Source organism: Variovorax sp. BGA-UO-ETr-C22 (assembly GCF_059567965.1).
Window position 1 is genome coordinate 227,751 of record NZ_JCAQPA010000010.1, and the last position, 112,402, is coordinate 340,152.

The following is a 112,402-nucleotide window of genomic DNA, read 5'->3' on the forward strand; positions in this document are numbered from 1 at the left end:
ACGCTGCGTTCGGCCCAGGCGATCAGCGTGAACGGCAGCACGCTGTTCAGGCCAGCCTGCAGCACGAAGCGCCGCCATGTCGCGCCATCTTTGGGCAAGCGCACGCCGCGCAGGCGCAGCACCGCGAGCAGCAGCAACCCGGCGATCAGGGTGCGTGCCGCGATCAGCGTGACCGGCGGGATCGTCGCCACGCCGATCTTGATGAAGGTGTACGAGGCGCCCCAGCAGGTCGCGAGCACCGCGAGCAGCGCCCATTCGAGGGCAGGGGCGTGGGGGCGGACTGAAGCGGCGAGCGGGGTCGTTGGCATGGTGCGCCGATCTTCGCGAGACCGACCCCTCGACACTTCGCTGACGGACGAAATGTGGGCGCGAAAGCCTTAGTGATCGTGGCCGTGGCTTCGCGCCGGGGCACTGCCGTTCAGCAGCGCCGCCAAGTCCACTTCCTGCTCCGCCGCCGCCCCTGCGATCACGCGCTGCTCCAGCTCGTCCAGGTGTTCCAGCGCCACGGCCAGCGCGGCGTCGAGCGAGTCGCCCATGAGCGCTTCGATGATCTGTTCGTGTTCGCGCGGCGCGCAGCTCGCGGCCTCGGCCGAGTCGTACAGCGCCTTGTACAGCTCGGTGTTCGCAATCAGCCGCCGGATGTACGACAGCAGCTCGTCGCTGCCCGCCATCTGCGCCAGCAGCAGGTGGAAGTCGCCGGCCAGGCGGATCGCGTCCTCGCGCCGGCCTTCCTTGAACGCCTTCTGCTCCGCCTGCACGTGCTTGCGCAGCGCGGCCACCTGCTCGCGCGCCAGCCGGCCGAACAGCGTGGCGACCAGCCCGGCTTCCACGATGCGGCGCGCGCGGTAGATGCCGCGCATGTCGTCGATCGACGGGTTGGGCACGAAGGCGCCGCGGTTGTGCTCCAGCACCAGCCGCTTCTCGGAGCCCAGCCGCGCCAGCACCTTGCGCACCGCGCCGCGCGTGCAGCCCAGCGCCTCGGCCAGCGCGCGCTCGCGCAGCGGCGTGCCGGGGCGCAGCTTGCCGCTGAGCAGCGCCTTGGACACGGCGGCGTAGACGCGCTCGTCCACGTTCGCGTCGTCAGCGGACTCGATGGGTTCGGTCGAAGGGGCGGGCGCGGCGGATCGGCGGGTGGCGGCAGGCATGGGCCTGCGGATTATTGCCTGCACCCCGCCACCTCCGGGAAAGCCCCCGGATTGACGCGGCCCGCCTGGCTCCGTACCATTCGCGCCGTTTGGTTAACCAAAATATTTAAGATGGTTAACCAAAAGAAGATCGAATTTCCAACCACCCGAACACACAGAGACATCCCATGAAACTCGCCAAATGGCTGGCCCTGCTGCCGGTCGCCGCCTTCTTCAGCGGGGGATGGCTGTCGTCCGTCGCGCCCACCTTCGTGCTCGGCATGCCCTTCCTGATGGTCTGGAACGTGAGCTGGCTGGTGCTGACCTCGCTGGTCATGGTGGTGATCGACCGCGCCGAAGGCGACCTCGACGCGCAGGACGCACAGGCTGCCAAGGCCGCAGGAGACGCGCGATGAACGCCGCACTCGGCGTGATCGCGCTCTTCGTGGCCGGTGCCCTCGGCCTGGCCGTGCTCGCGCGGCGCGGGCGCACCATGAGCCTGGAGCAATGGGCGCTGGGCGGGCGCGGGCTGGGCACGATCATGGTGTTCCTGCTCATGGCGGGCGAGTCGTTCTCGACCTTCACCTTCCTGGGCGCCAGCGGCTGGTCGTACAGCAAGGGCTCGCCGGCCTTCTACATCCTGGCCTACGGCGGCCTGGCCTACCTCATGGCCTTCTGGATGCTGCCCGCCATCTGGCGCTACGCCACCGCGCACAAGCTGGTGTCGTTCTCCGACTTCTTCGCCCACAAGTACGACAGCCGCCCGCTCGGCGTGCTGGTGTCGGTGGTCGCGCTCATGGGCATGGTGGCGCTGCTCACCATCCAGCTGCGCGGGCTGGGCATCATCGTGTCGGAGGCCTCGTACGGCTCCATCGCGCCGCAGGTGGCGATCTGGATCGGCACGCTCGTGATGGTCAGCTACATCCTGTTCTCGGGCATCCACGGCTCGGCCAGCATCGCCATCGTGAAGGACATCCTGATCCTCGTGCTCGCCGTGTTCCTGGGCGTGTACCTGCCGTGGCACTACTACGGCGGCGTCACGCCGATGTTCAGCGCCATCCACGCGGCCAACCCCAGCTTCTTCGAGTTTCCGAAGGAGGGCCTGAACCTCACCTGGTACAACTCGACCATCCTGCTCACGGCGCTGGGCTACTACCTGTACCCGTTCAACCTGACTTCGGTGTACGCCGCCCGCAGCGCGAGCGCGGTGCGCCGCAACACCATCCTGATGCCGCTGTACCAGGTGGTCATCGCCTTCCTGTTCCTGGTGGGCTTCGCGGCCATCCTGCAGGTGCCGGGGCTCAAGGGCTCCGAGGTCGACCTGGCCCTGTTCGGCCTCGTGAAGCACACCTTCGACCCGTGGTTCGTGGGCGTGATCGGCGGCACGGGCGTGCTCACCGCGCTGGTGCCGGGATCGATGATCTTGCTCACCGCTTCCACGGTGATCGGCAAGAACGTCTACAAGGAAGGCTTCGCGCCCCATGCCACCGACAAGCAGGTCTCGCGCGTGGCACGCGGCGTGCTGCCCCTGTTCGCGCTGGTGGCCGTGTACTTTGTGCTGCGCGGCGGCACCACCATCGTGGCCGTGGCCATCTTCGCGTCGAGCCTGCTCACGCAGCTGCTGCCCTCGCTGCTGTTCAGCCTCATGAAGAAACCCTTCGGCAGCAAGCACGCCGCCTTTGCGGGCATCCTCGCGGGCGGTGCGGTGCTGGCCTTCACGATGACCACCGGCGCGAACCTGGGCACGCTGTTCCCGGCGGCGCCCGTGGTCTTCAAGTCGCTCAACACCGGGCTGGTGGCGCTGGCGGTCAACGCGCTGGTTTTCGTGGCGGTGGCGCTCGTCACGCCGCGCGTGCTGCCGCGCACCGTGGCGGCGCAACCCGCCTGACCGGTCTTCTCTTGCCCCTGACCCACGAACGAAATCGAATGACCTCGCAGCTCCTGATCCGCAACGTGCGCCCCCTGGGTGCGTCTCCTGTCGACGTGCGCGTGCACGACGGCCGCATTGCCGAGATCGGCGCGGCGCTGGCCGCACCGGCCGGCGCCACCGTCGAAGATGGCGAGGGCGCCTTGCTGCTGCCCGGCCTCGTCGAAGGCCACACCCACCTCGACAAGACGATGTGGGGCATGGACTGGTACCGCAACGAGGTCGGCACGAACCTCACCGACAAGATCGAGAACGAGCGCGCCTTCCGCCACGCCAGCGGGCACGACGCCGCCGCGCAGTCGCTGGTGCTGGCCAAGGCCTTCCTCGCGCTCGGCACCACGCGCCTGCGCACGCACGTCGACGTCGACACCCAGGCCGGCCTGCGCCACCTCGAAGGCACGCTGCGCACGCGCGAGACGTTGCGCGAGGTGCAGCAGATCCAGGTCGTCGCGTTTCCGCAGTCGGGCCTGCTCGGGCGTGCCGGCACGGCCGAGCTGCTCGACCAGTCGCTGGCCCTGGGCGCCGACGTGCTCGGCGGCCTCGACCCCTGCGCCATCGACGGCGACCCCGTGAAGTCGCTCGACGTGCTGTTCGGCATCGCCCACAAGCACCAGCGCCCCGTCGACATCCACCTGCACGAGCCCGGCGCCATGGGCGCCTTCTCGCTCGAGCTGATCCTGCAGCGCACCGAGGCGCTCGGCATGCAGGGCCAGGTCGCGATCAGCCACGGCTTCTGCCTGGGCGACGTGAGCGAACGCGAGCGCGACGTGCTGCTCGCGCGCATGGCGAAGCTGGGCGTGGTGCTGATCACCAGCGCGCCGGCTTCGCGCAACGTGCCGCCGCTCATGGCGTGCCGCGCGGCCGGCGTCACCGTGCTCGGCGGCAACGACGGCATCCGCGACACCTGGTCGCCCTACGGCAACCCCGACATGCTCGAGCGCGCCATGCTCATCGGCCTGCGCTACAACCTGCGCCGCGACGACGAGCTCGACGTGGCACTCGACACCGTCACCCATTCCGGCGCGCGCGGCTGCGGCTTCGCGGCCTACGGGCTCGACGTGGGCTGTCGCGCCGACCTCGTGCTGGTCGACGCGCAAACGCCCGCGCAGGCCGTGGTGGGCCGCCCCGTGCGCAAGCTCGTGGTGTCGGGCGGCCGCGTGGTCGCGCGCCACGGCACGCTTGTGCCCGGCGCCGTGCCCGCGTGAGCCGCGCCGCACGCCCTGCATCCGACAGCTCGCGCACCGGCGCGGGCCCGGTCTTCTTCGCCTGCGTGGTCGTGCTGGTGGCGCTCAACCTGCGCGCCTTTCTCACGTCGAGCAGCCCCTTGCTCGAACCGATCCGCGCCGCCACCGGCATCGGCTTCCACGCCGTCGCGCTGCTCACCGTGCTGCCGATGTTCGCGATGGGCGCCGTGTCGTTGTCGGGCGCGGCCGTGGGCCAGCGCCTGGGCGCGCGCGGCGGCATCGCGCTCGGGCTCGGCGCCATCGCGCTGGCCTGCGCCGGCCGCTACGTGGCGGGCGGCGCCGCGGCGCTGCTGTGGAGCGCCGCGCTCGCGGGCGCGGGCGTGGGGCTGGTGCAGGCGCTCATGCCCGGCGTGGTCAAGCAGGCCTACCCCGCGCGGCTGGGCCTCATGACCGGGCTCTACTCGGCCGCCATCATGGGCGGCGGCGGGCTCGGCGCCATGGCCAGCCCGTGGCTCGCGCGCGCCGTGGGCGGCGATGCGCAACTCGACTGGCACGCCGGCCTCGCCATGTGGGCGGTGCTCGCGGTGGTGGCGCTGGCGGCGTGGCTGCGCGGTGCGCGGCAGCTGCCGTCTGCGTCGTCATCCGTGCGCGCCGCCGACCCCTCGCTCGACCGCGCCTGGCTGCGCTGCTTCGGCCACCGCCGCGCGTGGCTGCTGGCGCTGTGCTTCGGCCTCATCAACGGCGGCTACACCAGCCTCGTCGCGTGGCTGCCGCATTACTTCCATGCCGAGCGCGGCTGGACGGCGCAGCAGGGCGGCGCCGTGCTCGCGCTCATGACGCTGGCGCAGGTCGTCGGCGCGCTCACCTTGCCGGCGCTCGCGCGGCGCGGCGGCCAGCGCGACCTGCGGCGCTGGCTGGTCGGTGCGCTGCTGGCGCAGCTGGCGGGCTTTGCGGCGCTCGGGCTCGCGCTGCCCGTGCCGGCGGCCGTCATCGCCGTCGTGCTCGGCGCCGGCCTGGGCGGTGCGTTCTCGCTGTGCATGGTGCTCGCGCTCGACCACCGGCCCGACCCCGCGCAGGCCGGCGCGCTCGCGGGCTTCATGCAGGGCGTGGGCTTCATGATCGCGGCGCTCGCGCCCTTCGTCACCGGCTGGGTGCGCGAGCAGACCGGCGGCTTCACCATGGCCTGGGCCTACCTGGCCGCCGTCACCGTGCTGCTGCTGCCCGCCGTGCTGCGCTTCGACCCGCGCCGCTACGCCAGTGCCACCGCCGGCCTGTTCGGCGCGCAGACTGCATCCGCGCCGTCCCCCATCGAGCAGGCCCGCAAGGCTTAAGAAGGTGTGAACGAACCCGCCATGTCCGCTCATCCCGCCCAGACGCGCCCCCTCGGCGTTGCAAATGCTCGCCATAGCCCAAGCTATGGCTGCGCTTTGCGCCTTGATGGGACGCGCCTGGGCGGGCTGCTCGGCCACGCCGGATTCATTCACACCTTCTGAGCACCCAGGAGATCCGACCCATGTACCAAGAACACTTCATGCAGCGCGCCCTGGCCCTTTCGGCCCGGGCGCTCCAGGAGCCCGGCACCGAGCCCTTCGGCGCCGTCGTCGTCAAGAACGGCGAGGTGGTGGGCGAGGGCTTCAACCACTCCGTCGCGCACCACGACCCCACCTCGCACGGCGAGGTCGAGGCCATTCGCGATGCCTGCCGCCGGCTGGGCACCGTCGACCTGTCGGGCTGCGAGCTCTACACCTCGTGCGAGCCCTGCGCCATGTGCGTGGCGGCCATGCACATCGCGGGCATCGGCCAGCTGTACTACGCGGCCACGCTCGCGCAGTCGGGTGAAGCCTTCAAAGGCGTGACCGTGGCGGCGCGCCACCCCATCGACGTCGACGTGCTGCGCACCGAAGCCGGCGCACCGCTGGCCGCGCGTGCACAGCCGGCCGAACAGAAGATGGACGCCGAAGCCGTGCGCATCCTCTCGGCGTGGGCCGAGCCGCGACGCGGCGACTGAAGCGCTACGCAGCGGCAGCGTCGCCGCGCGTCGCGGCTTCGAACTCGGCGCGGTTGAGCAGGCCGAAGTACAGCACGTCGTACCACTGCAGCCCCAGCGGATATTCCGTGGCGCGGCTGCGCGTGCTGTCGCAGTCGTCGTCGAAGCGCAGCCCGAAGAACGCATCGAGCGGGGCCGCCTGTTTTTTCGCACCGGCTTCGCGCAGCACCTGCGCCGCCGCCGCGATGTCTTGCGGCAGCGCATCGAGCGCGGCGCCGGCCTGCTGGCAGCGCGCGAGCTCCTTCTCGACGCAGGCCCGCAGCGGAGCCTCTTCCGATTCGGTCATCGTGTCGAGCTCGACCGTCTCCAGCAGCAGGTGCTCGTTGCGGTGGGCTTCGAGAAACGCCAGGGTCTCGTCCAGCCAGCCCGGCAGCTGCGTCGAGCCCGTCGCGGGTGTGGCCGCTGCGCGCGCGGCAGCCGCAGGCGGTGCCTTCGGTGCGGCGGATGGCGAGAACCAGCCCTTGAGCCGGTCGACGAACGACGTGGCCTTCGGCGCGGCCACGACGGACGGGGCAGCGGGCGCGGGCGCAGGCACCGGCGCCTGCGCCGCCAGGTACCGCATGATGTCGATGAGCCGCTTCACCCGCGCAAAGCCCGGCTCGAAGCGGCCGCTGATCGCGTACAGCCTGACCTTCTCATCCCCCTTGTCGCTGTCGAGTCCGTCGGAAATCAGCGACGCGCACAGCTGCGGATCGCCCGACATCAGCAGCCGGTACATGAACGGAATGTCGTAGTTCCATTCGGACAGGCCCGAGATGGTTTCGGGTCGGTCCGTGTACGCCGTGGGCCGGTTGGTGAGGCTGTAGAGGTAAGAGCGATTGGCCATGGATCAAAGTGTGAATGGCGGCTGCAATGCGAGCGCGTCGCCGTGACAAGAATGAAGAAGAGCCACCCCTCGCGAAGCGGCCTTCGGCCTGGTCGGCAGATTCTGCCTTCGCCAGATTTACACTCCGCCCCATGCAAGGAAAGCAAGGAAGCAACGACGTTCAGCGCGGTCTGCAGCCCGTGGTGGAGCTGCGGTCTGAAGGCGCGTCGTACCTGTATTCCGTGCGCGCGCCGCGCTCCAAGGGCGTGATCCCGCCCAGCTCGTACAGCCACACCGGCTTTGCCAGCGTGGCCGATTGCCTGCGCGACATTGCCCGCGCGCTCGGGGGCAACTTCACTCGCATCTATGTGCGCCTCGAAGGCCACTGCGTCGGCGAGCGCGACATTGCCGAGCTGCGCAAGGCGCCCGACATCGTCGCGACCGAACTGCAGGCCCTGTGCCGCGCGGTGATCGCCGAGCAGCAGAAGCAGCAGCAACAACAGCAAGAACAGCAAGAACAGAGCGAAGCCACCACGCCGCGCTGCTAGCCGCGCGAAGCGGGGTGCCGTCCGCTCACTGCGGCACGTTCACGATGGTCGCCTGCATCATCGCCACCACCTTGTAGTCGGTGTCGCCCGCCTTCGCGAAGGCACGCACTTCGCCCGTGCACACCGCGAGCAGCTTGCCCGAGCTTTGCACGCGGCCCACCGCCAGGAAGCGCTCGCCCAGCGCGGGCCGCATGAAGTTGATCTTGAACTCCGCCGTCACCACGTCGCAGCCCTGCTGCGCCTTCGTGAGCCCCGCGTAGCCGCAGGCGCTGTCGACGATGCTCGTCACCGCGCCCGCATGCACATAGCCGCGCTGCTGCGACAGCGCTTGTGAAAACGGCATCTCGATGTGCACCTCGCCGTCGCCCACATGCACCAGCCGCGCGCCGAGCGTGGCCATCAGGCCCTGTGCGTTGAAGCTGTCGGAGATGCGGGTGTGAAGGTCGGTCATGGCTGGCAAGCGAAAAGAAGCAGAAGAAAAAGGGCGCCCGTAGGGGCGCCCCGAGGGGTCACTGCATTCTGCCGCGCGGCGTCATTTCTGTTTTCGGACCTCAGCCGCTCGCCCCGGTCGAGCGCCGCGGAGCCGGTGCCTTGTAGAGCGGGTCACCCATCTGGCAGGTGCATTCATGCGGACAGGCCGGCAAGAAGTCGAGCTGAACGCCGAGGGCCCGCTGGTTCTCTACCGACTTGTTCGCAGACGGCTCACGGCCGACAACGTGGCTGGTTTTCGGAAGATCGATCCTGGCGGTGAATTGCAGGTTCTCCCGAAGCACGCGGGCCACGTTGCGACCTCGTTCCAAACCCAGCCCGTGAGGGCGATGGTCATGCTCCTCGGGCTCGACCGAGGCTCCGACATAGATCGCCTCGTGGTTGGGATAGCGCATTCGAAGCTCTGTCACCCAGCTGCCAAGCCGCAGCACTTGATCGGCCGATACGGCCGCGGAGTCTCGGTCGAAGTACACGTAGAAGACCTTGATGGGACTGCATGCGAGCACGGCGGTCGGCCCGAGTGTTGCCAGAGCGATAGCAACGCCCCTCAGAGATTTCAGATGCCTGATCACGGTGTGCCTTAGCGGGTAACGCCAAGAATATAGGCCGCGAGGCTGTCTGCATTCAGCCGGGACTTGAATTCCTTCGCATGCTCTCTGGAGTTCGAGGTTCCGTACCAGGTGTCGTCCGAGCCAAAGGTGTCGTCGAAGTGGGTGACCTCATGGATCAGCGTCAGCAATCGCGAGTCACCGTCCAGCACTGCACCTGTGTCGAAGTTGGTCTTGTTGTCGAACCTGAAGTTGCAGAAGACAAGCGCAATCGCCACGGTGTGGGTGCCCGTGTCCGGCTTGCAGACTGCCGCGGCGGCGCCGTTTGCACTGGGCAGAACGCAGGGCGCCACTTTGCCGTCTTCCGTGTATCGAATGAAGTTTTTCGCTTCCATGCCTTGAAGCACACGGATGCATGCGGACAGGCCTTTCTGCAGATGTGCGCGGATGCCTTGATCGGCCACGCCAAACCATTCGCTCACCCGGGCCTGGGCCCCCTTGTCCCATCGCTCCAGTTCAGGGAGCCGCTTTTTCGCGATGTAGTCGACCGCCATGTCGCGCAGCTTCATCACCAAGGCGGCGAACTCCTTGTTCGTCATGTTCGGGCAGATTCTTTCGGTCTGCTCCGCTTCGGGTGGATGCGTGACGCCTTCGTCCACCGCCTGCTTCAGGGCTGCCATCTCCGCTGAAGGCCCGGTGACTGCCGTCATCGCCGATGCCGCCAGATTCGTCTGCGCCGTAGCAGCCTGCCAAGCCCCGTCGTCGCAGGTCGATGTGTGCTGAAGTGTGGCAACCAGCGGCTGCGGCACCGGACAGTGGCAGACCACCACGTCTCCTTCCAGCGCAGCCTCCGAGATGAATCGAGGGCGCCGCGGCCCTCCGGCCTTGGCAATGATGCCGACGCTGTTGCAGCCCTCGCAATAGGCCCTGCCGCCGATCAGGGCGACCCGATGCCCGTGCAGGTCGAACATGGGTCCGCTGTAGGGAAGGATTCGACCACCAGGGACTGGTGGGTCTCCAACCACAAGAATCTTTCGCTCCATTCGATACGCTCCCGTTTGATGACGGGGCGTTGTATGTGGGCGAGCGCGCTAACACTGTTGTCTATCGTCAACCGGTTGGGAGCGCGTCATCGGCGCACGCGCGACCCGCGAATGCGGTCGCACAAAAGCGGCCGGGAATGGCCGGGGTGATCAATCCCACGCCGGCGACAGCCCTTGCGGATCGGTCAGCCGCTCGCCGCGGTCGAGCGCGGCGATCTGCGCCATCTCGGCCTCGGTCAGCGTGAGTTGCTGCGCCTTCAGGTTGCTTTCGAGGTTCGCGCGCTTCGTCGACGACGGAATCACCGCGTAGCCCAGCTGCATCGCCCAGGCCAGCACCACCTGCGCGGGCGTGGCGCCGTGCGCCGTGGCAATCGCGCCGATCACCGGGTCGTTCAGCACCTTGCCGTAGGCCAGCGTCATGTACGACGTGATGCGGATGCCCTGGCTCTGCGCGAAGGCCGCCACCTTGCGGTTCTGCAGGTAGGGGTGCAGCTCGATCTGGTTCGTGGCGATGGCCGGCGCGCCCACGGCGGCAATGGCCTCCTGCATCAGCGCGATGTTGAAGTTCGACACGCCGATCTGCTTCGTGAGCCCCAGCGCCTTGGCCTCGGCCAGCGCGCCCATGAACTCCGCCACCGGCACCGCGTTGCCGGGCGAGGGCCAGTGGATCAGCGTGAGGTCCACATGGTCTGTGCGCAGCTTGGCGAGGCTGTCTTTCAGGCTGGGCACCAGCTTGCTCTTCGCGTAGTGGTCGGTCCAGATCTTGGTGGTGATGAACAGCTCGTTGCGGGCCACGCCGCTTTCGGCAATGGCCTGGCCCACCTCGGCTTCGTTGCCGTAGATCTGCGCCGTGTCGATCGTGCGGTAGCCCAGGTCGAGGCCGTTCTTCACCGAGTCGATCACCACCTGGCCCTGCAGGCGGAAGGTGCCGAGGCCGAAGGCGGGAATGGGGGTGTGGATGTTCGTGGTCATGGCTTGTGTGTTCCTTGTGTTCAAAGAAAGAAAAAGAAGAGAGGAGAGGAAGGCTCAGTGCCCGACCGGCACCGGCCCCGAGGCGCGCACCGGAATGCCGGCACGGCGGTCGAGCGAGCCGCTCCATTGCGTGAGGGCCAGCGACACCAGCACGACGAGTGCGCCGATCCAGGGCGTGTGCATCAGCCCGAGGTGCGTCACGATCAGGCCGCCGGCCCAGGCCGCGCCGGCAATGCCCAGGTTGAAGGCCGCGATGTTCAGGCCCGAGGCCACGTCCACCGCCTGCGGCGTGAAGCGCTCGGCCTGCTTCACCACGTACACCTGCAGCCCCGGCACGTTGCCGAACGCCACCGCGCCCCACATCAGCACCGCCACCAGCGCCAGCCACTTGTGCGGCGCCGCGAAATTGAAGACCAGCAGCACGGCCGCCAGCAGCGCAAAGATGATCTTCAGCGCCGGAATCGGGCCCATGCGGTCGGCCAGCTTGCCGCCCCAGATGTTGCCCACCGCCACCGAGATGCCGTAGACCAGCATCACCCAGCCCACCGCGCCGGCGCTGAAGCCCGACACATCCGTGAGGATCGGCGCCAGGAACGTGAACGGAATGAACGAGCCGCCGTAGCCGATGGCCGTCTTGGCATACACCAGCAGCAGGCGCGGTTCGGCCAGCACCTTGGCCTGTTGCGCCAGCGAGGCCGGCGGCGTGTGGCGGATGTTGCCCGGCACGAAGATCCAGCTGCCGATGAAGGCGACCACGCCCAGCGTCGACACCGCCAGGAAAGTCTCGCGCCAGCCGAAGTGCTGCCCGATGAACGTGCCCAGCGGCACGCCCGTGACCAGCGCCACCGTGAGGCCCGTGAACATGATCGCGATGGCGCTCGCCGCCTTTTCCTTCGGCACCAGGCCGGTGGCAATCGTCGAGCCGATCGAGAAGAACACCCCGTGCGCCAGCCCCGTGAGCACGCGGGCGGCAATCAGCGATTCATAGCTGGGCGCCTGCCACGCCAGCAGGTTGCCGACCGTGAACAGCGCCATCAGCCCGAGCAGCAGGGCCTTGCGCGGCAGCTTGCCCGTGAGGGCGGTGAGCACCGGCGCGCCAATGGCAACGCCCAGCGCATAGAGGCTGACCAGCAGGCCCGCCGAGGGAAGGCCGATGCCGAGGTCGGCCGCGACGGTGGGAATGAGGCCAACGATGACGAACTCGGTCGTTCCGATGGCGAAGGCGCTGAGGGTCAGCGCGAGTAAGGCGATTGGCATGGGAGCACTCCTTCTGGGATGAGGAGGAGTGTCTTGCGGTTACCTTTGCGGATAAATGGGGTTTTCTGAATTAGATACTTGCTCAAGAAGCAATAATTAGAGGCGAGGGATGAGAAATTGCTCGGGCCCACCTGTCGTTCGTTTACGCTTGTTGATTGCCGCCGAAAATTGACCCGGTTAGAGCAGTAATTTCCGTCTAAGACTGACCCACGTAAAACCCTACCCTGCTCATTTTTAAAGCAGGGGATCCTAGGAGTGATAGACGTGGCGACATTGAGTGTCATCAGACGCTGGGCCCTGCGAGAGCAGATGTCCATCCGCGAGATAGCCAGGCGTACAGGCCTGTCTCGCAACACCGTAAAGAAGTACCTGCGAGCCGGCGAAGAAATGCCGCGCTACGCCAAGCGGACGAGCTCAAGCAAGCTCGATCCCTATGCCGAGAAACTCGCGACCTGGCTCGCGATCGAGGCAACCAAATCGCGGAAACAGCGGCGCAATCTGCGGCAGATCCACACAAAAGGAGAACACCAAGCACTTATCCACACCGTGAAGCCTTCAGGCTCACAAAGCGAGTGGGTCAGTATTCAATGGAAATCTAGGGTCAGAGATCGGCGGAATCCAACAGCCAGGTCTCTCCGAGCCCGGTGATGTTGTGGTGGTCCGAGTTCGACACGGTCTGCATGCTCACGGGCGCGCGCTGACCGGCTACGCTGCGTATCCCGTTCGCTTTCCAGCGTTCTCTCTTCTCCACGACAAAGCCGATGCCAGTTGCGCCCATTGCCGCCGACGACAGCAGCAACAACAAACCCGAAGAGGCCACCTTCATTTCCGCCGCCTGGACCCGCCTGCGCGACATGGTCGCAGCGCGAACCCCCGCGGACGGCCGCACCGACGCGCTGTACCCGGGCCTGCGCTGCTACCGCTTCTCGCACCCGATCCGCTACGAGAAAACCCAGCGCCTCACGCCGGGCGTGGTGGTGGTCTTGCAGGGCCGCAAGACCGCGCACCTCGGCGGCGGCCGTTCGCTGGCCTACGGCGCCACTCAGTGCCTGGTGCTCGGGGCCGAGGTCGCGTGCCTCGGCACGGTCGTCGGGGCGAGCGCCGCGGCGCCGTACCTGGCCATTCATCTGGACCTGCCGCCCGACGTGCTGGTCAAGTCGGTCCTCGCACTGGCCGAAGGCGGTGGTGCGCTGCCGGCCGAGCCTGCCCGCGTGCGCGAGCACTTCACGGCCCCGGTGGGGCCGGAGGTGGTCGAGGCCTTCGCCCGCCTGCTGCTGGCGGCCGATGACCCGGTGGACCGCCGCACGCTCGCGCCGCTGGCCGTCGAGGAAATCGTGCTGCGGCTGCTGCGCTCCGAGGCCGCCGCCGCCATCCGCAGCGCGGGCGCCGTCACCAAGGCCGGCGCGCGCATACAGACGGCCATCGCCTTCATGCGCCGCCATCTGGGCCGGCCGCTGTCGGTGGCCGAGATCGCGAGCCACGTCCACATGAGCCCCTCGCACTTCGCGCACAGCTTTCGCGAGGTGGCCGGCGTCACGCCGATGCGCTGCATTCGCGACCTGCGCCTGGAAGAGGCGCGCTCGCTGATGCTGGGCGCGGGGCTGCGCCCCGGCGACGCGGCTGCCCAGGTGGGGTTCGAGAGCGCGGCGCATTTCAACCGCGCGTTTCGCAGACGGTTCGAGACGACGCCTGCGGAGTACGTGCGGCGCATGCAGGCGGCGTGATGCCTGGGTGATCCCGGCGTGGCCGCCTGCGTCCTTCGCAGCCATGGTCAATTTCTTCGCAGCTTCGTGCCTAGGCGCGGGAGAGGGGGCTGGCTAACCTGCCTGCTCTCTCTTTTCATTCATTGAATCCACAAGCCAACGCGAAGAAGAAATGTCCATGGACCCGATCAACGTCATCATCACTTTCGAAGCCAAGCCCGAGCGCGCGTCTGCGTTCGCGGAACTCATGAACCAGGTCAAGCAGTCGCTGCCATCGGCGGATGGGTGCCGGGGCGTGCGGCTGTTCGGGCGCAGCGACAACGACTGCGTTTTCACGCTGGTTGAATCGTGGGCGTCGCAGGCGCACCACCAGGCGCACATTGCGGGCGCGGTGGCGTCGGGGGCTTGGGATGCGCTGGCGGGGGAGTTGGCGCGGGAGCCCGTCAGCAGCTATTGCCGGGAGCTTTGAGAAAGCCCTGGCCGCTTGCGCTGCCTACGCCGCCTTCGTCTCCGGCAACACCGCCGTCAACGCAAAGTCCACCAGCATCAACCACGTCTCTTCGAGCCCGGTGATGTTGTGGTGGTCCGAGTTCGACACGGTCTGCACGCTCACGGGCGTGGGCCAGGCAGCGATGAGTTTTTCGGAGCGTTCGTGCGGCACCACGTCGTCCTTCGCGGCGAGCAGCACCTGGGTCTTGGCGGCGACTTCCTTGCTGTGCTCGATGGAGTTGAAGCGGTGGCGCAGCAACAGCGACAGCGGCACGAGCGGAAAGCGCTTCTTGGCGACTTCGAGCAGCGAGTCGTAGGGGGTGATGAGCTGCAGGCTCGCAAATTCCTGCCGCGCCACGAGCTGGATGGCCACGCCGGTGCCCAGGCTGCGGCCCACCACGTGCAGGCGCGCCTGCGGAAAGGCGCGGCGCAGGTGGCTGGCGAACTGCGCGGCGTCGGCCACGGAGGCAATTTCAGACGGCGCGCCTTGCGAGTCGGCCACGCCCCGGTAGTTGAGGGCCGCAAAGCCGAAGCCCTCGGGCAGCCAGTGCAGCATCTGCGCGGTGGCGCGCACGTCTTCGCCGCGGCCGGCGAAGTAGATGAACAGGTCCTGCAGCGCGTCTTCGCCCTGCGGGTGGTAGACGTAGCCGCGCACCATGCCGCCGGGCACGGGGTGCGAGTAGGTCGAGAAGTCGTCCGACAGATGCACCACGGGCAGCTTGCGGGCGTTGAAAAGAATGTGGCCCTGGCGCGTGGCGAGCAGGGTCCAGTAGGCGGCCAGACTGCCGATGGCGGCGGCCGAGGCCGACAGGGCAATGCGGGCAATCTTGGCTTGGGTGTTCTTCTGCAAATCAGGGCTCCCGAGAAAGTGGCGGCGTGGCATCGCAAGGGCAGGGCCCGGCCGGTGCACAACGCGCAAGGGGCGTAGTTTCACCGCGTTCGCGAGGCGGTGCGTTGCGAGGTGTATGGCCGTGGCGCGCGGCGCGCCGGCCGGGGGCTGAAGATAATCCCCGCATGATCGCCATCGACTGCTACTACAGCCTTTCCTCGCCCTGGGCCTACCTCGGCGGCCCGCAATTGCAAGACATCGTGCGCCGCCACCATGTGCAGCTCACGCTCAAGCCCTACGACTTCCAGGCGGTGGTGCCGCAGACCGGCGGCATTCCGCTGAAGACGCGCCCCGAGCCGCGCCGCACGTACCACGCGCTGGAGCTGTCGCGCTGGCGCGATTACCTCGGCATGCCGATGAACCTGGAGCCCGCGCACTACCCGAAGGGCGCGCCGACCGACCCGAACTGGAACAAGTACCCCGGCTGGATGGTGATCGCCGCCCAGCTGCAGGGCCTGGACGCGCAGCCGCTGTCGCACGCGCTGCTGCGCGCGCTGTGGGCCGAGGAGCGCGACACGGCGCAGGCCGCGGTGCGCATCGCGATCGCCGACGAGAACGGCTACGACGGTGCGGCGCTGCAGGCGCTGGAGCAGTCGGCCGAGGTGCTGGCGGTGTATCGCGCCAACAGCGCCGACGCGGTGGAAGCCGGCGTGTTCGGCGCGCCCACGTTCATCCTGAACGGCGAGCGCTTCTGGGGACAGGACCGGCTGGCGTTTCTCGACCGGGCGCTCGACAAGCTGCGCGCCGGCGGCTGAGCGACAACTTCTTTTTTTCTTCAGAGGAACGAACGCGGCAGCAGCGCGGGCACGAGCGTGCGGTGCAGCCGCTCGCGCCACCAGCGCAGCGCCTGGCCCTGCGCGCCGGTCTTCCACGCGAGCCAGAAGGCTTCGGACGCGCGCGGTTCCTCGGTCGGCAGTTCGACCAGCGTGCCGCGCGCCAGCTCGTCGGCGATGCAGGCACGCGGCAGGAAGCCGTGGCCCAGCCCGGCGACCTGGCAGGCGACCTTGGCGGCCATCGACGGCACGGTGATGCGCGGCTGGCCGGCCATGAGGCCCACGGTGCGGTCCGACAGGGTGCGCGCGGTGTCGCCGACCACGATGGCGTTGCAGTCGATGAGGTCGCCGCGCTGCACGGGGCGCTTCAGCCGCGTGAGCGGGTGGGTGGGCGCGACGCAGAAGGCGAACGCCAGGCTGCCCACGGCCACGGCCTGGTGGCCGCCGCCGGCCGGGCCTTCGCCCGCGGCCACGACGATGTCGGCGCGGCCCTCGCGCAGCGCCTCCCAGCTGCCGGTGAGCGCCTCGCAGCCGATGCGCAGCCGCGTGCCGCAGCGCAGGTCTTCGAAGGCGCGGATGTCGTCCATGAAGGCCTGCGTGGGAATGAGCGAGTCGTGCACCAGCCGCAGCTCTGATTCATAGCCGGTGGCAATCTGCCGCATGCGCGATTCGAGGTCGCTCGCGGCGCCGAGCAGCCAGCGGCCTTCCTTGAGCATTTCTTCGCCGGCGGCGGTGAGGGTCACGCGCGGGCCGTTGCGCTCGAACAGCAGCATGCCCAGCTGTTCTTCGAGCTTGCCCACGGCGTAGGAGATGGTGGAGGGCACCTTGTTCAGCCGCGCGGCGGCGGCGGCAAAGGAGCCGTGGCGCGCAATGGCGTCGACGACCTCGATGGCTTCCAGGGTGAGCTTGAGCACGGCGCGTTCCTCGCAGCAAAAAGGAATGATCGAAAACTTCGATCATTGATGGTGAAAATTTTCGTCGATAGAGGCCTGCGTGCACCGGATGATTCAGCCCACGCCAAGGAAATTCCCTCCGAAAGCGATTGTGAACCGAATCGAATATCCACGCACCCAACTTTGCCGAAGGAGCCTTTCATGACCGTCCAAGCCACCCCCACCGCCGGCGCCAAGCTGCTCACCCCCACCGACCACACGCTGGTGATGATCGACTTCCAGTCGCAGATGGCCTTTGCCACGCACTCGATCGACGCCGTCAACCTGCGCAACAACGCCGCGCTGGTGGCGCAGGCGGCGGCCGGCTTCAAGGTGTCGACCATCCTCACGACCGTGGCCGAGAAGAGCTTTTCGGGCCCGATGTTCAGCGAGATCACCGACGCCTTCCCCGGCCAGAAGATGCTGGACCGCACCTCGATGAACACCTGGGAAGACGCCGCCGTGATCGAGCGCGTGAACGCCATCGGCAAGCCGCGCATCGTGCTGGCCGGCCTGTGGACCAGCGTGTGCATCGTGGGCCCGGCGCTGTCGGCGCTGGACCAGGGCTTCGAGGTGTACGTGATTGCCGACGCCTGCGGCGACGTGTCCACCGAGGCGCACAACCGCGCGATGGAGCGCATGGTGCAGGCCGGCGCGCAGCCGATGACCTCGCTGCAGTACCTGCTGGAGCTGCAGCGCGACTGGGCGCGTGGCGACACGTACGAGTTGACGACCGGTATTGCGAAGAAGGTGGGCGGCGCCTACGGTCTGGGCGTGACGTACGCCAAGACCATGTTCGGCGCCCACGAGGGTTGAGCGCAGAGCACCCGGAAGGCCGACCGACCATGAAGACCTATGTCGTTTCCCTCGCGCTCGGCCTGCTGGTCGGCGTGATCTACGCGCTCTTCCAGGTGCGCTCGCCGGCGCCGCCGGTGATCGCCCTGGTGGGCCTCTTGGGCATCCTGCTCGGCGAGCAGATCCCGCCGCTGGTGCGGCAGGTGTTCGACCGGCCGGCCGCCACCTCGTGGCTGCATGACCAGGTCAAGCCGCACGTGTTCGGCGAGCTGCCGACCTGCGCACAGCCTGGGGCGGTGAAGTCCGCCGCCGCCGGCAGCCGCCCGTCCGAGCGGAGCGACGCATGAACGCCCCCGACCCGCAACGCCGCCACTTCCTGGGCGCCCTCGGCGCCTTTGCAGCCACCTCCCTCGCACCCGCATCCACCATGGCCACCACCCAGACCCCCGACCTCATCCTGCGCAACGGCCGCTTCACCACGCTGGACCGTGCCAACCCCACGGCCGACGCGGTGGCCATCAAGGACGGCCGCTTCACCCGCGTGGGCCGCGCCGAAGACGTGCTGCCGCTGGCCGGCAGCCAGACCCGCGTGATCGACCTGCAGGGCCAGCGCGTGCTGCCGGGCCTCATCGACAACCACCTGCACATCATTCGCGGCGGCCTGAACTACAACATGGAGCTGCGCTGGGACGGCGTGAGGAGCCTGGCCGATGCGATGGGCATGCTCAAGCGCCAGGTGGCGATCACGCCTGCGCCGCAGTGGGTGCGCGTGGTGGGCGGCTTCACCGAGCACCAGTTCGTCGAGAAGCGCCTGCCGACCCTGGCCGAGCTGAACGCGGTGGCGCCCGACACGCCGGTGTTCATCCTGCACCTGTACGACCGCGCGCTGCTCAACGGCGCCGCGCTGCGCGCCGTGGGCTACACCAAGGACACGCCCGCGCCGCCCGGCGGCGAGATCGTGCGCGACAGCGCCGGCAACCCCACGGGCCTGCTGCTGGCCAAGCCGAACGCGGCCATCCTCTACGCCACGCTGGCCAAGGGGCCGAAGCTGCCCTTCGACTACCAGCTCAATTCCACGCGCCACTTCATGCGCGAGCTCAACCGCCTGGGCGTGACGGGCGCCATCGACGCGGGCGGCGGCAACCAGAACTACCCCGACGACTACGAGGTGATCCAGAAGCTGCACGACGACGGGCAGCTCACGATCCGCCTGGCCTACAACCTCTTCACGCAGAAGCCCAAGGCCGAGAAGGACGACTTCCTGAACTGGACGGCCAACTCCAGATACAAGCAGGGCGACGACTACTTCCGCCACAACGGCGCGGGCGAGATGCTGGTGTTCTCGGCGGCCGACTTCGAAGACTTCCGCCAGCCGCGCCCCGACATGGCGCCCGAGATGGAAGGCGACCTCGAAGGCGTGGTGCGCATCCTGGCGCAGAACCGCTGGCCGTGGCGCATGCACGCGACCTACGACGAAACCATCAGCCGTTCGCTCGACGTGTTCGAGAAGGTCAACAAGGACACGCCGCTGGCCGGCCTGAACTGGTTCTTCGACCATGCCGAGACGATTTCCGAGAAGTCGATGGACCGCATCGCCGCGCTCGGCGGCGGCGTGGCGGTGCAGCACCGCATGGCCTACCAGGGCGAGTATTTCGTGGAGCGCTACGGCCCCGGCGCGGCCGAGGCCACGCCGCCGGTCAAGAAGATGCTGGAGCGTGGCCTGAAGGTGTCGGCCGGCACCGACGCGACGCGCGTGGCCTCGTACAACCCGTGGGTGTCGCTGTCGTGGCTGGTCACGGGCAAGACGGTGGGCGGCATGCAGCTGTACCCGCAGCGCAACTGCCTGGACCGCGAGGCCGCGCTGCGCATGTGGACCGAGAACGTCACCTGGTTCTCGAACGAGGAGGGCAAGAAAGGCCGCATCCAGGAAGGCCAGCTCGCCGACCTGGTGGTGCCCGACCGCGACTTCTTCGCCTGCCCGGAATCGGAGATTGCCGACACCACGGCGCTGCTCACGATGGTGGGCGGCAAGGTGGTCTACGGCGCCGGCCCGTTCGCCGCGCACGACGAAGGCGGCCTGCCGCCCGCCATGCCCGACTGGTCGCCCGCGCGCACCTTCGGCGGCTATGCCGGCTGGGCCGACACGGCAGAGGGCGCACCGCTGCAGAAGGTGATGCGCAACGCCGCGATGTCGTGCGCCTGCGCCAACGACTGCAACGTGCACGGCCACAGCCACGCGACGGCCTGGAGCAGCAAGCTGCCCATCGCCGACCTGAAGAGTTTCTGGGGCGCGCTGGGTTGCGCCTGCTGGGCGGTGTGATGAAGGCCATGCACTGGCCCCTTTCGCCCGCCGTGCGCTGGATCGCCTTGCTGCTGCTGTGCGCGGCCTACCTGCAGGGCGGCCTGAACAAGGCGCTGGACTTCAACGCCGCCATCGCCGAGATGAACCACTTCGGCCTGTCGCCGGCCGGCCCGCTGGCCGTGGCGGTGATCGTGCTGGAGCTGGGCGCCGCGGCGCTCATCCTCACCGGCTTCTGGCGCTGGCTCGGCGCGCTCGCGCTGGGCGGCTTCACGCTCATGGCGACTTTCGTCGCGCTGCGTTTCTGGGAGATGCCGCTGGGGCAGGAACGCTTCATGGCGGCCAACTCCTTCTTCGAACACCTGGGCCTGGTCGGCGGCTTCCTGCTCGTCGCCTGGCTCGACCTCAAGGAGCGCCACGATGACTGAGCCCCAAGCCAAAGCCGCCGGCGCCTTCGCGCCGCTGCGCCAGCCGGTCTTCGCCGTGCTGTGGGCCGCCACGGTGCTGGGCAACATCGGCAGCTTCATGCGCGACGTGGCCAGCTCGTGGCTGGTGACCGACCTGTCGGCCAGCCCGACGGCGGTGGCGCTGATCCAGACGGCGGCGACGCTGCCGATCTTCCTGCTGGCGATTCCGGCGGGGGTGCTGTCGGACATCCTCGACCGCCGGCGCTTCCTGATCTTCGTGCAGGTGCTGCTGGCCGCGGTGAGCGGCACGCTGCTGGTGCTCTCGCACACGGGCACGCTCACGGTCGAGTACCTCATTGCGCTGACCTTCGTGGGCGGCATCGGCGCGGCGCTCATGGGGCCGACCTGGCAGTCGATCGTGCCGGAGCTGGTGCCGCGCAGCGAGCTCAAGGGCGCGGTGGCGCTGAACTCGCTGGGCATCAACATCGCGCGCTCCATCGGGCCGGCGGCGGGCGGGCTGATCCTCGCGAGCTTCGGCGCGGCCGCCACCTACGGGCTGGACGTGCTGAGCTACGTGTTCGTGATCGCGGCGCTGTTGTGGTGGAAGCGCCCGGCGGCGGTGGACAGCGGGCTGTCCGAGAACTTCTTCGGCGCCTTCCGCGCCGGCCTGCGCTACACGCGGGCCAGCAAGGAGCTGCACGTGGTGCTGCTGCGCGCGGCGGTGTTCTTCCTGTTCGCCAGTTCGGTGTGGGCGCTGCTGCCGCTGGTGGCGCGCCAGATGCTCGGCGGCACGGCGAGCTTCTACGGCATCCTGCTGGGCGCCGTGGGCGCAGGCGCCATCGGCGGTGCGCTGGTGATGCCGCGGCTGCGTGCCCGGCTCGATGCCGACGGCATGCTGCTGCTGGCCTCGCTGCTCACGGCCGCGGTGATGGGCGCGCTGGTGTTCGCGCCGCCGCAATGGCTGGCGGTGCCGATGCTGGGCGTGCTGGGGCTGGGCTGGATCATTGCGCTGACCACGCTCAACGGGGTGGCGCAGTCGATCCTGCCGAACTGGGTGCGCGGGCGCGGGCTGGCCGTGTACCTCACGGTGTTCAACGGCGCCATGGCCGCCGGCAGCCTGGGCTGGGGCCTGGTGGCGCAGCAGATCGGCGTGCCGGCCACGCTGGTGGCGGGCGCCGTGGGGCTGGTGGTGATGGGGCTGGTGTTCCACCGCGTGCGGCTGCCCGCCGGCGAGGCCGACCTGCAGGCCTCGAACCACTGGCCCGAGCCGCTGCTGGCCGAGCCGGTGGCGCACGACCGCGGGCCCGTGATGATCCAGGTCGAGTACCGCATCCGCAAGGAGGACCGCCCGGCGTTCCTCGATGCGATGAAGCGCCTGTCGCTGGAGCGCCGCCGCGACGGCGCCTACGCCTGGGGCGTGCACGAGCACACGGCCGACGCCGAGCGCGTGATGGAGTGGTTCCTCGTGGAGTCGTGGGCCGAGCACCTGCGCCAGCACCACCGCGTGTCGCACGCCGACGCCGACCTGCAGGCCGAGGCGCTGCGCTTTCACATCGGCCCGGGCAAGCCCGAGGTGCATCACTTCCTGGCGCTCTGAGCGGCGCGGATTCTTTCTCTTTCCCTTTCACCCTTTCGTCCATCTCAAGGAAAAACCATGACCACACTGACCCTTCGCGACGGCACCGAGCTCTATTACAAGGACTGGGGCAGCGGCCAGCCCATCGTCTTCAGCCACGGCTGGCCGCTGAGCGCCGACATGTGGGACGCCCAGATGCTGTTCTTTGCCGAGCGCGGCTACCGCGTCATCGCGTTCGACCGCCGCGGTTTCGGCCGCTCCAGCCAGCCCTGGACCGGCTACGACTACGACACCTTCGCCGACGACATCGCCGAGCTGATCGAAAAGCTCGACCTGAAAAACGTGATCCTGGCGGGCTTCTCGATGGGCGGCGGCGACGTCACGCGCTACATCGCGCGCAAGGGCAGCGCGCGCGTGGCCAAGCTGGCGCTCATCAGCGCGGTGACGCCGCTGTTCATGAAGACGCCCGACCATCCCGTGGGCCCCGAAGCCTCGCTCTTCGCGGGCATCCGCGCCGGGCTGGCCGCCGACCGGGCGCAGTTCATCGACGACTTCAGCACGCTGTTCTACGGCACCAACCGCCCGGGCGCGAAGGTGTCGCAGGGCGTGTTCAAGCAGACGCTGCAGATCGCGCTGCAGGCCTCGATCAAGGCCACCATCGACTGCGTGACGGCGTTCTCCGAGACCGACTTCCGCCCCGACATGGCGAAGATCGACGTGCCCACGCTGGTGATCCACGGCGACGACGACCAGGTCGTGCCCTTCGAGGCCACGGGCAAGCTGGCGGCCGAAATGATCCAGGGCAGCCAGCTCAAGCTGTACGCCGGCGCGCCGCACGCCACCTGCACCACGCACGCGGCGCAGGTGAACGCCGACCTGCTGGCGTTCATCCAGGGCTGAGGCCGGGCAAGCTGAAAGGGCCGCGCCCTGCGGCCCTTCCGGCGCGAAGGGCGCCGCCGGTGGCGATAATCCGGCGATGCGAATCCGCTTTACCAAGATGCAGGGAGCCGGCAACGATTTCGTCGTGCTGGACGAAACGCGCGGCACGCTGGGCCTCACGGCCGCGCAGTACCGCTTCCTGGCCGACCGCCATTTCGGCGTCGGCGCCGACCAGATCCTCACGGTGCGCCCGTCGCCCGCTGCAGGCATCGACTTCCAGTACGTGATCCACAACGCCGACGGCGGCGAGGTGGAGCAGTGCGGCAACGGGGCGCGCTGTTTCATGCGCTTCGTGAGCGAGCACGGCCTGACCGAGAAGAAAGACGTGCGCGTGCAGACGCTGGCCGGCGTGATCGAGCCCCGCATGGGCGACGACGGCCGCGTGACGGTCGACATGGGCGCCCCGGTCTTCGAACCGGCGCGCGTGCCCTTCGACACCGCCGGGCTCGACCCGCAGCACGAAGGCGCGTGGCAGACCTGGCATCTGGCGCTGGGCACCCGGGCCGGCAGCGCTATCGTTTCGGTAGCGGTGCTGTCCATGGGCAACCCGCACGCGGTGCAGGTGGTCGACAACGTCGACACCGCGCCGGTGGCCGAGCAGGGCCCGCAGATCGAGCACCACCCGCGTTTTCCGCAGCGCGTGAACGCGGGCTTCATGCAGGTGGTCGACCGCACCCACATCAAGCTGCGGGTGTTCGAGCGCGGCGCCGGCGAAACGCTGGCCTGCGGCACGGGCGCCTGCGCGGCGGTGGTGGCGGGCATCCGCCTCGGGCTGCTGGACACCCGCGTCGACGTGCAGACGCACGGCGGCATTCTCACGATCGAGTGGCAGGGCGACGGCCGGCCGGTGCTCATGACAGGACCGGCCACGACGGTGTTCGAGGGCGAGATCGACGTGCCCGACATTTCGGAACAGCCATGACCCAATTCACCCACGACAACAACGCCATGAACCCGATCACCGAAGACGACATCGCGAACTACCTGTCGAACACCCCCGACTTCTTCGAGCGCCACGCCCAGCTGCTGGCGCAGGTGCAGCTGACCAGCCCGCACGGCAACCGCGCCGTGAGCCTGCAGGAGCGCCAGGCCGAGATGCTGCGCGAGAAGATCAAGGCGCTGGAGCACCGCCTGATGGACATGGTGCGCCACGGCACCGAAAACGTCGTCATCGCCGACCGCCTGCAGCGCTGGACCAAGGGCCTGTTGACCACGCGCGACCCGCGCAGCCTGCCGTACCGCATCGCGGTCGACCTGCAGTCGCTGTTCCTGGTGCCGCAAACGGCCATCAAGGTGTGGGACTGCGGCACCGAGTACCTGAACGAAGCCTATGCCCAGTGGGTGAGCGACGATGTGAAGGCGCTGGCCACCTCGCTCACTTCGCCCTACTGCGGGCTCAACGCGGGCTTCGAGGCGGCCAACTGGCTGCCCGAGCCGCAGGGCGCTGCGTCGATCGCGCTGATTCCGCTGCGCCCCGACGCCGAGTCGCCGGCCTTCGGCCTGCTGGTGCTGGCCTCGCCGGACGCGCAGCGCTTCAACGCCGAAATGGGCACGGACTTTCTCGAGCGCATCGCCGAGCTGTCGTCGGGCGCGCTGTCGCGGCTGCGCCCTTGAGCCGTTCCGCGCGAAGCGGGTGGCGCCGCCGGCCCTGGCTGACCGGCCTGTGCGTGGTCTTGCTGGCCGGCGTGCTGACGTATGTCGCCATCGCGGGCGTGATCTGGCAGCGTGCCGAGGCCGCCCTGGCCGGCCCGTTGCCGCGCGCGGCCGACGTGGCGCTGGTGCTGGGCAACCGCGCCTACCTCGACGGCAAGCCGAACCCCTGCCTCACGGGCCGGGTCGACCAGGGCATCGTGCTGGCGCGCGCCGGTCGCGTGCAGACGCTGGTGTTCTCGGGCGGTGTCGACGTGGAAGACGGCCGCATCGAGGCCGAGGTGATGCGCGACCACGCCACGGCCGAGGGCTACACGGGGCCGATGGTGCTGGAGTCGGTGTCGTCGTCCACGCGCGCCAACCTGTCGCTGTCGCGCACGGTGCTCGAAGCCAATGGCGTGCGCAGCGTGATCATCGTGTCGGAGCCGTACCACCTGTGGCGCATCGAGCGGCTGGTGCGTGCCAGCGGCTTCGACCAGGCCTTCGACGTGCAGTACGCCGCCGCGCCCACCTCGTGCTGGCGCCGCTGGGGCATGCTGTTCAAGGGCGCATTGCGTGAGCCCGCCGCCATCGTGAACAATGCATCGCTGGGCTATCTGTTCTAGTGCCAGCTAACGGGCCCGGGCGCCGCACGGAGCACGACACCATGGAATGGATCGACAAATACCTCGAACACGTGCGCGTGGAGCGCCGGCTCGCGCCGCGCACGGTCGAGCTGTATGCCTTCCACCTGCGCGCGCTGACCGATCACGCGGCCGAGGCCAACCTGCCGCTGGACCGCGTGCAGACGGCCCACATCCGCCGCTGGATGGCGCAGCTGCACAGCGCCGGGCGCGAGCCGCGCGGCATTGCGCTGGTGCTGTCGTGCTGGCGCAGCTTCTACCGCTGGCTCGGCCATGAAGGGCTGATCGGCTTCAACCCGGTGCAGGACGTGCACGCGCCCAAGGCGGGCCGGCCGCTGCCGAAGGCGCTGGGCGTGGACGACGCGGTGCGCCTGGCCGAGCTGTACGACCCCGACGCCGACCCCTGGACCGAAGCGCGCGACGGCGCCATCGTCGAAATGCTCTACGGCTGCGGCCTGCGCGTGAGCGAGCTCACCGGGCTCGACGCCCAGGCCAGCGCCACGGCGCTCGGCTGGGTCGACCTCGACGCCATGGAAGCCCACGTGCTCGGCAAGGGCAGCAAGCGGCGCGGCGTGCCCGTGGGCAGCAAGGCGGCCGAGGCGCTGCGCGACTGGCTCGCGGTGCGCGGCGAGCGCCAGGAGCCGGCGCTGTTCGTCAGTGCGCGCGGCGCGCGCATGTCGTCGCAGGCCGTGTGGAAGCTGTTGCGCGAGCGCAGCCTGAAGGCCGGCCTGGCCGCGCCGGTGCATCCGCACATGCTGCGCCACTCGTTCGCGAGCCACGTGCTGCAGTCGAGCAGCGACCTGCGCGCGGTGCAGGAGCTGCTGGGGCATGCCAACATCGCGACCACGCAGGTCTACACGCGGCTGGATTTCCAGCACCTGGCCAAGGTCTACGACGCGGCGCATCCGCGCGCCAAGGCCCGGCCGGACAAGGACGGCAAGTAGCCACGGCCCGTCGCCTGCATCGTTTTCTTTCGTCTTTCATTTCTTCTTTCATTCATCTCCCATGAAAACCCTCCGCCTCAAGCCGGGCAAGGAGCGCTCGCTCCAACGCCGCCATCCCTGGGTCTTCGAATCCGCCATTGCGCGCGGCGGCGCGGACTCGGGGGAAACGGTGCGCGTGGAGTCGCACGACGGCCACTTCCTCGCGTGGGCGGCCTTCGGCCCCACCTCCAAGATCCGGGCGCGGGCCTGGAGCTTTGACGAGAAGCAGCGCATCGACGCTGCTTTTTTTTCCACGGTCTGCACGCGCGCGGTGCATGCGCGCGGCCTGTTCGACCTGCAGAGCGACGGCGTGCGGCTGGTGCACGGCGAGGCCGACGGCCTGCCGGGGCTGATCGTCGACCGCTACGGCGACACGCTGGTGGCGCAGTTTCTGTCGGCCGGCGTGGAGCGCTGGAAAGACGTCCTGGCCGATGCGCTGCTCAAGGCCACGGGGCTCACCAGGCTGTATGAACGCTCCGACGCCAGCGGCCGCGAGCGCGAGGGCCTGAAGCCCGTCACGGGCTGGCTGCGCGGCGAGGGCCCCACCCAGATCACCATCCGCGAGCATGGCTGGCAGCTGTCGCTGGACATCGCGACCGGCCACAAGACCGGCTTCTACCTCGACCAGCGCGACAGCCGCCAGCGCTTTGCCGAGCTGGCGCAGCACCGGCGCTTTCGGCGCGTGCTCAACTGTTTTTGCTACACGGGCGGCTTCACCGTGGCGGCGCTCGCGGGCCTGAAGGCGGCCGGGGCGCTCGAGGGTGCCTCGCTGGTGTCGGTCGATTCGTCGCAGCCCGCGCTGGAGCGGGCGCGCGCGCACCTGGCGCTCAACGGCTTCGAAGGGCAGGGCATTGCCACGGAGTTTCTCGATGCCAACGTGAACACGGTGCTGCGCGAGTTCATCGACCAGGGCCGCACCTTCGACGCCATCGTGCTCGACCCGCCGAAGTTTGCGCCCACGGTGGCGCACGCCGAGCGCGCCGCGCGTGCCTACAAGGACATCAACCGCCTGGCGCTCAAGCTGCTGGAGCCGGGCGGCGTGCTGCTCACGTTTTCCTGCTCGGGCGGCATCAGCGCCGACCTGTTTCACAAGATCGTGGCCTCGGCGGGGCTGGACGCGAATGTCGACGGTTACATCAGCGAACGCCTGGGTGCCGCGCCGGACCACCCGATGACCATCGAATTTCCCGAGGGCGAATACCTGAAGGGGCTTGTGGTGGTGAGGAAGTCTGCTTGAGCGTGGCGATGGGCCGGGCCGAGGGATGAGCCGCGGCAAGTACAGGCGTCGTGGCGAGGGCGCGCCTGCGCAGCGCAAGGCGAGGGGGAGTGCGCGCAACACGCCCGCCGCCGGCAACGCCGAACTCGACGGAAAAAATCTGGCTGCGGCACTCGCGAAGCGGTGGGGCGTTTCGGTGCCGGTGGCGCATCTTCTGTTGGTCGTCATGGTCCTCTGCGTGTTGGTGGTCGGCGCGATGCTGGTTCCGGGCTGGCCGTCAATCGCGCTGTTTACCTGGGGTGAATGGGGTCCGAAAAACTACATCGAGCCGGATCTCAGCACTGCCCAGAAGGCGGTGGAGACGTGGCCGCTGCTGAACATCGTGGTCCTCGCGTGCTTGTTCCGCCTGATCCAGGACGTCAGATGGCGGGGCGCGCTCATCGCGGCCGTCGCCGTCACCGTTTGCAGTTGGGGCTCGTACCAGCTGGGTGCCTGGGCATCGGAAGGATCCCTGAGCGACGTCGTCAATCGATGGCGTCCGTCGTCACCCGCCGTTCATGCGACCCGGGTGGTGGACCGTAGCGAGCGGCGGCAGAACACGTATTCCCGGAACGGGAAGCACGTCACCGGGAGTTACCCCGTTTACACCGTGGCGTTGGCCTCGTGGCGCAAGCCCGGCGAAACCATCGCTCTGACCGTGGAGGGGGTGCGCCACACACACGCCATGGGCGTGATCCATCGGGGCGACCCGGTGCTGGTGGACGAGCATGCGGGCCTGCTGGGCCGAGCATGGATCGCCAATGTGCGCCCCTGCGAACCCGCCACATGTCCCCCGTAGGGCCTCCCCCCGCCGCCTCTGCGGCGCCCGGCTCCGCCCGCTAAACTTCCCGCCTTCGCTCTTCCGGACACCCCCGCCATGGCCCTCATTCCCGCGACCATCCTGACCGGCTTTCTCGGCTCGGGCAAAACCACGCTGCTCAAGCGCATCCTGACCGAGGCCCATGGCCAGAAGATCGCGGTCATCGAGAACGAGTTCGGCGAAGAGAACATCGACAGCGACATCCTCGTGACCGAGTCGAAGGAGCAGATCGTGCAGATGAGCAACGGCTGCGTCTGCTGCACCATCCGCGAAGACCTGCGCGAAGCGCTGCAGCTGCTGGCCGCCAAGAAGCGCCAGGGCCTGCTCGACTTCGACCGCGTGGTGATCGAGACCACCGGCCTGGCCGATCCCGGCCCGGTGGCGCAGACCTTCTTCATGGACGACGAGATCGCCGAGAGCTACCTGCTCGACTCGATCCTCACGCTGGTCGATGCCAAGCACGCGCCCCAGCAGCTGAACGACCGCCAGGAAGCGCGCCGCCAGGTGGGCTTTGCCGACCAGATCTTCATCAGCAAGAGCGAGCTGGTGTCGGCCGAAGAGACCGATGCGCTCATTCACCGCCTGAAGCACATGAACCCGCGCGCGCCGCAGCAGAAGGCGCATTTCGGCGACGTGCCGCTGAAGGACATCTTCGACCTGCGCGGCTTCAACCTGAACGCCAAGCTGGACATCGACCCCGACTTCCTGAAGGAAGACGACCACGACCATCACGACCATGACCACGCGCATGGCGAGGCGTGCGACCACCCCTCGCACAAGCACGAAGGGCACGGTCACCATCACCACACGGACGACGACGTGAAGAGCTTCGTCTACAAGGCCGACCGCGCCTTCGATCCGGCCAAGCTGGAAGACTTCCTGGGCGCCATCGTGAACATCTACGGCCCGCGCATGCTGCGCTACAAGGGCGTGCTGAACATGAAGGGCACCGAGCGCAAGGTGATCTTCCAGGGCGTGCACCAGCTCATGGGCAGCGACCTGGGCCCGGAGTGGGGCAAGGACGAGGCGCGCCAGAGCCGCATGGTGTTCATCGGCATCGAGCTGCCGCGCGAGATCCTGGAGCAGGGTCTGGAGCAGTGCCTGGTCTGAGCACGTTCGCCTGAGTTGACGAAATAAAAACGGCGCTGGCCTTGCGGTCAGCGCCGTTTTTCATGGGGCGGGCCGTGCCTACTTGCCGAAATTCCCCATCGGCTTGCCCAGGAGCTTGAGCTGGCCTTCGCTGAACTCGACCTGGCTGACCAGGTCGTCGCCCGTGCGCTTCACGTAGCCGTTGGCTTCGCCCTGTTCGATCAGGCCCGCGAGCATTTCAGGCGGCGGCGTGCGGCCGCTCTCGGCGCCGGTTTCGGCCAGCTTCTCGATCCACTTCACGGGCACGCGCGCGTTGGCCTTGAGCACGCCGCGCTTGAGCACCAGCGCGTTGCCGGGCAGCTGCAGGTCTTCGTCGGTCACGCCGGCGAGGGCCACCGAGTAGCTGAGCTCGGCGCTGTGGCCGCCGATCTCGACCAGCATGCGGTCCAGGCCGGCTTCGGGGCTGTGCTTGGCCATGGCCTTGAGGTCGGGTGCGAGCTGTTCGATGAGCGCCTGCATCGCGTCCTTCTGGGCCTTGCTGCGCTGACCGCAGCCGGCACCGGCGGTCGACTGCAGCCAGGCGTCGGCCAGCTTCTTGTAGCCGGCCGCCTGGATGCGGCGTGCGCTGCTGGCGATCTCGAACTTGTCGATGGTGGTCTCGTTGACCTTGCCCTTGCCCTTGAAGGCGCCTTCGGAGGCGTACAGGCCGTCCTTGATGGTGGCTTCGCCGGTCAGGTCGATGCTCTGCAGCAGCACCTTGATCGCCTTGGCGGGGGCGGCGCCCTCGCCGCCGGGGACCAGGCCCTTGGGCGCGTTCAGCTCGAAGCTGTCGAGACGGCCTTCGGACTTGCCGGTGGCCAGGAGCCAGCCGGCGCTGCCGTCCATGTCGGCCTTGGCGGTGAACTTGCCCATCTTGACCTGCACGCCCTTGGAGGCGGTGTTGACGTCCAGGCCGGGCATCGTCATGTCATAGCGCAGGTGGGTGCGGGCCGCGTTCATGTCCAGGCGGGCCTGTGCGCCTTGCCAGGCGAACTCGCCCTTGCCTTCTTCGGCCAGCTTGGCGGGCGCGACGGTGAAGTCGCTGGTGAAGCCGCCGCCGAAGCCGACCTTGGTGCGCGCGGTCAGCGGCTTGGCCTTGCCGAACAGCTTCTCGGCCTCGGCCTGCGCCTTGGCGTCGAGCACCAGTTCGCTGTCGATGACGGCCGCGGCCAGCGCGGCGCCGGCGATCGGGCCGTGGCGGATGGTGTCGCGGATGGTGATGCGCACGGGCTTGGGCGGGGTGGCCGCGGCGTCGCTGTCGTCTTCAGCGGGTTCTTCTTCATCGCCTTCGGTCGCGGCCTCGGCGACATCGGTCGTGGCGGCGGCCGGCGCGGCGGCGGGTGCCGACGCGGCAGGGGCGGTGGCGGCCTCGGCTTCGGCCGGGCAACCCAGTTCGAGCGTCACGGTGCTCACGGCGCCGAAGAAGTTGCGCTCGTAGCTGCGCTCGATCACGCGCACCAGCGCGGTCTGCTTGGGCAGTTCGCCCAGGGCGACGTCGTAGCTCGATTTGATTTGCGTGCCGGCCCACCAGGTGCTGCCGCCGTAGGCGACGGCGATGGCCGCGGCCAGGACTCCCAATACTGCTTTTTTGCTCAAGATTATTTTCCGATCGGTTGTTTGAAGGGCCGCCGCGGTGTCTCCCCGACCCGCGGCGTGCCTGCGCCACCCCCTGTGGCGGCGCCGGGCGATGCTACCGGAGCAGGGCAGTGCGTCACCCGATGGCCTTGCGTTTCGAGTTCTCTATACAATCGCGCGCCTGTTCCGGGAGCCATGCTTCGTCCACAGGGGCGAGATATGACTTACGGCACGGGGCGCCAAGGGTTTTTGGCGGGCTTTCGGGGGTATAACCCCGGGGTTCACCACTTGAGGACGCCCCCGACAACGTGAGCCGACGCGGCCTGACACCCGCAACGGTTCCCTTGGGAGGAGACACCCAGTGAAAGCGCGTTCCAGTTCGTACAAGGAGCCAGTCACCGTGAAGAAACCCGCCGCCAAGGCCACGCCAGCTACCAAGCCCGCCGCAAAGAAGGCGACGGCTGTGAAGGCTGTACCCGCGACGAAGAAGGTTTCTGCCACCGCTGCTGCTGCCTCTGCCGCGAAAGAGAAAAGCGCTGCCAAGAAGCCTGCGGCAACCCCGGCCAAGACCGGGACCGCGGCTGCCAAGAAGTCCGCCAAGCCCGCAACCAAGTCCGCGGGCGCGGCGCCTACGTCATCCCAACCGGTCGGCCGTCCTGCGGCCGCCCTTTCTGCTCCCCCGACCCCCATGAAAAAAACGGCTGCCGCCTCTTCTTCCGCCCCGGCGACACCCTCGATCCCCGCTACGCCCGCTCCCGCTGCGCGTGGTGGCCGCGTGTCCCGGCTGTCGCAACTGACCGTGCCCTCGATGCCGCAATCCGTGGCCTCGACCGCCGCCAAATCCAGCTTCTCGCAGGCGCCTTCCACCGCGCTGGTGCCGCCGCCGCCCCTGGCCGTCAAGAAAGACCCGAAGCTGGCCAACAACTGGAAGACCAAGACGCCCGCCGAGCTGAGCGACGCCGAGGTCATCGCGATGCCCGACGACGAGTACATGAACGACAAGCAGATGGCGTTCTTCCGCCTGAAGCTCGAAGAGCTCAAGCGCGGCATCCTCGAGAACGCCGGTGAAACCACCGAGCACCTGCGCGAAGACACCGTGGTCGTGCCCGACCCGGCCGACCGCGCCACCATCGAGGAAGAGCACGCGCTCGAACTGCGCACGCGCGACCGCGAACGCAAGCTGCTCAAGAAGATCGAGCAGTCGATCCAGCGCATCGACGCCGGCGACTACGGCTACTGCGACGAGACTGGCGAGCCCATCGGCGTCGGCCGCCTGCTGGCCCGCCCGACCGCCACGCTTTCGCTCGAAGCGCAGCAGCGCCGCGAGCTGAAGCAGAAAATGTTCGGGGATTGAACGGCAGCAAGGTAGAACGGAACCCGCGCTTTCGATAACCTTCTCTGAATGCCAAAGGAAGAGTCAGGCCGCCTTTTCTCGAAGGTGGCCAAGTTCGTTCGAAATCCCCTGAAAGACTGGTCGGAGCTGGACACGCCGTCCTCCGACTCGTCGCTGCCCGAGCAGACCTACAGCCGCGAGATGCTGAAGGAAATGATCGAGCGGCGCCAGCGCAACGACTTCGTGCGCCGCCGCGAGTTCGACATGCTGCGCAAGCTGCGCCAGCGCGAGGCGGCGGCCCATGCCTTCGAGGCGACGGTCACGCCGTCGTCGTTCAACCTCAACAGCACCTCCGAAAAATCCGAAGGCCGCGCACTCACGCTCAAGAAGATCGACGAGATCGAAGAGCAGATGTCGCAGCAGTGGTGGAAGGGCCGCGGGCCGAACGGCGAGACGCTGGTCAATCCGCCGCCCGACGCGGGCGCTGAAACGCTGCCGCCGGTCGACAGCGGCGGCGACCAGCTGCCGGTCGGGCAGGGCGCACCGGCCGCTTCCGAACCCGTGGCCGCAGCGCCGGCGGTTGCCGCCGCAGTCGCCGCGCCCGCGCCGCAGCCGTCCCGGCTCGCGCACGACGGCTCGCTCGAAGAAGCGGTGATCCGCTTCGCGCACGGCGACGACACCGGCGCCGAAGCCATCCTGCTGCAGGCACTGGCCGCCGAAAGTGCGTTCTCCGCCGATGACGCCGCCGCAGCCGTCACGCTGGAGCGCGACGACGCCCGCTGGCGCGCGCTGTTCGACCTGTACCGCGCCACCGGCGACGCCGCCAAGTTCGCGGCCGCCCGCATGCGCTATGCGCAGCGCATGAAGCGCATGGGCCCCGACTGGGTTTCGCTCGACGAACTCGCGCGCAGCGTGAAGGCCGTCACCGCCAGCGAAGACGCCGAGGCGGCCTCCGACACCACCGGCGCCGCCGACTGGGCCAGTCCCGCGCACCTGACGCGCGAAGGGCTCATGGCGCTCACGCGCGCGCTCTCGCAGGCCGGCATGGTCTGGACGCTCGACTGGCGCGCGCTCACCGAGATCGATCCGCCGGCCGCCGCGCCGCTGCGCATCCTGTTCACGCACTGGTCCGATTCGCCGGTGCAACTGCGCTTCTTCGGCGCCTCGCAGCTCATGGCCGTGCTGGCCGCGGCCACGCCCAACAACGAGCGCCATCCCGACGACGCCTGGTGGCAGCTGCGCCTCGCGGCGCTGCGCATGATGCATCTGCCCGACGACTTCGAGCTGGTGGCGCTCAACTACTGCATCACCTACGAGGTGTCGCCGCCCTCCTGGCAGGACCCGAAGGGCGAGTGCACTTCGCTGGCCGCGCCGCCGGCGAGCCGGCCGAGCTCGGTCTGGTCGCTGCTGTCGGTCGGGGGCGATTCCGAGAGCTTCCCGTCCACCGACAGCGGCTTTGCCGCGCTGGCGGGCGACCTGCGTGGCGATTCGCTGTCGTGCTGGCAGCGCCTGGACCACGACCTGCGCCACACGACGGCGCCGGTCATCTCGTGCGCGGCCCTGCTGCGCATGGACCTGACGGCGGCCGGCACGCTGCTGAGCTGGGTCCGCGAGCGCGATGCGAACGGTGAGCGGGTGCAGTTCGTCGACGCCCACCGGCTGATTGCCGCGCTGTTCGGGCTGATCGGCATCACGGACCACGCCACGGTCGCGGTCCGCAAGAACTGACACCGTCACAGGGGTTCCTCGGCCCCTGCGGGGCCGTGTTTTCCGCCAGCAGTTTGTCCGACCGCAAGGGTTGCATTGGCGGGGCCCATCCCCAGATGGCTGCGATGGAACAGTTTCACGGCACCACCATCGTGAGCGTGCGCCGCAAGACCCCCCAAGGCGATCAGGTCGCCATCGGCGGGGACGGGCAGGTCACTCTCGGCAACATCGTCATCAAGGGCACGGCGCGCAAGGTGCGCCGGCTCTATCACGGCAAGGTCCTGGCGGGTTTCGCCGGCGCCACGGCCGATGCCTTCACACTCTTCGAGCGCTTCGAGGCCAAACTTGAAAAGCACCAGGGCCATCTGACCCGCGCGGCGGTCGAGCTCACCAAGGACTGGCGCACCGACCGCGTGCTGCGCAAGCTCGAGGCCATGCTGGCCGTGGCCGACGCCACGACTTCGCTCATCATCACCGGCAATGGCGACGTGTTGGAGCCTGAAGACGGCGTGATCGCCATCGGTTCGGGCGGCGCGTATGCCCAGTCGGCGGCCAAGGCGCTGATCGACAACACCGAGCTCTCGGCCGAGCAGATCGTGCGCAAATCGCTGGCGATCGCCGGAGAAATCTGCATTTACACGAACATGAACCACACGGTGGAAGCGCTCTGACCATGTCCATGACCCCCCAGGAAATCGTCTCCGAGCTGGACAACCACATCGTCGGCCAGCCAGCCGCCAAGCGCGCCGTGGCCATTGCGCTGCGCAACCGCTGGCGCCGCCAGAAGGTCGACGAGAAGCTGCGCCACGAGATCACGCCCAAGAACATCCTCATGATCGGCCCGACGGGCGTCGGCAAGACCGAGATCGCCCGCCGCCTGGCCCGTCTGGCCGATGCGCCGTTCATCAAGGTCGAGGCCACCAAGTTCACCGAGGTGGGCTACGTGGGCAAGGACGTCGACTCCATCATTCGCGACCTCGCCGAGATCGCCGTCAAGCAGACGCGCGAATCCGAAAGCGTGAAGGTGCGCGCCCGCGCCGAAGACGCGGCCGAGGAGCGCATCCTCGACGCGCTGCTGCCCCCGGCGCGCGGCGTCGACGGCGCTGCGCCCGCACTCGACAGCCCCAACCCGACGCGCCAGGCCTTCCGCAAGAAGCTGCGCGAGCACCAGCTCGACGACAAGGAAATCGAGCTCGACCTCGCCGAAACGCGTGCGCCGCTGGAGATCATGGGCCCGGCCGGCATGGAGGAAATGACCGAGCAACTGCGCGGCATGTTCGGCCAGCTCGGCGGCGGCAAGCGCAAGACGCGCAAGCTCAAGATCGCCGAGGCGATGCGCCTGCTGATCGACGAGGAGGCCGCCAAGCTGGTCAACGAGGACGAGATCCGCACGCAGGCCATCGCCAACGCCGAGCAGAACGGCATCGTGTTCATCGACGAGATCGACAAGGTCGCCACGCGCAGCGAAGCGCAGGGCTCCGACGTCTCGCGCCAGGGCGTGCAGCGCGACCTGCTGCCGCTGGTGGAGGGCACGGCCGTGTCCACCAAGTACGGCGTGGTGCGCACCGACCACATGCTGTTCATCGCGAGCGGCGCGTTCCACCTGAGCAAGCCGAGCGACCTCATTCCCGAGCTGCAGGGGCGCTTTCCGATCCGCGTCGAGCTGCAATCGCTCTCGGTGTCGGACTTCGAGAGCATCCTCACGCAGACCCGCGCCTCGCTCGTGAAGCAGTACCAGGCGCTGCTGGCCACCGAAGGCGTGACGCTCGACTTCGCGCCCGACGGCATCACGCGGCTGGCGGCCATCGCCTTCGAGGTGAACGAGCGCACCGAGAACATCGGCGCACGCCGTTTGTCGACCGTGATGGAGCGCCTGCTCGATGAGGTAAGCTTCGATGCCACCCGCATCGAGGGCCAGACGGTCCGCATCGATGCCGCTTATGTCGACGAGCGCCTCGCGGCACTAAGTCACGACGAAGACCTTTCGCGCTTCATCCTCTGAAGCCGCCTCCCTCGGCCCCTGTAACGGGGTCGTCCTTCACGCATCACTTTCACTGCGTGAGCTAAGTACTTCATTTTCAACACAATTCGCCGATTTCCAGGTTTGGAAATCGGCGCTAAGTCGTTGATTCCATTACAAAAAATACCCCCGAGCCCCAGTTGCGTCGCAAGTGTTTCCTGCTACAGTGGAAAAAAGTGCAGTTAAGTGGGAAAAAGTGCGGGCAACGCCCCTTCCGGGTGTCGCGGCACCTCCCACCACAGGGGTTTCGTGGTCGTGTTTCAAGGCGCTTCATCGCTCAGTCTGGATGCCAAGGGGCGGCTCTCCGTGCCGACCCGGCATCGCGACGTCCTGAGCGCCACGGCAGGCGGCCAGCTCACGATCACCAAGCATCCGCACGGATGCCTGATGGTGTTCCCCCGTCCCGAATGGGAAAAATTCCGCGAACGCATTGCTGCGCTGCCGATGTCGGCGCAGTGGTGGAAGCGCGTCTTCCTCGGTAACGCGATGGACGTCGAGATGGACGGTACCGGCCGCGTGCTGGTGTCGCCCGAGCTGCGCGCCGCCACCGGCATCAACCGCGAGACGCTGCTGCTGGGCATGGGCAACCACTTCGAACTCTGGGACAAGGCGACCTACGAGGCCAAGGAGGCCGAGGCCACCCAGGGCGAGATGCCGGATGTGTTTCAGGACTTCGCGTTCTGAGGAGCCCCGTGAACACCCCCCTGACCCACACGACCGTCTTGTTGAACGAGGCGGTGGAAGCCCTTCTTTCCGGCAGCGCGGCAGCCACGGGCACGTACGTGGACGCCACCTTCGGCCGCGGAGGACATGCGCGCGCCATCCTCGCGCGGCTGGCGCCGGAAGGCAGGCTCATCGCATTCGACAAGGATGCAGAAGCGGTGGCCGAAGCAGCGCGCATCTCGGATGCGCGTTTTTCTATCCGCCACCAGGGATTCCGCTCGCTGGGCGAATTGCCCGACGCCAGCGTCAACGGCTTGCTGATGGACCTGGGCGTGAGTTCGCCGCAGATCGACAACCCGGTGCGCGGTTTCAGTTTCCGTTTCGACGGTCCGCTCGACATGCGCATGGACACCACGCGCGGCGAGAGCGTGGCCGAGTGGCTGGCAACGGCCGAACTTCAACAAATTGCAGAGGTGATCCGTGACTATGGCGAAGAACGGTTTGCTGTTCAGATTGCAAAGGCGATTGTTGCTCGCAGACAAGAACGGGGCGCAATTTCAACCACCACCGAACTGGCCGAGCTCGTGGCTGGCACGGTCAAAACCCGCGAGCAGGGCCAGAACCCTGCAACGCGCACATTTCAGGCTTTTCGGATTTTCATCAACGCCGAGCTTGAGGAGCTGCAACAAGCGCTAGAAGCCAGCCTGTCGGTGCTCGCGCCCGGCGGCCGGCTCGCGGTGATCAGCTTCCATTCGCTCGAAGACCGCATCGTCAAGCAGTTCATCGCCAAGCACTCGAAGGAGGTCTACGACCGCCGCGCGCCCTTCGCTGCGCCCAAGGTGATGAAGCTGCACGCGCTCGAGCGCATCAAGCCGTCCGAAGAAGAAGTGCGCGGCAACCCGCGCTCGCGCAGCGCCATCCTCCGGGTGGCCGAACGCACGGAGGCCGGGTAGCCATGGCGCGCATCAACCTGCTTCTTCTGCTGGCCGTCATTGCGACGGCTTTGTACCTTGTGCACACCCAGTACCAGTCGCGCCAGCTCTACACGGAGTTCGACCGCGCGCTGCAGGAGACGCGCAAGCTCGAAACCGAGCATGACCGCCTGCAGGTCGAGAAGCGCGCCCAGGCCACGCCGCTGCGCGTGGAGAAGCTGGCCAAGGAACAGCTGCAGATGCGCACGGCCTCGCCGGCCATCACGCAGTACGTGCGCCCCGACGGCTCGGTGATCCCGGCCGTCGCGCCGCTGCCGCCGACCACGCCGCCCAAGCCCGGCACCACCGCGAGGCCCGCCCGATGAGCCGCGGCAACCGCAGCGTGCGCTACACCACCAGCCCCTTGCTCGCGAGCAAGACGCCGGTGTGGCGCAGCAAGTTCATCGTCGCCGGCATCGCCTTCGGTTTCGTCATGCTGGCGGGGCGGGCCGCGTACGTGCAGGTCTTCAACAACAGCTTCTTCCAGCGCCAGGGCGAGGTGCGTTTTGCGCGCACGCTGGAGCTGCCGGCCAACCGCGGCCGCATCCTCGACCGCAACGGGCTCATCCTGGCGTCCAGCGTGGTGGCGCCCAGCATCTGGGCCATTCCCGAAGACGTGGAGCGCGACGACCCCGAGGTGCGCGCCAAGCTCAAGCAGGTGGCCAAGCTGCTCGGCATGCCGCAGAAGGACTTCGACAAGAAGCTCGAAGACGAAGACAAGACCTTCGTCTGGATCAAGCGCCAGGTCGACGAGCCCATCGCCAAGCAGATCGCGGCGCTCAACCTCAAGGGCATCTACCAGCGCAAGGAATACAAGCGCCAGTACCCCGAGGGCGAGGCGGCGGCGCACGTGGTGGGCTTCACCAACGTGGAAGACAACGGCCAGGAAGGCATCGAGCTGGCGTTCAACAAGGAACTGGCCGGCAAGGCCGGCTCGCGCCGCGTCATCAAGGACCGGCTGGGCCGCGTGGTCGAGGGCGTGGGCGAGCAGGTGCCGCCGGTCGAGGGCCGCGACATCCAGCTCAGCGTCGACAGCAAGGTGCAGTTCTTCGCCTACCAGAAGCTGCGCGATGCCGTCACCGCGCGCCGCGCCAAGGCCGGCAGCGTGGTGGTGCTCGACAGCACCACCGGCGAGGTGCTGGCGCTGGCCAACTACCCGAGCTACGTGCCCGACAAGCGCCAGAACCTCACCGGCGAGCAGCTGCGCAACCGCGCGCTCACCGACACCTTCGAGCCCGGCTCGACCATGAAGCCCATCACCGTGGCGATGGCGCTGGAGGCCGGCCGCGTCAAGCCTTCGACCATCATCGACACCGCGCCCGGGCGCTATCAGCTGGGCGGCTTCACCATCAGCGACACCCACAACTACGGCTCGCTGACGGTGGAGGGCGTGATCCAGAAGTCGAGCAACGTGGGCGCGCTCAAGATCGCCCAGAAGATGACGCCCCACGAGATGTGGGACACCTACACCGCGCTGGGCTACGGCCAGAAGCCGCAGATCCAGTTCCCCGGCGCCGTGACGGGCCGGCTGCGTCCGTGGAAGACCTGGAAGCCGGTCGAGCAGGCCACCATGGCCTACGGCTACGGCCTGTCGGCGTCGCTGTTCCAGATGGCGCATTCGTACACCTCGTTCGCGCACGACGGCTCCATCATTCCGGTCACCATCCTGAAGAACACCGAGCCGCCGGTCGGCGTGCGGGTGTTCTCGCCCTCCAACGCGCTCGCCGTGCGCAAGATGCTGCAGATGGCCGCCGGCCCGGGCGGCACCGGCACGCGCGCGCAAACGGTGGGCTACTCGGTCGGCGGCAAGTCGGGCACGGCCCACAAGCAGGTCGGCAAGGGCTACGCCAGCAACAAGTACCGCGCCTGGTTCACCGGCATGGCGCCCATCGAGAAGCCGCGCATCATCGTCGCGGTGATGATCGACGAGCCGACCGACGGCCAGTATTTCGGCGGCCTCGCCGCGGCGCCGGTGTTCAGCGAAGTCGTGCAGCAGACCCTGCGCATGATGAACGTCCCGCCCGATCTGGCGGTCAAACCCCTCGTGCAGACGCAAGACGTCCCCGAGAGCTTCTGACATGCTGACACTCACTTCCCCCACCACCGCCGCGTTCTGGCTGAAAGAGCGCGTGCAGGGCGCGCTGCAGGCCGACAGCCGCGCGGTCGCCCCGGGCGATGCCTTCATCGCCTGGCCCGGCGCCGCCACCGACGGCCGCCAGCACGTGGCGGCCGCACTGGCGCAGGGCGCCGTGGCCTGCCTCGTCGAGCACGAGGGCGTGGACGCCTTCGGTTTCGACGGCGACGAGCGCATCGTGAGCTACCCCGGCCTGAAGGCCGCCACCGGCCCGATCGCCGCCGCCTTCTACGACAACCCCTCGGCGCAGCTCGACCTGCTGGCCGTGACCGGCACCAACGGCAAGACCTCCACCGCGTGGTGGCTGGCCGAATCGCTGTCCACGCTGCGCGCGGCCGGCGGCGTGCGCGCCATGCGTCCCGACGGCACCACCGAGCGCGGCGCTCCGTCGCCCTGCGCCGTGGTGGGGACGCTGGGCATCGGCGTGCCGCCCGAACTCACCTACACCGGTCTGACCACGCCCGACCCCGTGATGCTGCAGCGCGCGCTGCGCGACTTCGTCACCGAAGGCTTCGGCGCCTGCGCGATCGAGGCTTCGTCCATCGGCATCGCCGAGCGCCGGCTCGACGGCTGCCGCATCGCGGTCGCCGTGTTCACCAATTTCACGCAGGACCACCTCGACTACCACGGCAGCATGGACGCCTACTGGCAGGCCAAGGCCGAGCTGTTCCGCTGGCCCGGCCTGCGCGCCGCGGTGATCAACATCGACGACATGCACGGCGCCAGCCTGTGCGCCAACCTGCTGGACGCCGGCATCGGCGCGCTCGACGTCTGGACCGTCTCGGCCGGCGGCAAGCCCGCGCGGCTGGTGGCGCGCGACATCGGCTACGACGCGCAGGGCCTGCAGTTCACCGTGGCCGAGCACGGCAGCACGGCGCCGGCCGAACGGCTCGCGACCGGGCTCATCGGCCAGTACAACGTCGCCAACCTGCTCGGCGTGCTCGGCACCCTGCGCGCGCTGGGCCTCACGCTCGCGCAGGCCGTGGCCGCCTGCGCCCACCTCAGCAGCGTGCCGGGCCGCATGGACCGCGTGCAGCCGACCGACGGCGCGCCGCTGGCCGTGGTCGACTACGCCCACACGCCCGACGCCCTCGACAAGGCCCTCGCCGGCCTGCGCCCGCTCGCCAAGCAACGCGGCGGTGCGCTCTGGTGCGTGTTCGGCTGCGGCGGCAACCGCGACCCGATCAAGCGCCCGCTGATGGCGGCCGTCGCCGAGCGGCAGGCCGACCATGTCGTGCTCACCAGCGACAACCCGCGCAATGAGAACCCCGACGCGATCATCAGCCAGGCGCTGCGCGGCTTCACGCGCGTCGAAGCGGCCCGCGTGCAGGTCGACCGTGCGCGCGCCATCGCCGAAACCATCGCCCAGGCGGCACCGCAAGACGTGGTGCTGATCGCCGGCAAGGGCCACGAAGAGTGGCAGGAGATCGCGGGCCAGCGCCTGCCGTTCTCCGACAAGACCCACGCGCTCGACGCGCTCGCGAAGCGGGGTGCCGCATGACCGCCATGGCCACGCCCGTCTCCACCCCGCTCAACCTCACGCTGGCGCAGGCGCAGCAATGGGTGCCGGGGTCGCGCCTCGTGGGCGATCCGGCCACCGTGATCGCGCGCGTCCACACCGACACCCGCACCCTGGCCGCCGGCGACCTGTTCGTTGCGCTCAAGGGTGAGCGTTTCGACGCCAACGACTTCCTGGCCGACGCGAAGAAGCAGGGCGCCGTGGCCGCCATCGCGCACGGCGGCCTCGAAGCCGCAGGGCTCGCCGGCCTCGAGGTGCCCGACTCGCTCCTCGCGCTCGGTGCGCTGGGCGCCGGCTGGCGCGCGCAGTTCAACCTGCCGCTGATCGCCGTCACCGGCAGCAACGGCAAGACCACGGTCACGCAGATGATCGCGGCCGTGCTCGCCGCCTTCCGCGCCGACCGCGCGCTGGCCACGGCCGGCAACTTCAACAACGAGATCGGCGTGCCGCTCACGCTGATGCGCCTGCGCGCGCAGCACCAGCTGGCGGTGCTCGAGCTGGGCATGAACCATCCGGGCGAGATCGCGCGGCTGGCCGCCATGTCGCGCCCGACCATCGCGCTGGTCAACAACGCGCAGCGCGAGCACCAGGAGTTCATGGCCAGCGTCGAGGCGGTCGCCATCGAGAACGCCGCCGTGTTCGCCGAACTGCCCGACGACGGCACGGCCGTGTTCCCGTACGGCGACACCTTCACCTCGCTGTGGACCGACCTGGCGCGCCAGAGCGGTTCGCGCCGCTGCCTGACTTTCGGCGAGCACGCCGACGCCGACATCTCGCTCGACAGCGCCGAATGGCAGCAGGGCGCCTGGAGCGTTCGCGTGCGCACGCCGCTGGGCGCCTTCGAGGCGCGCCTGCACATCGCGGGCCGTCACAACGTGGGCAACGCGCTCGCCGCCACCGCCTGCGCGCTGGCCGCCGGCGTGTCGCTCGACACCATCGCCGCGGGCCTGTCGGCCTTCGAGCCGGTCAAGGGCCGTTCGCGCGCCAGCGAGGTCGTGCTGCCCGGCGGACACGCGCTCACGCTGGTCGACGACAGCTACAACGCCAACCCCGATTCCGTGATTGCCGCCATCGACGTGCTCACCGGCCTGCCCGCGCCGCGCCTGCTGGTGCTCGGCGAGATGGGCGAGGTCGGCGACCGCTCGCCGGAATTCCACGCCGAGGTCGGCGCCTGGGCGCGCCAGCGCGGCCTCGACGCCGTCTACACGCTGGGCGGCGAGACCGTGCATGCGGCGACGGCTTTCAACAACAACGATGGTGTCGATGGACGCCATTTCGACGATTTCGACACGCTCCGCGCGGCCGTGCTCGCCCGCCTGCCGCAGCTGGGCAGCGTGCTGGTCAAGGGGTCGCGCTTCATGAAGATGGAGCGCGTGGTGCAGGCGATCGAAGCACAACAACAAAAGGAGGCCGGTCATGACGCATGAGCCGCGCAACACACCATGCTGATGTCCCTGGCCCAATGGCTGCAGACGCTGTCGCCCGAGTTCGGGTTCTTGCGCGTTTTCAACTACCTCACGTTCCGTGCCCTCATGGCCGCGCTGACCGCGCTCGTGGTCGGCCTGGTGGCCGGCCCGTACGTCATTCGTCGCCTCGCTGCGCTCAAGATCGGCCAGCCGATCCGCGGCTACGGCATGGAAACGCACCTGACCAAGAGCGGCACGCCCACCATGGGCGGCGTGCTCGTGCTGTTCGCCATCGCCTTCGCCACCTTGCTGTGGTTCGACCTCTCGAACCGCTTCGTGTGGATCGTGCTGTGGGTCACGATGGGCTTCGGCGCCATCGGCTGGGTGGACGACTGGCGCAAGGTGGTGCGCAAGGACCCCGAAGGCATGCGCTCGCGCGAGAAGTATTTCTGGCAATCGCTGGTCGGCCTGCTCGCGGGCTTCTACCTGCTGTTCAGCATTTCCGAGAGCTCCAACTGGCGCGTGCTCGAGCTGTTCTACGCCTGGGTGCGCTCGGGCTTCGACCTCGACTTTCCGCCCAAGATCAACCTGCTGGTGCCTTTCTTCAAGGAAGTCAGCTACCCGCTGGGCGGCATCGGCTTCGTGATCCTCACGTACTTGGTGATCGTGGGCGCGAGCAACGCAGTGAACCTCACCGACGGCCTGGACGGCCTGGCGATCATGCCGGTCGTGATGGTGGGCTCGGCGCTGGGCGTGTTCGCCTATGTCACGGGCAGCGCGGTGTACTCCAAGTACCTGCTGTTCCCCAACATCCCGGGCTCGGGCGAGCTGCTGGTGTTCTGCTCGGCCATGGCCGGCGCGGGGCTCGCGTTCCTCTGGTTCAACACCCATCCGGCGCAGGTCTTCATGGGCGACGTGGGCGCGCTGGCGCTGGGCGGCGCGCTGGGCACCATCGCGGTCATCGTGCGCCAGGAGATCGTGTTCTTCATCATGGGCGGCATCTTCGTGGTCGAGGCGATCTCGGTGATGGCGCAGGTCACGTACTTCAAGTACACGAAGAAGCGCTTCGGCGAAGGCCGGCGCGTGCTCAAGATGGCACCGCTGCACCACCACTTCGAGAAGAGCGGCTGGCGCGAGACGCAGGTCGTCGTGCGCTTCTGGATCATCACGATGCTGCTGTGCCTCATCGGCCTGTCGACGCTGAAGCTGCGGTAACAACACAACCATGCGGCACCTGAAAGACCTCCCCGTTCTCATCCTCGGCCTCGGCGCGTCCGGGCTGGCGATGGCGCGCTGGTGCGCGCGCCACGGCGCGGTCGTGACCGTGGCCGACACGCGCGAGGCCCCGGCTTCGCTGGCGACGCTGCAGGCCGAGCTGCCCGATGCCACTTTCATCGGCGGGCCGTTCACGGCCGCGCTGGTCGAAGGCACGCCGATCCGCGCCGTGTACCGCTCGCCGGGCCTGTCGCCCGCGACGCTGGCGCCGGTCGTCGACGCGGCCAAGGCCGTGGGCCTCGTGGTCGGCGGTGAGCTGGACCTGTTCGCGCGCGCGTTGCTCGACCTGCAGACGGTCGAGGTGCCGGTGGTGGAGGCCGAAGCGGAAGTGCCGGTCGAAACCGCCGTGGTCGAGCCTGTCGTTGAAACGCCGGCCCAGGCCGAACTGGCCCTGAGCGAAGAAGTCCCTGTGGCGGAGGCTGCGGTGGTCGAGACGCCGGAAGTGCCTGCGCCGGAGGCTGCTGCGGTTGTCGAAGGCGAGCCCGAAGCGGCCGCGCCCGTCGAAGCCGTTGAGGCGACCGAGGCGGTTGCACCCACGGAGGCCGTGGCCGCTGAGTCGACCGAAGCCGTACTGCCAGTCGATGCGACTGCCGCAGAAGCCGAACCCGCCGCCCCCGTCGAACAGACCGAAGCCGCCGAACCCACACCGCGCGCCATGGCCGAAGCCATGCCGCGCGATGCATCGCTGAGTGTGCCGGTGACGCCGCCCACCGAAGACGTCGTCGCCGACGGCGCCACCACGGAAGACGCCACCACGGAAGACGGCGCAGCGCCGGCCACCGCTGATACGCCTGCCGTGTCGCCCGCCCCCGCCGCCACCGTCTCCCGGCTCCCGACCCCCGGCAAGCCCTACGTGCCCACCGCGGCGCGCGAGGCCGCCGAGTTCGTCGCCAAGATCGCCGAGCTGTCCGCCACCAACCCGGCGTCGGCCGCGGTCGAGGAAGAGGCCACGCCGCAGCTCGAACTCGTACCCGAACCCGAGCCCGAAGCGCCCAAGGGCTACACGCCCGCCGTGCTCGCCATCACCGGCACCAACGGCAAGACCACCGTCACCTCGCTCACCGGCCAGCTGGTCGAGCGCGCGGGCAAGACCGTGGCCGTGGCCGGCAACATCGGCCCGACGCTGCTCGACACGCTGGCTGCGCACCTCGACGCCGGCACGCTGCCCGACGTGTGGGTGCTCGAACTCTCGAGCTTCCAGCTCGACGGCGTGCAGGGCTTCGAGCCCACGGCCGCGACCGTGCTCAACCTCACGCAGGACCACCTCGACTGGCATGGCGACATGCCGGCCTACGCGGCCGCGAAGGCGCGCATCTTCGGCGCCAAGGGCCTGATGATCCTGAACCGCGACGACGCCGGCGTGATGGCCATGCTGCCGCCGCCGGTCAAGGTGCGGCTGCAGCGTCCGCAGATCCGCACCCACGTCACCTTCGGCGGCGCGATGCCGCTGCGCCCCGGCGACTACGGCATCGAACGCATCAACGGCGTGGCCTGGCTGGTGCGCGCGCTGGAAGCCGACGAAACGCAGAAGCGCAAGCGCGGCGCGGTGGTCGAAGAAGAGCTCTTCTTCCAGCGCCTCATGCCCGCCGACGCGCTGCGCATCCGCGGCCGCCACAACGCCATGAACGCGCTGGCCGCGCTCGCGCTCGCCAGTGCCGCCGACTGCCCGCTGGGCCCGATGCTCTACGGCCTGCGCGAGTACCGCGGCGAGCCGCACCGCGTCGAGCCGATCGCCATCGTGGACGAGGTCGAGTTCTTCGACGACAGCAAGGGCACCAATGTCGGCGCCACCGTGGCCGCACTGAGCGGCCTCGGCGAGGAGCGCCGCGTGGTCGTGATCCTCGGCGGCGAAGGCAAGGGCCAGGACTTCGAGCCGCTGGCCGACCCCGTGCGCCAGTACGCGCGCGCCGTCGTGCTGATCGGCCGCGACGCGCCGCTGATCGAGGCCGCGCTGGCCTCCACCGGCGTCTCGCTGAAGCACGCGGGCTCGATGGAAGAGGCCGTGAAGCTCGCCGCCGCGCGCGCCCACCCCGGCGATGCCGTGCTGCTGTCACCGGCCTGTGCGAGCTTCGACATGTTCAAGGACTACGCGCACCGCGCCGAGGTGTTCTGCGAGGCCGTCGAGGCCTATGCCGACAGCCCGCGCGAGGCCGTGGGTGGCGACGACGCGGTGGTGTCGTACGTGCCCGGCGCGTCGCTGTCCACCGCCGGATCGATGGAGGACCCGATTTGAACTCCGCAGCCGCAGGCCAGGAAACCAGCACCGGCAGCCGTTTCGGCGGCTGGTTCCGGCGCGCCCGCAGCGGCATGGATTCGCTGCCCGTGCACCTGCCCGTGCGGCTGGGCGGCGCCGGTGTCGCGCAGACCAAGGCCACGCCGATGCGCGTGCTGGGCTTCGACCAGGCGCTGGTCTGGGTCACGGTCGCGCTGATGACCTGGGGCCTGATCATGGTGTATTCGGCCTCGATCGCGCTGCCCGACAACCCGCGCTTCGCGCGCGCCGGCTACAGCGCCTCGTACTTCCTCACGCGGCATGCGGCCTCGCTGGTCATCGCGTTCATCGCCGCGCTGCTGACCTTCCAGGTCCCGATGAAGACCTGGGAGCGCGCCGCGCCTTGGCTCTTCGTGGCTTCGCTGCTGCTGCTGGTGGCGGTGCTCATTCCGCACATCGGCATCAACGTGAACGGCGCGCGCCGCTGGCTGCCGATGGGCTTCATGCGCTTCCAGCCGTCGGAGCTGGCCAAGTTTGCGATGGTGCTCTACGCCGCCAGCTACATGGTGCGCAAGATGGAGATCAAGGAGCGCTTCTTCCGCGCCGTGCTGCCGATGGGCATCGCGGTGGTGGTGGTCGGCATGCTGGTGATGGCCGAGCCCGACATGGGCGCCTTCATGGTGATCGCCGTGATCGCCATGGGCATCCTGTTCCTGGGCGGCGTGAACGCGCGCATGTTCTTCGTGATCGCGACGCTGGTGGTGGTGGCCTTCGGCTCCATCGTGGCGAGCAGCCCGTGGCGCCGCGAGCGCATCTTTGCGTACCTCGATCCGTGGAGCGAAGAGCACGCGCTGGGCAAGGGCTACCAGCTGTCGCACTCGCTGATCGCCATCGGCCGCGGCGAGGTCTTCGGCGTGGGCCTGGGCGGCAGCGTCGAGAAGCTGCACTGGCTGCCCGAGGCGCACACCGACTTCCTGCTGGCCGTGATCGGCGAGGAGTTCGGCCTGATCGGCGTGCTGCTGATCATCGGCCTGTTCCTGTGGCTCACGCGCCGCATCATGCACATCGGCCGCCAGGCGATCGCACTCGACCGCGTGTTCTCGGGCCTCGTGGCCCAGGGCGTGGGCGTGTGGATCGGCTTCCAGGCCTTCATCAACATGGGCGTGAACCTGGGCGCACTGCCGACCAAGGGCCTGACCTTGCCGCTGATGAGCTTCGGCGGCTCGGCGATCCTGATGAACCTCGTGGCGCTCGCCGTCGTGCTGCGCATCGACTATGAGAACCGTGTGCTGATGCGGGGAGGTCGCGTATGACGCGCACTGCGCTGGTCATGGCAGGCGGCACGGGCGGCCACATCTTCCCGGGCCTGGCAGTGGCCGAGGCCCTGCGCGAGCGCGGCTGGCGCGTGCACTGGCTGGGCGCGCCCGGCAGCATGGAAGAAAAGCTCGTGCCTCCGCGCGGCTTCGCCTTCGAGCCGGTGCAGTTCGGCGGCGTGCGCGGCAAGGGTCCGCTCACGCTGTTCCTGTTGCCGCTGAAGCTGCTGCGCGCCTTCTGGCAGAGCCTGGCCGTGGTGCGCCGCGTGAAGCCCGACGTGCTGGTGGGCCTGGGCGGCTACATCACCTTCCCGGGCGGGATGATGGGCGTGCTGATGGGCAAGCCGCTGGTGCTGCACGAGCAGAACTCGGTCGCCGGCCTCGCCAACAAGGTGCTGGCGGGCGTGGCCGACCGCGTGTTCACGGCCTTCCCGAACGTGCTGAAGAAGGCGCAGTGGGTGGGCAATCCGCTGCGCGCGGCGTTCACGTCGCAGCCCGATCCGGCCACGCGCTTCGCGGGCCGCACGGGACCGCTCAAATTGCTGGTGGTCGGCGGCAGCCTGGGCGCGCGTGCGCTCAACGCCGTGGTGCCGCAGGCGCTGGCGCGCATCGCGCCCGACGCCCGCCCGCAGGTGCTGCACCAGAGCGGCGCCAAGCAGATCGACGAGCTGCGCGCCAACTATGCGGCGGCCGGCGTCGAGGGCGAGCTCACGCCCTTCATCGACGACACCGCGCAGGCGTACGCCGAGGCCGACCTCATCGTCGCGCGCGCCGGTGCCAGCACCGTCACCGAAATCGCGGCCGTCGGCGCAGCAGCGCTGTTCGTGCCTTTCCCCTCGGCGGTCGACGACCACCAGACCACCAACGCGCGCTTCCTCGTGGACGCGGGCGGCGGCTGGCTGGTGCAACAGACCGACCTCACCCCTGAATTGCTGGCTGATTTGCTACAGAAAACCGAACGCGCGACCTTGATCGACCGGGCCACCAAGGCCAAGACCCTGCAGAAGACCGAAGCAGTGGACGCGGTTGTCCGCGCCTGCGAGGAGCTTGCGAAATGAAGCACGCGATCCGTCACATCCATTTCGTCGGCGTCGGCGGCTCGGGCATGAGCGGCATCGCCGAGGTGCTGCTGAACCTGGGCTACAGGATCACCGGCTCCGACCTGTCCGACAGCGCCACGCTGCGCCGCCTCGCGGGCCTGGGCATCGGCACCTTCGTGGGCCATGCCGCCGCGCACATCGACGGCGCCGACGCGGTCGTCACCTCCACCGCCGTGCAGTCGGACAACCCCGAGGTGCTGGCCGCGCGCGAAAAGCGCATTCCGGTCGTGCCGCGCGCGCTGATGCTCGCCGAGCTGATGCGCCTGAAGCAGGGCATCGCCATCGCCGGCACGCACGGCAAGACCACCACGACCAGCCTGGCCGCCAGCGTGCTCGAGGCCGCCGGGCTCGACCCGACCTTCGTGATCGGCGGGCGCCTGAACAGCGCCGGCGCCAACGCGCAGCTGGGCAGCGGCGACTACATCGTGGTCGAGGCCGACGAGTCGGACGCCTCGTTCCTGAACCTGCTGCCCGTGATGGCGGTGGTCACGAACATCGACGCCGACCACATGGAGACCTACGGGCACGACTTCGCGAAGCTGAAGAAAGCCTTTGTCGATTTCCTGCACCGCATGCCGTTCTACGGCGTGGCCATCCTGTGCACCGACGATCCGGCGGTGCGCGAGATCGTGGCCGACGTGACCTGCCCCGTCACCAGCTACGGCTTCGGCGAGGACGCCCAGGTGCGCGCCATCGACGTGCGCGCCGTCGGTGGCCAGATGCATTTCACCGCGCAGCGCCGCAACGGCGTGACGCTGCCCGACCTGCCCATCGTGCTGAACCTGCCGGGCGAGCACAACGTGCGCAACGCGCTGTCGGTGATCGCCATGGCGGTCGAGCTCGGCATTGCCGACGAAGCGGTGCAGCGCGGCCTGGCCGGCTTCAAGGGCGTGGGCCGCCGCTTCCAGAGCTACGGCGACGTGGCCGTGCCGAACGACACGGCCGGCGGGCGCTTCACCGTCATCGACGACTACGGCCACCACCCGGTCGAGATGGCGGCCACCATCGCGGCCGCGCGCGGCGCCTTCCCGGGGCGCCGGCTGGTGCTGGCCTTCCAGCCGCACCGCTACACCCGCACGCGCGACTGCTTCGAGGACTTCGTGAAGATCATCGGCACGGCCGATTCGGTGTTGCTGGGCGAGGTCTATGCCGCGGGCGAGGCGCCCATCGTGGCCGCCGACGGTCGCACGCTGGCGCGCGCGCTGCGCGTGGCCGGCAAGGTCGAGCCGGTGTTCGTGGACGACATCGTCGCCATGCCGCAGGCCATCCTGGACAACGCCCGGGCGGGCGACGTGGTGCTGTGCATGGGCGCGGGCTCCATCGGCGCGGTGCCGGGCAAGGTGGTCGAACTCGGCACGCCGCCCGCACCCTCATCAACAACTTCAGAGCGCACTGCGCGCAAGGGGAGGGCCGCGTGAGCCTTCAGGATCCACAACTTTTCGGCAAGGTCGCCGTGCTGTTCGGCGGCAGTTCCGCCGAACGCGAGGTGTCGCTGATGTCCGGCGCCGGCGTGCTGCAGGCCCTGCGTTCGCGCGGCGTCGACGCGCATGCCTTCGACCCGTCGGAGCGCGAGCTGACCGACCTGAAGCGCGAAGGCTTCGCGCGCTGCTTCGTCGCGCTGCACGGTCGCCACGGCGAAGACGGCACCGTGCAGGGCGCGCTCGAACTGCTCGGCATTCCCTACACCGGCTCGGGCGTGATGGCCTCTAGCGTGGCCATGGACAAGGTCATGACCAAGCGCATCTGGCAGGCCGACGGCCTGCCCACGCCCAAGTACGTGCGCCTGGCCTTCGACCAGCAAAGCCGCGAGCAGATCATGGTCGTGCCCGACGTGCTCGGCCTGCCGCTGATCGTGAAGCCGCCGCGCGAGGGCTCGTCCATCGGCGTGACCAAGGTCGAGGGCTACTCGCAGATGCAGGATGCGGTCGCGCTGTCGGCGAAGTTCGACGCCGACGTGCTGTGCGAAGAGTTCATCGACGGCGAGGAAGTCACCTGCGCCGTGCTCGGCCAGGGGCTCGATGCACGCGCGCTGCCGGTGGTGCGCATCGCCGCGCCCGAGGGCGCCTACGACTACCAGAACAAGTACTTCACCGACGACGTGAAGTACCAGTGCCCGAGCGGCCTGCCCGAAGCCGAGGAACGCGAGATCCAGCGCATCACGCTGGCCGCGTACCACACGCTCGGCTGCCGCGGCTGGGGCCGCGCCGACGTGATGATCCGCGCCAGCGACCGCAAGCCCTTCCTGCTCGAGATGAACACCTCGCCCGGCATGACCAGCCATTCGCTGGTGCCGATGTCGGCTCGCGCGGCGGGCATTCCCTACGAAGAGCTGTGCGTGCGCGTGCTCGCGTCCGCATCGCTGGATGCCAAGGGAGGCGCGAACTAAGCCATGGCCGACAGCATCCCCGCTCCCTTCGACGTCAAGCTGATGAACATCGTCGCGAACGTTGCGTTCGTGCTGGTGGCGCTCATGCTGCTGGCGGCGAGCGCGTGGTGGGTGCTGCGCCAGCCTTTCTTCCCGATCTCGGGCATCAAGGTGGACGGCGAGGTCACGCACAACAACGCGGTCACGCTGCGCGCCAACGTGGCGCCGCAGCTCAAGGGCAACTTCTTCACCATCGACCTGGCGCGTGCGCGCACCGCCTTCGAGACGGTGCCGTGGGTGCGCAGCGCGGTGGTGCGGCGCGAGTTCCCGAACAAGCTGCGCGTGACGCTGACCGAGCAGGTGCCGGTGGCGGTGTGGGGCGACGAGGCCGGCTCCAAGCTGATCAACGGCTTCGGCGACGTGTTCGAGGCCAACGTGGCCGAGGTCGACGCCGACCTGCCGCGCCTGGACGGCCCGATCGAGCAGGCCGGGCAGGTGCTGGGCATGTACCGCGTGCTCGCGCCGATGTTCGAGCCCTACGACTTCGACATCGCCGAGCTGCGGCTGTCCAGCCGCGGCAGCTGGAAGGTGCTACTCGACAGCGGGGCCGAGATCGAGCTCGGCCGCGGCCAGAGCGACGAGGTGTCGGCGCGCCTGCAGCGGTTCCTGAAGACCGTGACGCAGGTCGCGGGCCAGTACCGCCGCACGGTGGCCGACGTCGAACGCGCCGATCTGCGCCACAACGACGCGTATGCCCTGCGGCTGCGCGGCGTCACCACGGTCTCGCCCGAGGCCCCAAGAAAAATCAAGTAGCGAATACCGAGGACATCTACATGCCCAAAGAATACAAAGACCTGGTCGTAGGCCTGGACATCGGAACCGCCAAGGTGATGGTGGTCGTGGCCGAGGTGCTGCAAGGCGGCGAGCTCAAGCTGGCCGGCCTGGGCATCGCGCCCAGCAACGGCCTCAAGCGCGGCGTCGTGGTGAACATCGACGCCACCGTGCAGAGCATCCAGCAGGCGCTGAAAGAAGCCGAGCTGATGGCCGACTGCAAGATCAGCCGCGTCTACACCGGCATCACCGGCAGCCACATCCGCGGCATCAATTCGAGCGGCATGGTGGCGGTGAAGGACAAGGAAGTCACGCCCGCCGACGTGGCCCGCGTGGTCGAGACGGCGCGCGCCATCAACATCTCGAGCGACCAGCGCCTGCTGCTGGTGGAGCCGCAGGAGTTCGTGATCGACGGCCAGGACGTGAAGGAGCCGATCGGCATGAGCGGCATGCGCCTGGAAGCCAAGGTGCACATCGTGACCGGCGCGCAGAGCGCGGCCGAGAACATCATCAAGTGCGTGCGCCGCTGCGGCCTCGAGGTCGACCAGCTGATGCTGAACCCGCTGGCCTCCAGTCAGGCGGTGCTCACCGAGGACGAGCGCGAACTGGGCGTGGTGCTGGTCGACATCGGCGCGGGCACCACCGACGTGGCGATCTTCACCAACGGTGCGATCCGCCACACGGCCGTGATCCCGATCGCGGGCGACCTCATCACGAGCGACATCGCGATGGCCCTGCGCACGCCCACCAAGGACGCGGAGGACATCAAGGTCGAGCACGGCTACGCCAAGCAGCTGCTGGCCGACCCTGAATCGCAGGTCGAAGTCCCCGGCCTTGGCGATCGCGGCCCGCGCATGTTGAGCAAGCAGGCGCTTGCCGGCGTGATCGAGCCGCGCATCGAAGAAATCTTCTCGCTGGTGCAGCAGGTGGTGCGCGAGTCGGGCTACGAGGAAGTGCTGTCGTCGGGCGTGGTGCTCACGGGCGGCAGCGCCGTCATGCCCGGCATGGTCGAGCTCGGTGAAGACATCTTCCTCAAGCCCGTGCGTCGCGGCATCCCGAAGTACTCGAGCGCGCTCTCGGACATGGTGGCGCAGCCGCGCGCGGCCACCGTGATGGGCCTGCTCGAGGAGGCACGTTTTGCACGCATGCGTGGCTTCAAGGTCGCACAGAAGAACGGGTCCGTAAAGACTGCGTTCGGACGTTTCAAGGACTTCATCGTGGGGAACTTCTGACCATGAACCACTCCCCACTCTGGCTCGCACGCGCGGGCCCTCCGCTGCATTTCAACGAGCGATGGCGACGCACCGGTCCACCATCGCGACGGCGATCCCGTTGATCACGTCACGGCAAAAGAAATATTCATAGACACATAACGGCAACTGCAATATTCAAGGAGTTAGAAATGACCATCGAAATGATCGAAGTCGAAGAATTCAACCAGGGCACGCAGATCAAGGTGATCGGTGTCGGCGGCGGCGGTGGCAATGCGGTCGCCCACATGATGGAGCGTGGTGTGCAAGGCGTGCAGTTCGTCTGCGCCAACACCGACGCGCAAGCCCTGCAACGCAGCAACGCGCACAAGAACATCCAGCTGGGCATCAGCGGCCTGGGCGCCGGCAGCAAGCCCGAGAAGGGCCGTGACGCGGCCGAAGCCGCGGTGGACGACATCCGCGCCGCCATCGACGGCGCGCACATGCTGTTCATCACGGCCGGCATGGGCGGCGGCACCGGCACTGGCGCGGCGCCCGTGATCGCGCGCGTGGCCAAGGAAATGGGCATCCTGACGGTGGGCGTGGTGACCAAGCCCTTCGACTGGGAAGGCGGCCGTCGCATGACCAACGCCGACGCCGGCCTGGCCGAACTCGAAGCCAACGTCGACTCGCTGATCGTGGTGCTCAACGAGAAGCTGCTGGACGTGCTCGGTGAAGACATCACGCAGGACGAAGCCTTCGCGCACGCCAACGACGTGCTGAAGAACGCCGTGGGCGGCATCTCGGAGATCATCAACGAGTACGGCGGCGTGAACGTCGACTTCGAAGACGTGCGCACCGTGATGGGCGAACCCGGCAAGGCCATGATGGGCACGGCCGCGGCTGCAGGCCCGGACCGCGCGCGCATCGCCGCCGAACAGGCCGTGGCCTGCCCGCTGCTCGAAGGCATCGACCTCTCGGGCGCCAAGGGCGTGCTGGTGCTGGTGACGGCATCGAAGGGCTCGCTGAAGCTGAACGAGTCGAAGCTCGCGATGAACACCATCCGCGCCTACGCCTCGCCGGACGCGCACGTGATCTACGGCGCCGCCTACGACGAAAGCCTGGGCGACCAGATGCGCGTCACGGTGGTGGCCACGGGCCTGTCGCGTGCCGACGCACGCCGCCAGGCCCCGACGCTCGAAGTGATCCGCACCGGAACCGACAACATCCCGTTCACCGTGCCGACGCTCGGCGGCGTGGGCCACGCGGGTGGTGGTTCGGGCAGCCAGCCCAACTACGACGGCATGGCCGTGCCCAGCGTGTGGCGCACCAACCGCACGATGGCCGCCGCCAAGGTCGACGCGCTGTCGTCGGGTGGCATGGACGACTTCGAGATCCCGGCTTTCCTGCGCCGTCAGGCAGACTGACCGCAGGCCACCGAACGCAGAGGGCACGAGGGTTCGCAAGGGGACGGGGAAGACCTGAAAGGGACTGACCCCCGGCTCTAGGCGCTGCGTCCACCTCGTGCCCCTTGCGTCCATCGCCGGGGGCTCCCCGGCTTTTTGTTCTTTCTTATCTGACCGGTCCATGTCTATCGCGGCCATAGCGAAGGGAATAGGGCGTCACGGTCGCCGCCCGCCTAAAATCTCGGGCGTGCTGCAACAACGAACCCTCAAGTCGATCAGCCGCGCCGTGGGCGTGGGGCTTCACAGCGGCCAACGCGTGGAGCTGACCCTGCGACCGGCCCCGGCCGACACGGGCATCGTGTTCCGCCGCGTCGACCTGCCCGAGCCGGTCGAGATCCGCATGACCGCCGAATCGGTCACCGACACGCGCCTGGCGTCCACCGTCTCCACGGGCGGTGCCAAGGTGCAGACCGTCGAACACATCATGTCCGCCTGCGCGGGCCTGGGCATCGACAACCTCTACATCGACATCACGGCCGACGAAGTGCCGATCCTCGACGGGTCGGCCTCGTCCTTCGTGTTCCTGCTGCAAAGCGCGGGCATCGAACTGCAGAAGGCGCCGCGCCGCTTCATCCGCGTGCTGCGCAAGGTCGAGGTGCGCGAAGGCGAGGGCGCCAACGAGAAGTGGGCAAGCCTGGAGCCGTACCACGGCTTCAAGCTGAGCTTCGAGATCGACTTCGACCACCGCGTCGTCAACTCCACCGGCCAGCGCGTGGAGTTCGACCTGGGCACCGACTCGTACAGCCGCGACATCGCGCGTGCGCGCACCTTCGGCTTTACCAAGGAAGTCGAGTACATGCGCAGCAAGGGCCTCGCACTCGGCGGCGGTCTGGACAACGCCATCGTCATGGACGACACCAAGGTGCTCAATGCCGGTGGCCTGCGCTACGACGACGAGTTCGTGAAGCACAAGATCCTCGACGCCATGGGCGACCTGTACATCATCGGCAAGCCGCTGCTGGCCGCGTACACCGCGTTCCGCTCGGGCCATGCGCTCAACAACAAGCTGCTGCGCGAGCTGCTCTCGCACAGCGACGCCTACGAGGTCGTGACCTTCGAGGACGAGAAGCGCGCACCGCGCGGCTTCGGCGAAGTGGCGCGGGCCTGGTAAGCCCGGCGCACGCCTTTTCTTTCCGATGCTTCTCTTTCGCTGGGCCATCCTGCTGCTTCTGCTGGTGGCGGGCGTGTCCTTCGCGTTCTATGCGGGCACGGGGCAGGTCAAGTACCGCCGCTTCGGCTGGATCGTGTTCAAGTGGACGGTGCTGGCGGCGCTCGGCTTCTTCGCCGTGCTGATCGCTGAACGCGTCGCGTAGCGCGAGCCGTTCAATCGACCAGGGCCTGCAGCGCCTGCACTTGCTGCGCGAGCAGCGGCCCCTTGCGGTGCGCGGGCACCAGCAGCATCAGCGTGTCGCTCAGCGCCTTCGGCCGCCCCCAAGGCGCGTGCAGCCGGCCTTTCTCCAGCAGCGGCGCCACCAGCCGCTCGCGACCCATCAGCACCCCTTCACCGTCGAGCGCGGCCTGCAGCGCAAGGCTGTAGAGCGAGAAATCGGGCCCGGCAGCCAGCGCATCGGCCTCGGCCGCCGTGGTGCCGGGGCGCACGGCCTGCAGCCAGCGCGACCAGTCGTCGCGCCACACCGTGTCGTGCAGGCCGCCGCAGCGCACGAGCACGTCGAGGAGGTCGTCGAGCGGGCGCGGGCGTGCGCTCTCCAGCGATGCGCGCACGCGCGGGCTGCACACGGGCACGAGGCGGTCGCGCGCGAGCGGGATGCCCGTCGCGCCGACGGCGGCTTCGGCGCCGCGTGCGTAGAACAGTCCGAGGTCGAAGGGCTCGCGCCGGAAGTTCGGCGGCTGTTCCAGCGCCGTCACCGACACCTGCACGCCGGGCAGCGCGGCCTTCAGCCGCGAGAGCCGCGGCGAGAGCCACAGTTGCGCCATGGCCGGCAGGGCCGCCACCTGCAGCGTGCTGCGGCGCGCGGCGGTCTGGGTTTCCTGGCGCAGCGCCTGCACCGCGAGGCCGAGCTGGTCGACCGCCGCGCTGAGTGCAGGCAGCGCGCGCCGGCCGTGCGCGCTGAGCCGGATGCCCTGGCTGTGCCGCTCGAACAGCGCACCGCCGGCCCAGGTCTCGAGCGCCTTGATCTGCTGCGCGACGGCGGCGGGCGTCACGAACAGCTCCTCGGCCGCGCGCGCGAAGCTGCCGTGGCGCGCCGCAGCCTCGAAGGCGCGCACGGCCGTGTGCGGCGGCAGGCGAGGGCGGGGTGGAGCAAGGGACATGCGCTGAAGGCCAAGTTTTTCTAGGGCTCGGGCCCAGTTTATCCGTGTTGCTGGTAGCGGCGCGGGGCGCGACCATGCGGTCATTCCCTTCCACCACTCCCAGCGAGACACCGCATGCCCGCAGCCCTTCACCGCCGTTCCTGGGTTCCCGCCGCCAGCGAGGACCACGTGCTCGCCATCGCCGCCGACGCCGCCGCGCGCGACGCGGCGGGCGTGGCCGCCGAGCTCGAACGCCTCGTGGCCGACAGCCACCGCATCCATGACATCGACGGGCTGAACCTCAACCCCGCCACCAACGTGATGAACCCCGCCGCCGAGGCGCTGCTGTCGCGCGGGCTGGGCTCGCGCCCGTCGCTGGGCTACCCGGGCGACAAGTACGAGATGGGGCTGGAAGCCATCGAGCGCATCGAGGTCGTCGCCGCCGAGCTGGCGGCCGAGGTGTTCGGCGCGCGCTTCGCCGAGGTGCGCGTGAGCTCGGGCGCGCTGTCGAACCTGTACGTGTTCATGGCGACCTGCCAGCCCGGCGACACGATCATCGCGCCGCCGCCCGCCATCGGCGGCCATGTGACGCACCATGCGACGGGCGCGGCCGGGCTCTACGGCCTGAAGACCGTGCCGGCGCCGGTCGATGCCGACGGCTACTCGGTCGACGTGGTGGCGCTGGCCAAGCTCGCGCGCGAGGTGAAGCCCAAGCTCATCACCATCGGCGGCAGCCTGAACCTGTTCCCGCACCCGGTGCCCGCGATCCGCGAGGTGGCCGACAGCGTGGGCGCCAAGGTGCTCTTCGATGCCGCGCACCTCTCGGGCATGGTGGCCGGCAAGGCCTGGCCGCAGCCGCTCGAAGAGGGCGCGCACGCGATCACCATGAGCACCTACAAGAGCCTGGGCGGCCCGGCCGGCGGGCTGATCGTGTCGAACGACGCGGCGCTGATGGAGCGCATCGACGCCATCGCCTACCCCGGCCTCACGGCCAACTCGGACGCGGGCCGCACGGCGGCGCTGGCGCGTGGCCTGCTCGACTGGAAGGTGCACGGCACGGCCTATGCAGCGGCGATGCGCGACACCGCGCAGGCGCTGGCACGTGCGCTCGATGCGCAAGGCCTGCCGGTGTTCGCCAAGGCACGCGGCTTCACGCAGTCGCACCAGTTCGCCCTCGAGGCCGCGCGCTGGGGCGGCGGGCAACGTGCCGCGAAGCAGCTGGCCCAGGGCGGGTTGCTGGCCTGCGGCATCGGCCTGCCGATCGCGCCAGTCGACGGCGACATCAACGGCCTGCGCCTGGGCGTGCCCGAGATCGTGCGGCTGGGCTTCACGCCCGAGGACATGCCGCAACTGGCCGACTGGATCGCGCGGGCATTGGCTGGCGATGCGATGTCGGTGGCCGCCGAGGTGCGCGAGCGGCGCACGCGGCTGAACGGCCTGCGCTACATCGTGCGCTGAAGCCTCAGCGCGAACGCCCTTGCCGGTAGGTGCCGGCGTGGGTCTTCGACAGCTCGGCCGCCTCCGCGAGCCGCGCCATCGAACGGCCGACCTGCGCGTGCGTGATGGCGATGCCCAGCGCGTCCGCTGCGTCGGCGCCCGGCAGGCCGGGCAGGTCGAGCAGGCGCTTGACCATCTCCTGCACCTGCGCCTTTGCGGCCTGGCCGTGGCCGGCCACGGCCTTCTTCATCTGCAGCGCCGTGTACTCGGCCACCGAGAGGTTGTGGCTCACCAGCGCCGTCACGCAGGCACCGCGCGCCTGGCCCAGCAGCAGCGTCGACTGCGGGTTGACGTTGACGAAGATGATTTCGACCGCCGATGCCTCGGGCTGGTAGCGCGCCGTGATCTCGCCGATGCCGTCGAACAGCACCTTCAGGCGCGCCGGCAGGTTGCCGCTGCCCAGGTGCCGGGTGCTGATGGTGCCGCTGGCCACGTAGCGCAGCGCATGGCCGTCCGCATCGACCACGCCGAAGCCGGTGGTCTGCAAACCGGGGTCGATGCCGAGGATCCGCATGAAAAGGAAGCGTAAAGGCCTAAGCCTGGGTGAGGAAGGTTGAAGAAGGTGCGAATTCGCGCGCGATGCGTGGGGGATCGCGGGCAGAATCCGCCGTTCTTGCATTCCGCCCCGCTCCGCGCGGGGCGCGCCACACAAGGAAGCGAAGGTGAATGTAGTCGAGTCCTCCGCGCAGCAGCAACCGAAGCCATTGAACGACGCCCCGGTCTTGCCCGCGCACCTGCAGCAATCTCCCGCCGAACGCGCCGCCGCGAGCTTTCGCCAGGCGGAGCTGTTGAGCGACCTCGGCCGCCGCCGCGAGGCGATCGCCGCCTGCAGCCGGCTGATCGCCGAGTTCGGCGCGCTGCCCGATGCCGCCGTGGTCGTGCCCTGTTGCCAGGCGCTGCGGCTGCTCGCGCACGTGCTGCGCCAGCTGCACCGCCCGGCCGACGCGCTGGCCACGCTCGACCGCCTGGTGGCCGCGCACGGCGGGCGCAGCGAGCCCGAGATCCGCGCGCACATCGCCCACGCGCTGTACCAGCGCACCTGGCTCATCGACGACGCGGCGGCGCGTTGCGAGGCCTGCGATTTCATGAGCGAGCAGCTCGACGCACAGGCCGATGCCGCGCTCGATGCGTGGCGGCTCGACGCGCGCCTGCTCAAGGCCGAGATCGAACACCACCGCGGCCTGCCGCAGGACGCATTGGCCACGCTCGAGGCGGCCATCGAACGCTTCGAAGGCGCCGCCGACGCCGGCGTGGTCCTGCGCGTGGCGCGGGCCCGGCTGGCCGCGGTGCTCAACCTGCGCGAACTGGCGCAGCACACGCAGGCGCAGGTGCTGTGCCTGCAGGTGGCCGACCAGATCGAGACCGGCCTGGCCGAGGCCGCGCCCGAGCTGCGGCTGGAGGGCGTGCGCGCGCTGGCCCTGTTCTTCGACGGCCTCGGGCTCGACGAGGTCGCGCGCCGCGCCGAGCTGGTCGGCTGGCTGCTCGACCGCTACGGCCACGACGCCTCCGCGCAGGTGCGTCGCCTCGCGGCCGTGCGCGCCCACGAATGGGCCGTGGGGCTGCGCGACCAGGGCGACGGCGAGGCCGCGCTGGCCGCCTGCGAGCGCCTGCTCGGCACCTTTGCGCGCGACGGCGACGCCGTGGTGCAGCGCACCGTGGCCACCACCTTGCTGCACAAGGGCTTCGTGCTGCTCGACCTGCTGGGGCGGCCCGAGGCGGCGCTTGCGGTGTACGAGCCGCTCGTGGCGGCGTCGCGCGACGGCGCCACGCCCGAACTGCGCGAGCTGCGCGTGAAGGCCATGGCCGGGCGCGAGGCCTGCCTGAAGCGCCTGCGCAAGACCGGCGGCCTTGACGTCGGCGAGCTGCCGGCCGAGCTCTTCGATGCGGCGTGCGATACCGTTCGCGAAGGCCGCAAGCTCGGTGACGCGGGCGCCCCGCGCGAGGCCATCGCGCTGTTCGACGAGGTGCTCGCGGCGCATGCCGCCTCGCCGCACCCGCTGATGCGCCGCCAGTGCGCGCGCGCCCTGTCGCACAAGACCTTCTGCCTGCTGGCGCTCGAGCACTTCGCCGAGGTCGTCGAGGCGGCCGACGCGATGGACGCGCGCTACGGCGCCGATGCCTCCACCGAGATGCAGTCGCAGGTGGCGCTGTGCCTGCAATACAAGAGCACCGCGCTCGATCGCCTCGCGCGGCCCGCGGACGAGATGCGCGTGCACGACGAGATCGTTGCGCGCTGGGGTAATTCCGAGCTGCCCGACCTGCGTGCGCGCGTGGCCGGCGCGCTGTTCCGCAAGGGCGCCGTGCTGCGTCGCGCGGGCCGCTTCGCCGAGGCCGTGGCCAGCTACGACGAGGTGATCGCGCGCACGGCGATGGCGCGGGACAGCGCCCTGCAGCTGTGGGCCGCCAAGTCGATGATCAACAAGGCCAAGGCCTTCGACAAGATGGACGACCTGCCTGGCCAGGCCAAGGCCTACCGCGTGCTCATCGCGCGTTTTGGCGAGTCGGGCGACGCGGCCTTGCGCGAGCGCGTGGCCAATGCCTGCGAATGGCTGGCCGAGGCCGAAGGCCGGCAGGGGCGGGTGGCGGCGCAGCGCGAGGCGCTGGAGCTGGCACTCGGGCGCTTCGGCACCGCGCTCTCGGCCGAGCAGCGCACGCGGCTCAAGCGCGAGCTTCAGGCGCTGAAGACGAAGGCCCTGGGACGGCGCGCAAAGCAGGCCTTCGACCGGGTGGTGCGGCGCAAGGCCTGATCGCCCGCCGCCCGCCCGGTGCTTCAGACGTTGAAGTACCAGCGGATCGAATGGAAGAAGATCGGCGCCGCGAAGCACAGCGCGTCGACGCGGTCGAGCAGGCCGTTGGCGCCAGTCACGCCCACGCCCTTCTGGCCCCAGTTCGGAATGCCGCGGTCGCGCTTGAGCGCCTTCATCACGAGGTGGCCCATCGAGCCCGCGACGCAGGCAATGATCGACACCGCGAGCGCCTGCCCGAACTTGAACGGCGTGATGAACGAGAACAGCGCGCCCACCAGGCTGGCCACGACGATGCCGACGCCCCAGCTGGTCCAGTTGAAGCTGCGGCTCACGTTCGGCGCGAACGGCGTGCGCTGCATGCGCCGCGAGATCAGGTGCTGCACCAGCACCGAGGTCTGCACCACGATCACCAGGAAGAACACGAGGAAGGCGCTCTTGCCTTCGTACCCCGGGAAGGTCAGCAGCAGCAGCGCGGGCACGTGGCTCATGCCGTAGACGCAGACCATGATGCCCCACTGCAGCTTGGCGTTGCGCTCGAGGAAATGGCTGGGGTCGTTCGCCAGCGCGCTCGCCACCGGAATGGCGAGGAACACGTAGACCGGGATGAACACCGTGAACAGGTCGAAGCGCGCGGTGGCCACCAGCCAGAACTGGATCGGCAGCACCACGAAGAACGCGAGGATCAGGCTGCGGTGGTCGCCGCGCCGCGTCGGCGAGAGCGTGATGAATTCGCGCAGCGCAAAGAACGCGATCAGCGCGAACAGCACCGTGGCCACCGTTTCGCCCAGCGCCCAGCCGATCCAGAACACGATCACCATGAACCAGGTGGTGCCCAGCAGCGCGCGGAAATGCGCCAGCTCGGCCTGCCACGATTCGTCGTGCACCGGGTTGCGCCGCTCCTTGAAGCTCAGGAAGAAGACGGCGGTGCTCACGATGACGAGCAGGCCGAAGACGATCAGGAAAAGGGCCGCGACCTGCTGGGTCGGGCTGAGGCTGCGCAGGAACTGGTTCATACCTTCAGACGTCGCGCAATGCGATCACGGCGGCGCGGGCGCGGTCGAGGAAAGGGCGGCGCTCTTCGCCTGCTTCGACACGGATCGGCGCGCCGAAGGTGACGGAGCACAGGATGGGCACGGGCACGATCTCGCCCTTGGGCATCACGCGCTGCACGTTGTCGATCCAGGCCGGCACGAGCACCACGTCGGGGAACATCGTCGCCAGTGCGTACAGGCCCGACTTGAATTTCTGCGGCTCGCCGGTGTGGCCGCGCGTGCCTTCGGGAAAGATGATGATCGAGTCGCCGCTGCGCAGCGCGTCGATGAGCGGGGCGAGTGGGTCTGCGGCGGGGGGCTCGGGTGTAGTGGCTGGCGCCTCGGGTTCGATCGCAGGCGGTGGAGTGACCGGTGGCGGGGGCGGCGGGGGCGCGGGAAGGTCGAGCTGTCCCTGAATCTCCTGCGGGCCTTCGGCGGCCGGTGCGTGAACCACCGTTTCGATTGGCAGCAGCGGCTCCATCGACGGCTCGATGCGCTCGGCCGGGACGATGGGTGTCGTGGGTGTCGTGGGTGTCGTGGGTGTCGTGGGTGGCGGTGCCTGAGGCGGTGCTTCCGGCGGCGGCGCCACCGGTGCAGCCCCCGTGGCCGCCCGCTCCACATACACCGCGTTGAACACCTCCGTCGTGATCCAGCGCTTGATCGGCGTGTTGGCCCAGTAGTCGCGCGCCGCGATGGGCCGCGTGATGCTGCGCAGCTCTTCGGGCAGCGCGGCCCAGATCATCACGAGGTCTGCGTGGCTCTGGTGATTCGCGAAGTAGATGCGCTGCTCGGCTTTCGGCGGACAGCCGTACCAGCGCGCCTGCGCGCCGGTGAGCAATCGGACGATTCCCAGCAGCAACCAACCTGTGAGCTTTGCCAGCATATGGAGGCGATGATACGGGCCATGCGATGGCGATTCGATCTTCTTTCCCTGGCGTGGGCGGTGGCCCTTTTTGTACTGCTCGTGCTGCTGGCCACCGTCGGCGCGCGCTGGGGCTGGGTGCGAAGCTTCTTCGGTGACGTGCTGGCCGTGGCGTGGGTGTACGTGGTGTTCAAGACCTTCGTCGCCGCGCGCGTGCTGCCGCTCGCGCTGGCGGCCTTCGGCGTGGGGCTGCTGGTGGAACTCGGGCAGTTCCTTGCGTCGACCTGGCACCTGCACATTCCGAACCGCGCGCTGCGCATCGTGCTCGGCGCCACCGCCGACTGGTGGGACGTGCTGGCCTACGCGATCGGCTTCGTCGCGGTGCTGGCGGTGGAGGGCGCGGTGCGCAAGCTCAGGGCAGGTCGACCGCCGGCATCCGCGCCACGATCGTCGATGCCCGTCCGTTGATGTACGAGGAGTTGGGCCGCCGCTCGAAGAACTTCGGGCTCGGCAGCATCACGGCCAGGCGCGCGGCCTCGTATGAAGTCAAGCGTGCGGCCGGCTTCCTGAAGTAGTACTGCGCGGCGGCCTCGGCACCGAACACGCCTTCGCCCCATTCGACGTTGTTCAGGTAGATCTCGAGGATGCGCCGCTTGTCGAGCAGCACCTCGAGCAGCGTGGCGAGCACCAGCTCCTGGCCCTTGCGCAGCATGGTGCGTTCGCCCGACAGCAGCAGGTTCTTCGCGAGCTGCTGCGTGATGGTGGAGCCGCCGCGCAGCGGGGCCGGCTGCACCGGCTTGCCGCGTGCAGCCGCGCGCGCCATGCGCTTGGCGGCCAGCTGTTCGGCGCGGGCGTTGCGCTGGCGCGCACGCTCGATGGCTTCCCACTCCACGCCGTTGTGGTCGACGAAGCCGGCGTCTTCGCTGGCGATCACGGCGCGCTTGAGGGTGTCGTTGATCTGCGTGTAGGGCACCCAGTCCTGGCGCCATCCGCCGTCGCGGCCCTGCGAGAGGGCGACACGCCAGGCTTCGGAGCGCTGGAAGGCCGTGCTCTGCGGATCGATCACCGCCATGGCCGCGATGCGCACCACGAAGAACAGCTCGAGGGCCAGGCCCGCCACCACGAGGCAGGCGATCAGGCGCAGCAGGCCCTTCATGCGCCGGCGGCGAGCGAGGCGCGCAGCTCGGCCAGCACCTGCGCCGACGGCGGGCGCACGCCGCGCCAGAATTCGAAGGCTTCGGCGGCCTGTTCCACCAGCATGCCGAGGCCGTCGCGCGCGACCGCGCCGTGCGCCTCGGCCCATGCCATGAAGCCTGCGGCGGCAGGGCCGTACATCATGTCGACGGCCAGCGCGCCAGGACGCAGCACCTGCGCGCGCACGGGCACCGCGTCGCCCGCGAGGCTGGAGGCCGTGGCGTTGACCACCACGTCGAAGTCGCCCGGCACCTCGTCGAGCGCCCAGGCCTCGAGCGTGGCGCCGTGGCGCAGCGCGAGCGCGGCGTGGCGCTGCACCAGCGCGATGGCCTTGTCGAGCGTGCGGTTGGCCACCACGACGTGCGCGGCGCCCGCGTCGAGCAGCGGCCCGAGCACGCCCGCCGCGGCGCCGCCGGCACCGATCAGCAGCAGCGACCGGCCCGCCAGCGGCACGCCGGCGTTGCGCACGATGTCGTTGACCAGGCCGATGCCGTCGGTGTTGTCGGCGTGGATGCTGCCGTCGGCCTCGAAGCGCAGCGTGTTCACCGCCTGCGCCAGCGTGGCGCGCTCGCTGGTGTGCTGCGCAAGCGCGGCGGCGTCGAACTTGAAGGGCACGGTGACGTTGCAGCCGCGTGCGGTGTCGCCCTGCGCGGCAGCCTCGCTGCGGAAGGCGGCGATGCCTTCGGCGAAGGCGCCGATCGGCACCAGCCGCCGGCCGTAGGCCATCGGTTGGCCGCAGAGTTCGGCAAAGCGCGCGTGGATGCGGGGCGAGCGGCTGTGCTCGACGGGGTTGCCCATGACGCAGTACTGATCCATGGCCGATGCTCCGTGTTCTGCTGGGGTGCTGTTGCTATTGGGACGACAGCTCGATGGTCTCGTCGCGCGTGAACTTGAAGCGCGACTGCAGCACGATCTGGTCGGTCTGCTTGCGCATGGCGTCGGTGAATTTGCCGAAGTTGCCGACGCTGCGCACGATGGCCTGGGCACGGCGGTCGAGCGTGGTGTTGCCCGAGCTCTCGTCGACCACGGTGTCGAGCACGCGCCCGTCGTGGTTGATGGTGACCGTCATCTTGAGTTCGCCGTAGAGCTTCTTGCCGGCCGCGGTCGGGAAGTTCTCGGTGCCCTTGACCTCGATGCGCCGGCGCAGCGTGTCGACGTACAGCGCGTAGGCCGCCTCGCGCGTGGCCGGGCTCAGGTAGCGTTTCTTGGGGCGCGCGTTTTCCTCGTTCACGCGGCGTTCGATCTCGGCGAGCAGCGCGACCATCTGGCGGCGCTTTTCCTCGCGCGCGGCGGCCTCGGTCGGGTCGCCGGCCTGGCGCGGATCGGGCACGGGCATGGCGGCCAGTTCGCGCTTGAGCTGCGCCAGCATCTGCATCTGCTGGGCCTGCATGGCCTCGACCTGGCGGCGCGACTCTTCGAACGAGTCGCCCATGGTGGTGAAGCTCGACGGCGGCAGCGGGCTGGTGGCGCGGCCCTTGTCGAGGTCGCCGCCGCCCGCCAGCGTGGTCTGCGCCATCACGCGGGCCGCGGGGTCGGGCTTGTCGTTGGTCTTGCTGTTGACCAGGATCACCTCGAGCGGGGTTTCGCTGAAGACCCGGTTGAACGATTCGGGATCGACGAAGCGCACCGCGAGCAACGCGGCATGCGCGATGACCGACACGCCCAGAGCGATCTGCAGCGTGCTGAGGTCCTTGAGATTCATTCTCGAAACTCCTCCAGGGGTCGCGTGTCTCCGGTCGTTCGACCGGGGGTCATGCAGGCGTGGTCGTCGCCGGGTCGGGTGCGGCCTCGGTGTCGCTCAGGTCGACCGCGATGGCGATCGGGCCGGCGACTTCTTCCTCGTCGTCCTCGCCGCCGTCAGCGGCATCGGCCTGCGGCACGTCGAAGCGCTCGAGCACGGTGCCGCTCACGTCGAGCGCGATCTCGTCGATCTCGCCGAGCTTCACGCGCACGCGCGCGCCGCGCTCCTGCTGGCCGGCCACCGGGAACACCAGCGGCAGCGTGTCGGCACGCACCAGCGCGCCGTTGGGAATGTCCTTGATGACCGTGGCCTCGAGCTCGGTGATGCCCTGCTGCTGCAGGTACTTCAGCGTCCAGAAGCGCTCCATGCCGCCCTGGTAGGCGTTGTACGTGGCGTAGGCCGCATCGAAGCCCGACAGGATCGAGAACAGGTCGGCGTCTTTCGGCTTGAACGGCGCGGCCAGTGCGGCGGTCTTGCCGTGGCGCGCGGCCGCGATGATCTGCCACTGGTTCACGAGGTCGGTGTAGCGGCGCAGCGGCGAGGTGCTCCAGGCGTAGCTCTTCACGCCCAGGCCCGCGTGCGGCAGCGCGCGCGTGCCCATGCGCACCTTGATGCCGGGCGCCAGGCTGGCCTGGCTGCGGTACAGGCCCGGCACGCCGAGCTCGCCCAGCCAGCCGCCCCAGCTGCTGTTGGCCAGGATCATGGCCTCGGACACGATCAGGTCGAGCGGCGCGCCGCGCTGGCGCGTGCTGATCTGCACCTGCTCGTTGCCGGTGGGCTCGGCGCCGTCGTTGCCGACGAGGCGGAAGTTGTAGTCGGGCCGGCTGAAGTTCTCGGGCTTGCCGCGCACCACTTCGCGCTGCGCCTTCAGGTGCTTGGCCAGGCGGAACAGGAAGGACAGCGGCGCGCGCAGCTTCGCGGCGGCGTCGGGGGTGTTGTCTGAATTGAAGGTGGCGTCTTCGAGCCAGGGCTGCGTGACGACGGCGTCGAGCTGGTCGTGGCGCAGGTTGGCGACGATCGGCACGCGTTCGAGCTTGGTCTCGGTGGCCTGCAGCTCGAGCGTGGCTTCGTCGAAGCGCGCATAGAGCGACACGGCCGGGCGGTCACCGCCTTCGAGCAGCGTGTAGGTGTCGACCACCTCGTCGGGCAGCATGGTGATCTTGTAGCCCGGCATGTACACGGTGGACATGCGCGCACGCGCCACGGCGTCGATGGCGCTGCCCGGCGTGAGCGCCAGGCCCGGCGCGGCGATGTGGATGCCGACCGTGATGGTGCCGCTGCCCATGCCCTGCACGGACAGCGCGTCGTCGATTTCGGTGGTCTGCGAGTCGTCGATCGAGAAGGCCCGCACGCCTTCGGCCAGCGGCAGGTCGTCGGCGACGGCCGGCGCCGCGAGCGCGGGGAAGCCGGTGCCCTTGGGGAAGTTCTCGAACAGGAAGCGCCGCCAGTGGAACTGGTAGGGCGAGTCGATGGCGCCGGCGCGCTCCAGCAGGTCGAGCGGCGGGCGCTGCGTGGCGCGCGCGGCGTCGACCACGGCCTTGTATTCGGGTGCGTTCTTGTCGGGCTTGAACAGGATCTTGTAGAGCTGCTCGCGGATCGGCGGCGGGCACACGCCTTCGGCCAGCTGCCCGGCCCATTCGACGATCTGCGCCTGGATGGCCTTCTTCTTCTCGATGGCGGCCAGCGCCTGCTGCACGATCTCGGCCGGGGCCTTCTTGAAGCGCCCCTTGCCCGCGCGGCGGAAGTAGTGCGGCGCCTCGAACAGCGCGAACAGCGCGGCGGCCTGCTGCGCCAGCGAGGGCTTGTCGCTGAAATAGTCGGCCGCCAGGTCGGCAAAGCCGAACTCGCCTTCGGCAGCGAATTCCCAGGCGAGGTCGAGGTCCATGGCGGCGGCGAGCGTGCGCGCCTCGGCCATCAGCTCGGCCGGGGCCGGCTTCTCGAAACGCAGAACGATGTTGGCGCCCTTGACCTTGACGCGCTTGCCGGTCTCGAGCTCGACCTGTGCCGAGGCTTCGGCTTCCGACAGGATGCGGCCGCCGAGGTATTTGCCGGCTTCTTCAAACAATACAAACATCCGGCGATTCTCCCACGCGGGATCGGGCGCGCTTCCGGGCCCGGGGCGGACGCTAGACGGGGTTGATGAACGCCATCACGTCGTCGAGGTGCGCTTTTTCGAAATCGGACAGTGCATGGTCGCCGCCCTCGAGCAGCTTGATGCGGCTGTCGGGGTAGCGCGCCGACATCTCGTGCCAGTCGAGCGCCTCGTCGCCCTTGGCGATGATCGCGAACAGGCGCTCGGGCCGCGTGAGCGCGCCGATTTCCATGGCGCGCAGCTCCTGGATGAATTCGGGCTGGAAATAGAAGTGCTCGGACGGGTCGTGCCAGGCGGTCTGGCTGCCGATGTAGCGCGTGAGGTCGCGCGCCGGGTGCACCGCGGGGTTGAGCAGCACGGCGCGGCAGCGGGTCATGCCAGCGACGTAGGTGGCGTAGAAACCGCCCAGCGACGAACCGATCACCGCCATCGACTTGCGCGGCCAGTGCGCGATGCCCTTCATCACCATGTCGATCGCATCGTGCGGCGACGGCGGTAGCTGCGGGCACCACCACTCCAGGTTCGGGTGCTCGCGCGCCACGTGCTTCGCCACCAGCCGCGCCTTGGTCGAGCGGGGCGACGAACGGAAGCCGTGCAGATACAACAGATGGGTGGTTTGCGGTTCCATGGGAGGAGGTGACTGGGGTGCGCTGGTCGCGCCCCGTGGCCGGATTCAGACAATTTTGCATGAGGTCCGCACCGCTCACGGCGCGGTGACCCCACAAATCCCTGCGAATCGGCCCCTGAAAAGGCCGCGAGGGCGTGGCTGGAATTCGAAAGTATTCACGGTGCGGCCGCGCAGGGGGCGGCGGTGCGGCGCAAGGGGAGAAAGAAGAGACAAGTTTCGTGACGCATCTGGCAGGGGGCATCCCATGAACGAGGGAGGCAGGTCCCGCGTGGCGGTGGGTGCCCAGGCTTATGCTCCATCCCATGAATACCGAGGTACAGGATGACGGGATGCCACGCCGCTGGGGCGTGCTCGTGGTCGAGGACGACAGCCGTGCACGCGCCTTCTTCGAGGCCAGCGTGCAGCGCAGCCCGCGCCTGTTCTGGCTCGGCAGCGCCGGTACGGTGCAGGAAGCGCGCAGCTGGCTGGCCGCAACCGCGACCATCCCCGACGTGCTGCTGGTCGACCTCGGTATGCCCGACGGCACCGGGCTCGACGTGATCCGCGATGCCGTTGCGCGCTTTCCCGGCTGCGAGCCGCTGGTGGTGTCGGTCTTCGGCGACGAGGAGAACGTGCTGGCCAGCATCGAGGCCGGCGCCGTCGGCTACATCCACAAGGACGCCGCACCGGAGGACATCGCGCAGACCATCGTCGAGATGAAGGCCGGCGCCTCGCCGATCTCGCCCATGATCGCGCGCCGCGTGCTCGCCAAGTACCGCAGCCTGCAGGCTGCCGTGCCGGGGACCGCCGGCGCGGCGCCGGCGGAGACGGCGCTCGACGAGGCCGACCGCGGCCTGCTCTCGGCACGCGAGCACGAGGTGCTGACGCTGATCGCGCGCGGCTTCTCGTACGCCGAGATCGCGCGCCTCAAGGGCCTGAGCGTGCACACGGTGCAGACCCACATCAAGAACCTCTACGGCAAGCTCGCGGTGCATTCCAAGAGCGAAGCGGTGTTCGAGGCCACGCGCCTCGGCCTGCTGTCCCACCCGGGCTGAGGGCGGATGCTGCGGCGGCTGGCGTTCCTGTGCCTGCTCGGGCTGGCGGCGCTGCTTGCCGCGGGGCGCGCCGCCGCAGGGGAGACGCAGGGGCCGATCGAGCTGCGCCACGCCAGGGTGACCACCACCATCGACGGTGTCGTGCAGACCGAAGCGGTCGACCTGTCCTACCACTGGGACCGCCGGCACCGCGGCCGCACCGGCTTCGCGAGCTTCGAGCTGCCGTTCCGGGTCGAGGCCCTGCCCGAGGTGCCCTGGGGCGTCTTCATTCCCCGCGCCGGCAGCGTCTTCGAGGTACAGCTCAATGGCGCGCTGCTGCAGTCCTATGGTGACCTCGGCCAGGGCAACCGCGCCGACTACGCCAAGGCGCCCGTCTACGTGCCGGTGCCCGGGCGGCTGCTGAAAGAGGGCGAGAACCTGCTGCAGATCCGCATCCGCGCCGACAGCGAACGGCGCGCCGGCCTGTCGCGCGTCACCATCGGGCCGGCGACGCCGGTGCGCACCGCGTTGTTCGAAGGCGCCTACGCCTGGCGCTTCACGGGGTCGGTGCTGCTGACGGCGTTCAGCCTCATCGTGGGCAGCATTGCGCTGGCGCTGTGGTTCACCCAGGTCGACACCGGCGCGACCGGCCGCCGCCAGCGCGACGCGCTCTACTTCTGGGCCGCGGTCGCCGAGTTCTGCTGGGCGCTGCGGGTGGCCGACGCCATGATTCCCGAGCCGCCGCTGCCGTGGCAGCTGTGGGGCGTGCTGATGGCCGGTTGCTACGCGGGCTGGGCCGCGTCCGCCATGATGTTCTGCTACCACCTTGCGGACTGGGCGCAGAGCCCGCGCACGCGCTGGGTGCGCTGGCCGACGGCGGCCGTGGTGGTCGGCACCGTGGTGTTCACCTGGCTGGCGCTGAACCGCGAGGAGCCGCGCTGGCTCACGGCCTGGCTGGCGGTCGAGATCACGATCGTCCTCGGCTTCGTGGCCGCCTTCGCCGTCGCCACGGTGCGCCGGCCCAGCGTCGAGCGGCTGCTGGTGGCCGGCGCCGCGCTGGTCACGGTGGCCTTCGGCACGCGCGACTGGCTGGTGATCCGCCTGAGCGACGCCTACGGCGAGACCACCTGGGTGCGCTATTCCTCGGTGATGTTCGGCGTGGCGCTGCTGCTGATCGTGCTGCGGCGCTTCCACTTCGCGAGCGTGCAGGCGCGCGGCTGGGTCAAGACGCTGGCCGACCGGGTGGCGCAGCGCGAGCGCGAACTGGCCTCCACCTACGCCGAGCTGGAGGAGGTGGCCCGCGACCAGGCGCGCACTCACGAGCGCGAGCGCATCCTGCGCGACATGCACGACGGCGTGGGCTCGCACATCAGCTCGGCGATCCGCCAGCTGCAGTCGGGCCAGACCAGCCCCGAGGAACTGCTGCGCACCCTGCGCGACTCGCTCGACCAGTTGAAGCTGTCGATCGACTCCATCCACCTGCCGCCCGGCGACATCGGCGCGCTGCTGGCGGCGCTGCGCTACCGGCTGGAACCCCGGCTGGCGGCCGCGGACATTGCCTTCGAGTGGGGCGTGGACGAACTGCCCCCGGTCACGCAGCTCGACGCCCACGCCACGCGGCAGCTGCAATTCTTGCTGTTCGAGGCCATCTCGAACGTGCTGCAGCACGCCCATGCGAGCGCGCTGCGCATCGAGGCCGACGCGCGCGACGGCGCCGTGCGCCTGCGGGTGATCGACAACGGCGTGGGCTTCGACGCCGCCGAGGTCCCGGAGGCGCTGTCCAAGCGCGCCGCCGCCATCGGAGCCCGGCTGGCGATCGAAAGCCGACCGGGGCGCACGGTCGTTCAGCTCGTTTTCGACTGAAGGGGCGAGCGGGGCGGGGATAATCCGCCCCCATCATGTCTGCCGTGTTCAACCAGCCCTCCCTGGCGCGTCGCATTGCGCCCATCTTCCAGGGCTTCGACGGCTTCCTGGCCTTTGCCGTGATGCTGCTCGCCTTTGCCGGGCTGCTCACCATGTATTCCTCCGGCTACGACCATGGCACGCGCTTTCTCGACCATGGCCGCAACATGCTGCTGGCCGGCGGCATCATGTTCGTGGTGGCGCAGGTGCCGCCGCAGCGGCTCATGGCGTTCGCCGTGCCGCTGTATGCGGCCGGGGTGGCGCTCCTGATCGCGGTGGCGCTGTTCGGCATCACCAAGAAGGGCGCCCAGCGCTGGATCAACGTGGGCGTGGTGATCCAGCCCAGCGAAATCCTCAAGATCGCGATGCCGCTGATGCTGGCCTGGTGGTTCCAGCGCCGCGAAGGCCAGTTGCGCCCGCTCGACTTCGTGGTGGCGACGCTGCTGCTGGCGGTGCCGGTCGGGCTCATCATGAAGCAGCCCGACCTGGGCACCTCGCTGCTGGTGCTGGCGGCCGGGCTGGCGGTGATCTTCTTTGCCGGGCTGCCGTGGAAGCTGATCGTGCCGCCGGTGGTGCTCGGCGCGGTGGCCATCACGCTGATCGTGGGTTTCGAGTCGCAGCTGTGCGTCGACGGCGTCGACTGGCGCGTGCTGCACGACTACCAGAAGCAGCGCGTGTGCACGCTGCTCGACCCCAGCAAGGACCCGCTGGGCAAGGGCTTCCACATCATCCAGGGGATGATCGCCATCGGCTCGGGCGGCGTGGGGGGCAAGGGCTTCATGCAGGGCACGCAGACGCACCTCGAATTCATTCCCGAGCGCACCACCGACTTCATCTTCGCGGCGTACTCCGAGGAATTCGGCCTGATCGGCAACCTGGCGCTGATCGCGGCCTTCATCCTGCTGATCTTCCGCGGGCTGACCATCGCGCTGAACGCGCCCACGCTGTTCTCGCGCCTGCTGGCCGGGGCGGTGACCATGATCTTCTTCACCTACGCCTTCGTGAACATGGGCATGGTCAGCGGCATCCTGCCGGTGGTGGGTGTGCCGCTGCCGTTCATCAGCTACGGCGGCACCGCCATGGTCACGCTGGGGCTGGGGCTGGGCATCCTGATGTCGATCGCGCGGGCCCGCAAACTCGCCCAGAACTAGAGTCCCCCGGGGCGGCACGGACGGGGGCGGCTGCCTAGAATGGCAGCCATGATCTCCCGCGAACCCACCATCGAGCGCCTCGCCACGGCGCAACAGCTCCTGCTCACGCCGTTCGGCCTGGACGAATCGCACCTGAGCAAGGCCCTGGCCGAGATCACCGCGCACCGCGTGGACGATGCCGACCTGTACTTCCAGTACACCCGCAGCGAAGGCTGGAGCCTCGAGGAAGGCATCGTCAAGACCGGCAGCTTCAGCATCGACCAGGGCGTCGGCGTGCGCGCCGTGAGCGGCGAGAAAACCGCCTTTGCCTATTCGGACGACATCTCCGAGGCCTCGCTGCTCGACGCGGCGCGCACGGTCCGCTCCATTTCCTCCGCCGGTCGCACCGCGCGTGTGAAGACCGTGCCGCGCAAGATCGCCTCCAGCCGCTCGCTCTACGGCGGCATCGACCCCATTGCCACGCTCGACAGCACGGCCAAGGTGAAGCTGCTCGAGAAGGTCGAGCAGCTCGCCCGCTCGCGCGACCCGCGCGTGGCGCAGGTCATGGCCGGCCTGGCCAGCGAGTACGACGTGGTGATGGTGGCGCGCGCCGACGGCACGCTGGCGGCCGACGTGCGGCCGCTGGTGCGGCTGTCGGTCACCGTGATCGCCGAGCAGAACGGGCGCCGCGAGGTCGGCTCGGGCGGCGGCGGCGGGCGCTTTGGCCTGGCCTACTTCACCGACGCGCAGATCGCCGAGTACGTCGACCACGCCGTGAAGGCCGCGCTGACCAACCTCGACGCGCGCCCGGCCCCGGCCGGCGAGATGACCGTGGTGCTCGGCTCGGGCTGGCCCGGCATCCTGCTGCACGAAGCCATCGGCCACGGCCTGGAGGGCGACTTCAACCGCAAGGGCTCGAGCGCGTTCTCGGGCCGCATCGGCCAGCGCGTGGCGGCCAAGGGCGTCACGGTGCTCGACGACGGCACCATCGCCGACCGCCGCGGCTCGCTCAACGTGGACGACGAAGGCCACGCCAGCCAGCGCAACGTGCTGATCGAGGACGGCATCCTCAAGGGCTACATCCAGGACTCGATGAACGCCCGCCTCATGAAGGTCAAGCCCACCGGCAACGGCCGCCGCGAGAGCTACGCCCACGTGCCGATGCCGCGCATGACCAACACCTACATGCTCGGCGGCGACAAGGACCCGCAGGAAATCGTCGCCAGCATCAAGAAGGGCCTGTACGCCACCAACTTCGGCGGCGGGCAGGTGGACATCACGAGCGGCAAGTTCGTGTTCTCGGCCAGCGAGGCCTTCTGGGTCGAGAACGGCAAGATCCAGTACCCGGTGAAGGGCGCGACCATCGTGGGCAACGGCCCCGACGCGCTCACCCGCGTGACCATGATCGGCAACGACATGGCGCTCGATTCGGGCGTCGGCACCTGCGGCAAAGAGGGCCAGAGCGTGCCCGTGGGCGTCGGCCAGCCGACCCTTCGCATCGACGGCCTGACGGTAGGTGGAACGGCTTAGGACTTTCGGCACTTGCCGGCTGTTTCATTCGGTTGCTAAGCTGCGCTCCTTTTTGCGAACGACGAATCAAGGAGCATTTCAATGGGGAACAGGATCAATTCGCCCGCCGTGCTGTGGGCCGCGACCGCCGTGATCGCGCTGGCCACAGCCGGTTGCGCATCGCGCGGCGGTTCGGGCAGCCAGCCCGCCGCCGCACCGGCACCCGCCCCGGCCGCTGCCGCGCCCGCGGCGCCCAGCGGTTCGAAGGCCGGCATGGACGCGCGCGGCAACGTGGTGGATTCTTCCAAGGTCGAGGCCGGCAGCGGCCGCACGGTCAAGGGCCTGAACGGTTTCGAAGGCGAGATCACCGGCAATCCGGCGCGCAACAGCAAGTTCACGCGCCTGCAGATCGGCATGAGCACCAAGCAGGTCACCGACCTCGCCGGCCAGCCCACTGACCAGGGTGCGTACATCACCGGCAAGGCCTGGATTCCGTTCTACTTCGGCAGCGATCGCCACCGCTTCGAGATGACCTACAAGGGCCAGGGCCGCCTGATCTTCGCGGGCGGCGGCATGGGCGATTTCAGCAGCGGCAACCTGATCTGGATCATCCACAACGCCAACGAATCGGGCTACAGGTAAAAACAACACCGACCCGGCCGCCTGGCCGGGTTTTTGTTTTCCGTGCTACATTCCGCCCACATGTCCGCCCTCCGCGCTTACTTTTTTGCCTACTTTTGGTTCCCGGTTTCCGGCGGACGAGAGGCGAGCGCGTAAAGCAAACGAACACCCTCCCAGAACCGCCGGTGGCTTCCAGCCCCCGGCGGTTTTTTTATGCCCTGACGATTTTTCATTCACACCAACAAGGAAGAGAACCATGAGCACGAACACCCCCCCCGCCGGCGACAGCTGGTATGCGAGCGTCGAAAAAACCAGCAAGACCGACGACGAACGCATCAAGGACATCAACGTGCTCCCCCCTCCCGAACATCTGATCCGCTTCTTCCCGATCCGCGGTACGCCGATCGAAACGCTGATCACCGGCACCCGCCGCGGCATCCACAACATCATGGCCGGCAAGGACGACCGGCTGCTGGTGATCATGGGCCCGTGTTCGATCCACGACCCGGCCGCGGCCCTCGAATACGCCCGCCGCCTCAAGGCCGAGCGCGACAAGTACGCCGGCACGCTGGAAATCGTGATGCGCGTGTACTTCGAGAAGCCGCGCACCACGGTCGGCTGGAAGGGGCTCATCAACGACCCGTACCTGGACGAGAGCTACCGCATCGACGAAGGCCTGCGCATCGCGCGCCAGCTGCTGATCGACATCAACCGCCTGGGCCTGCCGGCGGGCAGCGAGTTCCTCGACGTGATCTCGCCGCAGTACATCGGCGACCTGATCGCCTGGGGCGCCATCGGTGCGCGCACCACCGAAAGCCAGGTGCACCGCGAGCTGGCCTCGGGCCTGTCGGCACCCATCGGCTTCAAGAACGGCACCGACGGCAACATCCGCATCGCCACCGACGCCATCCAGGCGGCGGCGCGCGGCCACCACTTCCTGTCGGTGCACAAGAACGGCCAGGTCGCGATCGTGCAGACCAACGGCAACCGCGACTGCCACGTGATCCTGCGCGGCGGCAAGACGCCGAACTACGACGCCGCCAGCGTCGAAGCCGCCTGCAAGGACCTCGAGGCCGCCAAGCTGCCGCCCACGCTCATGGTCGACTGCAGCCACGCCAACAGCTCCAAGCAGCACCAGAAGCAGATCGACGTGGCCAAGGACATCGCCGGCCAGATCGCCGGCGGTTCGAAGCGCGTGTTCGGCGTGATGATCGAAAGCCACCTGCAGGCGGGCGCCCAGAAGTTCACGCCGGGCAAGGACCAGCTCTCGGGCCTCGAGTACGGCAAGAGCATCACCGATGCGTGCATCGGCTGGGACGATTCGGTGCAGGTGCTCGAGACGCTGTCTCAAGCCGTCAAACAGCGCCGCGGCTGAAGCGCACTAGTTAGTTAGAGCATGCTGGCCAAGTCGGGCCAGTGGTGCCGCATCGACGCCGCCTCGTCGCTGCCCTGTGGCACCAGCGAGAAGTCGGCGAAGTCGAAGCCCGGCCCGACCATGCAGGCGACCAGCGTGTAGTCGCCCGCCGCGTGGCCCTGGATCGGGCGCGCGGCCTGCCACTGGCCGGCGGGCACCACGTGCTGCGGCCGGGTGCCGTGCACATCGACCGGACCCAGCTTCACGTGGGCCGGCGCGGTCCGCATCGCAGCGTCGCAGGTCCACAGCGCGAGCGGCACGCCTTCCAGGTGCACCCAGACTTCGTCGGACAGCACCCGGTGCCAGCGCGAATGCTGGTGGACTTCGAGCAGGAAATAGATGCTGGTCAGCGCGCTGCGCGGCGCGCGGCCGTCGGCGGGCGTCACGCTCGCGGCCGACCGGAACACCTCGGCATACCAGCCGCCCTCGGGGTGGGGCTGGAGCTTCAGGGTGTCGATCAGCTCACGCGCGCGCATGCCGTTCATGATGATTGGGCGGCGCGCAGGGCGTCCAGCAGTTTCTCGTGCACCCCGCCGAAGCCGCCGTTGCTCATGCAGACGATGTGGTCGCCGGGCCGCGCCGCGGCCACGACCTGCTGCACCAGCGGCTCGATGGCGCCGGCGACCTGGGCGCGCGCGCCCATCGGTGCCAGCGCGGCGGCCGCGTCCCAGTCGAGGCCGGCCGTGTGGCAGAACGACAGGTCGGCCGATTCCAGGCTCCACGGCAGCTGCGCGGCCATCACGCCCAGCTTCATCGTGTTGCTGCGCGGTTCGAAGGCCGCGAGGATGCGCTCACTTTGCTTGCCGGCGTCGTCGAGCTTCTTGCGCAGGCCGTCGAGCGTGGTGCGGATCGCGGTGGGGTGGTGGGCGAAATCGTCGTAGACGGTGATCGCGCCGCCCTGGCCTTCGACCGTGCCGCGCAGCTCCATGCGCCGGCGCACGTTGCGAAAGCGCCCGAGCGCACGGGCCGCGTCGGCCGGCGGCACGCCCACATGGTCGGCTGCCGCGATGGCGGCCAGCGCGTTCATCTGGTTGTGCAGGCCCGAGAGTTCCCACTCGACCCGGCCGACCAACTCGCCCCGGTGCAGCACGTCGAAGGCGTCGTGCGTGCCGCGCGCCTGCCATTCCGTGGCCGGGCCGCCGTCGCCGAAACGGGCGAGTTCGCTCCAGCAGCCCTGGGCCAGCACGCGCTGCAGGCTCTCTTCGGTGGCGTTCACCACCAGGCGCCCGGTGCCGGGCACGGTGCGCACGAGGTGATGGAACTGGCGCTCGATGGCGGCCAGATCGTCAAAGATGTCGGCGTGATCGAACTCCAGGTTGTTCAGCACGGCGGTGCGCGGCCGGTAGTGAACGAACTTGCTGCGCTTGTCGAAGAAGGCCGTGTCGTACTCGTCGGCCTCAATCACGAAGGCCGGGCCGTCGCCGAGCCGGGCCGACACGCCGAAGTCCAGCGGCACGCCGCCGACCAGGAAGCCGGGCGCCTTGCCGCCCTGTTCGAGCACCCAGGCCAGCATCGAGGTGGTGGTCGTCTTGCCGTGCGTGCCGGCCACGGCCAGCACATGGCGGCCTTGCAGCACGTGCTCGGCCAGCCACTGCGGGCCGCTGGTATAGGGCTTGCCGGCGTCGAGGATGGCCTCCATCAGCGGGAACTTGGGGCTGCCGTCGGGCAGGCGGGCCCGCGAGACCACGTTGCCGACCACGAACATGTCGGGGGCGAGGGCCAACTGGTCGGCGCCGAAGCCTTCGATCAGGTCGATGCCGAGCGCGCGCAGCTGGTCGCTCATCGGGGGGTACACGCCGGCGTCGCAGCCCGTGACCCGGTGGCCTGCTTCGCGTGCGAGGGCGGCCACACCACCCATGAACGTGCCGCAGATACCCAGAATATGAATGTGCATCGGCCAATTCTAGGGAGGCGCTGCGGGTGCCCCGGCCGCTTCGCCCCGGGCGCCGTACTGATGTTCATGTGAGGGACGCTCGCAGCGGGCAAAATGCCCCGATGGACACGTCCAAGCGTGAGATCGCCGCCGTTGCCGCCCGACTCGTCGTCGAGGAGGGGCTCGAGTACGGCCCGGCCAAGCGCCGGGCACTGCGTGAACTCGGCCTCCCGACGCGCACCGCGCTGCCCAACAACGACGAGGTCGAGGCCGAGGTGCGCGACTACATCGCGGTCTTCTGCGCCGACACCCAGCCCCAGGAACTGCACGCGCTGCGCCTGCTCGCGCTCGAGTGGATGGAGCGCATGGCCGTGTTCCGGCCGCATGTGGGCGGCGCCGTCTGGCACGGTACGGCCACACGTTTGTCAGACATTTATATTCAATTGTTCTGCGATGATTCCAAGTCGGCCGAAATCGCCCTGATCGATCACCATGTGGACTACGAGCCGCGCATGGTGACCGGCTTCCATGGCGAGCAGGTCGAAGCCCTCAGCGTCCACGCGCCGAGCCGGGCGCTGGGCGAGGAAATCGGGGTCCACCTGCTGGTGTACGACCTCGACGACCTGCGCGGCGCCCTCAAGCCCGACGCCCAGGGGCGCGCGCCGCGCGGCGACCTGAACGCGCTGCGCCGACGCATTGAACAAGAAAAGGACCAGTAATGACTTCAACGCCCACACGACGCGGCATGCTGTATGCCGGCGTGGCGGCAGTCGCTGCCGCGGCCGGCATTGCCGGCGCCTGGTGGCGGGAGCGCAATGACAGCGGCGTCGCGGCCACCGGCGGCGAAAAGCTCGATGCCGCCATGTTCTGGGACCAGCGCTTCGAGCGCCCCGAGGGCGGCGAGCTGGCCCTGTCGAGCCTGCGCGGCAAGCCCGTGCTGCTCAACTTCTGGGCCACGTGGTGCCCGCCCTGTGTCGAAGAAATGCCGATGATCGACGCCTTTTTCCGCGAACACGGCGCCAACGGCTGGCAAGTGGTGGGATTGGCCATCGACCAACCCAGCGCCGTGCGCAAGTTCCTGCAGCGCACGCCGGTCACCTACCCGACCGCGCTGGCCGGGTTGCAGGGCATGGAACTGGTGAAGAATCTGGGCAACACCGGGGGCGGCCTGCCGTTCACCTTGGTGCTCCATGCCGACGGTTCGGTGCTGGCTCGTAAAATGGGCAAGCTTGAAACGACCGACCTGGACGCTTGGCGACGCCAACTTGTTCACGGTTAGAATTTAAATACACAAGCTGGCGTTAGACGCCAAACGCCGAAAATCGACGGTTTTCGGTCAAGTTCTTTCCTAAAGACCGGCAAAGCTGGCACTGGAGTCCCATGGATCTGCGCAAACTCAAGACACTGATCGATCTGGTGTCCGAATCGAATATTTCCGAACTGGAAATCACCGAGACCGAAGGCAAGGTCCGCATCGTCAAGGGTGGCGGTGCCGCCCCCGTGCAGTACGTGCAGACCCTGGCCGCCGCGCCCGCTGTTGCGGCGCCCGCCGTGGCCGGTGCTGCCGCTCCGGCCGCCGCGGCCCCCGCCGTCGAAGCCGCACCGAGCGGCCATGCCGTGAAGTCGCCGATGGTCGGTACCTTCTACCGTTCGTCCAGCCCGGGCGCCGCGGCTTTCGTCGAAGTCGGCAGCAAGGTGAACGAGGGCGACACGCTCTGCATCATCGAGGCAATGAAGATCCTCAACGAAATCGAGGCCGACAAGGCCGGCACGGTCACGCAGATCCTCGGCGAAAACGGCCAGGCGGTCGAATACGGCCAGCCGCTGTTCATCATCGAGTAAGCATGTTCAAGAAGATTCTGGTTGCAAACCGGGGGGAGATCGCCCTTCGGATCCAGCGCGCTTGCAGCGAAATGGGCATCAAGGCCGTGATGGTCTATTCCGAAGCCGATCGCGAAGCCAAGTACGTCAAGCTGGCGCAGGAAGCCGTGTGCATCGGCCCGGCGCCTTCGGGCCTGAGCTACCTCAACATGCCGGCCATCATCTCGGCCGCCGAGGTGACCGACGCCGAAGCCATCCACCCCGGCTATGGTTTCCTGAGCGAGAACGCCAATTTCGCCGAACGCGTGGAGCAAAGCGGCTTCCAGTTCATCGGCCCGACGCCCGACAACATCCGCACGATGGGTGACAAGGTCTCGGCCAAGCAGGCCATGATCAAGGCCGGCGTGCCCTGCGTGCCCGGCTCGGAAGGCGAACTCTCGGACGACGCCGCCACCAACAAGCGCATCGCCCGTGCGATCGGCTATCCGGTGATCATCAAGGCGGCAGGCGGCGGCGGTGGCCGCGGCATGCGCGTGGTGCACACCGAGGCCGCGCTGGTCAACGCGATCCAGATGACCAAGGCGGAAGCCGCCGCGGCCTTCAACAATCCGGCCGTGTACATGGAGAAGTTTCTCCAGAACCCGCGCCACATCGAAATCCAGATCCTCGCGGACAAGCACAAGAACGCGGTCTACCTGGGCGAGCGCGACTGCTCCATGCAGCGCCGCCACCAGAAGGTGATCGAGGAATCGCCGGCCCCCGGCATTCCGCGCAAGCTGATCGAGAAGATCGGCGAACGCTGCGCCACCGCCTGCAAGAAGATCGGCTACCGCGGCGCCGGCACCTTCGAGTTCCTGTACGAGAACGGCGAGTTCTACTTCATCGAGATGAACACGCGCGTGCAGGTGGAGCATCCGGTCACGGAGTTCACCACCGGCATCGACATCGTGAAGACGCAGATCATGGTCGCCGCCGGCGAGAAGCTGCCGTTCACGCAGCGCCAGATCGAGATGCGCGGCCACGCCATCGAGGTGCGCATCAACGCCGAAGACCCGTGGAAGTTCACGCCGTCGCCGGGCCGCATCACCATGTGGCACCCGCCGGGCGGCCCGGGCGTGCGCGTCGATTCGCACGTGTACACCAACTACTTCGTGCCCCCGAACTACGACTCGATGATCGGCAAGATCATCGTCTACGGCGACACCCGCGAACAGGCCATGGCGCGCATGCGCACGGCCCTGAACGAGACGGTGATCGAAGGCATCCAGACCAACATGCCGCTGCACCGCGAGCTGATGGTCGACGCCAAGTTCATGAGCGGCGGCACCAACATCCACTACCTGGAAGAGTGGCTCGCGGCGCACAAGCGCTGAGTCCACGCGCAACGCCCTGTATGTTTGAACTCCGCCTCATGGCGCCGGAAGACCGGGTCGAAATGCTCGGCGATGCGCTCGACGCTCTCGATGCGCTGAGCGTGTCGGTCGAAGACGCCGATGCGCAGACCGATGCCGAGCAGGCCCTGTTCGGCGAGCCCGGCATGCCGCCGCCCAAGGAGGGCTGGCAGCGTTCGCGCGTGATCGCGCTGTTCCCCGACGAAGCGGCCGCCCACGAGGCGGCCTCGGTGCTCGCGCTGCAGGACTTCTTCGAAGGCTGCGCGGTGCTCGGCGTGGCGCCGGTGCCTGACCAGGACTGGGTGCGGCTTACGCAATCGCAGTTCGCGCCGGTCGAGATCACGCCCGAATTCTGGATCGTGCCCACCTGGCACGAGCCGCCGGCGCAGGCCAAGCAGGTGATCCGGCTCGACCCGGGCCTGGCCTTCGGCACCGGCACGCACCCGACCACGCGCATGTGCCTGCGCTGGATCGCGACGCAAGGCGAGGGCGCTTTTGCCGACCAGCGCGTGCTCGATTACGGCTGCGGTTCCGGCATCCTGGCCATCGGCGCCGCCAAGTTCGGTGCGCGCAACATCGACGCCGTCGACATCGACGAAGCCGCGGTCTCCTCGACCCGGCTCAACGCCGAGGCCAACGGCGTGCAGCTGAACGCGGGCCTGCCCGAAGCAGCGAAGGGCGAGTACCAGACGGTGCTTGCCAACATCCTCGCGACGCCGCTCAAGGTGCTGGCGCCGCTGCTGCGCAGCCATGTGGCCGCCGGCGGCTCGCTGGTGCTGGCCGGCATCCTCGAGCGCCAGGCCGACGAGCTCAAGGCGGCCTATGCGCCGTACGCCGCGCTCGAAGTCAGCGACACCGAGGACGGCTGGATCCTCATGACCGCGCGCTGCTGAAGCGCGCGGCCGGGCGCTCGCACCGCGGGCGCCCCGGGCACCTGCCTGCGTGGCGAGGGCCCAACCCTACAATCGCCCGGTCATGAGCCTCGTCACGCGTTGCCCCGCCTGCACCACCACCTTCAAGGTGGTGCGCGACCAGCTTCGCATCTCGGACGGCTGGGTGCGCTGCGGTCGATGCAGCCATGTGTTCGATGCCACGCTCGACCTGCAGGAGGCGCCCGACGGTGCGGTGTCCGCGCCTGCCGCGCCGGCACCCGCACCCACGCCGGCAGCTTCGCCGATGTCGTCGATGGCTGCACTGGTGGCGTCTTTCGACGACGCGCGCCTCGACCTGGCGGCCGCACGGCCGGCGGTCGAGGAGGCCGACTTTCTCGACGACGAGTCCGAGCCGCAGGCGCCATCGCTTGCCCCGCAAGACGAAGCTGGGCTGTCGACCGCCGCCACCAATGTCGCGCCGGCTGCGTCCCCGCTGCCTTTCGAGCTGACGCTGCCCGCGCACGGCCTCGCCGCGGATGAGCCCTGGTCCGACCTCGACGCCACCGAGCCCGCATGGCGTCCGCCCGCGAGTTCGCTGCCACCGTTTCCGAACATCGACCTGAACCTCGGCGCGCCGCCTCCCGCATCGCCGCCGCCTGCGCCGCCTTTGCCCGACCTGCCGCGCAGCTCGGCGCTGCGCGGGCTGGTTGCAGCGACCGGCGAGAACGACGACGGCGCGGCCGCGGAGCGCGAGCAGGAAGAGAAGGACCACGACCAGCTCCTGATCCAGAAGGCGCTGCGCCGTGCGCGCGCCAAGTCGGCCAAGATCGCGAACGCCAAGGCCCGCGATGCGCAACACGAAGAGGCTGCCGCACCGCTGCCGGGTCCCGGCGTGCGGGCCGAAGGCGAGCCGGACTTCTCGCTCTCCGCGACCTTCGAGGCGCCTGAAGAGCATCCCTTCGCCGAAGAAGACGAGCCGACCGAAAAGGCTGTCGGCTTCTGGCAGCGCAAGGGCGTGCGTCGTCTGCTCGTGCTGCTGGCCGTGCTCGCGGCGTTGGCCCTCATCGTGCAGATCGTTCGCCACGAGCGCGACGGCATCGTGGCGCGCCAGCCGAACCTGCGGCCCGCGCTGTCGGCGCTGTGTCAGTACACCGGTTGCGAGCTCGCGGCGCTGCGCCAGATCGGCGACATCGTGATCGAGGGCGCGGCCTTCGCGCGCGAGAAGAGCGGCGGCAACGACTACCGTCTGAGCTTCACCTTGCGCAATGCGGCGACCGTGCCGCTCGCGATGCCGGCCATCGAGCTGTCGCTGCTCGACACGCAGGAACAAGCTGTCGTGCGGCGCGTGCTGACGCCCACCGACTACGGCGCGCCGGGCGTGCTGGCGGCGCGTGCCGACCGCGCGGCCTCGCTGCCACTGACCCTGTCGGCCAGCGAAGCGGCGGCACTGCCGCCGATCGCGGGCTACCGCGTCGAAGCTTTCTATCCCTGAGCGGAGCGCCGACACGCGCGCCGTTCGTTTCCTTTCTCATCCAACCTACGGTCCACCCATGGCAGCAGTGATTTGCGGTTCCCTCGCGTTCGACACCATCATGACTTTCGAAGGCCGGTTCGCCGACCAGATCCTGCCGGACCAGCTGCACATCCTGAATGTGTCGTTCCTGGTGCCGGGCCTGCGCCGTGACTTCGGCGGCTGCGCCGGCAACATCGCCTACAGCCTCAACGCCCTGGGCGGCACGGCGCTGCCGATGGCCACGCTGGGCAGCGACGGCGCCGACTACGCCGAGCGCATGCGCACGCTGGGCATCAGCACGGAGTTCGTGCGTCAGCTCGACGACACCTTCACCGCGCAGGCGATGATCATGAACGACACGGACAACAACCAGATCACGGCGTTCCATCCCGGCGCGATGCAGCAGGCGCACATCACGAAGGTGGTGCCGCGCGAGGACATCAAGCTCAGCATCATCGCGCCCGACGGCCGCGAGGCGATGCTGCAGCACGCCGAGCAGTTCGCCGCCGCCGGCATTCCCTTCGTGTTCGATCCGGGCCAGGGCCTGCCGATGTTCGACGGCGACGCGCTGCGCCACTTCATCGAGCTCGCGAGCTGGGTCGTCGTCAACGACTACGAAGGCAAGATGCTGTCGCAGCGCACCGGCTGGAGCCTGGCCGAGATCTCGCAGCGCGTGCGCGGCCTCGTGGTCACGCTGGCGGCCGAGGGCTGCGAGGTGTGGACCGGTGGCGAGCGCGAGCACGTGCCCGGCGTGACGCCCACGGCCGTGGTCGAGCCCACGGGCTGCGGCGATGCATGGCGCGGTGGCCTGCTGTACGGCCTGGAAAAGGAATGGCCGCTGGCGCGCTGCGCCGCGCTTGGCAACCGCATCGGTGCGCTCAAGATCGCGCAGCGCGGACCGCAGAACTACCAGATCGATCGCGCGACGCTCGACCTGTGATTCGCTGACGACCCGCCCACATCGCTTCGGCGATTCGGCGACAGCGGGCGCCCATGAAAAAAGCCCGGCACCTTGCGGTGCCGGGCTTCGTGCCTTTCAAGGCCGCTGAGAATTCACTCAGGGCTTGCTGGCCGTCGGAAACGGCCAGGCTGCCTGGGGATTCAGCGTCGTTTGCGCCGCAGGGGCAGGCGCTACGGCAGCCTTCGCAGGCGCGGCGGCCTTCTTGGCAGCAGGCTTCTTGGCAGCAGCGGCAGGCTTGGCAGCGGGCTTTTTCGCGGCTTTCTTGGCCGCGGCCTTCTTGGCAGGGGCCTTCTTGGCGGCAGCCTTCTTCGCAGGGGCCTTCTTGGCAGCAGCCTTCTTGGCAGGCGCCTTCTTCGCTACGGCCTTCTTGGCAGGCGCCTTCTTGGCGGCGGCCTTCTTTGCCGGAGCCTTCTTGGCAGCGGCCTTCTTCGCCGGTGCAGCCTTCTTCGCTACGACCTTCTTGGCTGCAACCTTCTTGGCCGCGACCTTCTTTGCCGGAGCCTTCTTCGCTACGACCTTCTTGGCGACAGCCTTCTTAGCCGGAGCCTTCTTGGCCGCGACCTTCTTGGCCGGAGCCTTCTTCGCGGCGACAGCCTTCTTAGCCGGAGCCTTCTTTGCAGCGGCCTTCTTGGCCGGCGCTTTCTTTGCAGTTGCCATTTCTATTTCTCCTTGATCAAGTTGAAAAAATCAACCTATTGAAGCACTCCACGCGCGTTGGGAGCGTGAAGCGATTCATGGCGTTGGAATCTGAGCCCCAGCACCATGAACACCTGAGCCCTCGTCCATGCCGCGCTCTTTGGCGCAGTCGGTGGCAAGGGCAATTCTTGAATTCATGAATTGTTGTGTATCGAAAAATTCAATCCCAGGAGAGCGCACCACCCGACTGGTACTCGATCACGCGGGTTTCGAAAAAGTTGCGCTCTTTCTTCAGGTCAATCATTTCGCTCATCCAGGGGAACGGGTTTTCCTCGTTCGGGAAGAGCGTTTCGAGGCCGATCTGCTGCGCGCGCCGGTTGGCGATGTAGCGCAGGTAGCCCTTGAACATGGAGGCGTTCATGCCGAGCACGCCACGCGGCATGGTGTCTTCGGCGTATTTGTATTCGAGCTCGACGGCCTTCATGAAGAGGTCCTTGATCTCGGCCCTGAACTCTGCGGTCCAGAGGCCAGGATTCTCGAGCTTGAGCTGGTTGATCAGGTCGATGCCGAAATTGCAGTGCATCGACTCGTCGCGCAGGATGTACTGGTACTGCTCGGCGGCGCCGGTCATCTTGTTCTGGCGGCCCAGCGCAAGGATCTGCGTGAAGCCGACGTAGAAGAAGAGGCCTTCCATCAGGCAGGCGAACACGATGAGCGACTTGAGCAGCGTCTGGTCGGTCTCGTGCGTGCCGGTCTTGAAGTTCGGATCGCTGATGGCGTCGATGAACGGGATCAGGAACTGGTCCTTCTCGCGGATCGACGGCACTTCGTTGTAGGCGTTGAAGATCTCGCTCTCGTCCAGGCCGAGCGACTCGACGATGTACTGGTACGCGTGCGTGTGGATCGCTTCTTCGAAGGCCTGGCGCAGCAGGAACTGGCGGCACTCGGGGGCCGTGATGTGGCGGTAGGTGCCCAGCACGATGTTGTTGGCGGCCAGCGAGTCGGCGGTCACGAAGAAGCCGAGGTTGCGCTTGACGATGCGGCGCTCGTCTTCGGTCAGGCCGTTCGGGTCTTTCCACAACGCGATGTCACGCGTCATGTTCACTTCCTGCGGCATCCAGTGGTTGGCGCAGGTGGCGAGGTACTTTTCCCAGGCCCACTTGTACTTGAACGGCACCAGTTGGTTGACGTCGGTCTGGCCGTTGATGATCCGCTTGTCGGAAGCCTTGACGCGCTGGCCTGCAGCGGCGGCCACCGGTGCGGTGGCAGTGGCGGGTTGTGCAAGCGACGAAGTCGGAGCGGCGACCGCGCGGCCAGCGGAAAGACCGCCGGTCGATGCGTGGTGCTGCTGCAATCCTTGTTGCATATCCTTTGGTAAGGAGGGCTTGACTTCTTCGTCCCAGGTCAACATAGAAAAATCCAATGCGCAATTATCGGAGCAACGATGTGAGTTGCAAAGTGCTCGTTCACATCGTGCGCCATTTATGGGGTTGTTATGTTGCTCGCATGCATCGCGCGACGTCAGTCAATGCCTTGATTGATTGAACGTCGCGCGCTTTTCACTTGTGCGAGCACCTCGCTGATCGATCGAAGCGTCTTGTGTGTTGACGCTTCACTTGCACATCACTGGCAGGCTTCGCAGGTCGGATCGTCGACACCGCAGAACGCGATGTCGGTGGCGGGCATCGCGCTCATCTGTGCCTTCGCTGCAGCAGCGGCGGCTTCGAGTGCGCTCATGCCCGAGGGTGCGTCGTTGCCCGACGACACCGCGTTGAGACGGCCCGATTGCACCGTCGACTTTTCAGCATGCGTCGCGCTCTGCGTGCGCAGGTAGTAGGTCGTCTTCAGGCCGCGCAGCCAGGCGAGCTTATAGGTGTCGTCGAGCTTCTTGCCCGAGGCGCCGGCCATGTAGATGTTCAGCGACTGCGCCTGGTCGATCCACTTCTGGCGACGCGCGGCGGCTTCCACCAGCCACGTCGTCTCGACTTCGAACGCGGTGGCGTACAGCGCCTTCACGTCCTGCGGCACGCGGTCGATGGGACGCAGCGAACCGTCGAAGTGCTTCAGGTCCATGACCATCACGTCGTCCCACAGGCCCAGGCGCTTCAGGTCGCGCACCAGGTAGTGGTTGATGACGGTGAATTCGCCCGACAGGTTCGACTTGACCGACAGGTTGCCGAAGCAGGGTTCGATCGAGGCGTCCACGCCGATGATGTTCGAGATGGTCGCCGTGGGGGCGATGGCCACGCAGTTCGAATTGCGCATGCCGTCGGCCTTGATCTTGGCGCGCAGCGAATCCCAGTCGAGGGTGGCCGAGCGGTCCACTTCGACGTAGCCGCCGCGGGCCTTCTCGAGCAGGTCGAGCGAGTCGATCGGCAGGATGCCCTTGTCCCACAGCGAGCCCTTGTAGCTGGAGTACTTGCCGCGTTCCTTGGCCAGCTCGGTCGAGGCCCAGTAGGCGTGGTAGCAGATGGCTTCCATCGACTCGTCGGCGAACTGCACGGCTTCCTGCGAGGCGTAGGGAATGCGCAGTTCGTACAGCGCGTCCTGGAAGCCCATCAGGCCCAGGCCGACCGGACGGTGGCGCAGGTTCGAGTCGCGCGCCTTCTTCACGGCGTAGTAGTTGATGTCGATCACGTTGTCGAGCATGCGCATCGCGGTCGAGATGGTGCGCTTGAGCTTGTCCTGGTCGACCTTGCCGTCCTTCAGGTGCTGCAGCAGGTTCACGGAACCCAGGTTGCACACGGCGGTTTCGGTGTCGCTGGTGTTCAGCGTGATCTCGGTGCACAGGTTCGACGAGTGCACGACGCCGGCGTGCTGCTGCGGCGAGCGCACGTTGCAGGCGTCCTTGAACGTGATCCAGGGGTGGCCGGTCTCGAACAGCATCGTGAGCATCTTGCGCCACAGGTCCGAGGCCTGGATGGTGCGCGCGGGCTTGATCTCGCCGCGGGCGGCCTTTTCTTCGTAGGCGACGTAGGCCTTCTCGAAGTCGGCGCCGAACAGGTCGTGCAGGTCAGGCACGTTGGAGGGCGAGAACAGCGTCCAGGTGCCCTTTTCCATCACGCGGCGCATGAACAGGTCGGGGATCCAGTTGGCGGTGTTCATGTCGTGCGTGCGGCGGCGGTCGTCGCCGGTGTTCTTGCGCAGCTCCAGGAATTCCTCGATGTCGAGGTGCCAGGTTTCCAGGTACGTGCAGACGGCGCCCTTGCGCTTGCCGCCCTGGTTCACGGCCACGGCCGTGTCGTTCACCACCTTCAGGAACGGCACCACGCCCTGCGATTCGCCGTTGGTGCCCTTGATGTGGCTGCCCAGTGCGCGCACACGGGTCCAGTCGTTGCCCAGGCCGCCGGCGAACTTCGACAGCAGCGCGTTTTCCTTGATCGACTCGTAGATGCCGTCCAGGTCGTCGGGCACGGTGGTCAGGTAGCAGCTCGAGAGTTGCGAGCGCAGCGTGCCGGCGTTGAACAGGGTGGGCGTGCTCGACATGAAGTCGAACGACGACAGCACTTCGTAGAACTCGATGGCGCGGGCTTCGCGGTCGATTTCATTCAGCGACAGGCCCATGGCCACGCGCATGAAGAACGCCTGCGGCAGCTCGATGCGGGTCTTGCGCACGTGCAGGAAGTAGCGGTCGTACAGGGTCTGCAGGCCCAGGTAGTCGAACTGGTTGTCGCGCTCGGCCTTCAGGGCGGCGCCCAGGCGGGGCAGGTCGTACTGCAGCAGCTTCTCGTCGAGCAGCTCGTTCTCGACGCCCTTCTTGATGAACTGCGGGAAGTAGTCGGCGTAGGCGGTGGCGCGCTCGACCGGCATCACTTCGCGGCCGATGATTTCCTTGAAGATCGTGTGCAGCAGCAGGCGCGCGGTGGCGAAGGTGTAGTCGGGGTCCTTCTCGATCAGCGTGCGGGCAGCCAGGATGGAGGCCTTGTAGACCTCGTCCAGCGGCACGCCGTCGTACAGGTTGCGCATCGTCTCGGCGACGATGGGGGCGGCGGTGATGCTGTCGCCCAGGCCCTGGCAGGCCGATTCGATCAGGCCCTTGAGCTCGTTCAGGTCCAGCGCCACGCGCTCGCCGTTGTCGAGCACGTGCAGCGCCGGTGCGGCGGGCACGTCCTGCTCGCCTTGCTTCGAACGCTCCTGCGTGCGGCGTTCGCGGTACAGCACGTAGGCGCGCGCGATTTCATGGTGGCCGCCGCGCATCAGGCCGAGCTCGACCTGGTCCTGCACGTCTTCGATGTGGAAGGTGCCGCCGCCCGGACGCGAGCGCACCATGGCGCGGATCACGCCTTGCGTCAGCGTGTCGACGGTCTCGCGCACGCTGGCGGAAGCCGCGCCCTGGGTGCCGTGCACCGCCAGGAAGGCCTTCATCATCGCGATGGCGATCTTGTTCGGCTCGAAGGGAACGACGGCGCCGTTGCGGCGGATGATCTGGTAGTGCGCGAGGTTCTGACCGGTGGGCGAGCCCGCAGTGTCTTGTTGCTGCTGCGGCGTCGCGGGGACGGCGCGGGGGGTCGACGGGGTGTTCAGTGCAGTTTGCATTCGCTTCCTCTCGGTTGTGCAATTCTTGTTGGTTGGCAAGGCCTCGCGGGCCTTGCGTCGGCGTTGTTGCCGAACGGGAAGACACTATATCTAGGGTGTCTGTGCCCTACAAGCCACTACAGGTAGTGTTTTCCTATGGACGCAACCCTTACAGGAATTGCGCCGCATCCAGCGCATCGCCAGCGATGCCGCGTGAATACTGGCCCATGGTGGCGCAACCCGCACGGGGCGCGGCTTGCAAGGCGATTTGGGCCTGCAGGCCGCATGGTTGCTACGTCGCGTGCCTGCGCTTGCGAGATTGCTGCGCTGCGAGAGCGGCGCATCGCGGGCCACGGAGCGATTGAAAAAATTAGCGCGCGACCACCTGCTCGGGAAACATCTGTGGATTCCAGCCGAGCTGTTCGCGCAGCAGGCGCCAGTCGAAACCGGCGCCGGGGTCCTGCTTGCGACCGGGCGCGATGTGCTCGTGGCCGGCGATGTGGGCGATGGCGTAGTGCTGCGCGAGCGCGGCGCAGAGGCTGGCCAGCGTCTCGTACTGCGCCTCCTCGAAGCGCTCGCCCTCGAGGCCTTCGAGCTCGATGCCGACGGAGTCGTCGTTGCAGTTGGTGCGTCCGCGCCACGACGACACGCCGGCATGCCAGGCGCGGTCCTCGCAGCTCACGAACTGCCAGAGCTCGCCGTTGCGCCGCACATAGAAATGCGACGACACCTCGAGCCCGCGGATCGACTGGAAGTACGGGTGCGCGTCCCAGTCGAGCCGGTTGGTGAAGAGCTGCTGCACCGCGTCGCTGCCGTATTCGCCCGGTGGCAGGCTGATGGAGTGCAGCACGATCAGGTCGGTCTGCGCGCCGACGGGGCGGGGGCCGAAGTTGGGCGAGGGCAGGGCCTTGGCGAAGCGATACCAGCCGGCGCGCCAGAGTCCGTCGTCGCCGGCCGGTGGGGTGGCGAGGTCGTCAGTCGTCGGCATGCGCGGTGGCACCGTCGTCGCCGTTGGGCGTGGAGATGCCCAGGCGCGCGATGCGGTAGCGGATCTGGCGCAGGCTCATGCCCAGCCGCGCGGCGGCGGCCGTGCGGTTGAAGCCGCTTTCGTGCAGCGCGCGCACGAGGATCTCGCGCTCCTGCTGGTCGAGCCAGGCTTGCAGATCGGAGGGCAGCGGCGGCGGTGCGGGCTTGGGCTCGACCGCCGGCGCGGGGGGCGCAGCCACCGCAACGGCGGCTGGCGCTTCAGCGGATTCGCTGCGCAGCGTGGCCGGCATCGGCGTCATCGCACCCATCAGGTCGATGTGCAGCTCGTCGCCGTCGTTCAGCGCGACGGCGCGGTGCAGCAGGTTCTCGAGCTCGCGCACGTTGCCGTCCAGCGGGTGCTGGGCCAGGCGCTGCAGCAGCGCGTCGGACAGGCGCGGCACGGGCAGGCCGCCGTCCTGGGCGATGCGCGCGAGCAGCGCGGTGCACAGCGCGGGCAGGTCTTCGCGGCGCTCGCGCAGCGCGGGCACGGCGATCTCGATCACGTTGAGGCGGTAGAACAGGTCCTGCCGGAAGCGGCCGGCCAGCACCTCGGCGTGCAGGTCTTTATGGGTGGCGCTCACGATGCGCACGTCGACCGCGTCTTCCTGCGTCGAGCCGATGGCGCGCACGCTGCGCTCTTGAATGGCGCGCAGCAGCTTCGACTGCATGGCCAGCGGCAGGTCGCCGATTTCGTCCAGGAACAGCGTGCCGTCGCGCGCCGCCTGGAAGTAGCCGTCGCGGTCTTGCGACGAGCCCGTGTACGAGCCCTTCTTGGCGCCGAAGAACTCGGCTTCGAGCAGGTTCTCGGGAATCGCGCCGCAGTTCACCGCGACGAAGGGACCTTCGCTGCGCTGGCTGCAGCCGTGCACGGCGCGCGCGACCAGCTCCTTGCCGGTGCCCGATTCGCCGCGCACCAGCACCGGTGCCATGCCGCGCGCCACCTTGGCGATGCGCGACTTGACGAGGCGCATCGGGTCGGAGTCGCCGACCAGCCGGTCGAGCGCGGTGGCGCCGCTGCGCGTCACGGCCAGCACATCGGGACGCTCGCCGCCCTGGCCGGCGGCCTGCGGCGGCGCTTTCTGCGGAACGACCACCGCCGCGCGGTTGGCCTGCACCGCCGACGCCACCACGGCGCGGAACTGCTTCAGGTCGACCGGCTTCGTGAGGTAGTCGAAGGCGCCGGCCTTCAGCGCTTCGACCGCGTTCTCGGCGGAGCCGTAGGCGGTCATGACCACGCAGCGCTCGCTGCGCTGGTCTTTCTGGATGCGGTGGATGATCTCCATGCCTTCGCCGTCGGGCAGCCGCATGTCGGTGATCACGGCGTCGAAGCGGCCGGCCTCCAGGTGCTGCCAGGCTTCGGACACGCTGCCCGCGGCTTCCACCCGGTAGCCTTCACGCAGCAGCGTGAGTTCGTAGAGCGTGCGCAGGTCGGGTTCGTCGTCGATGACGAGGATCTGCGCGGGGCGCGGGGCGGCGGCGGAAGGCGGGAGGGAGCTCACGGCCGCTATTGTGTCAGCCGGTTTTCGCTCGGTGCGAAGCTGACGAAGAATTCATTGCCCTCGGGGCCGCCCGGCACCAGCGCGCGCCGTTCATAGCCGATGGTGGCGCCGTGGCGCCGGCACAGCTCGCGGCACAGGAACAGGCCCAGGCCGCTGGAGCGGCTCTCGGACGAGAAGAAGGGTTCGAACAGGTGGCGCTGCACCGCCGGCTCCAGCGGCGCGCCGTCGCTCCACACCAGCAACGCGGCGCGCTGCACGCCGGCGCGCTGCACCGTGGTGATGACCTGGATCGCGCCGTCGCGCTGGCTGGCGTAGCGCGCGGCGTTGTCCAGCAGGTTCACCAGCAGGCGGCGCAGGTGCTCGGCCTCGAAGCGCACCTCGCTGCCCTGCGCGTCGAGCGCCACGCGCACGCCCTTGCGCTGGGTCTGGCGTATCCATTCCTCGGCCAGGATCTGCGCCGCCGGGTCGAGCACCAGCTGTTCGCCCAGCGAGAGCACGCGCTGCTGGCGCGCGCGCGAGACGTCGAGCACGTCGTCCACGATGCGCGCCAGGCGCTGCGCGTTGTGCTGCACCATGTCGGTCAGCTTGCGGTGCGCGGGGTCGGTCAGGTCTTCGCTGAGCAGCGCGCTGGCCTGCGCGATGGCGGCCAGCGGGTTGCGGATTTCATGCGCCACCGCAGCCGACATGCGGCCCATCGCGGCGAGCTTTTCGGTGCGGATGCGGGCTTCGAGCTCGCGCAGGTCCTGCAGGAACATCACGCACAGGCTGTCGGCGCGCCGGTCGTCGGTGGGCGTGAGCCGGGTGCGCACGCGCACCTCGCGCGCCGCGCCGCGCGCCTGCGCCACCGGGATCTCTTCGGTCTGCGGCGCGCGGCGCGCGAAGGTCTGGCGCGCCAGCGCGGCCAGCGCATGCCAGGCCGGTTGGGTGTGCAGCGGGAACGGCAGTGGCAGCTGCGCCAGGCCCTGGCCGAGGATCGCGTCGGCCGCCGGGTTGGCTGCGTGCACCAGGCCGTCGGTGTCGATCACCAGCACGCCTTCGCTGAGGGTTTCGATCACCAGGTCGTTGACCTGCGCCTGCATCTGCGCATGGCTGCGGCTGCGCTGCGCCACCGCTTCTTCGCGCGCCAGCCGGCGCGCGAGTTCGTGCGCGAGCAGCGCCACCACGAACAGGCCGGTGCCGGTGAGGGCGGCCTGCACGAAGCGCGCCGAAGGATCGCCGGGTTGCTGCAGCCAGTGCCAGCCGGCGTCGGCCAGCAGCAGCAGCGTCACGGTGGCCGTGGTGCCCAGGCCCACGAGCAGCGTGCCGAGCACCGCGCTCATCAGCACCGGCAGCGCGAACAGCGGCGTGTAGTTGACGCTGCCGCCCTGCAGCACCTGCAAGGCGCTGAAGATGCCCAGGTCGACCCCGATGGTCAGCAGCCAGAGCGTGGAGAAGCCGCGGATCGGTGGTTCGAAGTGCGCGTAGCGCATCTCCAGCCAGGCCAGCACGAGGTAGCCGCCCGACAGCACGATCGGCAGCGGCTGCACGGCCTGCCCGATGGCGAAGGCCACGCCCTGCAGCAGCACCAGCACCAGCGCCACGAAGCAGCGCGCCGCCATGAAGCCGCGCCACAGCCGCAGCAGCGCGGTGCTGTCGCCGGCGCCCAGGTCGAGCACGTCCCAGTCGGTGGCCGGCTCGCCGCGCGACCGGCGCAACGAACTCATGCGGCGGTGCCGGCCTGGCGGTGCGCGGCGCTGCAGAACACCGCGCCGTCCGGCCCGGGGAGTGCGTCGGCCGCGGGCAGGTGCAGTCCGCAATGGGCGCAGCGCACCATCGCCTGCGGCGGGCCGACGGCCGGCGTGCGCTGTTGTGCCTTTTTGGCGCGTTCCTGTTGTGCGTCGCGCATCTCTTCGCGCCGGTTCTTGCGCCAGAGCCAGATCGCGACCCACACCACCGCGAGGACGAGCAGGTACTTCATGCGGGCAGGCGCGTCAGCACGACTTCGAGCACGAAGCGCGAACCCACGTAGGCCAGCAGCAGCAGCGCCGCGCCCGCGTACAGCACGCGCCGCGCGGTACGTCCGCGCCAGCCGAAGCGCGCGCGGCCAGTCAGCAGGACGGCGAAGCTGAGCCAGGCGAGCACCGAGAAGATGGTCTTGTGGTCCCACTTCCAGGCGCGGCCGGCGGCGCCGTAGAGCTGTTCGCTGAACAGCAGGCCGGCCAGCAGCGTGGCCGACAGCAGCACGAAGCCCGCCGTGACGAAGCGGAAGGTGAGCCGTTCCAGCGTGAGCAGCGGCACGCCGGCCTGTGCATCGGCACTGGCCAGGCGGATCTGCTTTTCGGCCCGCGTGATCAGCCAGGCGTGCACCACGGCGGCGCCGAACAGGCCGTACGAGGCGATGCCCAGCGCCAGGTGCAGCGGCAGCCAGGGCGAGGCGCTGACATGCAGCGGCGTGCCCGGGAACAGCAGCGCCAGCAGCACGGCGGCCGCGCCCAGCCAGGCCAGCGCACGGCGTGCCTTCAGTTGCGGGTACAGGCGGCTTTCGACCGCGTAGACCGTGAGCACCAGCCACGCCGTGACCGACAGCGCCGGCGCAAAACCGAAGCGAGGGTCGCCGCCGATCAGCCCGTGGCCGAGCACCGCAGCGTGCAGCAGCCATGCGATGCCGAGCGCCCATTGGGTGGTCTGGCGGCTGAGCCGCGCACCGGCGGCAGCGGCAAAACCGTAGGCTGCCGCGGTGGCGATGCCCAGCGCCACGCCGAGTGGGGAGGGGATCGCTAAAATCATCGGTGGAGTGTATAGGCTCGCCCCCCGGCTTCGCGCACGTCGCGTCGCTTCGCCCACCCCCGCCGGGGGCACCCCCCGCGAGAGAGCGGGCCCACATACCGCTTCCAGGTTTTCACGACTTTCCATCGGTCCGCTGCCGCGGACAACAAGGTATTTCCTTCATGGCCACCGCCCTCACCGAAAAGTTCTCCCGCCTCGTCAAGACGATGAGCGGCCAGGCGCGCATCACCGAAAGCAACGTGCAGGACATGCTGCGCGAGGTGCGCATGGCACTGCTGGAGGCCGACGTGGCGCTGCCGGTGGTGCGCGACTTCGTCGCCCGCGTGAAGGAGAAGGCGCTCGGCCAGGAAGTGCTGGGCTCGCTCAAGCCGGGCCAGGCGCTGGTGGGCATCGTCAACCGCGAACTCGCCGCCACCATGGGCGAGGGCGTGTCGGACATCAACCTCGCGGCCCAGCCGCCGGCGGTGATCCTCATGGCCGGCCTGCAGGGCGCCGGCAAGACCACCACCACCGCCAAGCTGGCCAAGCACCTGATCGAGAAGCGCAAGAAGAAGGTGCTCACCGTATCGGGCGACGTGTACCGCCCGGCCGCCATCGAGCAGCTCAAGACCGTCACGAAGCAGGCCGGCGCCGAGTGGTTCCCGAGCACGCCCGACCAGAAGCCGCTGGACATCGCGCGCGCCGCGCTCGACCACGCCAGGCGTCACTACTTCGACGTGCTGCTGGTCGACACGGCCGGCCGCCTGGCGATCGACGAAGTGCTGATGACCGAAATCAAGCAGCTGCACGCCGAGCTCGATCCGGTCGAAACCCTGTTCGTGGTCGATGCCATGCAGGGCCAGGACGCGATCAACACCGCCAAGGCCTTCAAGGAAGCGCTGCCCCTCACCGGCATCATCCTGACCAAGACCGACGGCGATTCGCGCGGCGGTGCGGCGCTGTCGGTGCGCCAGGTGACGGGCGTGCCGATCAAGTTCGCCGGTGTGAGCGAGAAGATCGACGGCCTCGAAGTGTTCGACGCCGAGCGCCACGCGGGCCGCATCCTGGGCATGGGCGACATCGTCGCGCTGGTCGAGCAGGTCACGGCCGGCGTCGACGTGGCGGCGGCGCAGAAGCTGGCCGCCAAGGTCAAGAGCGGCGCCGGCTTCGACCTGAACGACTTCCTCGGCCAGCTGCAGCAGATGAAGCAGATGGGCGGCCTCTCCAGCCTGATGGACAAGCTGCCGCAGCAGATGGCCGCCAAGGCCACCGAGGCCGACATGACGCGCGCCGAGCGCGACATCCGCCGCAAGGAAGGGATCATCCAGAGCATGACCCCGCTGGAGCGCCGCAAGCCCGAGCTGCTCAAGGCCACACGCAAGCGCCGCATCGCGGCCGGTGCGGGCGTGCAGGTTCAGGAAGTGAACCGCCTGCTCAACGAGTTCGAGCAGATGCAGGGCATGATGAAGAAGATGAAGGGCGGCGGCCTCATGAAGATGATGAAGAAGATGGGCGGCATGAAGGGCATGGGTGGAATGCCCGGCATGGGCGGAGGCGGCGGCAAGCTGCCGTTCTGAGCTCGGCCGCTCGCACATACATATATATAGGCGCGCAGCCCCGCGATGTCCGCAGGCGACTGGAAAGAGCTCTACCAGGGCGCGCTGACCGGCGACCTCGACCTGGTGCGCTATCACATCGGCGCCGGCGTGAATCCGAACTACCAGCACCCCGAGATTCTGTGCACGCCGCTGGTGGCCAGCCTGGTCCAGGGGCACGGCGAGATCGCCAGCTACCTGCTGGACCACGGCGCCGATCCGAACCTGCTGTCTGAATTCGACGGGCTCACGCCGCTGCAGGCCGCCCGCAAGCATGGCCGCGAGGCGCTCGTCGCGGCGCTGGTGGCGCGCGGCGCCCGCGCACCCCGTCCGCCGTTCTGGCGCCGCTGGCTGCCCTTCTGAGATCTCGATGCGCATGGCGCACCGCCCAGCAAAAAGCCCGCCGAAGCGGGCTTTTTCTTTGGAGCGATCAGCCGCAGGGCTGAGATCGCATCAGGCCGTGGCCAGTGCCGCCGGGCGCGCCAGGCGCAGTGCATGCATCCAGGCGCGGCGCAACACGGCGGGCGAACGCGATTCCTCGGGAATCAGCAGGAAGCCGCGGTCGCGCAGCGTGGTGCCCAGCGCGATCTGGCTGGTCAGCACGGTCAGCGGGATCGCCAGCAGCAGTGGCAGGCCGACGGGCATGAGCCAGATCAGCGCGCTCGGGTCGATCATGGCGACGCCGACGGCGAGCATGGCGATCACCAGCGACATGGGGGCCAGCTGGGTTGCCGCGACCTTCCACGGCACGGCGTTGGCTTCACGCGGGGGCGACTTCCAGTCGAGCTTGATGCCGGTGAGGGCGACCAGCACGAACAGCGAGTGGGCCAGCATGCGTACCGGGGCCTGCACGATGGCCAGGCCGGCTTCGAGCACCGAGCTCTTCACCAGGCCCCACACACCGCCGTACTGGCGTTGTTCGCCGCGCATCAGCACGGCGGCGATGCCCAGCACGCGCGGCAGGAACAGCAGGCACAGGGTCCAGACCCACAGGCCGGCCAGTTCGGCAGGCAGCACGTTCCAGCTCGACACCAGGCTCGAGCCGCTCAGCCACAGGGCGGTGCCCAGCGTCAGGAAGGCGAGCCACAGCGGGGCCGAGACATACGCCATGGTGCCGGTCACGAACATCGCGCGGTGCACCGGGTGGATGCCGGGCTCGGCCATCAGGCGGGCGTTCTGCAGGTTGCCCTGGCACCAGCGGCGGTCGCGTTGCAGCTCGGCCAGCAGGTCCGGCGGTTGCTGTTCGTAGCTGCCGACCAGGTCGGAAACGAGCCACACGTGGTAGCCGGCGCGGCGCATCAGCGCGGCTTCGACGAAGTCGTGCGACATGATGCCGCCCGACATGCCACCGGTGCCCTTGATGGGGGCCAGCGCGCAGTGCTTCATGAAGGCTTCGACGCGGATGATCGCGTTGTGGCCCCAGTAGTGCGACTCGCCGAGCTGCCAGAACTGCATGCCCAGCGTGAACAGGCGACCCGTCACGCGCGAAGCGAACTGCTGGGCGCGGGCGTGCAGCGTGACGTGGCCGATGGCCTGCGTCGCGGTCTGGATGATGCCGGCGGTGGGGTTGGCTTCCATCAGCTTGACCATCGAGGCCAGGCAGTCGCCGCTCATCACGGAGTCGGCGTCGAGCACGACCATGTAGCGGTAATCCTTGCCCCAGCGGCGGCAGAAGTCGGCCACGTTGCCGGCCTTGCGGTGCGTGCGGCGGGTGCGCAGGCGGTAGTAGACCTCGACCTGCGGCTGGTTCGGGCTCTCGGCCAGCGCGGCGCGCAGGTCTTCCCAGGCGGCGCGCTCGGCGGCGGCGGTCTCGGGGTTGTAGCTGTCGGACAGCACGAACACGTCGAACTGCTTGGCGTGGCCCGTGGAGGCGACCGATTCGCAGGTGGCGCGCAGGCCGGCGAACACGGTGGCCACGTCCTCGTTGCAGATCGGCATGATGATCGCGGTGCGTGCCTCGGGGTTCATCGGGTGGTTGGCGACCTGCTTGGCCGACAGCGCGTGCTTGTCACCGCGCACGGAGACGTAGAAGCCCATGAGGGCGGTCACGAAACCGGTCACGACCCAGCCCGAGAGCAGGCCGTACAGGCCGATCTGGCCGTATTCGAGCCAGACGTTGTCGTAGTCGGGTTGCACGCTGGCGAACAGCGACGACGCGATCACGGTGCTCAGCAGCGTGAGCAGCATGAAGGCGAGGCGGCGCTGGCCGGCGGCGCGTTCCCAGGCCTGCGGGGTCGGGGCGGCCTGCTTGGCGGCGGGGGCGCTGTCGGCATTGCGGCCGGCGCCCAGGCGCACGAGCAGCGCGGTGCCGATGCTGTTCCAGAAACCGCGCCAGGGGCGCGGTGCCATGGAACCGCGGTTGACCGGCGGTGCGGTGACGGCGTTGGGGTGGCGTTCCTCGCGCAGCGCGCTGCGGCGTGCGAAATCGGATTCGGCGAGGACGTTGAGGTGGGAGAAGTCGTTCGGCTTCATCGGTTCATTCACCAACGTTGCTTGTCGAGGGGGGTGTCGCCAATGGCCGGAAGGCGCTTGAAGACGCAATCCGTGGCGGCGCCGCCAACGCCGGAGAGCGCGGTCAGCGAATGGCCCGCGGCACGGGGCCGCGAGGAGGAAAACTGCTTTTGACGCAGGCCGTCGCGCTGCGGACGCAGTGCGAAAGATGGGCTGGTAAGTGCTGTCATGCCAGTACAGGGGCAAACCCTGTGCCAGCCTGGAAAAACGCTTTCAAATCAACGACTTGGCGCGTTCCGAAACCGTTTTCCGTGGGGGAGGGGCCTGCCGGGCCCCCGAAACCCCCGTTTTTGTCGCCGAATCCCGACAAGCCCTGGGGGCCCTCGGGAAACAGCCTTTCAAATCAACGACTTAGGCCTGTCGCTACTCGGCGACAGGGTCCCCACCGGGAGCGACAACGTCGGCCTTGAAGTTGCCTGGCGTGAGTTCGTGCTTCTGCAGCAGGCGGTAGAACTCGGTGCGGTTGCGGTCGGCCAGGCGGGCGGCGTCGGCCACGTTGCCGTCGGTCAGCTTGAGCAAGCCGACGAGGTAGTCGCGCTCGAAACGCTGCTTGGCCTCGGCATAGGTGAGCACCTCCACGCTCGGCACGCGCAGCGCGCGCTGCACCAGCGCCAACGGGATCAGCGGCGAGCCCGACAGCGCGCAGACTTGCTCCACCACGTTGTAGAGCTGGCGCACGTTGCCCGGCCACGCGGCGGTGGTCAGCGCCTTCAGCGCCTCGGGCGCGAAGCCCGACAGCCGCTTGCCGTACTTGGTCGACAGCTTCTGCAGGAAGTGGTTGGCCAACAGCGGAATGTCCTCGCGCCGCGCCGACAGCGGCGGCAGCGTGAGCGTCACCACGTTCAGGCGGTAATAGAGGTCTTCGCGGAACTGGCCGGCTTCCATCGCGGCGTCCAGGTCGCGGTGGGTGGCCGAGACGATGCGCACGTCGACCTCGATCGACTGGCTCGCGCCCAGCGGGCGCACCGCGCGTTCCTGCAGTACGCGCAGCAGCTTGACCTGCAGCGCGGGCGGCATGTCCCCGATTTCGTCGAGCAGCAGCGTGCCGCCGTCGGCCTGCTGGAACAGGCCTTTGTGGTTCGCGTGGGCGTCGGTGAAGGCGCCCTTCATGTGGCCGAACAGCTCGGACTCGAGCAGCGCCTCGGGAATGGCGCCGCAGTTGACCGCCACGAAGGGCTTGTCGGCGCGCGCGCTGGCCTTGTGGATGGCGCGCGCCAGCAGCTCCTTGCCGGCGCCGGAGTCGCCGCGCAGCAGCACGGAGGCGTCCGACTTGGCGACCATGCGCGCCTCGGCCAGCAGCTCGGCCATGCGGTTGCTGCGGCTCACGATTTCCGAGCGCCAGCTGTCGTCGCCGGTCTTGCTCGGCGTGGCCGCCGGGGCGCCGAGCGCCAGCGCCTGCGCGATCTTCTCGAGCAGTTCGCGCGCGTCGTAGGGCTTGGTGAGGTAGGTGAACACGCCGCGCGCCGTGGCCTCGACCGCGTCGGGAATGGTGCCGTGCGCGGTCAGCAGGATGACCGGCAGCGTCGGGTGGCGCTTGCGGATCTCGTCGAACAGCTGCAGGCCGTCGCGCCCGGGCAGGCGCACGTCGCTGAGCACCAGCTGCGGGTGCTCGATCTCGAGCTGCGTGAGCGCGGTCTCGGCCGAGGTGACGGCCGTGACCTGGTAGCCCGCCGACACCAGCCGCATCGAGAGCAGCCGCAGCATGTCCGGGTCGTCATCGACCACGAGGAGGCGGGCACCAGTGGTACTCATGGATTCGTTCGGCTTCCGTTGGAGGGCGTGGGTGCCGGCGTGTTGGGCCGGGCGAAGCTGCGCTCGATGGCGCGCAGCGCCTCGATGCGCTCGTTGAGCTGGTCGATGCGGCGCTGGCTGTCGCGCAGCTGCTGCACCTGCTTGTCGCGGTCGTCTTCGACGCGGCGCTGCTCGACATAGCGCGCCGCCAGCGCCCGCGCGAGCGGGTGCAGCGGCTGCGCCTCGGGCGCGGGATTGGCGATCACGCGCTGCAGCAGGCCCAGCGCGCGCGCCAGGTCGGCCGGCACGCGGGTCTGTGCGAGCAGGATCGCCAGCTGCATCTGCGCCGCGGGCGTCTCGCCCTGTTCGCCGACGCGGGCGATTTCCGCACTCAGGTCGGCGCCGCCCAGCGGGCGCACCTTGTCGGCATAGGCCAGCATGGCCGTGACGGGGCCCTGCGTGAGCTGCGTGAAGAGCGAGGCCGGCTGCGTGGCCGGCGCGCGGGGCTCGGCCTCGACCGGCACGACGCGCGGCGCGGCCACGGGCGGCGGCAGCGCGTCGGCTTCGGCCGGCGGCTTGGGCTGGGAGGCGCAGGCCGCCAGCAGCAGGGCACATGGCACGGCCATGGCCCCGGCGAAGGTGAATCTGCGGACGAACGAAAGGAACATGGGTCGAAAAAGGCGCGGGGCGGTGTGGGTGGGGTGTCCGGGGTCAGGTCGTGCGCGGCAGTTCGATGCGAAAGCGTGCACCGGGGCCGTCCGGCAGCAGGGCGATGCGGCCCCCATGGGCTGCAATGTACTCCTGCACGATGGAAAGTCCGATGCCGGTGCCTTTCACCGTGTGCTCGGGCTGGCGCTCGCCGCGGAAGAAGGGTTCGAAGATGCGGTCGCGGTCGTTCACGGCAATGCCGGGGCCGGCGTCGCACACGTCGATGTGCACCGCCTCGGGCGTGCCCGACACGGCCAGCGTGATGACGCCGCCGGCGGCCGAGAAGCGGATCGCGTTCGACAGCAGGTTGGCGATGGCGGTGCCGAGCTTGGTGCGGTCGACCGTGAGGGCGATCGGCTCGCCCTCGGCGCGCACGCGCAGGCCGTGCGCCTGCCACTGCAGGCGCTGGGCCTCGATCTGCTCCTCGATCAGCGGCAGCAGCTCGGTGCGCTCGCGGCGCAGCTCGCGCGCCTCGAAGGCGGCGGCGTTGAAGCGCAGCAGCGCCTCGATCTGGTTCTGCAGCGACACGGTGTTCTGCTGCAGGATCTGCGCCACTTCGAGCTGCGCCGGATTCAGCGGGCCGGTCACGCCGTCCTCGAGCAGCGACACGCCCTCGCGCAGCGCCGCCAGCGGCGTCTTCAGCTCGTGCGACACATGGCGCAGGAAGCGCGCCTTGTCGGCGTCGAGTTCGGTCAGGCGCAGGCGCAGCCATTCGAGCTGCTGCGACACGCGCCGCACGTCGGCCGGGCCGCGGATGTCGATCGGTTCGTCGAGCCGGTTCTGGCCCAGGCCGACGATGGCGTTCTCGAGCCGCTTGAAGGGGCGCGCCAGCCAGATGCCGAAGGCCAGCGCCAGCGACACGGCCAGCACGCTGGCGGCCACCACCTCGCGCATCAGCCGGCGGCGCGCGTTCTCGATGCGCTTGGCCAGCGCGTCGTTCTGCGTTTCGATCAGGAACTGCGCCTGCTGGGCGATGTTGGTGTTCAGGGCGTCGAGTTCGCGGAACTGCATCGCCATCGTGCTTTCGCGCGCCAGGGCGCTGTCGGGGCTGCCGCCGAGCAGCCCTTCGATCACGCCGAGCTGGCTGCGCCACATGTCGATGCCGGCGGCCGGCAGGCCGTTGCGTTCCAGGCGCTCCAGCACCTGGTGGGCCTCGCGCGCCGCCTCGTCGAAGCGGCGGCGCAGCACGGCGTCGTTGAGCACCAGCGACTGGCGTCCCGCGCGCTCCATGGCCGCGCTGCGTTCGGCCAGCGACTGCGAGGCGCCCGACAGGCGCAGCGCGCGCGCGGCGGCGTCGCGGCTTTGCGTGACGAGCGCGTCGTACTGCAGCACCGAGCGCAGCGCCACGCCCACCAGCAGCGCGGTGATCAGCAGGAAGGCGAACAGCAGGAGCTGCTGGAACGAGCCCCGGACGGATGGACGTTTCGCCATCAGTGGGCGAGCGCCGTGGCGGCAGCCAGGGCCGATTCGCGCGTGACCACTTCGCCGCGCAGCGTGTACGCCAGCGAGCGGGTGATGCGCAGGTCGGCCATCTGGCCCACGAGGCGGGCGTCGCCCTCGAAGTTGACGACGCGGTTGCAGGCGGTGCGGCCCATGAGTTCGTTGGCGTCCTTGCGCGACGCGCCCTCGACCAGCACGCGCTGCGTGCTGCCTACCAGCGCATCGCCGAAGCGGCGCACGTTGCCGTCGATCACGCGCTGCAGCGTCTGCAGGCGCGCCAGCTTCACCTCGTGCGGCGTGTCGTCCTGTAGCGCGGCGGCGGGCGTGCCGGGGCGCGGGCTGAAGATGAAGCTGAAGCTGTTGTCGAACTGGCAGTCGTCGATGAGCTTCATCATCTTGTCGAAGTCGGCGTCGGTCTCGCCGGGGAAGCCGACGATGAAGTCGCTGGAAAGCGCGAGTTCGGGGCGGATGGCGCGCAGCTTGCGCACCGTGCTCTTGTATTCCATGGCGGTGTAGCCGCGCTTCATCGCCATGAGGATGCGGTCGCTGCCGTGCTGCACCGGCAGGTGCAGATGCGAGACGAGCTGCGGCACCTTGGCGTAGGCCTCGATGAGCCGGGGCGTGAACTCGTTCGGGTGGCTGGTGGTGTAGCGGATGCGTTCGATGCCGGGGATCTCGGCGACGTATTCAATCAGCAGCGCGAAGTCGGCGATTTCGGCGGTGTCGCCCATCTTGCCGCGGTAGGCGTTCACGTTCTGGCCCAGCAGCGTGATCTCGCGCACGCCCTGGTCGGCCAGGCCGGCGATCTCGACCAGCACGTCGTCCAGGGGGCGGTTCACTTCCTCGCCGCGGGTGTAGGGCACCACGCAGTAGCTGCAGTACTTGGAGCAGCCTTCCATGATCGACACGAAAGCGGTCGCGCCTTCGACGCGGGCGGGCGGCAGGTGGTCGAACTTCTCGATCTCGGGGAAGCTGATGTCCACCTGCGGGCGGTCGAGCCTTTCGCGGTCGTTCAGCATCTCGGGCAGGCGGTGCAGCGTCTGCGGGCCGAACACGATGTCGACGTAGGGCGCGCGCGCGATGATGGCCTGGCCTTCCTGGCTCGCCACGCAGCCGCCCACGCCGATCTTCACGCCCTTGGCCTTCAGGTGCTTCACGCGGCCGAGGTCGGAGAAGACCTTCTCCTGCGCCTTCTCGCGCACCGAGCAGGTGTTGAACAGGATGAGGTCGGCTTCGTCCACGTTCTGCGTGGGCTCGTAGCCCTGGGCGGCGTGGAGCACGTCGGCCATCTTGTCCGAGTCGTACTCGTTCATCTGGCAGCCGAAGGTCTTGATGAATACTTTTTTCATGGGGAGCTCTCTGTGCCCTTCGCAAAGAGGAAGGGCTGCGAGACGCGCGTGGCGCCCGCGGATTTTTGCTTGCTTGCGGCCCGGCCGCGTTACTGCGTGTTCAGCGTGTCGTTCGAGGTGAACGGCCAGATGTTCAGGAACGGCTTGTTCAGCGATTCGCGGCTGGCCATGGCCTCGTCGGGCGTCAGGATCCAGACCTCGCGCAGCAGCCCGGCGGCGTCGCGCGTGTAGTTCACGAGGTACTTCTGGCCGATGATCGCGCCGGGCATCACCAGCATGTTCTGCGGGCTGCGGATGCGCGCGCCGGCGCCCAGTCGGTCGGCCCGGCCGTCGAGCTCGACGTCGGGGGCGCTGGTCACCATGAACTTGCCGCGCAGCGTGCCGATGGGGAAGTTGCGCCCGCCGTTGAGCGACTCGTTCTGGGTCTGCGGACGGGGCACCTCGTCCTGGGCGCTGGCCTGGAGGGAGAAAAGACCGGCGGCGCCGGCAAGGGCGGCGCAGATAGCGAGGGAAGTGAGCGTTTTCGTGGGTGTCTTGCAGCGGTTCATGGGGTATATCCAGAGGCTGTGGACCGGCGATTTTAGCGAGGGGGTGTTTTCCCTCATACCGGGTGCAGCGGGTGGTGCGGGGGCTTTGCGTCGGCCTGCTTTACATTTCTTTACGGCGCCCGTGAACACTGTGCGCCGGCCACTGCTCCAATAGCTGCTGTCAGCCCAAAGTGCACAAGAACCCATGAAGAAATCTGCCGCCTTCGCCCTCGCGGGCGTGTTGATCGTAGCCGTCGCAGGCGGCTGGTGGCGCATGTCGGGCGATCGGCCGGCCGCGAAGGACGCCAAGTCCGCGAACGCCGGGCCTCCCGCCGCGCTGGTCACGCTGGCCACGGCCGAAAAGCAGGACGTGCCGGTCACGGTGCAGGTCAACGGCAGCGTGGTTTCGCTCAACAGCGTCGACCTGCGCCCGCAGGTCACCAACACCGTGAGCGCGGTGCACGTCAAGGAAGGCCAGTTCGTGAAAGCAGGGCAGTTGCTCTTCACGCTGGACGACCGCAACGACCAGGCCAATCTGGCGCGCGCCCGGGCCCAGCAGCAGAAGGACGAGGCCACCATGGCCGACTTGGAGCGCCAGTACAAGCGCAGCCAGGACCTGGTGGCACAGAACTTCATTGCCAAGAGCGCGGCCGACGCCACGCTGTCGCAGCTCCAGGCGCAGCGCGCCGCCGTGGCGGCCGACCGCGCGGCCGTGCAGTCGGCGCAGGTGGCGCTGGGCTACGCCACGCTGCGCGCGCCCATCGCGGGGCGCATCGGCGCCGTCAACATCTACCCGGGCACGCTGGTGCAGCCCACGCTGTCGCTGGTCACCATCACCCAGCTCGACCCCATCGCCGTGAGCTTCCCGGTGCCCGAAGGCAACCTGCAGGACCTGCTGGCCGCGTCGCGCACGCGCGCCAAGGTCGAGGCGCTGGTCACGGGCCGGCGCGAGCCGCTGTTCGGCACGCTCGATTTCGTCGACAACACGGTCGATCCGCAGATCGGCACCGTGCGCGCCAAGGCCGTGTTCGCCAACGCCGACCAGAGCCTGTGGCCCGGCCAGTTCGTCAACACGCGCATCACGGTGCGCATGCTCGACGGCGTCACGGTGGTGCCGGCCGCGGCGCTCATGATGCTGTCCGACGGCGCCACGCTGTACGTGGTCGATGCCGAGCGCAACGCGGCGCGCCGTCAGGTCAAGGTGCTCCACACCTTCGGCACCAAGGTGGCCGTGAGCGGCGTGACGCCCGGCGAGCAGGTCGTGATCGAAGGCAGCCAGAACGTGCGCCCGGGCGGCAAGGTGCGCATCGATGTGAAGGCGCCGGCCGGACCGGGCGGTGCGCCTGCCAACGGCACCACGGGCGTCACGCCCGGCAGCGCCGCTTCGTCGGATGTTCAGCCGGCACGAGAACGCGCATGAACATTTCAGAGCTCTGCATCCGCCGTCCGGCGATGACGGTGCTGCTGTCGGCGGCCGTCGTGGTCATCGGCATCTTTGCGTACTTCAGCATCCCGGTGGCGGCGCTGCCCAGCTACAACACGCCGGTCATCAACGTCAACGCGCAGCTGCCGGGCGCCAGCCCCGACACCATGGCGAGTTCGGTCGCGCTGCCGCTCGAAAAGCAGTTCTCGACCATCCCCGGCCTGCAGACCATCAGCTCGGTGAACACGCAGGGCGTGACCTCGCTCACACTCGAATTCGTCAGCAGCCGCGACATCGACGCCGCCGCGGTCGACGTGCAGGCCGCGCTGCTGCGCGCCCAGCGCCAGCTGCCGCAAGAACTGACGCAGCTGCCCTCGTACCGCAAGGTGAATCCGGCCGACGCGCCGGTGCTGTTCATCGCGCTGATCTCGCCGTCGATGAACCCGTCGGAGCTCAACGACTACGCCGAGAACCTCATTTCGCCCACGCTCTCGACCATCGACGGCGTGGCGCAGGTGGGCGTGTACGGGCGCAAGGCCTTCGCGGTGCGCATCAAGGCCAACGCCGACCTGCTCAACGCGCGCAACATCACGCTCGACGAGCTGGCCAAGGCCGTGAACTCGGCCAACGCCAACACGCCGGTCGGCACGCTCGACGGCCCGCGCCAGACGCTCACCATCCAGGCCAACCGCCAGCTCATGAAGGCGGCTGACTTCGCCAAGCTGATCATCGCGCAGCGCAACGGCGCGCCGGTGCGGCTGGACGAAGTGGCCATGCTCGAAGACAGCTTCGAGTCGGTCAAGACCGCCAGCAGCTTCAACGGGCAAGACTCCATCTCGCTGGCCGTGCAGCGCCAGCCCAATGCCAACACCGTGCAGGTGGTGGACGCGGTGCGTGCGCTCATCCCGCGCTTCAAGGCCGAGCTGCCGCAGTCGGTCGAGATCCACATGGTCAACGACCGCTCGCTCTCGATCCGCGAGGCGGTGCACGACGTTCAGCTCACGCTGCTGGGCACCATCGCGCTGGTGGTGCTGGTGATCTTCCTGTTCCTGCACCGGCTGGTGGCCACGCTGATCCCGGCGGCCACCATCCCGATCTCGCTGATCGGCGCCGTGGCGCTGCTGTACGCCTTCGGCTACAGCCTGGACAACGTGTCGTTGCTGGGCATCACGCTGGCCGTGGGCCTGGTGGTGGACGACGCCATCGTGGTGCTCGAGAACATCATGCGCTACGTCGAGAAGGGCATGGAGCCGATGGCCGCCGCGCTGCGCGGCGCGCGCGAGGTGGGCTTCACCATCGTGTCGATCTCGATCTCGCTGGTGGCCGTGTTCATCCCGATCTTCTTCATGCCCGGCGTGATCGGCCTCTTGTTCCATGAGTTCGCCGTGGTGGTGGCACTGGCGGTGCTGGTGTCGGCCGTGGTGTCGCTCACGCTGGTGCCCATGCTCGCGAGCCGGCTGCTCAAGCACGTGCCGCGCAAGGCCGGCGCGCTCGACCACGAAGAAGAGCACCCCGAGCCCGGCACGGCCATCGGCCGTGCCTTCGAGCGCGGCTACCGCGCCGTGCACGGCGGCTACATGCGCACGCTCGACTGGACGCTCGGGCATCGCCCGCTGATGCTGGTCATGGCGGGGCTGACCTTCGTGGTCACGGCCTGGCTCTTCGTCAGCATTCCCAAGGGCTTCTTCCCCGAGGAAGACATCGGCCAGATCCAGATCACCACCGAGGCGGCCGAAGACATCTCGTTCACCGCCATGAAGGCGCTGCAGGACCGCGTGGCCGCCGCGCTCAAGGCCGATCCGAGCGTGGACTACGTCAGTTCCTTCGTCGGCGTGGGCGGCCCGACGGCCACGCAGAACTCGGGCCGGCTGTTCGCGGTGCTCAAGCCGCGCAGCGAGCGCCCCAAGATGGCCAAGGTGCTCGAGTCGCTGCGCCAGCGCTTCCGCGAGATCCCGGGCATTGCCGTGTACATGCAGCCGGTGCAGAACCTGCGCCTGGGCGGACGCCAGAGCAAGGCGCGCTTCCAGTACACGCTGCAGAGCGTGAACGCCGGCGAGATGGTGCCGTGGTCGACCCGGCTCATGGAGCGCATGCGCGCCGACCCCGACTTCCGCGACGTGACCAGCGACTCGCAGAACCGTGGCCTGCAGGCCACGCTGGAGATCGACCGCGACAAGGCCGGCGTGCTCGGCGTGGCCGTGGGCGACCTGCGCACCGCGCTGTACAACGCGTACGGCGACCGCCAGATCGGCAGCATCTACGGCGCCAGCAACACCTATCAGGTCATCCTGTCGGCGGCCGACAGCGACCGCCAGTTCGAGGAAGACGTGGCGCGCCTGTCGGTGCGCAGCACCACCGGCAAGCTGGTGCCGCTGTCGGCCTTCTCGACCGTCAAGCGCACCGTGGGGCCGACCTCGGTCAACCACCAGGGCCAGCTGCAAGCGGTGACGGTGTCGTTCAACCTCGGCCCCGACGTGCCGCTGGGCAACGCCACCGCGAAGATCGACCGCTTCAAGGACGAGCTGAAGATGCCGCAGTCGATCATCACGACCTACGGCGGCGACGCGGCGGTGTTCCAGAGCTCGCAGGGCAGCCAGGCCGTGCTGCTGGTGCTCGCGGTGCTGGTCATCTACGTGCTGCTGGGCGTGCTGTACGAGAGCTACATCCACCCGATCACCATCCTGGCGGGCCTGCCCTCGGCGGCGGTGGGGGCGCTCATCTCGCTGAAGCTCTTCGGCTTCGACCTCACGCTGATCGCGACCATCGGCATCCTGCTCCTGATCGGCATCGTGAAGAAGAACGCGATCATGATGATCGACTTCGCCCTCGACGCGCAGCGCACCGAAGGCATGCAGCCGGTCGACGCGATCCGCGAGGCCTGCCGGCTGCGCTTCCGCCCGATCCTCATGACCACGCTGGCCGCGCTGATGGGTGCGCTGCCGCTCGCGCTGGGCCTGGGCGCCGGCGCCGAGCTGCGCCAGCCGCTGGGCGTGGCGGTGGTGGGCGGGCTGATCTTCTCGCAGGTGATCACGCTGTACATCACGCCCGCGATCTACCTGGCGCTCGACCGCTATAGCGGCAGCGGGCCGATGGTGGAGCTGCCGGGCGAGGCGAAGGCCGAGGCTGCGGCGGGGCACGCGGCCTCGCACGCTTGACGGCGATTCAAAAGATGCCGGATGGCCATGAGCGTGAGCCACCCGGCCAGGAAGGACTTGTGCAGTCCCGCGTGACGCCACACCCGGACCATCGCCCATTGAAGGCGCTCCGGCCTCTCTCCTCAACGGCTCTCTCCATTCCCTCCGCCGCTGCTCTTCCCATGTGTGTGACGGGATGAATGATCGCGAGGGGATGAGGTTGTCGACGGTATCCAGCGATACAGGAAGCGGGCTTTTTCCTTACGGTGTCGCGTCGCGGAAACGATGCAGGGCCGGCGCATTCGGGATGCTGACCTGCCGGGCCCGCGTTTCAATGAGCCCTTCTCTCGCCAGCGCATTCAACGTGCGCGTGACGGTGACACGGCTCAAGGCCGTCATGGCGCCGATCTGCTCGTGCGTCAGGTCCACGGTGAGTTGTTTCGGTGCCTGCGCCGATGGCGGGCGTGCCACCCGCAGCAGCAAGTCGATGACCCGCTCCTTGGGCGCCGCCGAGGCCACCCCGGCCAGCTTGGCGACGATCATGTGGTTCTTGAAGCCGAGCAGCTGGATCAACGAGGTCGCGAGCTTGGGTAGCGCTGAAAACTGCTGCGCGACATCCGCCGGGCGGTAGCGGCTGAGAAGGGCCGGCGCGACCGCCCGGGTCGTCGTCGGTCGGGGGCTGTCGGCAAACGCCGGGCCTTCGCCGAAGATCGCACCCGGCCCGAAGATCTCGAGCAGGAACTCCGAGCCGTTGCTTCGGTGGATCGTGGAATGCACGAAGCCCGACCGCAAGAGATAGAAGTAGTCGTGCCGTTCGCCTTCGCGCGCAATGGTGTCGCCGGCCTCCAGGGTGACGAAGCTTCCCAGGTGCGTGGCGTCGATCCACGGCGCGGACAGCGACTGGGAGGCGTCCCAACTGGCGTAGGCCGAGGGCGTGGGGTTCGTTCTTTTCATGGGAGCGTCTTGCCCGGGGCGAAGAAAGGCAAGCGGCTCACCCCACTAGGTCGTGGTCTCGTCCAGCGGCGCGTCCGTCGCCAGGTGGGCAATGTCGCTCCAGCCGACGAGGCTGAAGCCCTCGGGCGTCCACAGCATGCGGTTGATCGCCGCGTTACCGAGCTGCCAGGTGCGCGGCGCCTGCAGCTCCTGGCGCGTGGCGGCGCGGTAGAGCACGTCCATCACGCCGCCGTGGGCCACCAGCACCACCAGCTGGCCCGGGTGGCGCGCGGCGATGGCCGAGGCGGTGCCTGTCACGCGGTCGCGAAAGGTCAGCAGGCTCTCGCCGCCGCCTTCGGGCTCGAACTCGGGGTCGCGCTCGCGCCAACGGCGGGCGTCCTCGGGCAGCGTGGCCTCGATCTCGGCGAAGCTCATGCCCTCGAAGCGGCCGAAGGCGCGCTCGCGCAGGCCCAGGTCGGGCTGCACGGCGAGGCCGTGGGGCTCGGCGATGGCCTGGGCGGTCTGCCAGGCGCGCGAGAGGTCGCTGGCATAGACCGCCGCAATCGGCTCGTCGGCCAGCGCCTGTCCGGCGCGCTGCGCCTGCCAGAGGCCGGTGGCATTGAGGCCGATGTCGAGGTGGCCCTGGATGCGGGTGTCGACGTTCCAGGCGGTTTCGCCGTGGCGCACGGCGATCAGGCGGGTGAGATTGGCTTCCATCCGTCCGAATTCTAGAAGTGCGTCATTTTTTGGCGGCCGGCGCGAGCTCGATGTTCACGCGGCGCTCGCCGGGCGGCGGGTTCGGAAAGCCCTGCAATGCGGCCTCGAACATCACCGGCAGGATCGCCGCGCTCGAGCTGTACGGGCCGTCGTTGCGCGCGCGGGTCTCGTACACCACGCGGTGGCTGCCGCCCGCCTCGCGCAGCACGAGGCTCACCTCGCGCTGGTACCAGGGGTTGGCCGGCGGCGTGAACATCGGGCCGCCGTACCAGCCGCTGCCATACCAGCGGTGACCGTAGTAGCCGCCGTAGCCGTAGCCCCACGGGCCGGGCCCGTACAGCCACGGATCGGCCCAGGGCGACAGCGCCGCCGTGACGCGCGCGCCGATCTGCGCCGTGTACTGCGGCCTTGTGTCGTCGCGGCGCAGGCCGACCTTGTCGAGCGCGGCCGCGGCCATGGCCTCCAGGCCTTCCTGGCGCGCCGTGTCGGCCTGCTGCGAAGGCAGGCGCTCGAAGCGGTAGGTGGCGCCGGGCGGCACGGTCGTGCCCGGCGTGGCAAAGCTCTTGACGTTGCTGTCGACCACCCAGGAGGTGGCGCAGCCGCTCAGGGTTGCTACCAAAAATAGAGCTGAAAACGCACGATACATAAGGGTCTCCGGGCCTTAGGCCCTCAAAGTCCCCTGGGTTGCCCGAGTCAGCCCTGGACGATGCGCAGGGCCGAGGGTGCCTGGGAGAGCAGGTCGAAAGCGGGCGTGTCGAAGGCCTTGTCGCCGTTCTCGTCGGCCACGCCCGTCGCCTTCAGACCCTGGAAGTCGTGCAGCGTTCCGTCCAGCAGGTGCGAAGGCACGACGTTCTGCAGCGCGGTGAACATGTTTTCCACGCGGCCGGGGTACTTCTTGTCCCACTCGCGCAGCATCTCGCCGACCTGCTTGCGCTGCAGGTTCTCCTGGCTGCCGCACAGCGTGCAGGGAATGATCGGGAACTCGCGGTGCTGCGCCCAGCGCACCGTGTCTTTCTCGGCCACGTAGGCCAGCGGACGGATCACGATGTGCTTGCCGTCGTCGCTCACCAGCTTGGGCGGCATGCTCTTGAGCTTGCCGCCGAAGAACATGTTGAGGAAGAAGGTCTGCAGCATGTCGTCGCGGTGGTGGCCCAGCGCGACCTTGGTGGCGCCCAGCTCGTCGGCCACGCGGTACAGGATGCCGCGGCGCAGCCGGCTGCACAGGCCGCAGGTGGTCTTGCCCTCGGGGATCACGCGCTTGACGATGCTGTAGGTGTCCTGGTTCTCGATGTGGAAGGCCACGCCGAGCTCGCTCAGGTACTTGGGCAGCACCTCTTCGGGGAAGCCGGGCTGCTTCTGGTCGAGGTTGACCGCGACGATGTCGAAGTGGATGGGCGCGCGCGCCTTCATCTTGAGCAGGATGTCGAGCAGCGCGTAGCTGTCTTTTCCGCCCGAGACGCACACCATGACCTTGTCGCCCTCTTCGATCATGTTGTAGTCGACGATGGCCTGGCCGACCTGGCGGCACAGGCGCTTCTCGAGCTTGTGCGTCTCGCGTTCGATCTT

At 68.7% G+C, this 112,402-nt stretch carries 104 protein-coding genes and 1 pseudogene (2 of these 105 only partly in view); 64 read left to right on the top strand and 41 right to left on the bottom strand.

All coding sequences use genetic code 11. The features are described from left to right. Positions 1-308: the 5' end (the start) of a DMT family transporter gene (locus AC57B8_RS14505; protein ID WP_496479979.1), read on the bottom strand. Its footprint begins 640 nt before the window's first position; 308 of the gene's 948 nt are visible here — the first part of the coding sequence; the start codon lies at positions 306-308; the stop codon falls past the left edge of the window. 69 nt (positions 309-377) lie between these two features. Beyond that, positions 378-1,145 carry an FCD domain-containing protein gene (locus AC57B8_RS14510; RefSeq protein WP_495269155.1) on the bottom strand — a complete coding sequence of 256 codons (768 nt, stop codon included), beginning with the start codon at positions 1,143-1,145 and terminating at the stop codon, positions 378-380. A gap of 167 nt (positions 1,146-1,312) precedes the next feature. On the opposite strand from AC57B8_RS14510, the gene AC57B8_RS14515 reads away from it, so the two are divergent. The 5 genes from AC57B8_RS14515 to AC57B8_RS14535 all read left to right on the top strand — a co-directional run bounded on the left by AC57B8_RS14515 (position 1,313) and on the right by AC57B8_RS14535 (position 6,243). After that, complete coding sequence (locus AC57B8_RS14515) at positions 1,313-1,540, top strand: DUF3311 domain-containing protein (protein WP_307695628.1); 228 nt, start codon at positions 1,313-1,315, stop codon at positions 1,538-1,540. After that, positions 1,537-3,012 carry a sodium:solute symporter family protein gene (locus tag AC57B8_RS14520; RefSeq protein ID WP_095948149.1) on the top strand — a complete coding sequence of 492 codons (1,476 nt, stop codon included), beginning with the start codon at positions 1,537-1,539 and terminating at the stop codon, positions 3,010-3,012. Before AC57B8_RS14515 ends, AC57B8_RS14520 begins: the two co-directional genes overlap by 4 nt. Positions 3,013-3,050: 38 nt before the next feature. Continuing rightward, complete coding sequence (locus AC57B8_RS14525; protein WP_496479980.1) at positions 3,051-4,256, top strand: amidohydrolase family protein; 1,206 nt, start codon at positions 3,051-3,053, stop codon at positions 4,254-4,256. Continuing rightward, positions 4,253-5,566: a cyanate transporter gene (locus tag AC57B8_RS14530; RefSeq protein ID WP_496479981.1), complete on the top strand. Its 1,314-nt coding sequence runs from the start codon at positions 4,253-4,255 to the stop codon at positions 5,564-5,566. Before AC57B8_RS14525 ends, AC57B8_RS14530 begins: the two co-directional genes overlap by 4 nt. A gap of 182 nt (positions 5,567-5,748) precedes the next feature. Further along, a complete protein-coding gene (locus AC57B8_RS14535; RefSeq protein ID WP_492741050.1) occupies positions 5,749-6,243 on the top strand; it encodes a deaminase in 495 nt (164 codons plus the stop codon). A gap of 4 nt (positions 6,244-6,247) precedes the next feature. On the opposite strand, the gene AC57B8_RS14540 is transcribed toward AC57B8_RS14535, so the two are convergent. Beyond that, entirely contained in the window at positions 6,248-7,108 is an 861-nt protein-coding gene (locus AC57B8_RS14540) for a DUF7822 domain-containing protein (RefSeq protein WP_496479982.1), read from the bottom strand. A 131-nt stretch (positions 7,109-7,239) separates the two neighbouring features. Between AC57B8_RS14540 and AC57B8_RS14545 the strand changes: the two genes are divergently transcribed. After that, on the top strand, positions 7,240-7,635 hold the full coding sequence (locus AC57B8_RS14545) for a hypothetical protein (protein ID WP_496479983.1): 396 nt from the start codon (positions 7,240-7,242) through the stop codon (positions 7,633-7,635). Between the two features lie 25 nt (positions 7,636-7,660). Here AC57B8_RS14545 and AC57B8_RS14550 read toward each other — a convergent pair whose 3' ends face one another. The 5 genes from AC57B8_RS14550 to AC57B8_RS14570 all read right to left on the bottom strand — a co-directional run bounded on the left by AC57B8_RS14550 (position 7,661) and on the right by AC57B8_RS14570 (position 11,944). Continuing rightward, positions 7,661-8,086, bottom strand: a complete 426-nt coding sequence (locus AC57B8_RS14550) for a PaaI family thioesterase (protein WP_496479984.1) — start codon at positions 8,084-8,086, stop codon at positions 7,661-7,663. A gap of 100 nt (positions 8,087-8,186) precedes the next feature. Next, positions 8,187-8,696: a hypothetical protein gene (locus AC57B8_RS14555; RefSeq protein ID WP_496479985.1), complete on the bottom strand. Its 510-nt coding sequence runs from the start codon at positions 8,694-8,696 to the stop codon at positions 8,187-8,189. An 8-nt stretch (positions 8,697-8,704) separates the two neighbouring features. Beyond that, entirely contained in the window at positions 8,705-9,643 is a 939-nt protein-coding gene (locus tag AC57B8_RS14560; protein ID WP_496479986.1) for a M35 family metalloendopeptidase, read from the bottom strand. 222 nt (positions 9,644-9,865) lie between these two features. Next, complete coding sequence (gene dkgB, locus AC57B8_RS14565) at positions 9,866-10,687, bottom strand: 2,5-didehydrogluconate reductase DkgB (protein ID WP_496479987.1); 822 nt, start codon at positions 10,685-10,687, stop codon at positions 9,866-9,868. Between the two features lie 54 nt (positions 10,688-10,741). Then, positions 10,742-11,944: an MFS transporter gene (locus tag AC57B8_RS14570; RefSeq protein WP_496479988.1), complete on the bottom strand. Its 1,203-nt coding sequence runs from the start codon at positions 11,942-11,944 to the stop codon at positions 10,742-10,744. A 255-nt stretch (positions 11,945-12,199) separates the two neighbouring features. Between AC57B8_RS14570 and AC57B8_RS14575 the strand changes: the two are divergent. The 3 genes and pseudogenes from AC57B8_RS14575 to AC57B8_RS14585 form a co-directional block, all read left to right on the top strand. Beyond that, positions 12,200-12,457, top strand: a pseudogene (locus tag AC57B8_RS14575) (helix-turn-helix domain-containing protein); the annotation flags it as partial. Between the two features lie 248 nt (positions 12,458-12,705). Then, positions 12,706-13,668, top strand: a complete 963-nt coding sequence (locus AC57B8_RS14580; protein ID WP_496479989.1) for an AraC family transcriptional regulator — start codon at positions 12,706-12,708, stop codon at positions 13,666-13,668. Between the two features lie 157 nt (positions 13,669-13,825). After that, positions 13,826-14,116 carry a putative quinol monooxygenase gene (locus AC57B8_RS14585; protein WP_095948325.1) on the top strand — a complete coding sequence of 97 codons (291 nt, stop codon included), beginning with the start codon at positions 13,826-13,828 and terminating at the stop codon, positions 14,114-14,116. Positions 14,117-14,140: 24 nt separating this feature from the next. Here AC57B8_RS14585 and AC57B8_RS14590 read toward each other — a convergent pair whose 3' ends face one another. After that, positions 14,141-14,986: an alpha/beta hydrolase gene (locus AC57B8_RS14590; RefSeq protein WP_235944225.1), complete on the bottom strand. Its 846-nt coding sequence runs from the start codon at positions 14,984-14,986 to the stop codon at positions 14,141-14,143. A 164-nt stretch (positions 14,987-15,150) separates the two neighbouring features. Here AC57B8_RS14590 and AC57B8_RS14595 point away from each other — a divergent pair, with 164 nt between their 5' ends. After that, on the top strand, positions 15,151-15,780 hold the full coding sequence (locus tag AC57B8_RS14595; RefSeq protein WP_070060143.1) for a 2-hydroxychromene-2-carboxylate isomerase: 630 nt from the start codon (positions 15,151-15,153) through the stop codon (positions 15,778-15,780). 20 nt (positions 15,781-15,800) lie between these two features. Here AC57B8_RS14595 and AC57B8_RS14600 read toward each other — a convergent pair whose 3' ends face one another. Beyond that, the gene (locus tag AC57B8_RS14600; protein ID WP_496479990.1) at positions 15,801-16,712 is read right to left on the bottom strand and encodes a LysR family transcriptional regulator; all 912 of its coding nucleotides are present in this window, start codon (positions 16,710-16,712) and stop codon (positions 15,801-15,803) included. A 180-nt stretch (positions 16,713-16,892) separates the two neighbouring features. Between AC57B8_RS14600 and AC57B8_RS14605 the strand changes: the two genes are divergently transcribed. The 13 genes from AC57B8_RS14605 (at position 16,893) to AC57B8_RS14665 (ending at position 29,187) form a co-directional block, all read left to right on the top strand. Further along, positions 16,893-17,546, top strand: a complete 654-nt coding sequence (locus tag AC57B8_RS14605) for a hydrolase (protein WP_062474264.1) — start codon at positions 16,893-16,895, stop codon at positions 17,544-17,546. A gap of 29 nt (positions 17,547-17,575) precedes the next feature. Beyond that, entirely contained in the window at positions 17,576-17,872 is a 297-nt protein-coding gene (locus AC57B8_RS14610; RefSeq protein ID WP_159273859.1) for a DUF1427 family protein, read from the top strand. Between the two features lie 80 nt (positions 17,873-17,952). Further along, positions 17,953-19,845: an amidohydrolase gene (locus AC57B8_RS14615; RefSeq protein ID WP_496480523.1), complete on the top strand. Its 1,893-nt coding sequence runs from the start codon at positions 17,953-17,955 to the stop codon at positions 19,843-19,845. Positions 19,846-19,853: 8 nt separating this feature from the next. After that, positions 19,854-20,252 carry a DoxX family protein gene (locus tag AC57B8_RS14620; RefSeq protein WP_496479991.1) on the top strand — a complete coding sequence of 133 codons (399 nt, stop codon included), beginning with the start codon at positions 19,854-19,856 and terminating at the stop codon, positions 20,250-20,252. Beyond that, positions 20,245-21,828 carry an MFS transporter gene (locus AC57B8_RS14625; protein ID WP_070060141.1) on the top strand — a complete coding sequence of 528 codons (1,584 nt, stop codon included), beginning with the start codon at positions 20,245-20,247 and terminating at the stop codon, positions 21,826-21,828. Before AC57B8_RS14620 ends, AC57B8_RS14625 begins: the two co-directional genes overlap by 8 nt. 57 nt (positions 21,829-21,885) lie before the next feature. Continuing rightward, on the top strand, positions 21,886-22,707 hold the full coding sequence (locus AC57B8_RS14630) for an alpha/beta fold hydrolase (RefSeq protein ID WP_354345743.1): 822 nt from the start codon (positions 21,886-21,888) through the stop codon (positions 22,705-22,707). A 76-nt stretch (positions 22,708-22,783) separates the two neighbouring features. After that, a complete protein-coding gene (gene dapF, locus AC57B8_RS14635; RefSeq protein ID WP_489059356.1) occupies positions 22,784-23,668 on the top strand; it encodes a diaminopimelate epimerase in 885 nt (294 codons plus the stop codon). Beyond that, positions 23,665-24,360: a DUF484 family protein gene (locus AC57B8_RS14640; protein WP_062474254.1), complete on the top strand. Its 696-nt coding sequence runs from the start codon at positions 23,665-23,667 to the stop codon at positions 24,358-24,360. The genes dapF and AC57B8_RS14640 overlap by 4 nt, the downstream gene beginning before the upstream one ends. Further along, on the top strand, positions 24,357-25,001 hold the full coding sequence (locus AC57B8_RS14645) for a YdcF family protein (protein WP_496479992.1): 645 nt from the start codon (positions 24,357-24,359) through the stop codon (positions 24,999-25,001). The genes AC57B8_RS14640 and AC57B8_RS14645 overlap by 4 nt, the downstream gene beginning before the upstream one ends. Before the next feature lie 41 nt (positions 25,002-25,042). Next, complete coding sequence (locus tag AC57B8_RS14650; protein WP_496479993.1) at positions 25,043-25,963, top strand: tyrosine recombinase XerC; 921 nt, start codon at positions 25,043-25,045, stop codon at positions 25,961-25,963. Positions 25,964-26,024: 61 nt separating this feature from the next. Then, complete coding sequence (locus tag AC57B8_RS14655) at positions 26,025-27,239, top strand: class I SAM-dependent rRNA methyltransferase (RefSeq protein ID WP_307695612.1); 1,215 nt, start codon at positions 26,025-26,027, stop codon at positions 27,237-27,239. Positions 27,240-27,264: 25 nt separating this feature from the next. Beyond that, complete coding sequence (locus tag AC57B8_RS14660; protein ID WP_496479994.1) at positions 27,265-28,056, top strand: hypothetical protein; 792 nt, start codon at positions 27,265-27,267, stop codon at positions 28,054-28,056. Positions 28,057-28,134: 78 nt separating this feature from the next. Then, on the top strand, positions 28,135-29,187 hold the full coding sequence (locus AC57B8_RS14665) for a CobW family GTP-binding protein (RefSeq protein ID WP_062474247.1): 1,053 nt from the start codon (positions 28,135-28,137) through the stop codon (positions 29,185-29,187). A 78-nt stretch (positions 29,188-29,265) separates the two neighbouring features. Here the strand turns inward: AC57B8_RS14665 and AC57B8_RS14670 are convergent, their stop codons facing one another. Further along, positions 29,266-30,801 (bottom strand): YdgA family protein, encoded by a 1,536-nt coding sequence (locus tag AC57B8_RS14670; protein ID WP_496479995.1) that lies wholly within the window; start codon positions 30,799-30,801, stop codon positions 29,266-29,268. 442 nt (positions 30,802-31,243) lie between these two features. Between AC57B8_RS14670 and dksA the strand changes: the two genes are divergently transcribed. The 21 genes from dksA (at position 31,244) to AC57B8_RS14775 (ending at position 55,598) form a co-directional block, all read left to right on the top strand. Then, on the top strand, positions 31,244-32,134 hold the full coding sequence (dksA, locus tag AC57B8_RS14675) for an RNA polymerase-binding protein DksA (protein ID WP_409574652.1): 891 nt from the start codon (positions 31,244-31,246) through the stop codon (positions 32,132-32,134). A gap of 48 nt (positions 32,135-32,182) precedes the next feature. After that, positions 32,183-33,841 carry an STAS domain-containing protein gene (locus AC57B8_RS14680; RefSeq protein ID WP_496479996.1) on the top strand — a complete coding sequence of 553 codons (1,659 nt, stop codon included), beginning with the start codon at positions 32,183-32,185 and terminating at the stop codon, positions 33,839-33,841. A 104-nt stretch (positions 33,842-33,945) separates the two neighbouring features. After that, a complete protein-coding gene (hslV, locus tag AC57B8_RS14685; RefSeq protein ID WP_056508874.1) occupies positions 33,946-34,491 on the top strand; it encodes an ATP-dependent protease subunit HslV in 546 nt (181 codons plus the stop codon). 2 nt (positions 34,492-34,493) lie between these two features. Then, positions 34,494-35,822, top strand: coding sequence for an ATP-dependent protease ATPase subunit HslU (gene hslU, locus AC57B8_RS14690; RefSeq protein WP_095743605.1), 1,329 nt, complete (start codon positions 34,494-34,496; stop codon positions 35,820-35,822). 273 nt (positions 35,823-36,095) lie between these two features. Continuing rightward, on the top strand, positions 36,096-36,524 hold the full coding sequence (gene mraZ / locus AC57B8_RS14695) for a division/cell wall cluster transcriptional repressor MraZ (protein ID WP_056576192.1): 429 nt from the start codon (positions 36,096-36,098) through the stop codon (positions 36,522-36,524). An 8-nt stretch (positions 36,525-36,532) separates the two neighbouring features. Continuing rightward, positions 36,533-37,456, top strand: coding sequence for a 16S rRNA (cytosine(1402)-N(4))-methyltransferase RsmH (gene rsmH, locus AC57B8_RS14700; RefSeq protein WP_062474238.1), 924 nt, complete (start codon positions 36,533-36,535; stop codon positions 37,454-37,456). A 2-nt stretch (positions 37,457-37,458) separates the two neighbouring features. Continuing rightward, the gene (gene ftsL / locus AC57B8_RS14705) at positions 37,459-37,800 is read left to right on the top strand and encodes a cell division protein FtsL (protein ID WP_062474236.1); all 342 of its coding nucleotides are present in this window, start codon (positions 37,459-37,461) and stop codon (positions 37,798-37,800) included. Beyond that, positions 37,797-39,551, top strand: a complete 1,755-nt coding sequence (locus AC57B8_RS14710; RefSeq protein ID WP_095743607.1) for a peptidoglycan D,D-transpeptidase FtsI family protein — start codon at positions 37,797-37,799, stop codon at positions 39,549-39,551. Before ftsL ends, AC57B8_RS14710 begins: the two co-directional genes overlap by 4 nt. A gap of 1 nt (position 39,552) precedes the next feature. Continuing rightward, complete coding sequence (locus AC57B8_RS14715; protein WP_496479997.1) at positions 39,553-41,109, top strand: UDP-N-acetylmuramoyl-L-alanyl-D-glutamate--2,6-diaminopimelate ligase; 1,557 nt, start codon at positions 39,553-39,555, stop codon at positions 41,107-41,109. Between the two features lie 5 nt (positions 41,110-41,114). Further along, positions 41,115-42,554, top strand: coding sequence for a UDP-N-acetylmuramoyl-tripeptide--D-alanyl-D-alanine ligase (locus AC57B8_RS14720; protein WP_496480524.1), 1,440 nt, complete (start codon positions 41,115-41,117; stop codon positions 42,552-42,554). 15 nt (positions 42,555-42,569) lie between these two features. After that, the gene (mraY, locus tag AC57B8_RS14725; protein ID WP_062474230.1) at positions 42,570-43,748 is read left to right on the top strand and encodes a phospho-N-acetylmuramoyl-pentapeptide-transferase; all 1,179 of its coding nucleotides are present in this window, start codon (positions 42,570-42,572) and stop codon (positions 43,746-43,748) included. A 10-nt stretch (positions 43,749-43,758) separates the two neighbouring features. Beyond that, positions 43,759-46,041 (top strand): UDP-N-acetylmuramoyl-L-alanine--D-glutamate ligase, encoded by a 2,283-nt coding sequence (gene murD, locus AC57B8_RS14730; RefSeq protein WP_496479998.1) that lies wholly within the window; start codon positions 43,759-43,761, stop codon positions 46,039-46,041. Continuing rightward, positions 46,038-47,333 (top strand): putative lipid II flippase FtsW, encoded by a 1,296-nt coding sequence (gene ftsW / locus AC57B8_RS14735; RefSeq protein WP_062474228.1) that lies wholly within the window; start codon positions 46,038-46,040, stop codon positions 47,331-47,333. The genes murD and ftsW overlap by 4 nt, the downstream gene beginning before the upstream one ends. After that, positions 47,330-48,391 (top strand): undecaprenyldiphospho-muramoylpentapeptide beta-N-acetylglucosaminyltransferase, encoded by a 1,062-nt coding sequence (gene murG / locus AC57B8_RS14740; protein ID WP_070060128.1) that lies wholly within the window; start codon positions 47,330-47,332, stop codon positions 48,389-48,391. The genes ftsW and murG overlap by 4 nt, the downstream gene beginning before the upstream one ends. Beyond that, on the top strand, positions 48,388-49,851 hold the full coding sequence (gene murC, locus AC57B8_RS14745) for a UDP-N-acetylmuramate--L-alanine ligase (protein WP_496479999.1): 1,464 nt from the start codon (positions 48,388-48,390) through the stop codon (positions 49,849-49,851). Before murG ends, murC begins: the two co-directional genes overlap by 4 nt. Then, complete coding sequence (locus AC57B8_RS14750) at positions 49,848-50,819, top strand: D-alanine--D-alanine ligase (protein ID WP_062474222.1); 972 nt, start codon at positions 49,848-49,850, stop codon at positions 50,817-50,819. The genes murC and AC57B8_RS14750 overlap by 4 nt, the downstream gene beginning before the upstream one ends. A 3-nt stretch (positions 50,820-50,822) precedes the next feature. Further along, a complete protein-coding gene (locus tag AC57B8_RS14755) occupies positions 50,823-51,611 on the top strand; it encodes a cell division protein FtsQ/DivIB (RefSeq protein ID WP_062474220.1) in 789 nt (262 codons plus the stop codon). Between the two features lie 20 nt (positions 51,612-51,631). Beyond that, on the top strand, positions 51,632-52,861 hold the full coding sequence (gene ftsA, locus AC57B8_RS14760; protein WP_056575685.1) for a cell division protein FtsA: 1,230 nt from the start codon (positions 51,632-51,634) through the stop codon (positions 52,859-52,861). A 170-nt stretch (positions 52,862-53,031) separates the two neighbouring features. Then, complete coding sequence (gene ftsZ / locus AC57B8_RS14765) at positions 53,032-54,246, top strand: cell division protein FtsZ (RefSeq protein WP_062474218.1); 1,215 nt, start codon at positions 53,032-53,034, stop codon at positions 54,244-54,246. 226 nt (positions 54,247-54,472) lie between these two features. Beyond that, a complete protein-coding gene (gene lpxC, locus AC57B8_RS14770) occupies positions 54,473-55,396 on the top strand; it encodes a UDP-3-O-acyl-N-acetylglucosamine deacetylase (protein ID WP_056575680.1) in 924 nt (307 codons plus the stop codon). Positions 55,397-55,421: 25 nt separating this feature from the next. Further along, positions 55,422-55,598, top strand: coding sequence for a hypothetical protein (locus AC57B8_RS14775; protein WP_167394968.1), 177 nt, complete (start codon positions 55,422-55,424; stop codon positions 55,596-55,598). A 10-nt stretch (positions 55,599-55,608) separates the two neighbouring features. Here the strand turns inward: AC57B8_RS14775 and AC57B8_RS14780 are convergent, their stop codons facing one another. Further along, positions 55,609-56,556, bottom strand: a complete 948-nt coding sequence (locus AC57B8_RS14780; RefSeq protein ID WP_496480000.1) for a LysR family transcriptional regulator — start codon at positions 56,554-56,556, stop codon at positions 55,609-55,611. Between the two features lie 114 nt (positions 56,557-56,670). On the opposite strand from AC57B8_RS14780, the gene AC57B8_RS14785 reads away from it, so the two are divergent. Beyond that, positions 56,671-57,993, top strand: a complete 1,323-nt coding sequence (locus AC57B8_RS14785) for an alpha-methylserine aldolase (RefSeq protein ID WP_496480001.1) — start codon at positions 56,671-56,673, stop codon at positions 57,991-57,993. Between the two features lie 4 nt (positions 57,994-57,997). Here the strand turns inward: AC57B8_RS14785 and ruvC are convergent, their stop codons facing one another. Continuing rightward, entirely contained in the window at positions 57,998-58,546 is a 549-nt protein-coding gene (gene ruvC / locus AC57B8_RS14790; RefSeq protein ID WP_062474210.1) for a crossover junction endodeoxyribonuclease RuvC, read from the bottom strand. 148 nt (positions 58,547-58,694) lie between these two features. On the opposite strand from ruvC, the gene AC57B8_RS14795 reads away from it, so the two are divergent. Further along, positions 58,695-60,779: a tetratricopeptide repeat protein gene (locus AC57B8_RS14795; RefSeq protein WP_496480002.1), complete on the top strand. Its 2,085-nt coding sequence runs from the start codon at positions 58,695-58,697 to the stop codon at positions 60,777-60,779. 23 nt (positions 60,780-60,802) lie between these two features. Here AC57B8_RS14795 and AC57B8_RS14800 read toward each other — a convergent pair whose 3' ends face one another. Continuing rightward, positions 60,803-61,792, bottom strand: a complete 990-nt coding sequence (locus AC57B8_RS14800; RefSeq protein WP_496480003.1) for a phosphatidate cytidylyltransferase — start codon at positions 61,790-61,792, stop codon at positions 60,803-60,805. A gap of 4 nt (positions 61,793-61,796) precedes the next feature. After that, on the bottom strand, positions 61,797-62,693 hold the full coding sequence (locus tag AC57B8_RS14805; RefSeq protein ID WP_496480004.1) for a lysophospholipid acyltransferase family protein: 897 nt from the start codon (positions 62,691-62,693) through the stop codon (positions 61,797-61,799). 9 nt (positions 62,694-62,702) lie between these two features. Between AC57B8_RS14805 and AC57B8_RS14810 the strand changes: the two genes are divergently transcribed. Further along, entirely contained in the window at positions 62,703-63,140 is a 438-nt protein-coding gene (locus tag AC57B8_RS14810; protein WP_307583343.1) for a ribosomal maturation YjgA family protein, read from the top strand. On the opposite strand, the gene mtgA is transcribed toward AC57B8_RS14810, so the two are convergent. The 5 genes from mtgA to AC57B8_RS14835 are packed head-to-tail and all read right to left on the bottom strand — an operon-like array spanning position 63,085 to position 68,327. Next, positions 63,085-63,828 (bottom strand): monofunctional biosynthetic peptidoglycan transglycosylase, encoded by a 744-nt coding sequence (gene mtgA, locus AC57B8_RS14815; protein ID WP_307583033.1) that lies wholly within the window; start codon positions 63,826-63,828, stop codon positions 63,085-63,087. The genes AC57B8_RS14810 and mtgA overlap by 56 nt on opposite strands. Further along, positions 63,825-64,682: a shikimate dehydrogenase gene (gene aroE, locus AC57B8_RS14820; protein WP_307583035.1), complete on the bottom strand. Its 858-nt coding sequence runs from the start codon at positions 64,680-64,682 to the stop codon at positions 63,825-63,827. Before aroE ends, mtgA begins: the two co-directional genes overlap by 4 nt. Before the next feature lie 34 nt (positions 64,683-64,716). Further along, positions 64,717-65,568 carry an energy transducer TonB gene (locus AC57B8_RS14825; RefSeq protein ID WP_062481214.1) on the bottom strand — a complete coding sequence of 284 codons (852 nt, stop codon included), beginning with the start codon at positions 65,566-65,568 and terminating at the stop codon, positions 64,717-64,719. A gap of 49 nt (positions 65,569-65,617) precedes the next feature. Beyond that, positions 65,618-67,681, bottom strand: a complete 2,064-nt coding sequence (locus tag AC57B8_RS14830; RefSeq protein WP_496480005.1) for a ribonuclease catalytic domain-containing protein — start codon at positions 67,679-67,681, stop codon at positions 65,618-65,620. 52 nt (positions 67,682-67,733) lie between these two features. Next, positions 67,734-68,327 carry a YqiA/YcfP family alpha/beta fold hydrolase gene (locus tag AC57B8_RS14835; RefSeq protein WP_159273879.1) on the bottom strand — a complete coding sequence of 198 codons (594 nt, stop codon included), beginning with the start codon at positions 68,325-68,327 and terminating at the stop codon, positions 67,734-67,736. A 290-nt stretch (positions 68,328-68,617) separates the two neighbouring features. Here AC57B8_RS14835 and AC57B8_RS14840 point away from each other — a divergent pair, with 290 nt between their 5' ends. The 6 genes from AC57B8_RS14840 to AC57B8_RS14865 all read left to right on the top strand — a co-directional run bounded on the left by AC57B8_RS14840 (position 68,618) and on the right by AC57B8_RS14865 (position 75,877). Beyond that, on the top strand, positions 68,618-69,361 hold the full coding sequence (locus tag AC57B8_RS14840) for a response regulator transcription factor (protein ID WP_307635879.1): 744 nt from the start codon (positions 68,618-68,620) through the stop codon (positions 69,359-69,361). Positions 69,362-69,367: 6 nt separating this feature from the next. Next, a complete protein-coding gene (locus AC57B8_RS14845; protein ID WP_492731843.1) occupies positions 69,368-71,203 on the top strand; it encodes an ATP-binding protein in 1,836 nt (611 codons plus the stop codon). 35 nt (positions 71,204-71,238) lie between these two features. Further along, the gene (gene rodA, locus AC57B8_RS14850) at positions 71,239-72,393 is read left to right on the top strand and encodes a rod shape-determining protein RodA (RefSeq protein WP_062481224.1); all 1,155 of its coding nucleotides are present in this window, start codon (positions 71,239-71,241) and stop codon (positions 72,391-72,393) included. Between the two features lie 48 nt (positions 72,394-72,441). Beyond that, positions 72,442-73,902 carry a metalloprotease TldD gene (gene tldD, locus AC57B8_RS14855; protein WP_095743620.1) on the top strand — a complete coding sequence of 487 codons (1,461 nt, stop codon included), beginning with the start codon at positions 72,442-72,444 and terminating at the stop codon, positions 73,900-73,902. A gap of 81 nt (positions 73,903-73,983) precedes the next feature. Beyond that, positions 73,984-74,523, top strand: a complete 540-nt coding sequence (locus tag AC57B8_RS14860) for a hypothetical protein (protein WP_496480006.1) — start codon at positions 73,984-73,986, stop codon at positions 74,521-74,523. A gap of 235 nt (positions 74,524-74,758) precedes the next feature. After that, the gene (locus AC57B8_RS14865) at positions 74,759-75,877 is read left to right on the top strand and encodes a 3-deoxy-7-phosphoheptulonate synthase (protein ID WP_062481230.1); all 1,119 of its coding nucleotides are present in this window, start codon (positions 74,759-74,761) and stop codon (positions 75,875-75,877) included. 14 nt (positions 75,878-75,891) lie between these two features. Here AC57B8_RS14865 and AC57B8_RS14870 read toward each other — a convergent pair whose 3' ends face one another. Together AC57B8_RS14870 and mpl are read right to left on the bottom strand one after the other, a co-directional pair. Further along, complete coding sequence (locus AC57B8_RS14870) at positions 75,892-76,401, bottom strand: cupin domain-containing protein (protein ID WP_495264496.1); 510 nt, start codon at positions 76,399-76,401, stop codon at positions 75,892-75,894. After that, a complete protein-coding gene (mpl, locus tag AC57B8_RS14875; protein ID WP_496480007.1) occupies positions 76,398-77,810 on the bottom strand; it encodes a UDP-N-acetylmuramate:L-alanyl-gamma-D-glutamyl-meso-diaminopimelate ligase in 1,413 nt (470 codons plus the stop codon). Before mpl ends, AC57B8_RS14870 begins: the two co-directional genes overlap by 4 nt. Before the next feature lie 101 nt (positions 77,811-77,911). Between mpl and AC57B8_RS14880 the strand changes: the two genes are divergently transcribed. The 7 genes from AC57B8_RS14880 (at position 77,912) to AC57B8_RS14910 (ending at position 84,326) form a co-directional block, all read left to right on the top strand. After that, a complete protein-coding gene (locus tag AC57B8_RS14880; RefSeq protein ID WP_062481235.1) occupies positions 77,912-78,508 on the top strand; it encodes a hypothetical protein in 597 nt (198 codons plus the stop codon). Then, a complete protein-coding gene (locus tag AC57B8_RS14885; RefSeq protein WP_062481237.1) occupies positions 78,508-79,068 on the top strand; it encodes a TlpA family protein disulfide reductase in 561 nt (186 codons plus the stop codon). The genes AC57B8_RS14880 and AC57B8_RS14885 overlap by 1 nt, the downstream gene beginning before the upstream one ends. A 101-nt stretch (positions 79,069-79,169) precedes the next feature. Next, the gene (gene accB, locus AC57B8_RS14890; protein WP_070060113.1) at positions 79,170-79,631 is read left to right on the top strand and encodes an acetyl-CoA carboxylase biotin carboxyl carrier protein; all 462 of its coding nucleotides are present in this window, start codon (positions 79,170-79,172) and stop codon (positions 79,629-79,631) included. 2 nt (positions 79,632-79,633) lie between these two features. Beyond that, positions 79,634-80,983 (top strand): acetyl-CoA carboxylase biotin carboxylase subunit, encoded by a 1,350-nt coding sequence (gene accC / locus AC57B8_RS14895; protein ID WP_062480332.1) that lies wholly within the window; start codon positions 79,634-79,636, stop codon positions 80,981-80,983. 20 nt (positions 80,984-81,003) lie between these two features. Further along, positions 81,004-81,894, top strand: coding sequence for a 50S ribosomal protein L11 methyltransferase (gene prmA / locus AC57B8_RS14900; protein WP_062480334.1), 891 nt, complete (start codon positions 81,004-81,006; stop codon positions 81,892-81,894). 82 nt (positions 81,895-81,976) lie between these two features. Continuing rightward, complete coding sequence (locus tag AC57B8_RS14905; protein ID WP_496480008.1) at positions 81,977-83,365, top strand: zinc-ribbon and DUF3426 domain-containing protein; 1,389 nt, start codon at positions 81,977-81,979, stop codon at positions 83,363-83,365. 58 nt (positions 83,366-83,423) lie between these two features. Continuing rightward, positions 83,424-84,326: a carbohydrate kinase family protein gene (locus tag AC57B8_RS14910; protein ID WP_496480009.1), complete on the top strand. Its 903-nt coding sequence runs from the start codon at positions 83,424-83,426 to the stop codon at positions 84,324-84,326. Positions 84,327-84,443: 117 nt separating this feature from the next. Here AC57B8_RS14910 and AC57B8_RS14915 read toward each other — a convergent pair whose 3' ends face one another. The 8 genes from AC57B8_RS14915 to AC57B8_RS14950 all read right to left on the bottom strand — a co-directional run bounded on the left by AC57B8_RS14915 (position 84,444) and on the right by AC57B8_RS14950 (position 94,789). Beyond that, entirely contained in the window at positions 84,444-85,004 is a 561-nt protein-coding gene (locus tag AC57B8_RS14915; protein ID WP_056575601.1) for a histone H1-like DNA-binding protein, read from the bottom strand. A 199-nt stretch (positions 85,005-85,203) separates the two neighbouring features. Continuing rightward, positions 85,204-86,394 (bottom strand): ribonucleotide-diphosphate reductase subunit beta, encoded by a 1,191-nt coding sequence (locus AC57B8_RS14920; protein ID WP_496480010.1) that lies wholly within the window; start codon positions 86,392-86,394, stop codon positions 85,204-85,206. A gap of 212 nt (positions 86,395-86,606) precedes the next feature. Next, positions 86,607-89,519 carry a ribonucleoside-diphosphate reductase subunit alpha gene (locus AC57B8_RS14925; protein ID WP_496480011.1) on the bottom strand — a complete coding sequence of 971 codons (2,913 nt, stop codon included), beginning with the start codon at positions 89,517-89,519 and terminating at the stop codon, positions 86,607-86,609. A 349-nt stretch (positions 89,520-89,868) separates the two neighbouring features. Continuing rightward, positions 89,869-90,486 (bottom strand): 1,6-anhydro-N-acetylmuramyl-L-alanine amidase AmpD, encoded by a 618-nt coding sequence (ampD, locus tag AC57B8_RS14930; RefSeq protein WP_496480012.1) that lies wholly within the window; start codon positions 90,484-90,486, stop codon positions 89,869-89,871. Beyond that, positions 90,473-92,023 (bottom strand): sigma-54-dependent transcriptional regulator, encoded by a 1,551-nt coding sequence (locus AC57B8_RS14935; protein WP_496480013.1) that lies wholly within the window; start codon positions 92,021-92,023, stop codon positions 90,473-90,475. Before AC57B8_RS14935 ends, ampD begins: the two co-directional genes overlap by 14 nt. Positions 92,024-92,028: 5 nt before the next feature. Next, complete coding sequence (locus AC57B8_RS14940; RefSeq protein ID WP_354345679.1) at positions 92,029-93,726, bottom strand: two-component system sensor histidine kinase NtrB; 1,698 nt, start codon at positions 93,724-93,726, stop codon at positions 92,029-92,031. Next, positions 93,723-93,980 (bottom strand): PP0621 family protein, encoded by a 258-nt coding sequence (locus AC57B8_RS14945; RefSeq protein ID WP_159273889.1) that lies wholly within the window; start codon positions 93,978-93,980, stop codon positions 93,723-93,725. Before AC57B8_RS14945 ends, AC57B8_RS14940 begins: the two co-directional genes overlap by 4 nt. Then, positions 93,977-94,789 (bottom strand): cytochrome C assembly family protein, encoded by an 813-nt coding sequence (locus AC57B8_RS14950; protein WP_056575582.1) that lies wholly within the window; start codon positions 94,787-94,789, stop codon positions 93,977-93,979. Before AC57B8_RS14950 ends, AC57B8_RS14945 begins: the two co-directional genes overlap by 4 nt. A 161-nt stretch (positions 94,790-94,950) precedes the next feature. Here AC57B8_RS14950 and ffh point away from each other — a divergent pair, with 161 nt between their 5' ends. Together ffh and AC57B8_RS14960 are read left to right on the top strand one after the other, a co-directional pair. After that, positions 94,951-96,345 (top strand): signal recognition particle protein, encoded by a 1,395-nt coding sequence (ffh, locus tag AC57B8_RS14955; protein ID WP_095743629.1) that lies wholly within the window; start codon positions 94,951-94,953, stop codon positions 96,343-96,345. A 45-nt stretch (positions 96,346-96,390) separates the two neighbouring features. Next, positions 96,391-96,726 (top strand): ankyrin repeat domain-containing protein, encoded by a 336-nt coding sequence (locus tag AC57B8_RS14960; protein ID WP_159278540.1) that lies wholly within the window; start codon positions 96,391-96,393, stop codon positions 96,724-96,726. 90 nt (positions 96,727-96,816) lie between these two features. On the opposite strand, the gene mdoH is transcribed toward AC57B8_RS14960, so the two are convergent. From mdoH to AC57B8_RS14995, 7 genes are all read right to left on the bottom strand, one after another. After that, a complete protein-coding gene (gene mdoH / locus AC57B8_RS14965) occupies positions 96,817-98,835 on the bottom strand; it encodes a glucans biosynthesis glucosyltransferase MdoH (RefSeq protein ID WP_496480014.1) in 2,019 nt (672 codons plus the stop codon). An 8-nt stretch (positions 98,836-98,843) separates the two neighbouring features. Next, positions 98,844-99,044: a hypothetical protein gene (locus AC57B8_RS14970; protein WP_082818265.1), complete on the bottom strand. Its 201-nt coding sequence runs from the start codon at positions 99,042-99,044 to the stop codon at positions 98,844-98,846. Positions 99,045-99,237: 193 nt separating this feature from the next. Next, positions 99,238-100,626, bottom strand: coding sequence for a sigma 54-interacting transcriptional regulator (locus tag AC57B8_RS14975; RefSeq protein WP_062480357.1), 1,389 nt, complete (start codon positions 100,624-100,626; stop codon positions 99,238-99,240). Continuing rightward, the gene (locus AC57B8_RS14980; protein ID WP_496480015.1) at positions 100,623-101,231 is read right to left on the bottom strand and encodes a hypothetical protein; all 609 of its coding nucleotides are present in this window, start codon (positions 101,229-101,231) and stop codon (positions 100,623-100,625) included. The genes AC57B8_RS14975 and AC57B8_RS14980 overlap by 4 nt, the downstream gene beginning before the upstream one ends. Before the next feature lie 85 nt (positions 101,232-101,316). Further along, entirely contained in the window at positions 101,317-102,744 is a 1,428-nt protein-coding gene (locus AC57B8_RS14985) for a sensor histidine kinase (protein ID WP_095743632.1), read from the bottom strand. After that, positions 102,744-104,102, bottom strand: a complete 1,359-nt coding sequence (gene miaB / locus AC57B8_RS14990) for a tRNA (N6-isopentenyl adenosine(37)-C2)-methylthiotransferase MiaB (RefSeq protein ID WP_496480016.1) — start codon at positions 104,100-104,102, stop codon at positions 102,744-102,746. Before miaB ends, AC57B8_RS14985 begins: the two co-directional genes overlap by 1 nt. Positions 104,103-104,191: 89 nt before the next feature. Continuing rightward, positions 104,192-104,650, bottom strand: a complete 459-nt coding sequence (locus AC57B8_RS14995; RefSeq protein ID WP_062477880.1) for a hypothetical protein — start codon at positions 104,648-104,650, stop codon at positions 104,192-104,194. 253 nt (positions 104,651-104,903) lie between these two features. On the opposite strand from AC57B8_RS14995, the gene AC57B8_RS15000 reads away from it, so the two are divergent. Beyond that, a complete protein-coding gene (locus tag AC57B8_RS15000; RefSeq protein WP_496480525.1) occupies positions 104,904-106,049 on the top strand; it encodes an efflux RND transporter periplasmic adaptor subunit in 1,146 nt (381 codons plus the stop codon). Then, positions 106,046-109,207, top strand: a complete 3,162-nt coding sequence (locus AC57B8_RS15005) for an efflux RND transporter permease subunit (RefSeq protein ID WP_496480017.1) — start codon at positions 106,046-106,048, stop codon at positions 109,205-109,207. The genes AC57B8_RS15000 and AC57B8_RS15005 overlap by 4 nt, the downstream gene beginning before the upstream one ends. A gap of 240 nt (positions 109,208-109,447) precedes the next feature. On the opposite strand, the gene AC57B8_RS15010 is transcribed toward AC57B8_RS15005, so the two are convergent. The 4 genes from AC57B8_RS15010 to ttcA form a co-directional block, all read right to left on the bottom strand. After that, the gene (locus tag AC57B8_RS15010) at positions 109,448-110,140 is read right to left on the bottom strand and encodes a Crp/Fnr family transcriptional regulator (protein ID WP_496480018.1); all 693 of its coding nucleotides are present in this window, start codon (positions 110,138-110,140) and stop codon (positions 109,448-109,450) included. 45 nt (positions 110,141-110,185) lie between these two features. After that, positions 110,186-110,836, bottom strand: a complete 651-nt coding sequence (locus AC57B8_RS15015) for a histidine phosphatase family protein (RefSeq protein ID WP_492698028.1) — start codon at positions 110,834-110,836, stop codon at positions 110,186-110,188. A 22-nt stretch (positions 110,837-110,858) separates the two neighbouring features. Continuing rightward, positions 110,859-111,455 carry a DUF4136 domain-containing protein gene (locus AC57B8_RS15020; RefSeq protein ID WP_369631273.1) on the bottom strand — a complete coding sequence of 199 codons (597 nt, stop codon included), beginning with the start codon at positions 111,453-111,455 and terminating at the stop codon, positions 110,859-110,861. Between the two features lie 74 nt (positions 111,456-111,529). Next, on the bottom strand, positions 111,530-112,402 hold the 3' portion of the coding sequence (gene ttcA, locus AC57B8_RS15025) for a tRNA 2-thiocytidine(32) synthetase TtcA (protein ID WP_062477895.1). Its footprint extends 57 nt past the window's final position; 873 of the gene's 930 nt are visible here — the last part of the coding sequence; its start codon lies beyond the right edge, outside the window — the gene reads right to left on this strand; the stop codon is at positions 111,530-111,532.

Bases quoted from the DNA above. Each gene is read 5' to 3' on its own strand.
- AC57B8_RS14510 (WP_495269155.1), bottom strand. From the start codon at position 1,145: ATGCCTGCCGCCACCCGCCGATCCGCCGCGCCCGCCCCTTCGACCGAA.
- AC57B8_RS14515 (WP_307695628.1), top strand. From the start codon at position 1,313: ATGAAACTCGCCAAATGGCTGGCCCTGCTGCCGGTCGCCGCCTTCTTC.
- AC57B8_RS14520 (WP_095948149.1), top strand. From the start codon at position 1,537: ATGAACGCCGCACTCGGCGTGATCGCGCTCTTCGTGGCCGGTGCCCTC.
- AC57B8_RS14525 (WP_496479980.1), top strand. From the start codon at position 3,051: ATGACCTCGCAGCTCCTGATCCGCAACGTGCGCCCCCTGGGTGCGTCT.
- AC57B8_RS14535 (WP_492741050.1), top strand. From the start codon at position 5,749: ATGTACCAAGAACACTTCATGCAGCGCGCCCTGGCCCTTTCGGCCCGG.
- AC57B8_RS14540 (WP_496479982.1), bottom strand. From the start codon at position 7,108: ATGGCCAATCGCTCTTACCTCTACAGCCTCACCAACCGGCCCACGGCG.
- AC57B8_RS14545 (WP_496479983.1), top strand. From the start codon at position 7,240: ATGCAAGGAAAGCAAGGAAGCAACGACGTTCAGCGCGGTCTGCAGCCC.
- AC57B8_RS14550 (WP_496479984.1), bottom strand. From the start codon at position 8,086: ATGACCGACCTTCACACCCGCATCTCCGACAGCTTCAACGCACAGGGC.
- AC57B8_RS14560 (WP_496479986.1), bottom strand. From the start codon at position 9,643: ATGTTCGACCTGCACGGGCATCGGGTCGCCCTGATCGGCGGCAGGGCC.
- dkgB (WP_496479987.1), bottom strand. From the start codon at position 10,687: ATGACCACGAACATCCACACCCCCATTCCCGCCTTCGGCCTCGGCACC.
- AC57B8_RS14570 (WP_496479988.1), bottom strand. From the start codon at position 11,944: ATGCCAATCGCCTTACTCGCGCTGACCCTCAGCGCCTTCGCCATCGGA.
- AC57B8_RS14580 (WP_496479989.1), top strand. From the start codon at position 12,706: ATGCCAGTTGCGCCCATTGCCGCCGACGACAGCAGCAACAACAAACCC.
- AC57B8_RS14585 (WP_095948325.1), top strand. From the start codon at position 13,826: ATGGACCCGATCAACGTCATCATCACTTTCGAAGCCAAGCCCGAGCGC.
- AC57B8_RS14595 (WP_070060143.1), top strand. From the start codon at position 15,151: ATGATCGCCATCGACTGCTACTACAGCCTTTCCTCGCCCTGGGCCTAC.
- AC57B8_RS14605 (WP_062474264.1), top strand. From the start codon at position 16,893: ATGACCGTCCAAGCCACCCCCACCGCCGGCGCCAAGCTGCTCACCCCC.
- AC57B8_RS14610 (WP_159273859.1), top strand. From the start codon at position 17,576: ATGAAGACCTATGTCGTTTCCCTCGCGCTCGGCCTGCTGGTCGGCGTG.
- AC57B8_RS14615 (WP_496480523.1), top strand. From the start codon at position 17,953: ATGGCCACCACCCAGACCCCCGACCTCATCCTGCGCAACGGCCGCTTC.
- AC57B8_RS14620 (WP_496479991.1), top strand. From the start codon at position 19,854: ATGCACTGGCCCCTTTCGCCCGCCGTGCGCTGGATCGCCTTGCTGCTG.
- AC57B8_RS14625 (WP_070060141.1), top strand. From the start codon at position 20,245: ATGACTGAGCCCCAAGCCAAAGCCGCCGGCGCCTTCGCGCCGCTGCGC.
- AC57B8_RS14630 (WP_354345743.1), top strand. From the start codon at position 21,886: ATGACCACACTGACCCTTCGCGACGGCACCGAGCTCTATTACAAGGAC.
- dapF (WP_489059356.1), top strand. From the start codon at position 22,784: ATGCGAATCCGCTTTACCAAGATGCAGGGAGCCGGCAACGATTTCGTC.
- AC57B8_RS14640 (WP_062474254.1), top strand. From the start codon at position 23,665: ATGACCCAATTCACCCACGACAACAACGCCATGAACCCGATCACCGAA.
- AC57B8_RS14650 (WP_496479993.1), top strand. From the start codon at position 25,043: ATGGAATGGATCGACAAATACCTCGAACACGTGCGCGTGGAGCGCCGG.
- AC57B8_RS14655 (WP_307695612.1), top strand. From the start codon at position 26,025: ATGAAAACCCTCCGCCTCAAGCCGGGCAAGGAGCGCTCGCTCCAACGC.
- AC57B8_RS14660 (WP_496479994.1), top strand. From the start codon at position 27,265: ATGAGCCGCGGCAAGTACAGGCGTCGTGGCGAGGGCGCGCCTGCGCAG.
- AC57B8_RS14665 (WP_062474247.1), top strand. From the start codon at position 28,135: ATGGCCCTCATTCCCGCGACCATCCTGACCGGCTTTCTCGGCTCGGGC.
- AC57B8_RS14680 (WP_496479996.1), top strand. From the start codon at position 32,183: ATGCCAAAGGAAGAGTCAGGCCGCCTTTTCTCGAAGGTGGCCAAGTTC.
- hslV (WP_056508874.1), top strand. From the start codon at position 33,946: ATGGAACAGTTTCACGGCACCACCATCGTGAGCGTGCGCCGCAAGACC.
- hslU (WP_095743605.1), top strand. From the start codon at position 34,494: ATGTCCATGACCCCCCAGGAAATCGTCTCCGAGCTGGACAACCACATC.
- ftsL (WP_062474236.1), top strand. From the start codon at position 37,459: ATGGCGCGCATCAACCTGCTTCTTCTGCTGGCCGTCATTGCGACGGCT.
- AC57B8_RS14710 (WP_095743607.1), top strand. From the start codon at position 37,797: ATGAGCCGCGGCAACCGCAGCGTGCGCTACACCACCAGCCCCTTGCTC.
- AC57B8_RS14715 (WP_496479997.1), top strand. From the start codon at position 39,553: ATGCTGACACTCACTTCCCCCACCACCGCCGCGTTCTGGCTGAAAGAG.
- AC57B8_RS14720 (WP_496480524.1), top strand. From the start codon at position 41,115: ATGGCCACGCCCGTCTCCACCCCGCTCAACCTCACGCTGGCGCAGGCG.
- mraY (WP_062474230.1), top strand. From the start codon at position 42,570: ATGCTGATGTCCCTGGCCCAATGGCTGCAGACGCTGTCGCCCGAGTTC.
- murD (WP_496479998.1), top strand. From the start codon at position 43,759: ATGCGGCACCTGAAAGACCTCCCCGTTCTCATCCTCGGCCTCGGCGCG.
- murG (WP_070060128.1), top strand. From the start codon at position 47,330: ATGACGCGCACTGCGCTGGTCATGGCAGGCGGCACGGGCGGCCACATC.
- murC (WP_496479999.1), top strand. From the start codon at position 48,388: ATGAAGCACGCGATCCGTCACATCCATTTCGTCGGCGTCGGCGGCTCG.
- AC57B8_RS14755 (WP_062474220.1), top strand. From the start codon at position 50,823: ATGGCCGACAGCATCCCCGCTCCCTTCGACGTCAAGCTGATGAACATC.
- ftsA (WP_056575685.1), top strand. From the start codon at position 51,632: ATGCCCAAAGAATACAAAGACCTGGTCGTAGGCCTGGACATCGGAACC.
- ftsZ (WP_062474218.1), top strand. From the start codon at position 53,032: ATGACCATCGAAATGATCGAAGTCGAAGAATTCAACCAGGGCACGCAG.
- AC57B8_RS14775 (WP_167394968.1), top strand. From the start codon at position 55,422: ATGCTTCTCTTTCGCTGGGCCATCCTGCTGCTTCTGCTGGTGGCGGGC.
- AC57B8_RS14780 (WP_496480000.1), bottom strand. From the start codon at position 56,556: ATGTCCCTTGCTCCACCCCGCCCTCGCCTGCCGCCGCACACGGCCGTG.
- AC57B8_RS14785 (WP_496480001.1), top strand. From the start codon at position 56,671: ATGCCCGCAGCCCTTCACCGCCGTTCCTGGGTTCCCGCCGCCAGCGAG.
- ruvC (WP_062474210.1), bottom strand. From the start codon at position 58,546: ATGCGGATCCTCGGCATCGACCCCGGTTTGCAGACCACCGGCTTCGGC.
- AC57B8_RS14800 (WP_496480003.1), bottom strand. From the start codon at position 61,792: ATGAACCAGTTCCTGCGCAGCCTCAGCCCGACCCAGCAGGTCGCGGCC.
- AC57B8_RS14805 (WP_496480004.1), bottom strand. From the start codon at position 62,693: ATGCTGGCAAAGCTCACAGGTTGGTTGCTGCTGGGAATCGTCCGATTG.
- AC57B8_RS14810 (WP_307583343.1), top strand. From the start codon at position 62,703: ATGATACGGGCCATGCGATGGCGATTCGATCTTCTTTCCCTGGCGTGG.
- mtgA (WP_307583033.1), bottom strand. From the start codon at position 63,828: ATGAAGGGCCTGCTGCGCCTGATCGCCTGCCTCGTGGTGGCGGGCCTG.
- aroE (WP_307583035.1), bottom strand. From the start codon at position 64,682: ATGGATCAGTACTGCGTCATGGGCAACCCCGTCGAGCACAGCCGCTCG.
- AC57B8_RS14825 (WP_062481214.1), bottom strand. From the start codon at position 65,568: ATGAATCTCAAGGACCTCAGCACGCTGCAGATCGCTCTGGGCGTGTCG.
- AC57B8_RS14830 (WP_496480005.1), bottom strand. From the start codon at position 67,681: ATGTTTGTATTGTTTGAAGAAGCCGGCAAATACCTCGGCGGCCGCATC.
- AC57B8_RS14835 (WP_159273879.1), bottom strand. From the start codon at position 68,327: ATGGAACCGCAAACCACCCATCTGTTGTATCTGCACGGCTTCCGTTCG.
- AC57B8_RS14840 (WP_307635879.1), top strand. From the start codon at position 68,618: ATGCTCCATCCCATGAATACCGAGGTACAGGATGACGGGATGCCACGC.
- AC57B8_RS14845 (WP_492731843.1), top strand. From the start codon at position 69,368: ATGCTGCGGCGGCTGGCGTTCCTGTGCCTGCTCGGGCTGGCGGCGCTG.
- rodA (WP_062481224.1), top strand. From the start codon at position 71,239: ATGTCTGCCGTGTTCAACCAGCCCTCCCTGGCGCGTCGCATTGCGCCC.
- tldD (WP_095743620.1), top strand. From the start codon at position 72,442: ATGATCTCCCGCGAACCCACCATCGAGCGCCTCGCCACGGCGCAACAG.
- AC57B8_RS14860 (WP_496480006.1), top strand. From the start codon at position 73,984: ATGGGGAACAGGATCAATTCGCCCGCCGTGCTGTGGGCCGCGACCGCC.
- AC57B8_RS14865 (WP_062481230.1), top strand. From the start codon at position 74,759: ATGAGCACGAACACCCCCCCCGCCGGCGACAGCTGGTATGCGAGCGTC.
- AC57B8_RS14870 (WP_495264496.1), bottom strand. From the start codon at position 76,401: ATGAACGGCATGCGCGCGCGTGAGCTGATCGACACCCTGAAGCTCCAG.
- mpl (WP_496480007.1), bottom strand. From the start codon at position 77,810: ATGCACATTCATATTCTGGGTATCTGCGGCACGTTCATGGGTGGTGTG.
- AC57B8_RS14880 (WP_062481235.1), top strand. From the start codon at position 77,912: ATGGACACGTCCAAGCGTGAGATCGCCGCCGTTGCCGCCCGACTCGTC.
- AC57B8_RS14885 (WP_062481237.1), top strand. From the start codon at position 78,508: ATGACTTCAACGCCCACACGACGCGGCATGCTGTATGCCGGCGTGGCG.
- accB (WP_070060113.1), top strand. From the start codon at position 79,170: ATGGATCTGCGCAAACTCAAGACACTGATCGATCTGGTGTCCGAATCG.
- accC (WP_062480332.1), top strand. From the start codon at position 79,634: ATGTTCAAGAAGATTCTGGTTGCAAACCGGGGGGAGATCGCCCTTCGG.
- prmA (WP_062480334.1), top strand. From the start codon at position 81,004: ATGTTTGAACTCCGCCTCATGGCGCCGGAAGACCGGGTCGAAATGCTC.
- AC57B8_RS14905 (WP_496480008.1), top strand. From the start codon at position 81,977: ATGAGCCTCGTCACGCGTTGCCCCGCCTGCACCACCACCTTCAAGGTG.
- AC57B8_RS14910 (WP_496480009.1), top strand. From the start codon at position 83,424: ATGGCAGCAGTGATTTGCGGTTCCCTCGCGTTCGACACCATCATGACT.
- AC57B8_RS14915 (WP_056575601.1), bottom strand. From the start codon at position 85,004: ATGGCAACTGCAAAGAAAGCGCCGGCCAAGAAGGCCGCTGCAAAGAAG.
- AC57B8_RS14920 (WP_496480010.1), bottom strand. From the start codon at position 86,394: ATGTTGACCTGGGACGAAGAAGTCAAGCCCTCCTTACCAAAGGATATG.
- AC57B8_RS14925 (WP_496480011.1), bottom strand. From the start codon at position 89,519: ATGCAAACTGCACTGAACACCCCGTCGACCCCCCGCGCCGTCCCCGCG.
- ampD (WP_496480012.1), bottom strand. From the start codon at position 90,486: ATGCCGACGACTGACGACCTCGCCACCCCACCGGCCGGCGACGACGGA.
- AC57B8_RS14940 (WP_354345679.1), bottom strand. From the start codon at position 93,726: ATGAGTTCGTTGCGCCGGTCGCGCGGCGAGCCGGCCACCGACTGGGAC.
- AC57B8_RS14945 (WP_159273889.1), bottom strand. From the start codon at position 93,980: ATGAAGTACCTGCTCGTCCTCGCGGTGGTGTGGGTCGCGATCTGGCTC.
- AC57B8_RS14950 (WP_056575582.1), bottom strand. From the start codon at position 94,789: ATGATTTTAGCGATCCCCTCCCCACTCGGCGTGGCGCTGGGCATCGCC.
- ffh (WP_095743629.1), top strand. From the start codon at position 94,951: ATGGCCACCGCCCTCACCGAAAAGTTCTCCCGCCTCGTCAAGACGATG.
- AC57B8_RS14960 (WP_159278540.1), top strand. From the start codon at position 96,391: ATGTCCGCAGGCGACTGGAAAGAGCTCTACCAGGGCGCGCTGACCGGC.
- mdoH (WP_496480014.1), bottom strand. From the start codon at position 98,835: ATGAAGCCGAACGACTTCTCCCACCTCAACGTCCTCGCCGAATCCGAT.
- AC57B8_RS14970 (WP_082818265.1), bottom strand. From the start codon at position 99,044: ATGACAGCACTTACCAGCCCATCTTTCGCACTGCGTCCGCAGCGCGAC.
- AC57B8_RS14975 (WP_062480357.1), bottom strand. From the start codon at position 100,626: ATGAGTACCACTGGTGCCCGCCTCCTCGTGGTCGATGACGACCCGGAC.
- AC57B8_RS14980 (WP_496480015.1), bottom strand. From the start codon at position 101,231: ATGGCCGTGCCATGTGCCCTGCTGCTGGCGGCCTGCGCCTCCCAGCCC.
- AC57B8_RS14985 (WP_095743632.1), bottom strand. From the start codon at position 102,744: ATGGCGAAACGTCCATCCGTCCGGGGCTCGTTCCAGCAGCTCCTGCTG.
- miaB (WP_496480016.1), bottom strand. From the start codon at position 104,102: ATGAAAAAAGTATTCATCAAGACCTTCGGCTGCCAGATGAACGAGTAC.
- AC57B8_RS14995 (WP_062477880.1), bottom strand. From the start codon at position 104,650: ATGAACCGCTGCAAGACACCCACGAAAACGCTCACTTCCCTCGCTATC.
- AC57B8_RS15000 (WP_496480525.1), top strand. From the start codon at position 104,904: ATGTCGGGCGATCGGCCGGCCGCGAAGGACGCCAAGTCCGCGAACGCC.
- AC57B8_RS15005 (WP_496480017.1), top strand. From the start codon at position 106,046: ATGAACATTTCAGAGCTCTGCATCCGCCGTCCGGCGATGACGGTGCTG.
- AC57B8_RS15010 (WP_496480018.1), bottom strand. From the start codon at position 110,140: ATGAAAAGAACGAACCCCACGCCCTCGGCCTACGCCAGTTGGGACGCC.
- AC57B8_RS15015 (WP_492698028.1), bottom strand. From the start codon at position 110,836: ATGGAAGCCAATCTCACCCGCCTGATCGCCGTGCGCCACGGCGAAACC.